This window comes from Caulobacter sp. FG7, from assembly GCF_057808875.1.
Genome location: NZ_JBMDIW010000010.1, coordinates 56,126 through 168,351 on the forward strand (window position 1 = coordinate 56,126; position 112,226 = coordinate 168,351).

Sequence of the window (112,226 nt, forward strand, 5' to 3'; positions counted from 1 at the left end):
GTCGATGACCAGCTCGCCGACCCCGACCCGCGCCGAGGCCTCCGACGTGGCCAACGCCGTCTACGAGGGCGCGGACGCGGTGATGCTGTCGGCCGAAAGCGCGGCCGGCGACTATCCCGAAGAGTCGGTGGCGATGATGAACCGCATCATCGAGCGCGTCGAACGCGACCCCCGCTGGCCCGAGCTGATGCAGGCCGAGCAGCCGCATGTCGACGAGGACGCCGACGTGCTGGTGGTCGCCGCCGCCGGCGCGGCCAAGTCGGGCTCGACCAAGTGCCTGGTGGCCTTCACCACCACCGGCGCGACGGCCCGCCGCCTGGCCCGCGAACGGCCGCTGCAGCCGGTGCTGGCCCTGTCGCCGAAGATCGAGGCCGTGCGCCGCATGGCCCTGGTCTGGGGCGTCGAGCCGCGCGTTTCGGCCCAGCCCGACAGCCTGGAGGTCGTCACCACCGACGCCGCCGCCCGGGCTCTGGAACTTGATCTCGCCAAGCCCGGCGAGCGCATCCTGATCGTCGCCGGCACGCCCTTCGGCGCCCCTGGCGCGGCCAACCTGCTGCGCCTGGCGCACGCGCCGTTCCCGGTGCGGAAGCGGTAGGTTCTTCGGTCGCCGATAAAGAAAAGGCCATCGCCTCGCGGCGGTGGCCTTTTTTGTTTGGGATGACGCCGCCTGCGGCGGCCCCCTCAGTCGCTCCGCGACAGCTCCCCCAGAGGGGGAACATCTTCTTGCCGCGGCATCCCCAGATCCGGCCCTCCGGGGGAGGTGGCCCGGAGGGCCGGAGGGGGTCTTCTACGTCCCGAACGGCTCCGGCAGCAGCCGTTCATAGCCCTTGCGCACTGCGCCGTAGCATTCGCAGGCGATGGCCTCGAGGCCCTGGCGGTCGAGGATGTCGACCACGCCGCGGCGATAGCGGATCAGGCCCTTGGCCTGCAGGGCGCCGGCCACGGCGGTGACCGTGGTGCGCTGGACGCCCAGCATGTCGGCCAGGAACTCCTGGGTCAGGCTGATGGTGTCGACGTCTATGCGGTCGCGGAAACCCAGCAGCCAGCGGCAGAAGCGGGCCTCCACCGCGTGCAGGGCGTTGCAGGCCACCGACTGGATCGCGTGGCCGAACAGCGCCTCGTTGTGGCGCTCGATCAGGTCGCGCAGCACCGCGCTGCGCTCGGCGCCTTCGCGCAGGGCCGTGGCGCTGATGCGCGACGCCCCGCCCGGGGCCTGGACGATGGCGCGCGACAGCGACTGGCGCGGCGAGATCGCGGCCATCAGGCCGAGCCCGCCCTCGCGGCCGATGGTGGCCGACTCGATGGCCGCGCCGTTCTCCATCAGCGTCATCAGCGAGATGACGCAGTCGTGCGGGAAGTAGACCGTGTCGATCTGATCGCCGGGATCGTACAGCAGCTTCCCCTTCTCCAGGTCCTGATGGGACAGCTGGGCGGCGATGTAGCCGAAATCCTCGGGGGGCAGGGAAGCGAGCAGACGGTTCTTCAAGGGATGTAGAGGCCCTGTCATGGCGAATCGAACGCCGGCTTGCGGCAAGGGTTGCAAGCTATAGGCAGGACTGAGGTGCGGCGCTGTCAGGTAGCCGACGCAATGCAGCGCCGTCGGGCCTAAATCGAGATGGGGCTATATTGTGGCCGTATGGGCTGCAATAGCTCCGACTATCTCGCCTATGTCGGGTTCCCGACAAAGAGTGTTGGCCGGGGCTGAAACTACAGAGAAATCAACGAGCGATCAGGGCTTTCCCCAAGGAAAAGGCCGCGCCGTCGCCGGCGCGGCCCTTGTCGTTGGTTAAGTCCGTGAACGGACTCAGGCGATGCCGATGTGAGCGCGATCGCCGAGGTCGGGCTTGCGGTCGGTGAGGTTGGCCTTGGCGATCTCCCAGGCGAAGCGGATCGCGCCGCCCTTGGAGATCCACAGCTCGGCGTCGCGGGCGTCCAGGCGCAGCAGGGTCAGGTGCGGATCGTCCTGGCCGTCGGGATACCAGGCGGCGACGATCGGCGACCACCAGCGCTGGATGCGGGCGGTGTCGTGGTCGCGGCTGAGGCGGCCGCCGATGCAGGCCTGGAAGTCGCTGTCCTTGGCCTGGACCACGAACATCGCGTCGCCGCCATCGGCCGCCACGGCCTGGGCCAGGTCGGTGTCGTCGCGGGTGAAGAACCAGATCTGGCCGGTCTCTGGCTCGGCGAAGGCGGTCATCGGCTGGTAGTGCTGGTGACTGTGGACGAGGCCCAGCATGCCGAATCGGGCCTGCTCGATTTCCTTCCAGAGACGCTTTTCGACGTCGGCCTTGTCGTGGGGATCGGTGCTCATGGCGGCTCCTGCGCTTTGCGGTAAGGCAGGAGAACCGGTCGAGAAAGGGGGCGGTTCCTAGGGCCAAGGTCTGGACCCGGCGCTCTGGCTTGCATAAACGGCTAGTGTGAACTCGCCTTAAGCGAGCGTCGAAGGCTCAGTCAGGCCTTTGCAATGGTTGGAGGGACGATTGCAGGATTTCAGCTATTGGGCGCTGATCTATGGCGCCGCGATCGTGCAGGTCGTCCTGACGGGCCTCGTCTACCTGATCCCGTTCTGGGCGGCTTCCAGCAGGGGGCATCCGCGCAAGATGTCGATCCTGGCGCTGAACCTGCTGCTGGGCTGGACGGTGGTGGGCTGGGCGGCGGCCCTGATCTGGGCGCTGACACCGCCGTCGCCGCGCGAGTTGCCCGAGGACGAGCAGATCCTGCGCTTCGCCGGTCTGCGCGACCGAGGGCTGATTACCGAGGCCGAGTTTCTGGCCAAGAAGCAGCAGATCCTGGGAAGCCCGGCCTGACCGGGCTTCCCGTGGCTTTCTAGAACCCCATGATCCGCGCGTAGCGGTCGCGGTGGAACGAAGCCCCGCCGAACAGGGCTTCGGCCACGCGGGCCCGTTTCATGTAGAGGCCGGAGTCGTGCTCGTCGGTCATGCCGATGCCGCCGTGCATCTGGACCATCTCGTTGGACGCCAGGTGCAGCACCTCGCTGGCCTTGGCCTTGGCGAGGGAGGCCAGGGCGCGGGCGTCGGCGCCGGCGTCCAAGGCCTCCAGAGCAGCCTCGACGCAGGAGCGGGTGGTCTCCAGATCCGTGAACCACTTGGCGGCGCGGTGCTGCAGGGCCTGGAACGTACCGATCACCTGGCCGAACTGGGTGCGGGTCTTCAGATAGTCGAGCGTGATCTCGAAGGCGGCGCTGGCCGTGCCCAGCATCTCGGCCGCCAGGCCCGCATAGGCGCGGTCGAGCACCGGTTCGAGGATCGCCCAGCCCTTGTCTGCCTCGCCCAGCACCGCTTCGGCGCCAACCTCGACGCCGTCGAAGGCGATCTGGGCGGCGCCGCGGCTGTCGGCCAGCGACAGGTGGGTGCGGACGACGCCGGGCGCGTCGCCGGGCACGAGGAACAGGGTGATCCCGTCGGTGTCGCCGCTGGCCCCGCCGGTGCGGGCGGCGACGATCAGCAGGTCCGCGGCCTCGCCGTCCAGGACGAAGGTCTTGGTCCCGTTCAGGACCCAGCCGTCGCCGCTTCTGGTGGCCGAAAGCGCGATCCGCGCCGGATTGTGGTGGGCGTGCTCGTCGATCGCCAGGGTGGCGACCGCCTCGCCGGTGGCGATCCTGGGCAGCCAGGCGGCCTTCTGGGCGTCCGAGCCGCCCAGGTCCAGCGCCGAGGCGGCGATCAGGGCGGTGGAGAGGAGGGGAGAGGCAGCCAGGGTCTTGCCGGTCTCTTCCAGGATCAGCCCCAGGCCCAGATAGCCGAAGCCCGAACCTTCGTAGGCCTCGGGCACGACCACGCCCGCCCAGCCCATCTGGCCCATCTCGCCCCAGGCGGCGGGGTCGAAGGTCTGCCTGGAGCCCTCGTTGCGCAGTTTGCGCAGGGCCGAGACCGGGGCGCTTTCCTGCGACCAGGCCTTGGCGGCGTCGCGCAGCATCGTCTGTTCTTCGGTCAGGACGGCCATGTCAGGCGCTCTCCATGTCTTGATGGCGGACGGCCCAGTCGAGGGCCTGTTCGAGACGGTCGTTGCCCCAGAAGAGCTCGCCGTCGGCGGTGACGAAGGAAGGGGCGCCGAACAGGCCGCGTTCGCGGGCCTGGCGCACGTGGTCTTTCAACTGGTCCTTGATCGGCGCCGAGGCGGCGGCCGCCAGCACGTGCTCGGGCCCCGCGCCGACGCCGGCGATCAGGGGCGCCAGCACCTCTGGATTGGAAATATCGAGGTCGTCGACGAAATTGGCCTGGTAGACGGCGCGGCTGAAGGCCGGCGTCCAGCCGTCTTCCAGTCCGCAGATCGCCACTCGCGCGGCCAGCAGGCTGTTGCGCGGGAACTGGCTGGGATGGTGCAGCGGCAGGCCCTCGCGGTCGCAGACCCGCTGCAGGTCGCGCCACATGTAGTCTCCCTTCACCGGGAAGGCGTTGAACGGGCTGTCGGTCAGGCCCTGCTGCTCGTTGAACAGCGGGCCGACGATGAAGGGCCGCCAATGCACCGCCACCCCGGCCTGATCGGCCAGGTGCTCCACCCGCATGGCGGCGGGGTAGGAGTAGGTGGAGGCGAACTCGTACCAGAACTCGATCATGACCTTGTCTCCGCTGCTTGGCGGAAGGCTGTCACTGGTGATCGAGCAGGCCAAGCACGCGCTTGGCGACGACGTTCAGATTGACCTCGCTGGTGCCGCCTTCGATCGAATTGCCCTTGGCGCGCAGCATCGCACGCAGGGCGGCGATCTCGTCGGGGGCGAAGCCTTCGCCTTCCCAGCCAAGACCTTGGAGACCGAGCGCCTCGACCAGGAGCTCGGTGCGCTCCTGGTTCATCTTGGCGGCGGCGTACTTGATGATCGAGACGGCGGCGCTGGGACCCGAGCCGGTCTTGGACTCGGCTTCCGCGCGGCGCACGGTCAGCAGGAAGGCGTGGGCGTCCATCTTGTGGGCGGCGATGCGGGCGCGCAGGTCGCCGTCGGCGATGCGGCCTTCGCTGTCGACGCCGACATGGGTCTTGGCCGCCTCGGCCACGTCGAGCCCGGCGTTGCCGCCAAAGCCCGAGGCCGAGATGTTCTGGCGTTCGTACTGCAGCAGGCGCTTGGCGATCTCCCAGCCGCCGTTGACCTTGCCGACCAACTGCTCCTTGGGAACCTTCACATTGTCGAAGAAGGTCTCGCAGAACGGCGAGGAGCCGCTGATCAGCTTGATCGGCCGGGCCTCGACGCCGGGCGAGGTCATGTCGAACAGCACGAACGAGATGCCTTCGTGCTTCTTGGAGGTGTCGGTGCGCACCAGGCAGAAGATCCAGTCGGCCTGGTCGGCATAGCTGGTCCACACCTTCTGGCCGTTGATCAGCCAGTGGTCGCCCTTGTCCTCGCACTTGGTCTGGAGCGAGGCGAGGTCGGAGCCGGCGCCCGGCTCGCTGTAGCCCTGGCACCAGCGGGTCTCGCCGCGCACGATACCGGGCAGGAAGCGCTGCTTCTGCTCCTCGGTGGCGTACTCCAGCAGCACCGGGCCCAGCATCCAGACGCCGAAGCTCATCAGGGCGGGGCGGGCCTTGATGCGGCGCAGCTCCTGTTCGAGCACCTTGTTCTGGGCCTTGGAAAGGCCGCCGCCGCCGTACTGAGTGGGCCACATCGGCGCGGTCCAGCCCTTGTCGGCCATGCGGTCGAGCCAGAGCTTGGCGTCGGGGTTCTTCCATTGCGCCTTGCGGCCGCCCCAAGGGGCTTCCTTCTCGTCCGTCATCGGCGTGCGCATCGACGGCGGGCAGTTGGCCTCCAGCCAGGCGCGCGTCTCGGCGCGGAAGGTGTCGAGTTCGGTGGCGCCGAAGTCGGCCATGGGGGCTCTCCCTGGATCGTGCCGGGCGCTTGGCGGCCCGCTTCGAGGCCCAGACTACGCCACGCAACGCCGGGAGCAAGTCGATTCAAACGATCGTTCGCATCGCCATGCGCGACGAGAGGCGGCCAGACGCGTTATAGAAGCGCCGATGACGTTTCCCGGTCCGGGATTCGCCGTTCAGGGGTCTTGATGTCCGCGCCAGAACTGAGACCCGCCGCTCTGGCGGTCGCACCGACTCTCGCCGCCATCCTGGCCGCCTCGGCCGGCGTGCTGCTGCTGGCGTCCGGCGCGACACCGTCCGAGCCGACGCGTTTCGCGATCCTGCTGGCCTTCGCGCCGTCGGCGCTGATCGAGATCAGCCACTTCGTCTCGTCGATCATCGGGCTTGTGCTGGTGCTGCTGGCCTTCGGCCTGCGCGCGCGTCTCGACGCGGCCTGGTGGGCCAGCCTGGTGATGCTGGCCGCCGGCGCGGTGCTGGCGATCTTCAAGGGCCTGAACTGGGAGGAGACGGCGACCCTGACCGCCTTCTTCGTGGCCATCCTGCCGTTCCACGAAGCCTTCCCGCGCAAGGCGGCCCTGTCGCGGATGGAGATCACGCCCGGCTGGCTGCTGTCGGCGGCCGCAGCCATCGGCGGGGCGGCGTTCCTGGGCTGGTGGATGTTCAACCACGTCGAGTACGCCGACCGCTCGTGGATGCGGATCATGGGCGACCGCGAGGCCGCCCGCGCCATCCGCTCGTCGATCGCCGCGGCGGTGGTGCTGATGGGCATCGGCGTCTGGCGGCTGATCGCCACCCCGGCCACGCCCCCGGTCGTCGACGACACCGACCCCGACTTCGACCGCGTGCGCGCCATCCTGGCCAAGGCGGAAGCCGCCGAGCCGGCCTCGAACCTGGCCTTGCTGGGCGACAAGCGCTTCCTGTTCTCGGCGTCGGGCGAGAGTTTCCTGATGTTTGGCGTGCGTCGCCGCTCGTGGATCGCCCTGGGACCGCCGATCGGCCGCCACGACGAGCGCATGGAGCTGTTCTGGCGCTTCCGCGAGCTGGCCGACGCCCATGCCGCGCGCGCCGGCTTCTACGCCCTGGGCCCGGAAGACCTGCCCGACACCGTCGATCTGGGTCTAGCCATCCAGAAGACCGGCGAGAGCGCCATCGTGCCGCTGGAAAGCTTCACCCTGGCCGGTCGTCGCCGCGAAGTCCTGCGCCGCAACTGGCGCAAGGCAGGCGAGGGCGGGGCGGCGTTCGAGGTGCTGCCGGCCGGCGCGGCCATGACCGTGATGGCCGAGCTGCGGGTGATCTCCGACGCCTGGCTGGGCCACCACGCCGGCGGCGAGAAGAGCTTCTCGATGGGCGGCTTCGATCCGCGCTACGTGGCAGAGTTCCCGGTCGCCCTGGTGCGCTCGGAAGGCCGCATCGTCGCCTTCGCCACCCTGTGGACCACGGCCCACAAGGCCTCGTTCTCGATGGACCTGATGCGCTACTCCGACGAGGCGCCCAAGAACATCATGGACTACCTGTTCGTCGAGCTCCTGCAGTGGGGCAAGGCGGAGGGCTATACGGCGTTCGAGTTCGGCATGGCCCCGCTGGCGGGTCTGGACGACCGGCCGTTGGCCCCGATCATGTCGCGCGTGGGGCGTCTGCTCTACGAGCGCGGCGAGGGGATCTACAATTTCCAGGGCGTGCGCCGGTACAAGGACAAGTACGATCCCGTCTGGCAGCCGCGCTACATTGCCGCGCCTCGCCGCTGGGCCATCCCTTTCCTGCTCGCCGACATCGGCCTCCTGTCGTCCGGCGGCATGTCCGGCCTGACGAAACGGCCGCGGCCTAATAGCGCGGGTCGCCCGTCTTAAAGCCCAGAAGATTGAGCGCGTGAGCGGCCAGAAGCAGGGTCGCCACCGCCGTCGCCATCATCATCGGGCGCCATGGCGCCATGCGCGGACCCTTTGCGGGGTTGGAAGGGCGCGCCCCCAGCCAGCCGAACAGCACGGTGAGGGCGAGCGTCGTCGCGCCCGCGATCAGGGTGAGGGTCATGTCCATGGGCCGCAGATGGCCTGCGACAATCGGTCTGGCAATAGGTTAATACGCATTAACACATTGGAACCAAATCCTCTGTAGATACTTTGGTAACTGTGTCTGTTAACCTGTCCACAGGAACGCTAAATCTAGCGTTTACCGTCGCGTTTACACGCTAGGAATCGGTGACTAGCGTGGGTCCCCAGGTGCGGGGAGAGCGATTCGCATGACTGCTGCAGCGCCATGGAGCGTAAAGGGAATTGACCCGAAGGCACGGGAGGTCGCCAAGGACCTCGCCCGTCGCTCGGGCATGACCCTTGGCGAGTGGTTGAACCGGATGATCATCGAGGGTGATTCCGCCGGTTTCGACGCGCCTCCCGCCGATCCCGTTAATGATACCGGTCGTTCGAACGGCCGCTCTGTTTACCTTGAAGCCGATCGCGCCGAGGCGCCGCCGCGCATCGAAGCGCCCGAGCATCCCGCCGACGAGGTGGGCCGCATGGCGTCGGCGCTCGACCGTCTGACCCAGCGCATCGAGGTCGCCGAGGCCCGCTCGGCCCAGGCCATCACCGGCATCGACCAGTCGGTGCGCGGCGCGCTGCAGCGCCTGTCGCATTCCGAACGCGAGCAGATCGCCGTCGCCGCCCGCTTCGAGGGCCTGGCCGACGAGATCAAGACCGAGCAGACCCGCAACGCCGAGCGTCTGCGCCGCATCGAGAACGAAGCCGCCGGCCCGCGCTCGGCCGAGGCCCTGCGCGCGCTGGAAAGCGCCGTCGGCCGCGTGGCTAACCACCTGTACGAAGGCGAAGGCCGCACCCGCGAGACCCTGGCGGCCCTGGAAGCCAAGGTCGCCGCCCAAGCCGCCGCGCCCGCCGCCGGTCTGGTCGACGAGGTCGTCGCGCGCCTGCAGGAACGCCTGGAAGCCGCCGAGGCCCGCACCGCCGAGGCGCTGCAGCAACTGGGCGGTTCGTTCCAGGCGCTCGACACCCGCCTGTCGGCCGTCGAGGGCGAGGGCGGCAGCGCCCAGAAGCGCCTCGAGGAACTGGCCGGCAGTCTGTCGGCCAAGATGGAGGCCGCGCGCGCCGAGATGGCCGCCAAGTTGCGCGAGACGGCCGACGGCCGCTTCGACCGCATGGAGCGCAAGCTGGGCGAGATGACCGCCCACATCCAGGCCGCCGAAGCGCGCTCGGCCCAGGCGATCGAGCGCATGGGCCGCGAGGTCGTCGGCCTGGCCGACGCCTTCAACCGCCGCATCCAGACCTCCGAAGCCCGCCAGGCCAACGCCATCGAGCAGGTCGGCGGCGAGGTGGCCCGCATCGCTTCGAGCGTCGAGCACAAGCTGAACCGCGCCGACAGCGTCCAGGCCCAGGCCCTCGAGAAGCTGGGCGTCGAGATCGCCCGCATCACCGAGAAGTTGGCCGAGCGCATCAGCGCCTCGGAGCGCCGCAACGCCCTGGCCATCGACGACGTCGGCGACCAGGTGGTTCGGGTCACCGACCGCCTGAACCAGCGCGCCGAGCGCAGCTCGCAGGAACTGATCGACCGCATCCGCCAGAGCGAGGAGCGCACGGCGCGCCTGCTCGACGAGGCCCGCGAGAAGATCGACACCCGCCTGGCCGACGCCCAGCGTCGCCTGGCCGAAACTCCGGCTCCCGCGCCGGCGCCGGCCCGTGCGGCCGCGCCCGCGGCTTCGCCGTTCGATGCCGATCGCTTCTCGTTCGGCGCCGAGACCGTCTCCGAGGACGTGTTCGACCAGCCGGCCTTCCCGCAGGCGGCCTTCCAGGCGCCCACGGTCGCTTCGCAGGTCGCCACGCCTGCGCCGGCCCCGACCGTCGACACCGGCTGGTCGGCCTCGGGCGGGTTCGACGCCGACTTCCCGGTCGAGGAGCCCGAGGCTCCCGGCTTCGCCGACGAGGACTTCGAGGCCGCCGACGGTTTCTCGGCGACCCCGCGCATCGAGGCGCCGTCGTTCGAGGCCGACGCCTTCGATCCCGAGCCCGAACTGCCGATGGCCCCGGCCCGCGCCCTGTCGACCCGTGAGGTGATCGAGCAGGCCCGCGCCGCCGCCCGCGCCGCGGCCGCCGGCGCCGAGACCAAGGCGAAGACCAAGGCCGACAAGGCCGCGGCCAAGTCGCTGTTCGCCGGCTTCGGCAAGGCGCTGCAGAAGAAGGACAAGCGTTCGTCCTCGACCTTGGTCACCGCGCTGCTGGTCTCGGCCGGCGCTGCTGCCCTGGGCGTCGGCACGGCCGGCCTGACCCTGTTGCCCAAGGACAGCGACGGCGCGCTCAACGACCGGGTGGCCCGCGCCATCGCCGGTCGCGCCGCCGACATCGAGATCAAGACCCGCGAAGCCGACACCACCCCGGCCCAGCCGCGTGTGGCCATGGCCGTCGTGACGCCCGCCGCCCAGCCGGGCGCGGCCCAGGCGCCCGCCGAGGCCGAAGCGCCGGCGCCCGCCGCCGTCGACGAGGGCGCGGCCCTGTTCGCCGAGGCGGTCAGCCGCCTGGAAGCCAAGGATCGCGGCGGCCTGGTCCTTCTGCGAAAGGCCGCCAACCTCGGACAGCCCAAGGCCCAGTTCCTGCTCGCCAAGATGGCCGAGATGGGCGAGGGCGGCGTCAAGAAGGACTTGGCCGAGGCCCGCCGCTGGTACGAGCGCGCGGCCCAGGGCGGCGATCCCAGCGCCATGCACAACATCGCCCTGTTCGCCTATCGCGGCGACGGCGGAGCCAAGAACCTGACCACGGCCGCCAACTGGTTCCGCAAGGCCGCCGAAACCGGCCTTGTCGACAGCCAGTTCAACCTGGCGCAGCTGTACGAAAACGGCCGCGGCGTCGCCCAGAACCCGGCCGAGGCCTATCGCTGGTACCTGATCGCGGCCCGCGCCGGCGACGCCGACGCCCGTGGCCGCGCTTCGGCCCTGCGCGGCCAGCTGACGCCGGAAAGCCAGCGCATCGCCGAGCGTTCGGCCGAAGCTTTCCGCTCGCGCCTGGCCGCCGCGCCGCGCACGACCCAGGTGGCGACCGCCGCCGCGCCGTCGGCCGGCACGGCCACCGCCCAGCGCGCGCTGTCCAGCCTCGGCTATTACCAGGGCCCCAAGGACGGCGTTTCGTCGCCGGCCCTGCGCATGGCCGTCCAGGCCTATCAGCGCGACCAGAACCTGCCGGCCTCCGGCGCTCTGGACGGCGAGACCCTGAACCGCCTGTCGGCCTTCGCGCGCTAGGCGACGGCGCACGGCGTCCGAGGGTTGAGTTGGCTGCAGGGCTGATCCATTAGGCGAGGGCGCGGGGGCTTCCCGCGCCTTCGTCATTCTGGGGGCTCTTGCATGCCGTTCATCGCAAAACACCTTTCGGCCCTGCGCCGCTGCGCGGCCGCCGTCCTGGCGACGGCCGGCCTGCTGGCGATCGCGCCGAGCGCCGCCTCGGCTGCCGACACCCTGGTTATTCCTGACGCATCGGTGGTGAAGTACGTCGTCGACTCCAGCGGCATTGTCTATCTGCGCAACCTGAATGACGTGGATGCGACCTGGGCGGGCTGCTGCCACTATTTCTGGATGAACCTGGGCACCGAGGCGGGCAAGGCGCAGTTCTCGGCCTTCCTGACCGCCCGCGCCACGCGCACGCGGCTGGTGATCTATGCGGCGTCGAAGGCCGGCTCGCCGAGTGAACCGCTCTATCACGTCGGGGATTTCTGACGCGCACTCCGGCGTGGACCTGGGCGCCGACCTCGGTAATAGTCACCGTTTCGATGCAAACCGGGCCGGGTGAAACAATCCCGGGCCAGGTTCGGACTAGGGTTTGCGCGATCGACCGGGACGCCGGAGATCGCGGACGGGGCGGGGGAAGGCTTTCGGGCCTGCCGGAGGAGTGACGAGCTGATGACGGATCACGTGACCGAACGCGTGCCGGTTCCGCGCGCCGTATGGGTGTTCGGCCTTTTCACGCTGGCGCCGTTCGTCATCGCCTCGGGGCTGTTCTGCTACGGGCCCCAGGGCCAGCGCGGCCCGGCGCTGGTGGCGCTGCTCGCCTATTCGACGGCGATGCTCTCGTATCTCGGCGGCGTGCGCTGCGGGCTTGAGATCGACCATGTCCAGCCGCGATGGATGACGCTGGGCCTGTCGCTGCTGCCGCCGCTGGCCGGCGTGGCCCTGATGCTGGGGGCCGAGCGCTTCGGCGCCGCCTGGCAGCTTTCCGGCTTCCTGTTCGTGTTCCTGCTGCAATGGCTGTGGGACGTCACCAGCCACGAGGGCCCGGCCTGGCGGCCCCGCCTGCGCACCCTGCTGACCACCGGCGCGGCCCTGTCGCTGGCCTTCGCGCTCGAACAAGCCCTGGCGCTCTAGCGCGTCGCCACGGCCTTTCGCGCCAGCGGATCGTCGAGGCATGCCTTGGCCACCGCGTGGTTCAGCTTGGCCTTCTTCTTTTCCAGCCTGTGGGTCAGCGCGCCGCCCGCCGCAGCGCCGGCGAAGGGCATGACCACGTTGCCGCCTACGCCGACCACGGCGCGGACGATGCGGTGCTCGTTATATTGCTCGGCCTCGGCGCGGGCCTTGCGGCACCTGGCGCTGTCGTAGCGCGGATGGCTGGCGTCGAGCCTGGCGACAGTGTCGCGCGGGGCGGGGTTGCTGGCGCAGGCCGACAGCGCCAGAAGGGCGGCAAGGCTCGGGATCAGCAGGCGCATGGAGCGGGGTCTCACGGGTGGAGGTTTCCGGGCAAACGCCGCCGGACGCCTCGGCGATCCCAGGGCCCAGCTTGCCTTAGTCCGGCCGCAGCGACTTGGGCCCCACCGCGTGCACCCGCCTGCCGCCAAGCGCGCCGGCCAGGGGCGGGGCGGAAAACAGGCCCGCGAACGCCTCGTCGAGGATGTTGAGGCCGCCCGTATAGGCTCCGAAGGCCGGCAGGATCAGGCGCTGGCCGTCGGTGACGAAGCAGCGCTTGCGCACGCTGCCGCGACCGCTGGAGACACGGGCGGCGGGGTGCAGGTGACCCGCGACCTCGCCGGGCTGGAGGCCGGGTTCGGGCTCGTGGCGCAGGATCAGGCCGCCGATGGAAAGCTCGTCGATCACCTGGCCGGGCAGGGCGCGCGGACCGTCGGCGTCGTGGTTGCCGACCGCCCAGATCAGGTCGCGGCCGACCGACAGGGCGCGCAGCCGCTCTGCGTCGTCGGCCGCGAGGCGACCCTCGGCCGCCCCGTCGTGGAAGCTGTCGCCTAGGAAGATCAGCGTCGCCGGCGCCAGCGCCGCGACCTCGGCCTCCAGCCGCGTCAGGGTCTCGCGGGTGTCGTAGGGCGGCAGCATCTGGCCGAAACGCGCGGCGTAGGACGAGCCCTTCTCGAAGTGCAGGTCGGCGACCACCAGGGCGCGCTCGGCCTCCAGCCACAGGCCGCCCGAGCCGCGCAGCAGCACCGTTCGCTGGGCCATCAGGACCGCCAGGCCGCCACAGTCGCTGGGCTGGAACCTCGTCATCAGGCCAGGTGGGGTCAAGACAGCGCCTCCGCGATCAGGTCTTCCTCCGCCTCGGCCAGGATCATGTCGCTGGCGGCGTCGCCCGGCGCGCGCTCGCGGCCGATCTCCAGCATGATCGGCACGGCGAAGGGCGAAACCTTGTCCAGCGCCGCGTGGCGGATCCGGCCCTTGATGCGGGCCAGAAGGTCGCCCAGCCGCGCCACGTCCAGTTGGCCGGTCGCCGCATCGGCGCGGGCGCAGCGCAGCAAGAGGTGGTCTGGCTGGTGCTTGCGCAGCACGTCGTAGATCAGGTCGGTCGAGAAGGTCACCTGCCGGCCCGATTTCTCCTCGCCGGGATAGCGCCGTTCGATCAGGCCGCCGACCAGGGCGCAAGCCTTGAAGGCGCGCTTCATCAGGAAGCTCTCGTTCAGCCAGTCCTCGAGGTCGTCGCCCAGCATGTCCTGGTCGAACAGGTCATCGAGGTCCAACTCGTCCATCGGCTTCAGCGACCAGACGTTCAGTGCGTAGTCGTTGCACACGAAGCCCAGCGGCCCCACGCCCAGCCGGTCCAGCCGCCGGGTCAGCAGCATGGCCAGGGTGGTGTGGGCCAGCCGCCCCTCGAACGGATACATGACCATGTGGAACCGCTTCCCGCGCGGGAAGGTCTCCAGCAGCATCTCGTCCTCGTCGGGGATCAGCGAGCGGGCCTTCTGGTAGGCCATCCACTCCTGGACATCGGGGGGCAGGGCGGTCCACTCGGCCTCGTCGTGCATCATCTTGCGCACGCGCGACGCCAGATAGGTCGAGAGCGGGAACTTCGAGCCGCCCCAGCTGGGCATCTTCGGGTCCTTGGCCGGGGCGGGCGAGACATAGGCGTCGGCCCCCACCAGGCTGTTGAACCGCCAGACCTGGCCGGCGAACACGAAGGTGTCGCCGGGCGTCAGCTGCTCGAAATAGCCTTCCTCGGCTTCGCCGATCTTGCGCCCGCCCATTGGTCTGCGGCCGCCGCCGATCCTGACGTTGACCACGGCCGGAGAGACGATGGCGCCGACGTTCATGCGGTGGCGCTGGACGACCTGGGCGTTGCGGGCCTTCCAGAAGCCGTCGGCGTCTTCGACGATCCGGCGGAAGCGGTCGTAGGTCTTCAGGGCGTAGCCGCCGGTGGAGACGAAATCGACGACGGTCTCGAAGTCTTCCCACGACAGGTCGGCATAGGGGCCGGCGGAGCGGACCTCGTCATAGAGGTCGACCAGCTTGAAGGGCTCTGAGCAGGCGCAGCCCATCACGTGCTGGGCCAGGACGTCGAGGGCCCCCACGCGGGCCGGCTCGCCGTCGAGGTGGCTTTCCAGGATGGCGTCGGCGGCGGCGCGGCACTCCAGCATCTCGAAGCGGCTGGCGGGCACGAAGAGGGCGCGGCTGGGCTCGTCCAGCCGGTGGTTGGCCCGACCGATCCGCTGGACCATCCTGGAGGCCCCCTTGGGCGCGGCCAGCTGGATGACGAGATCGACGTCGCCCCAGTCGATGCCCATGTCCAGCGTCGAGGTGCAGACCACGGCGCGCAGGTCGCCCCGGGCCATGGCCGCCTCGACCTTGCGCCGCTGCTCGGCCGACAGGCTGCCGTGGTGCAGGGCGATCGGCAGGCCCTCGTCGTTGAGCTTCCACAGTTCCTGGAACGCGAACTCGGCCTGGAAGCGCGTGTTGACGAACACCAGCGCCGTGCGGGACTGGCGGATGATCTCGTAGACCTCGGTCATGGCGTGCTGGGCCGTGTGTCCGGCCCACGGCACCCGGCCGCCGGAGACGAGGACTTCCACGACCGGCTGGGCGCCGCCTGAGCCGAGGACGAGGTCGACGCTCAGATCCTCCCCCCGAAGGGGGAGGTGGCCCGGAGGGCCGGAGGGGGGAGGGGCTGCTGAGGTGGGTTCACTTCCCCCTCCGTCGGCTTCGCCGCCACCTCCCCCTTCAGGGGGAGGATTTTTTCCCAGCCACCGCCGCACCAGATCCGGATCGTCCACCGTCGCCGACAGGCCCACCCGGCGCATTCGCGGCGCGAAGGTCTGCAGTCGCGCGATGTCCAGCGCCAGCAGGTCGCCGCGCTTGGAGGGCCACATGGCGTGGGCCTCGTCGACGATCACGCACGACAGGTCGGCGAAATACTCCCGCGCGCCTTCCCAGGCGCAGAACAGGGCCAGCTGCTCTGGCGTGGTCAGCAGGATGTCGGGCGGGCGGATCCGCTGGCGGGCCTTGCGGCTTTCGCCGGTGTCGCCGGTGCGGCTCTCGGCGACGATGGAGAGGCCCATCTCGCGGATGGGCGTCATCAGGTTGCGCTCGACGTCGACGGCCAGGGCCTTGAGCGGCGAGATGTAGAGGGTGTGGATGCCGGCCGGCGTGTTGCGCGGCGCCCGCTGCGAAAGCTCGATCAGGCTGGGCAGGAAGCCCGCCAGGGTCTTGCCGCCGCCGGTGGGGGCGATCAGCAGGGCGTCGCGGCCGGCCTTGGCCTTCTCGATCATTGCCAGCTGGTGGGCGCGTGGAGACCAGCCACGGGCGGCGAACCACTCGGAAAAGCGCGGGGGAAGCAGGTCGGCCGGAACCATCGACGGGGCTATAGCATGTTCCTGTTCTGTTTCTGGCGGGGAATCGACAGTTCCGACAGAACGACGTGCGAAGTTTGCGTATCCAGGCGGAGCTTCCTAGGGTCGGCCCGCAATTTCCGGAGTTCGCCCATGTCCCCCCGCGCCGCCCTTCTGCTGACCGCCGCCCTGGCCCTGCCGGCCCTGGCCCATGCGCAGGACGCCAAGGTCGACAGCGGCCCGATCGATCCGGCCAAGCTGTCGGAGATCACCCGCGTGCTGGCCAGTGACGAGTTCCTCGGCCGCGCCCCGGGCGGTCCGGCCGAGCAGAAGACCACCGACTACATCGCCGGCCAGTTCAAGGCGCTGGGCCTGGAGCCGGCCGGCGACGCGGGCAGCTACACCCAGAAGGTGCCGCTGGTGCACACCCGCATCGACGGCCCGGTGGCCATGAGCTTTTCCACCGCCGGCGGCGCAGTGGCCCTGGGCCAGGGCGAGCAGGCCCAGGTCATGACCCTGCTGCCGGTCGACAAGGTGGCGATCAAGGACGCGCCGCTGGTGTTCGTCGGCTATGGGGTTTCGGCGCCCGAGCGCGGCTGGGACGACTTCAAGGGCGTGGACCTCAAGGGCAAGGTCGCCGTCTTCCTGATCAGCGACCCCGACCTGGAGGCCGAGGCCGGCGAGCCCGCCTACGGCAAGTTCGGCGGCAAGGCGGCCACCTACTACGCCCGCTGGACCTACAAGTACGAGGAGGCCGTGCGCCGTGGCGCGGTCGGCGCGCTGATCGTTCACGAGACCCTGGGCGCGGGCTACGGCTGGTCGACGGTGAAGGCCTCGAACGGTGAGGGCTACGACATCGTCCGTCCCGACCCGGCCAAGGAGAAGCTGCAGCTGCAAGGCTGGATCCAGCGCGACGTGGCCGTCGACCTCTTCAAGCGCTCGGGCCTGGATTTCGAGGCGCTGAAGCGCTCGGCGCGCGAGCCGTCGTTCAAGCCGGTGGCGTTGAAGGGCGCGGTCTTCTCGGCCGCCTACAAGGTGGCCCACGAGCCGATGGTCAGCCACAACGTGGTCGCCCGTCTGCCGGGTACGACCCATGCCGACGAAAGCCTGATGTACGCCGCCCACTGGGACGCCTACGGCGTGGGCGCGCCGGACGCGCAAGGCAAGACGATCCGTCCGGGCGCGGCCGACGACGCCATCGGCGTGGCCGGCGTGATCGAGGTGGCGCGCGCCTTCAAGCAGGGCCCGGCGCCACAACGCTCTATCGTCTTCGCCGCCTGGACGGGCGAGGAGCGTGGCCTGCTGGGCTCGGAATACTACGCCGTGAAGGCCGGTGACGCGGCCCTGGGCAAGATGGCCGCCAACTACACCCTCGACGTGCTGCAGACGGCCGGTCCGGCCAAGGACATCGTGCTGGTCGGCGCCGGCCAGAACGAGCTGGAGCAGGGCCTGGCCAAGGCCGCGGCCGCGCAAGGGCGCACGGTGACGCCGGACGCCAAGCCGGAGCGGGCGCTGTTCTATCGCGCCGACCACTTCTCGCTGGCCAAGCGCGGCGTGCCGGTGCTGCTGGTGATGGGCCTTGGCGGTGGAGCCGACCTCTTGAACGGCGGTCGCGCGGCCGGCGACGCCTGGGTCGCCGACTACACCGCCCGCTGCTACCACCAGCCCTGCGACGCCTGGAGCGCCGATTGGGACCTGCGCGGCGCGGCCCAGGACGTGGCCCTGGTCTACGAAGCCGGCAAGGCGATCGCCAATTCGCGCGTCTGGCCCGACTGGAACGCCGGCTCGGAGTTCAAGCCGGTGCGGGCGGCCAGCGCGGGTCAGCGGAAGTAAGGCAGACCAAACCCCGTAAAATCCCCGCGAAAGCGGGGACCCAGGTGTTTTATCGTCGAGCGCCGCGCCTTGCAGAAAAGCCTGGGTCCCCGCTTTCGCGGGGATTGTGCGGATGAAGGGGCTGGATTTTACGGGAGAGGGAGCAGGCGCGCTGAGTTCCCCGTTCGTTTCCCCGCGCCAAAGTGTTAATCCACGCTCGTGAGCGCGCTTCCTCCGAATCTTGACCTTGCCCCGGCCCTAGTGGTTCTGCCCGGCCCGCGCGCCGGACTGGCTGACGGTTCGGGCGAGGGGCGGGTGATCCGGCCGCCGGACGCCCGCGACCTGTTCGAGCACGGGCCGGTGCTGGTCGCCCACGCGGCCATGACGGCCAAGCGCCTGAACCTGCACGCCCCGCTGCGCTATCCCGGCATCTTCGACGTGCTGGAGCTCTACGCCTTCACCCGGCCGGCGACCTTCTGCGCGCCGTCGTCGGTGGGGCTGGCCATGGCCTTGGGCCTGCCGGAACCGAAGGGGGCGGCCGCCCAGGCCCAGACCCTGCGCGAGGCCGCCGACTTCCTGCTGCGCGAACTGGCCCTGACGCCCCGCCCTTCGCGTGAGGAGGCCCTGGCCGTGGCCGAGACCCTGGCCCGGGCCGGCTGGTCGTGGGGACCGGCGGTGGTCGGCGCCCTGCGCTCGGTTCCGGTCGGCAACCAGTTCAGAAGCTCCGGCCTCGATGTCTGGAGCCGTCTCGTCGAATGGGAAGACCAGGCGCCGCTGGGCGAGCCGCTGTCGCGCCCGATCGATCCCGAGGCCGCCTCCGAGCGCCTGAAGTCGCTGCTGGCTCGCGCCGGTCTCGACGAGGTGCGCGAGGCCCAGGACACCTACGCCCGGGAGGCCTCGTTCGCCTTCCAGCCCCGGGACCGTGAAGGCGAGCCTCGCATGATGCTGGCCGAGGCCGGCACCGGCGTCGGCAAGACCCTGGGCTATCTGGCGCCCGCCAGCGTCTGGGCCGAGGCCAACGGCCCGTCGGTGTGGATCAGCACCTACACGCGGGCTTTGCAGCGCCAGATCGAGCGCGAGAGCGCCGCAATCTATCCCGACCCGCAGGTGCGGGCCCGCAAGGCGGTGGTCCGCAAGGGGCGCGAGAACTACCTGTGCCTGCTGAATCTGCAGGAGCAGGTCAACAGCGCCCAGCTGGGCAATGGCGACCTGGTGGGCCTTGCCTTGGCCGCGCGCTGGGCGCGGGTCAGCCGCGACGGCGACATGACCGGCGGCGACTATCCGGCCTGGCTGCCGACCCTGTTCGCCGTGCCGCCGTCGGCTCAAGCCAGCGCCGCCAACCTGGTCGACCGCCGGGGCGAGTGCATCCACGCCGGCTGCCAGCACTATCGCGTCTGTTTCATCGAAAAGGCCGTGCGGGCCTCAAAGCGCGCCGACATCGTCATCGCCAACCATGCCCTGGTCATGACCCAGGCGGCCTTCGACGGCGCGCGCACGGCGCGGGGCTTGAAGGGCGACAACGAGACGACGGCGGTCAAGCGGGTGGTGTTCGACGAGGGCCACCACCTGTTCGACGCCGCCGACAGCGCCTTCTCGGCCGCCCTTTCCGGCGCGGAGGCCGCTGAGCTGCGCCGCTGGATCCGCGGTCCGGAAGGGCGCGGGCGGCGGGGCAGGGGACTGGAAAACCGCCTGCTCGACATCCTGGGCGACAAGGAAAGCGCCCGCCAGGCCCTGAGCGCGGTGATCCAGGCGGCGACCGCCCTGCCGGGCGAGGGCTGGTCGGGACGGATCGCGCCGCCTGACGGCCAGGTCAATCCGATCGGGCCGATCGAGAACTATCTCGTCGCCGTCATCGAGCAGCTGCGCGCCCGCACCAGCGAGCGCGGCGGACCGGAACTGGGCCTGCAATGCGCCGCCCGCCCGGCCGTCGACCTGGTGCGCGAGCGGGCCGGCGAGGCCGCCCGGGCCCTGGCCGGGGTCGAGGCCCCGCTGCTGGCCCTGGCCCGCCAGCTGGAGGACGTGCTCGACGAGGACGCCGAGCACCTGGGGCCGTCCGAACGCGCCCGCATCGAAGGCGCGCTGCGGGGCCTGGACCGCCGGGCGCGCATGACCCTGCCGGCCTGGCGCTCGATCCTGAAGGCCATCGACGAGGATGCGGAGGACGACCCCGACTTCGTCGACTGGTTCGAGGCGACCTTCCTCTATGGCCGGGTCGTCGATGCGGCCTGCCGCCGCCACTGGGTGGATCCGACCGAGCCGCTGCGGGCGGCGGTGCTGTCCCCTGCTCACGGCGTGCTGGTGACCAGCGCCACCCTTGTCGATCCGGCGCTGGAGGATCCCTTCGCCCTGGCCGAGATGCGCACGGGCGCGGCCCGCCTGCCGCAGCCGCCCAAGGTGCTGCGCCTGGCCTCGCCCTTCGACTACGAGAAGAACGCCCGCGCCTTCGTCGTCACCGACGTCAACAAGGAGGACGCGCGCCAGGTCTCGGCGGCCATGCGCGAGCTGTTCCTGGCCGCCAACGGCGGGGCGCTGGGCCTGTTCACCGCCATCCGGCGGCTGAAAGCGGTGCATGAGCGTATCGCCGCGCCCTTGGCCGACAAGGGCCTGCCGCTCTACGCCCAGCATGTGGACCCGCTGGAGGCCGGCGCCCTGGTCGACATCTTCCGGGCCGAGGAGGACGCCTGTCTCCTGGGCACAGACGCGATCCGGGACGGCGTCGACGTGCCGGGCCGGTCCTTGCGCCTGCTGGTCTTCGACCGCGTGCCCTGGCCGCGTCCGGACATCCTGCACAAGGCCAGGCGGACCAAGTTCGGCGGCAAGGGCTACGACGACTCCATCGCCCGCGCCCGCATCAGCCAGGCCTTCGGTCGCCTGATCCGCCGGGCCGAGGACCGGGGCGTCTTCGTCATGCTGGATGCGGCCGCCCCCACGAGGCTCTTTTCAAGTCTGCCCGAAGGGGTGACCATCGAGCGACTCACGCTCGTGGAAGTCATTGAAGCGACGGCCGCATTTCTGTCCGAAGCGCGCGATTAAACGAGCCGTGAGCATCCTCCGTGGGGGGAGGATTCCAGGAGGAAGACTTGGCGTTTCGTTTGGGGGCGACGGCCCTTTTGCTTGCCGGCCTGATGGCCGGCTCTGCGTCCGCGCAGGAGTTCGTGCGGGGCGACTGCCTCAATGTGGTCCAGCCCACGCGCGGCCTGCGTTTCGAGAACGACGACCACGCCCGCTGGTACAAGCGGTTCTGGACCGGCAACTGCCAGGACCTGAACCTGTGCTTCCCCGGCTCGCCCAACTGGAACGACATCGTCAGCAAGCTGCTGGTCAAGGGCGGCCCGGCCGAGAAGCCGGCCCTGCTGCCCAAGGCTTGCCGCCTGGGCCAGCTGATCGGCATGGAATGGGCGCGTGATCGCCGCATCAAGCGGATCAGCACCCAGGACCTCAAGCGCTTTTCCAACATCCTCGACGACGCCGGCGATCCGCTGAAGGGCGTCGAGGCGGTCGAGCTCAAGGCGCGCGCCCTGCTGGCCAAGCCCCAAGGCTGACTGCCTGGCTAAGCCGCCCTCGAACCGTCGTATTGGCGACGTGGGGCCGTCGAATTTGTGCAATCGAACGCGTATAGAGGAGCGGTCGGGGAGAAGAGCAGCGAAGGGAGAGATCCTATGGCCGCAGCGCGCCTGACCACGACCGATATCGCCATCGACGACAAGGCCGCGCCCAGCGAGGTCCGCTCGTCCCGCGCGCTCGTGCAGGCGGTGCGCTGGCGCAGCGGACTGTCGCAGACCGAGTTCTCGCGGGCCTTCGCCATTCCCCTGCCGGTGCTGAGCGAGTTGGAGCATGGCGAGGCGCGCCCCGACGCAGCCATGCTGGCCTATCTGCGGGTCATCGACCACGCGCCCGACGTGGTTCGCGAGGCCCTGACGCGCGCTGGCCTCTAGGCTGCCGCACGCGGATGGCTCAGAAGGAGGCTAGTTTCTTCCTTCAGCGGATTCCGCCATGTCCGATCCCGAAGACTACAGCCGCGGCTTCGGCGGCGAGGCGCTGGCGGCCCGCCTCCGGCGCGTCTCCGAGCGGATCGACCGTGACGGCTCGCGCGTCTATGCGGCCCGCGGCGTCAAGTTCGAGCAGCGCTGGTACGGCGTCCTGCGCCAGCTGGTCGAGCGCGGCGCGCCGATGGCGGTGGGTGAGATCGCCGCGATCCTGCGCATCACCCATGTCTCGGTCAGCGAAGCCAGCCGGTCGATGGAGAAGGCCGGCCTGATCGCCTCGCAGACATCCACCGAAGACGGGCGCCGCCGCCTGATCGCGCTGACCGAAGAGGGGCGGGCGATGGTCGCCAGACTTTCACCAGTCTGGGATGCCTTCAACACCGCCGCGCGAGAGCTGGACGCCGAGGTCGGCGACCTCGTCCGCCGGCTCGACCAACTGGACGACGCCCTGGACCGCCGGTCGATGTTCGATCGGATCATGGATGGAATTTCATTGGACGACCCCGGGTATGGGAAGGATATGTAGGCGCCTACATATTTCTTTCGGAGGGGACCATGAGCACCACGCGACGCATCTTCCTGGGCGCGGCCGCCGCCTCGCTGGCCGCCAGCGCGACCGCTTCGGCCGCGACGGGACAGGCCGCCGGCGTCGTGATCAACGGCAATCTGCTCCTGCCCATGGATAGTGAGAAGCCGCTGGACCAGGAAGCCCGCGACCTCGTCAAGGCGTCGGGCCTGACGGCGGCCAAGCTGACGATCGGCGGGCCGGGCACGGAAACCAGGGCCGAGACCGCCGTCTCCATCGCCGACATCGACAAGGCCGTGGCGCTCAATCCCGACCTCTATCTCAAGGTCGCGTCCGTCGCCGACTTCGCCCGCGCCAAGGCGAGCGGGCGTTTGGGGATCATCTATTCGTTCGAGGCGTCGGAGATGCTGGAGGGCGATCTTGCCGCCATCGACCAGTTCCGCGCCGCCGGCGTGCTGGTCATGGGGCTGAGCTACAACCGGACGACGCCGTTCGCCTCGGGCACGATGTCGTCGCCGCCGACCGGCTTGACCGATCTGGGGCGGCGCGCGGTGGAGCGCATGAACGCGAAGGGCGTGACGATCGACGTCAGCCACAGCGACGAGCCGTCCAGCCTGGGCGCCATCGCCGCGTCCGGCAAGCCCGTGCTGATCACCCACGCCGGGGCCGCCGCCGTCCACGCCCATCCGCGCAACAAGTCCGATCGGCTGATGCGAGCCATGGCCGAGCGCGGCGGCGTGATGGGGATCTACGAGCTGGCCTATCTGACGGCGCCGCCGGCCCAGCCCTCGATGGACGTCTATTTCGCCCACCTGACCCACGCCCTGAAGGTCTGCGGCGAGGACCACGTCGGCATCGGCAGCGACGCCCTGCTGTGGCCGTTCGACACCTCGCCCGAAAGCATGGCCCAGTGGAACAAAAGCCTGGAAGAGCGCAAGGCCGCCGGCGTGGCCGCGCCCGGCGAGGGGCCGCCGCCGTTCGTGACCGGGCTGAACCGTCCCGATCGCTGCGCCGTCATCGCCGACGAGCTGAAGCGGCGGGGCTATCGGGCGAAAGTGGTCGACAAGGTGCTGGGCGGCAACTTCCAGCGGGTCTTCGCCGAGACCTGGACGGCCTAGCTAGCCCTTCTTGCGCTTCTGCGAGAACAGCCAGGCGCGCCAGGCGTCGTCGTGCATCATGTCGGGCGGCACCACGTGGGCCATGCCCGAATAGGAGACGAAGCGCACGTCGCCGCCGGCGTCGGCCAGGGCCCCGGCCCAGGCCAGATCGGGGGCGTAGGGGTTCTCGCGGTCCTTGTCGCCGTGGACGATCATCACGGGCGTCGGGGCGACCTTGACCGCCAGGGCGCGCTCTGGCGGCACGCCGGAGAAGGCCGCGACGGCGGCGAACTTGCCCGGCGACAGGGCCGCGGCGTTCATCGCCGCCGATCCGCCCATCGAGAAGCCGACGAGGTAGATGCGGTCGGTGTCGATCGGCAGGCGGGCCGACAGGTCGTCGATCAGGGCCAGGATCGCCGGCAGGCTGGTTCCGGGGCGCGAGGCCAGCAGCCGGTCTGCGCCCTTGGCGTAGTTGGCGGTGCGGAGCGGGGCCTGGGGCGCCAGTACGAAGGCCGGGAAGGTCTTGGCCGTGCCGGGACGAGCCCAGCTGCGCACGAACGGACCCATCTGGGCCTTGTTGTCGTGGCCCACGGCGCTCGAGCCATGCAGCATCACCACCAGCGGCAGCTTTTCCTTGGTCGCCGGCGACAGCAGGCGATAGGGCAGGCGCACGCCATTGGGCGCGGTGAAGCTGGCGGCGGCGAAGGCCTCGGCCGGCGGCAGGTCGGACGGGGTCGGCGTCAGGGGCGTGGTCGCGTAGTTGCGCGTTTCGACCGCGAGCTTGGGGGCCGGCGCGAGGGCGGGCGCCTCCGAAGGCGTCGAAGCGCAGGCGCCCAGCAAAAGGCAGGCGAGCAACATGAGCGGCTTTTGCATGGCGTTTGCATAGCCTGCTTCGCGCCGCTTGTCTGGAGGCGGAGCAACCCCGGCCATGACCTGCGGGTTTATCTCTCGACGCCCTCGCAGGCGAAGCACGGGAGAAACCGGTCATGATCGGTCACAGGCATCACAAGGAAGACGGCCGCCACTTCACGCACGGCACCTCGGCGACCACCGCCGACTGCGCGTCCGAAGGCAAGCTGCGGCCGGAAGACCGTCACATCGAGGCCCCGCACTCGAAGGTGGCCGACAAGCCGTTGGCCGAGAACGAGAAGCACGACCAGCTGGCCGAGAAGGTCGAGTGCTCGGAAAGCCGCCAGGAAGCCCTGCTGGACGAGGGCCTGGAAGAAAGCTTCCCGGGCAGCGACCCGGTCAGCGTCAAGCGGATCACCTGACGAAGGATCAGGCCTCGCGCGGGAAACGCGCGGCGGCGCGGGAGGCGAAGCTGCCGTGGGCGGCTTCGCTTTCGGCGGCCACGGAGGCGGCCGGCATGACGACGCTGCTCTTGCGGCGACGGCGGCGCTGGCGCTGGGCCGAGATGTCCGAGAAGCGCATGGCGCCGCGTTCGCGGGCGTCGCGGCGGACGGCCTCGATGTGGCTGGCCAGGTAGACGACGGCGATGCCGGCGACGTCGGCGGCGAAATCGGTGAAGCTGGCGCTGCGGTGGGCGAACAGCTGGGCGATCTCGGCGCTGGCCCCCAGCAGGATCGCGGCGATCGCCAGATCGTTGCGGCGCATCTTCGGGAAGGCCAGGAAGGCCATGGCGGTCAGGCCGCCGAACGCCAGGGCGTGCGCGGCCTTGTCGCTGAGCCCGAAGGCCTGTTCCAGGCCCTGGAACGGGCCGAGCATCAGGGTTACGGCGCTGGCCGCCCCGACGAACAGCACGGCCTTGGCGGCGATAACGACATGGTTGGGCGTCAGCATGGGCTCGGCTCGCGGTGGAGCCTTGAGTCCTAAGGCCGCATGCCTCGCAAACCGTGAAGGAACACGGTCAACGGAAGATGACTATTTCTTCGGATTGACCGGCCGGGTCTTGGCCTTGTCGGAGGCGTCCTTGGCGGTCTTCCAGGCGTGGTAGGCCTCCAGATACGGTTGCCGGCGAAGGATCTTCGAAGCAGGGTCGACGATCACCGGAACGGCGTCGCCGACGCGCACCCGGCCCGTCCCGTCGGCCATCGGCAGGGTTACCAGCTTGCCGCCGACCTTGACCTCGACGGGCATGGGGAAGCGCCCGGCAGGGGTCGTCCAGGCTAGCACCAGGTCATCGCCCTCGCGGGTCTCGACCAGCTCGGGCAGCGCGGCGTGGCGCAGATAGGCGTCGAAGAACCAGCGGTAGTCGGCGCCGGTCGCCTCGTTCACCGCCTTGATGAAGTCGTCGGTCACCGCGTAGCGCGGGGCGAAGTTGCCGGGCTTCGGGTCGGGGCGGCCATAGACCAGCACCCGGGTGGCGGTGAAGAAGGCCTCGTCGCCGATCAGGCCGCGCAACGTGTGCAGCATGTTGGCGCCCTTGTAGTAGATGTCGGTGCCCGGCCCGACCTTGGCGTCGTAGACGGCTTCCTCCTCCATCGGCTTGCCCGAGACGATGGGGAACTTGTTGAAGCTCTTCACCCGCATCTCGTTGAGGCGGACCATGTATTCCATGTCGCCGTGCAGCCACTGCGAATAGAGCGGTTGCATGTAGGTGCCGAAGGCCTCGTGCAGCCACATGTCGTCCCAGTCGACATTGGTCATCTGGTTGCCGAACCATTCGTGGGCCAGCTCGTGTTCCAGCAGCCAGTCGAAGCCGTAGATCTCCTTGGCGTAGCCGGCGCCGTAGGCGTTCAGCGTCTGGTGCTCCATGCCCAGGTGCGGGGTCTCGACCGCGCCCATCTTCTCCGAGCGGAACGGGTAGGGTCCGATCATCCCTTCGTAGAAGTCGAGCATCGGGGTGAACTGGGCCAGCAGGTCGCGGCCCTTGGCCTCGTTGCCCTCGATGGCCCAGAACTCGATCGGGAAGCTGTCGCCGAAACGGCTGCGGTAGAGCGCGGTCAGGTGGACATAGGGGCCGATGTTGAGCGCCACGGCGTAGGTGTTGGGCGTCTTCATCCGCCAGTGGAAGGTGCGACGGCCGCCGCCGGCCTCGGTGACGTCGATCAGGATCCCGCCCGACGGCGCCGACAGCCCGGCCGGAACGGTGACGTGCAGGTCGACGAGGTCGGGCTCGCCGGTCGGGTGGTCGATGCACGGCCAGAAGAGGTCGCAGCCCTCGCCCTGGACGGCGGTGGCGATCCACGGGCGGCCGTCGGGGGTCTTGGTCCAGACGAAGCCGCCGTCCCACGGCGCGTTGTTGGCCTCCACCGGCACGCCGGCGTAGCGGATGCGCACGGCGGTCGCGCGGCCGGTCGGGATCGGCGCGGGCGGGGTGATCGAGAGGCGGCCGTCGGGATTGCGCCAGGCCGTCGGCGGCAGGTCGCGACCGTCCAAAGACACCGCCGAGACCGGCAGCTCGCGATCGAGGTCCAGCACGATCACGGGCAGGTCGCGGTCGGCGCGCAGGGCCAGCACGGCCTCGCCTGAGATCGACTTGCTCTGCGGGAACACCTCGATCGACAGGTCGACATGCTCGATGTGAACGCCGGCCTGGTCGGGCTTCAGCGCCCCGCCGGTGGCCAGGGTCTGGGCGGTTGGCGCGGCGCGCGCGGGCTTTACCGGTTTTGCCGGCGCAGCGGCGATCATCAGCGGCAGGGCGGCGGCGAGGGCCAGAAACTGAACTGGTGAAACGGACATGCGACTCCCCCGAGGGCGAGCCATCATCGGTAGGGGAGGGGGAGCCTCTTTGAAACCCTCTCTCATGGATAGAGAGGGAGGGGCGTTTAAAGCTTCTCGCTGATCTTGATGGCCACCTTGCAGCCGGTCTGGATGACGGCGCTGAGCAGGGGGTAGGCCGCAGCCTCGTGGGCGCCTTCCTCGATGGCGAGGTCGCGGTGCATCAGCTCGTCGTCGCGGAACTTGGACAGCTCGGCGGCCAGGGCCGGATCGCGGTCCTTCAGCTCGTCGATCTGGCCGGCATAGTGTTTCTCGATCACCGACTCGACGGCCTCGGTGCAGGCATGGGCGGCCTTGTCGCCGATCAGGGCGGTGCCGGCGCCCAGGGTGAAGGCGGCCAGCCGCCACAGGGGCGACATCAGGGTCGGGCGCACCTTGCGCTCGGACAGCAGTTCGTCGAAGCGCGACAGGTGGACCTGCTCGTGGCCCTCCATCTCCTTCAGCTGCTCGGCGATGCGCTCGCGGCCGCGGGCGTGCTTCATCACCGCCTGCTGGCCGCGATAGATGTGGACGGCGGCCAGTTCGCCGGCCTGGTCGACGCGCAGGATCTCGGCCAGGCGCGCGGCCTGGGCGCCGCGGCCGGGACGGGGCGGAACGGCTTTCTGCTGGGCGGCGCTCATCTTCAGGCCTCCTTGGAGCGAAGGGCGGCGAAGGCCGAAACGAGCGCCAGGCCCAGCGAGACCAGGGCGTTCCAGCCGGCCATCGACAGGCCCAGGAACACCCAGGCGGCCTTGTCGCACATCGGCGGGGCGATCTTGGCGCCCTTCAGCATGGCCACCAGGTCGTCGGAGGTGGCCAGACCGCCGCCGGTGCAGGTGCTGGGGCCGGGCCACCACTTCCATTCGACGCCGGCGTGGAAGGCCGCCAGGCCCGCGCCGTAGAGGAAGATCGCGCCCAGCAGCCACAGGGCCGGCGCGCGCAGGCGCGTCCAAAGGGGCGTGCGCTGCAGGACGGTGGCGATCAGGCCGACGGTTCCGGCGACCCAGTAGACCTCGCGCTGCTTCAGGCACAGGTGGCAGGGCGCAAGACCCCCGAAGCTCTCGAACGCATGGGCCGCGCCCAGCATGATCGCGCTGGCTGCGAAGGCCAGGACCGGCCAGTGCCGGGCGACCCATGCCAGGGGCGGACGCTTTGGAACGAGGGGGCCAGTGGTCGTCACGGCCGGGGTGTCGGTGGTCATACGGCGCACGCGCCTCCGCTGCTTCCCCCCAGGAAATGGCTCGCGGCGAGGCCGATGACAAGGAGCAGGATCAAACCGCCGGCCACGAGCGCCAGCCGGCGCTCGATCACCGGCAGCAGGGTCGGGCCGAACTTCTTGACCACGAAGGCGACGAGGAAGAAGCGCGCGCCGCGGGTGACGACCGAGGCGAAGATGAACATCGGGAAGCTGAAGGCCGCCAGGCCCGAGGCGATGGTCACCAGCTTGTAGGGGATGGGGGTCAGGCCCTTGGCGAGGATCACCCACACCCCGTACTTGTCGTACCAGCACTTGAATTCGGCGAGGCCCCCGGCGTGGCCGGTGGCGGCCATCATCCATTGGCCCACGGGGGTCAGGAAGTAGCCGATGGCGTAGCCCAGGATGCCGCCCAGCACCGAGGCCAGCGTGCAGATGAAGGCATAGCGCCAGGCGCGGTCCGGGCGGGCCAGCACCATCGGGGCCAGCATCACGTCCGGCGGGACGGGAAAGAACGAGCTCTCCGCGAAGGACACGGCGAACAGGCTGGTGGGGGCGTGACGCGAGGCGGCCAGGCCCATGACCCAGTCGTAGAGGCGGCGCAGCATGCGAACTCCCGTTTGCGGATGCGCCGTTGCTAGCAGGGGTCGGCGCGCTTGTCCCGGGCGATGCGACGACGATTTCCCGTTCTTTTTGCGACGCCGCGAAGGCGGGCGCTGAAGCGTGCTCCAGGCAATAAAACGCCCCGTCCTCCAGGCGCCGGGCCGACATGGCGCGGAGGAGGACGGGGCCACGCGGTCGCCGCAACATTACGACCGCGTGTCTCGGTAAGGACCTTTTGGGGTCCTAGAACTTGACCGCCAGCGAGACGCTGTAGTTGCGTCCCGGAGCGGTGTAGCCGTCGACGACCACCGGGGCGGTCACCGTGCCGGTCGCGGCCGCGCCGCGCACGTCGCTCCACCACCAGTATTTCTCGTCGGTGAGGTTGAAGACGCCGCCGCGGACGGTGACCGCGTCGGTGACGTTCCAGTAGGCGGTGGCGTCGGCCGTGGTGAAGGCCGGCGGAGCGAAGCACGTGCCCGTGCAGGTGACGCCCAGGCTGTCGAAAGACTTCTTCTGCACGTGCATGACGCTGAACTGGCCGCCGAAGCGGCCGGCCGGGTCGCGGTAGGACAGGCCGGCCGTGAACTTGGCCGGGTCGACCGACTGCAGAGGCGTGCTCTTGCCGGCGTTGGTCGAGTAGCCGCGCGCATAGGCGGCCGTACCGATCAGGCGCCAGGCTTCGCCGATGAAGACCTCGCCGCGAGCCTCGGCCCCGCTGATCTCGGCCTCGGCCAGGTTGACGTACTGGTAGACCGCCGGATTGGCGGCGGTGAAGGCGCCGCCGACCTGGATCTGCTCGATAAAGTCGTCGTACTTGCCGGTGAAGCCCGTGACGCCGAGGTTCCAGGTCGGCCGGCGCAGGCGGAAGCCCAGTTCGAAGCTGCGGCTGGTCTCGGGCTTCAGGTCCGGATTGGCGATCGACTTGTAGAAGCGGACCGGGTTGGAGAAGCCGTTGTTGACCTGCGAAGGCGAGGGGGCCTTGAAGCCGGTGGCGGCGTTGCCGAACACGCTGATCAGGTCGGTGACCTGCCACACGGCCGACAGCTTGGGCGAGAACCGCGAGTCGCTCTGGCTCACCGGCGTGTTGGCCGTGAACAGCGGGTCGTTCTTGGGTTCCAGCTTGTAGTAGTCGTAGCGCAGGGCCGGGTAGAAGGTGACCGGACCGGCCGAGAACTCGTCCTGCACATAGGCGCCGATCAGGGTGTAGTCGGTGACCGGGAACGGGTGGTTCGGGAAGGTTTCGCCGGCCCCAGGCACGGTGCCGCCGCGCAGGCCCGTCTGGCGCGTGATCGAGGCGTCGCCGCCCCAGACGATCTGGTGATCGATCCCGGCCAGGCTGGCCTTGCTGTTCAGTTCGATCGCGCCGCCGAACACCTCGTTGTCGAACTTGGCGTCGCGGGTGCGGTCGGCGTTGGTGCGGAAGTCCTCGGCCGAGAACTGCCGCGTGGTGGCGTCCTGGTAATAGACGGTGGTGCGGGCGCTCTCGATCAGGCCCTGGCCGCCGGTGAAGACGTGGGCCAGGCTGACGCGGTCGCGACGCATCTTGTCGAAGGCGGTGAGGCCGATCGTGGCGCCCGCGACCTGGGCCGTGGTCGGGTTGGCCGGCAGGATGGTGATCGCCGACAGCACGTTCCAGTCGATGTCGCGATCCAGGTGGTCGACGGTCAGGCTGAACTTGTTGCGGTCGTCGAGGTTGAAGACCAGCTTGCCGAGGATGGCGTTGGACTGGTTGTCCTCGGGGTTGGCGACCGTGCGGCCGGCGGTGGCCGTACCGTTGGTCCCTTGCGTCTCGGTCTCATGCCCGTCGCGGCGGGTGTAGGCCAGCAGGCCTTCCCAGCGGCCGCTGGCGCCGGCCACCAGGGCGCTTTCGGTCCAGCTTTCGTCGGCCGAGGCGTAGCCCACGCGACCGCGCGCGGCGAAGCTCTTGCCCTTCAGGATGTCGGACGGATCCTTGGTGAAGAAGCTGACCGAGCCGGCGACGCCGTCGCTGCCGTACAGCGCCGAGGCGGGGCCGCGGACGATCTCGACCGACTTCAGGACGTCGACGTCGACATAGTCGCCGCGACCGACCGACTGGGCGCCGAAGGCGTAGCCGTCGGGCACGCGCACGCCGTCGACCATGATCAGCACGCGATTGCTTTCGAGGCCGCGGATGGCGAAGCCGGCGTTGCCGTCACGGCCCGTCGAGGCGCCGGCGGCGGTGAAGCGGGAAGGGGCGCTGCGCACCGACACGCCCGGCTCGAAGCGCACCAGGTCCTTCACGTCGTTGACCAGGGCGTCCTCGATCTCCTGGCTCGTCGTCACGGAGACGGTCGCCGGAACGTCCAGGACCGACTTCTCGCTGCGCGTGGCGGTGACGGTGACCTTGTCGACTTCGGCGACGTCGGCCGACGGCGCATCGGCCGCGAGGGCCGCCGTGGCGGAGAGCAGGGCGCCGGCCGAGACGGCGGCGAGATAGGCGAGTCTGTTGCGCGACAAAGTTCGAGATCCCCAGTTTTCGGCCTCAGATGCGAATTGTTCGCATTCGTTGGATGGGGAGCTACGACCGTCTGGCGGCTTGGTCAAGTTATTTGCAATTGATTCTTAGATTCATCCGCAATAGGAGCCTCTTCAACGCACCGATCGTCCTGGAAGGGGGATTCCGATGAAGACCATGCTCGCTTCGGCGGCGCTGCTGGCGGGCCTTGGCCTGTCCGGCCTGGCGCACGCTCACTCGCCCTACATGCTGCCCAGCACCTTCGACGTCTCCGACCGCAAGATCGTGACCGTCCAGGGCTCGTTCACCGAAAGCTTCTTCACCCCTGAAGTGGTGATGAAGTCCGACACCTACGCCGTGGTCGGTCCTGACGGCGTGCGCAAAGCCCTGACCCCGACCTACCTGCGCGAGCTGGCGCTGGTCGAGGCTCCGGTCGAGACCGCCGGCACCTACCGCATCACCACCGGCCAGCGCGCCGGCCGCGTCGGCAAGGCCACGCTGGTCAATGGCGAATGGGAGTTCCTCGAGCCGGGCAAGGCCCCGGCTGGGGCCGAAGTGGTCGACATGCAGAGCATCACCACCGCCGACGTCTACGTCACCCGCGGCGCGCCCAGCAACGGCGCCCTGGCCCCGGTCGGCAAGGGCCTGGAGTTCCAGGCGGTCACCCATCCCAGCGACATCACCACCGGCCAGCCGGCCAAGTTCGTGGTGCTGTACGACGGCAAGCCGGTGGCCGGCCAGGAGATCACCTTGACCGCCGGCGGCGACCGCTACGCCGACGTCAAGGCCGCCCCGGTCACCGTCAAGAGCGACGCCCAGGGCCGCTTCGAGCTGAAGCCCGAGCGCTCGGGCGTCTACCAGGTGCAGGCCCGCTACCGCGTCGCCCCGGCCGCCGCCGGTCAGCCCGGCCAGAGCCACACCTACTCCCTGACCTTCGAATCCCTGCGCTGAGAGCCGACATGATCCGCAACACCCTGATCCTGGCCGCCGTCCTGGCGGCCGTCTCCGCCCCGGCCCTGGCCGCCTCGCACGCCCGCGACACCTTCATCAAGGAGCAGGACGTCAACGGCGACGGGATCGTCACCAAGGAAGAGTTCGTCATCACCCGCGACCGGCTGTTCAAGGCCATCGACACCGACGGGAACGGCGTGCTGTCCAAGGAAGAGTACGTCGGCGAGTTCAAGGTCCGTCTCGAGAAGCGCCTGGCCGCCTCGACCGAGACCGCCGAGAAGAAGGAAGAGGAGCGCGTTCGCCAGATGCGCCAGGCCGACGTGCGCTTCGGCGTCCTCGACAGCGACAAGAGCGGCGGCATCACTCCGGCCGAGTTCGCCTATTCGGGCTGGCGGATGTTCGTGACCCACGACACCAACAAGGACGGCGTGGTTTCGGCCGCCGATCCGGTGGCCGCGGACACGAACTAAATCCGCCAAACCTCGCCCTTGGGGGGGCGCGTCCCCGGCTTCTTGATCCCCTTCTGGAGCCGGGGGCGCTTGCCCGCCGCCTAGTCTTCTGGTGCGTAGACGCGCACCCAGTCCACCAGCAGGCTTTCGGGCAAGGCCGCGTCGTCGACGCCGCGCCGGCCCGTCGTCTCCGCCCACCGCCCGCCGACCGCCAGGTTGAGGATCAGGTGGAAGCGCTCGTCGAAGGGCCGTCCGCCCGCGCGGGTGAAATAGGGCTTGCCGTCGAGCAGCCAGGTCAGCCGGTTCGGCGTCCATTCCAAAGCGAACACGTGGAAGGCCGTCAGGTCGCCCAGGGCCGTGTCGGCCGAGTCGCTGCGGTTGGCCCTCAGCGTGGGGCCGTGATGCACCGCCGCCCGCACCCGGTCGCGGCACGATCGGCAGCGTACGCCCAGGTTCACGGCCTCGGCGATGTCGATCTCGCCCGACAGCGGGTAGGGGCCGTAGTTGTCGTGCTCGGGCAGCATCCAGATCGCCGGCCACAGCCCCTGGCCCAGCGGCAGCTTGGCGCGCACCTCGATGCGGCCGTAGCGGAACGAGGCCAGGCCCTTGGTGCTGACGCCGCCCGAGGCGTAGTCGCGGCTGACCCGCGGGCCGCCATCGCGACGGGCGGGGCCTGACGCGTGCTCCTTGCGGGCGTTCAGCCGCAGCACCCCGCCCGATACCGAGACGTTGGCCGGCGCGTAGCACTGGCGCTCCTCGTTGCCGCCGCCCCAGCAGTCGGTCGCCGCCGTCCACCTGGCAGGATCCAGCCGATCGCCGTCGAATTCGTCCGACCAGATCAGCCGTGGCGCGGCCACGGCCGGGCAGGCGAGGGCGGCCAGCAGCAAGGCGAGCAGCAGGCGCCTCACTGGATCGCCGTGGTCGAGCGGCCGCCGGCCGGCAGGCCCAGCGTCACGCGTCCCTTGGCGGACTTGGGCAGCAGGACCTCGACATCCGAGACGCCCTTGGGCGCGCCGGCGGTCAGGACCCAGCCCGCGCGGTCAGGCTGGACGTCGAGGTCCAGCGCGTCTCGCGCCGTCCACCAGTCGCCGAAGGCCTGGGTCGACCCCATCCAGGCCCGGCCCTTCCAGCGGTCGGCCAGGGCTTCCTCGAACCTCAGCTTGTTGCCGACGGTGTTGGGATGGATCAGCACCGTGACCACGCCTCCATCCCGGGCCACGCGCGTCACCAGGGCGTCCGCCGCGTCGAGCCGCTGCAGCAGGGGCGGGGCCTCCTCGTCCTCGATGGCGACCGGGAACTCGAACACCGGCTGCAGGGCGCCGTCTGCCCGTCCGTCGGTCAGCTGGAAGGGCAGGTGGGTCAGCACCGTGTTGGCGGTGATCGACGAGGAATAGCGATAGCCGCTGGCTTCCAGGGCCTGGGGCAGGGTGAACGGATAGGCCAGGCGTCCAGGCCGGAACGAGACCACCTCCGCGCCCGCCAGCCGCTCGAGCAGGAATTTCGACACCCGAAGCTCGCCGAGGATCGTGGCGCCTTTCACCTTGTCGACCGTCTCGACGAAGGGGCGGTAGCGCGGATAGCGCTCGCGCCCGTCGCCCAGCGGCATGGCGTGCTCGAAGGCGCCTGAGTGGGCGACGGTGTGGCTGCCCACCTCCTGGCCGCGCGCCAGCAGGCCTTCGACGTCGGCCACGGCGGCGTCCTCGAAGAACACCTTGTCGTTGTAGTCCTTCATGTATTTGGTCTGGACGAAGAAGGTCCCGCGGATGTCCCGGGCCTTCAGGGCGTCGGCATAGGCCAGGGCGTTGTGTACCGACGGCCCGTAGTCGACGTCGTGGGTGAACAGGACCGACACCTGCCTGCCGGCGGGCGTGGTGGAGACCAGCCAAGGCATCGGCTCGCCGGCGACGTAGAGGTCGCGCACCCAGCGGAACAGGCTGTCCAGCGACGGCTCGTAGCCATTGACGTAGCGCCGGGCCAGGGCTTCGGCCCGGCCGTTCATGGCGCGCTGGGCCAGCGAGCCTAGGTCGACGCCCAGCACGCAGGCCTGGCCGCCCGCCCGCCGGCAGGCGGCCGCGACCGAGCCGTCGTCGAAACGAGCCGCCACCTGCGCCGTCCCCGGGGCGTAGCCGACGCTGGCGACCTTGGCTTCGCCGGTGGAGGAGACGACGATCTCGTCGCTCTCGGGCTCGCCGATCGTCTTGCTCCAGCGCATGCGCAGGCGAGAGGAGGCCTCGGTTCCCTCGCCGACGCCGAACAGTTCGCCAAGTCCGCCGCCCGCCAGGTTGAAGGCCAGCACCGTGCCGCCGTCGCGTACGTGCTGGGCCAGGGCCCGCAACTGCTCGGCGCTGAGCACCCGGCCCGAGACGATCGGATAGACCAGCACCACCTTGTGGGTCAGGGCCTTGGCGGGATCCTGCGTCACCGTGATGGGCACGCCGTGGGCGCGGAAGCCGCGCACCAGGCCAAGCCACCCCGACTGTGGGTCGGTGACCAGAATCGCCAGGCGGTGCGGGCCGCCCTGATCGAACTGGGCTATGCGCGTGCGAGGCGGCTCGACGATCTTCGAGGCCTTGGCCGGGCCGCGCACGCCGGGGAAGACGTGCATCACCAACGGATCGGGCCGCTCGCGCCACCACCACCAGCCGCCGGCCAGCAGCACGAGGAGGACGAGCAACAGCAGCGGCAGGCGACGGCGGGTCATGAGGCCTCCAGTCCAGCGCTGGACATCCAAACCCGAAAACGCCTGAGGCGCGAGCCCGGGATTTCGTGACCCGCAGGGTTGCGGGCGCGCCGCGAAGCTTTCCCTTCGGCGCGGGGGCTTCTATATGCGGACGCCTCCTGTTTCTCGTTCGCCCCCGGAAAGACGCCCGTTCCATGGCCCGCATCCTGATTACCTCGGCCCTGCCGTACATCAACGGCATCAAGCACCTGGGCAACCTCGCGGGCTCGATGCTGCCGGCCGACGTCTATGCACGCTTCCAGCGGGCCCGGGGCCACGACACCCTCTACATCTGCGCCACCGACGAGCACGGCACCCCGGCCGAGCTGGCCGCCTCGGCCGCCGGCCAGGATGTCCAGACCTACTGCGAGGAGCAGCACGTGCTGCAGCACGACGTGGGCCGCGCGTTTGGCCTGTCGTGGGATCACTTCGGCCGCTCGTCCTCGCCGCAGAACCATCGCCTGACCCAGCACTTCGCCGAGGTGCTGGAAGCGCAGGGGCTGATCGAGGAACGGGTCGACCAGATGGTCTACTCGATCGACGACCGCCGCTTCCTGCCCGACCGCTACATCGAGGGCACCTGCCCGCACTGCGGCTTCGAGAAGGCCCGCGGCGACCAGTGCGACAACTGCGGCAACCTGCTGGACCCGACCGACCTGAAGGACCCTTACTCGGTGATCTCGGGCTCTCGGAACCTGGAGGTGCGCGACACCAAGCACCTCTACCTGCTCCAGACCAAGATGGCCGATCGCATCCGCGCCTGGGTCGACAGCCACCCCGATTGGCCGACCCTGGCCAAGTCGATCGCCTACAAGCACCTGGATGAAGGCCTGATCGATCGCGGCATCACCCGCGACCTGGCCTGGGGCGTGCCGGTGACCAAGGACGGCCTGCCGCGTCCGGGGATGGAAGAGAAGGTCTTCTACGTCTGGTTCGACGCCCCGATCGAATACATCGCCGCCACCCAGGAATGGGCCGAGGCGGGCGCCGATCGCGACTGGCGGTCGTGGTGGCGCACCGACGCCGGCGCCGACGACGTCCGCTACGTCCAGTTCATGGGCAAGGACAACGTGGCGTTCCACACCGTCAGCTTCCCGGCCACCATCCTCGGCTCTGAAGAGCCGTGGAAGAGCGTCGACATGCTCAAGGCCTTCAACTGGCTGAACTGGTACGGCGGCAAGTTCTCGACCAGCAGCAAGCGCGGCGTGTTCATGGACGCGGCGCTCGACATCCTGCCGCCGGATCTGTGGCGCTGGTACCTGACCTCGAACTCGCCGGAAGGCAGCGACACGGCCTTCACCTGGGAGCAGTTCGCCAGCGCCGTGAACCGCGACCTGGCCGACGTGCTGGGCAACTTCGTCAATCGCATCCTGAAGTTCACCGAGAGCAAGTTCGACGGCGTCGTGCCGGAGGGCGGCGAGGCTGGTCCGCTGGAGGAGAAGCTCTACGCCGACGTCGCCGAACGCCTGGCCGACCTCGCCGAGCAGATGGACGCCATCGAGATCCGCAAGAGCGCCCAGGCGCTGCGGGCCCTGTGGGTGGTCGGCAACGAGTATCTGCAGGAAGCCGCTCCGTGGACGGCGATCAAGACCGACCGTGACCGCGCCGCGGTGATCGTGCGCACGGCCCTGAACCTGGCCGCGCTCTACGCCCGCATTTCGGCCCCGTTCATCCCGTTCGCCGCCGAGAAGATCGGCGAGGCCTTCGGCCAAGCCTGGCCGCCCGCCTGGCCGTCGTCGGACGTCGCCGCCGAACTGTCGACCGTCCCGGCCGGCCAGACGGTGCGTGCGCCCGAAGTGCTGTTCAAGAAGATCGACGACGACATGATCGCCGAATGGGCCGCGCGCTTCGGCGGGGCTGAGTAAAAGATCCTCCCCCCTGAAGGGAGAGGTGGCCCGAAGGGCCGGAGGGGGAAGTCCCTGCGGAAACTGGTGAAGTCGTCGGCGTGGGAGGTTATATCCCCCTCCGTCGGCTTCGCCGACACCTCCCCCTTCAGGGGGAGGATCTGAAACCGCTTCCCCTTCGCCCAACACCGCTCTACGAGCGGGCCATGCCGCTCGTCGCCCGTCTCAGCCTGTTCTACGTGGCCATCTATCTGGTCATCGGGGTGAGCCTGCCTTACGTGGCGACCTTCCTGCGGGCCAAGGGCTTGTCAGGGGCCGAGATCGGGGCGGTGCTGGCCGCGCCGCTGCTGCTCAAGCCGTTCACCGGCGCCGCGCTGGCCGTCTGGGCCGACGGCTTCAAGTTCCGCCGCTCGCCGATGATCCTGCTGGCGGTCGCCGCCGCCTGCGCCTACCTGGCCATGCTGGTCGCGCCGGGCTTCTGGGGGCTGCTGGTCTGCTGGCTGCTGGGCGCGACCCTGTTTTCGACCATCTCGCCGCTGATCGACGTGGTCACCCTGCGCCGCGCGCGGCTGGAAGGCTTCAACTACGGCCTGCCGCGCGGGTCGGGCTCCAGCGCCTTCATCGCCGCAAACCTGGCCATGGGCGTCGTGCTGACCCTCGTCGGCGCCGAGGTCATCGTCGTCTGGATCACGGTGGCCGCCCTGCTGACGGCCTTCGCCGCCTTCGCCCTCGTGCCGCCCGAGCGCGTGCACGAGGAGGGCGAGGCGCCCGCCAAGCGCGACCGCTGGAAGGGCCTGGGCAGTCTGCTGACCGACCGGGTGTTCGTGCTGGCGGTGGTCACCGCTGGCCTGATCCAGGGGGCGCACGGCTTCTACTACAGCTTCTCGACCATCCTCTGGCGCAAGCAGGAGATCCCCGAGCCGATGATCGGCGTGCTGTGGGGCGTCGGCGTCGCGGCCGAGGTCGGCTTCATGTGGTTCCTGGAGCCCTGGCGCCGCCGCGTGGGACCCGGACGGCTGCTGGTCATGGGCGCGGGCGCGGCGGTGATCCGCTGGACCGCCTACGCCTCCGCTCCGCCGCTATGGGCGCTGTTCCCGCTGCAGATGCTGCATGCCTTCACCTTCGCGGCCAGCTTCCTGGCCTCGCTGCAACTGATCGAGCGCCTGACGCCGCCCAAGAGCGCCTCGGCCGCCCAGGCGCTGAACTCGGCGGTGTCGCAAGGCTTCACCCTGGGCCTGGCGACCCTCGCCTCGGGCCCTCTGTTCGACGCCCTGGGCGTGAAGGGCTACTGGGCGATGGCGGCACTAGGGGCGGCGGGTCTTTGCGGCGCGCTTCTGCTCAACCGCGCCGTACCTCGTCATCAAGCTTGACCTTGGGTTGCCGTGTCTCGAACCTGCTCGCCGCTGATGCGAGGGGGATTCGAGATCAGCGGGTCTGGGTTTCAGTTCGAGGGGGTTCCATGCGTAGAGTGTTGACCGCGCTGGCCATTGCGGGCTTCGCGATGGGGGCTTCGACGCCGGCCTTCGCCCAAACCACGGCGACGAAGTCGGGGCGTATCCTCGCCCTGTTTTTCTCCAGCCCGGGCAACGGTTCCTTCCGGGTGACGCTGGACACGCCCTTGACGGGCTGCGCGGGCAACTTCGCCTATATCAACACGACCTTCGGGAACTACGAGGCCTATGTGTCGGGGCTGCTCTCGGCCCAGGCCCAGAACAAGGTCGTCAATCTCACCTACACCATCCAGGGCGACGGCTACTGCACCTTGCTCGAGTACGGGTTTTCCGTCTGAGGGAAAGCGTACGCCGGCCCTGCACCCAGGGCCGGCGTGCTTGCCAGGTCAGATTTCGTAGGCGATCTCTTCGCCTTCCAGCCAGGCGACGATCTGTTCGGCCGCCGCGACCGGATCGACCTTGGTCGTGTCGATGACCAGTTCGGCCGCCTCGGGCGCCTCGTAGGGGCTGTCGATGCCGGTGAAGTTCTTCAGCTGGCCCGAGCGCGCCTTCTTGTAGAGGCCCTTGACGTCGCGGCTCTCGGCCACGGCCAGGGGAGTGTCGACGAACACCTCGACGAACTCGCCCTCGTTGAGGATTTCACGGGCCAGGCGGCGCTCGGCCCGGTAGGGCGAGATGAAGGCGGTGAGCACGATCAGGCCGGCGTCGACCATCAGCTTGGCGACTTCGGCCACCCGGCGGATGTTCTCGACGCGGTCTTCCTCGGTGAAGCCGAGGTCCTTGTTGAGGCCGTGGCGCACATTGTCGCCATCCAGCAGGTAGGTGTGGCGGCCCAGCGCGTGCAGGCGCTTTTCGACCAGGTTGGCGATGGTCGACTTGCCCGCGCCCGACAGGCCCGTCAGCCACACCACCCGGCCGCGCTGGCTCTTCAGGGCCGCGCGCGAGGCCTTGGAGACGTCGGTGTGCTGCCAGTGGATGTTGTCGGCCCGGCGCAGGGCGAAGTTCAGCAGGCCCGCGCCGACGGTGCGGTTGCTGATCCGGTCGATCAGGATGAAACCGCCCAGGTCGCGGTTGTCGGCATAGGCCTCGAACGGAATGGCCTGGTCGAGCGAGATGTTGACGTGGGCGATCTCGTTGAGCTCAAGCCGCTTGGCGGCCGTGTGCTCCAGCGTGTTGACGTTCACCCGGTGCTTGATCTCGGTGACGCTGGCGCCCACGAGGCGCGCGCCGATCTTCAGGAGGTAGGAGCGGCCCGGGGGCAGGGGCTCGTCATCCATCCACACCAGGGTGGCCTCGAACTGGCCGGCGACGGCGCTGGGGCTGTCGGCGGCGACCAGCACGTCGCCTCTGGAGACGTCCACTTCGTCGGCCAGGGTGATGGTCACCGACTGGCCGGCCACGGCCTGGTCGAGGTCGCCCGGCAGGGTGACGATGCGCGACACCCGGCTCTCGCGGCCCGAGGGCAGCACCTTGACCCGGTCGCCCGGCTTGACGACGCCCGAGGCCAGCTGGCCCGAGAAGCCGCGGAAGTCGAGGTTCGGACGATTGACCCACTGCACCGGCATCCGGAAGGCTTGCGCCTGCAGGCTGTCTTCGACCTCGACGCTTTCGAGCCAGTCCATCAGGATCGGGCCGTCGAACCACGCGGTGTGCTCGCTGCGCACGGCGATGTTGTCGCCGCCCAGGCCCGAGATCGGGATCGGGGTGAACACCGACAGACCGATCTTCTCGGCGAAGGCGCGATAGTCGGCGACGATGGCGTCGAAGGTCGCCTGGTCCCAGCCGACCAGGTCCATCTTGTTGACCGCCAGCACCACGTTGCGGATGCCGAGCAAGGACACGAGGTAGGAGTGGCGGCGGGTCTGGGTCAGCACGCCCTTGCGCGCGTCGATCAGGATCACGGCCGCGTCGGCGGTCGAGGCCCCGGTGACCATGTTGCGGGTATATTGTTCGTGGCCGGGGGTGTCGGCGACGATGAACTTGCGCTTGTCGGTCGAGAAGAACCGGTAGGCGACGTCGATGGTGATGCCTTGCTCGCGCTCGGCGGCCAGGCCGTCGACCAGCAGGGCGAAGTCGATCGCCCCGCCTTGCGTGCCCACGCGCTTGGAGTCGGCCTCGAGGGCGGCCATCTGGTCCTCGAAGATCATCTTGCTGTCGTAGAGCAGCCGGCCGATCAGGGTGGACTTGCCGTCGTCGACGCTGCCGCAGGTGATGAAGCGCAGCAGCGACTTGTTCTGGTGAGCCTCGAGATAGGCTTCGATGTCTTCGGCGATGAGGGCGGACTGGTGAGCCATCAGAAGTAGCCCTCCTGCTTCTTCTTCTCCATCGAGGCGGACTGGTCGTGGTCGATGACCCGCCCCTGGCGCTCGCTGGTGGTGGTCAGGAGCATCTCCTGGATGATCTCGGGCAGGGTCGAGGCGGTGCTCTCGACGGCGCCGGTCAGCGGGTAGCAGCCCAAGGTGCGGAAGCGCACGCTCCTGATCTGCGGCTCTTCGCCCTCGCGCAGGCGGAAACGCTCGTCGTCGACCATGATCAGGGCGCCGTCGCGCTCGACCACCGGCCGCGGGGCCGAGAAGTAGAGCGGCACGATCGGGATGTTCTCCAGGTGGATGTATTGCCAGACGTCCAGCTCGGTCCAGTTGGAGATCGGGAAGACGCGCAGGCTCTCACCGGGATGCTTGCGGGTGTTGTAGAGCTTCCAGAGTTCAGGGCGCTGGTTCTTGGGATCCCAGCGCTGCTCGGCCGAGCGGAAGCTGAACACCCGCTCCTTGGCGCGGCTCTTTTCCTCGTCGCGGCGGGCGCCGCCGAAGGCCGCGTCGAAGCCGTACTTGGCCAGGGCCTGCTTGAGGCCTTCGGTCTTCCAGAGGTCGGTGTGCAGGGCGCTGCCGTGGTCGAACGGGTTGATGCCGCGCGCCTCGGCCTCGGGGTTTTTGTGGACCAGGAGATCAAAACCAAGCTGCTCGGCGATCTTGTCGCGCAGCTCGTACATCGCCTTGAACTTCCAGGTCGTGTCGACGTGCAGCAGCGGGAAGGGCGGCTTGCTCGGATAGAACGCCTTGGCGGCCAGGTGCAGCATCACCGCGCTGTCCTTGCCGATCGAATACAGCATGACCGGGTTTTCGCACTCGGCCGCCACTTCGCGCATGATGTGGATGCTCTCGGCTTCCAGGCGCTGCAGGTGGGTGAGGCGGGCAGGCGTGATCAGCGGCATCGGCGGCTCGTAAGCGACGGCGGGCGCCTGGGGTGCAAGCTGGGTAAGGGCCAAGACGGTCGTCCGCAAACAGAAAAACTCCGCCGTCGCGCCGGGGGGGCGCTGGGCGAAAACCGGGGGAGCCTGCGACCTAGGTCTCTGGGGCCTCTGGAGCAAGGCGCAGAAATCTAGGGGCGCTGTCAGCTTGTGTGGGCGCCGTTGCGTCAACATGACCAAAAGTTCATTCGAGCACGGCCATTGATTGCGGCATAACAACGCTATCGGATCGACGGGTAAGCCGATGTCATTCTTGTCAGAACTCCTCGCAGCGATCGTGCTGTGGCTCTCGGCCACGGCGCTTTGCCAGTTTGGCGTGGTGATCGAGGAAAAGATCATCAAGCCGAAGGTCGAGCGCACCGTCGCGCGTTCGCCTCGCGAGGCCGCGCGCCTCGAAACCGCGCCCAAGATCATCTGTCCCGAGCAGGCCGCGCGCCTCGCCCGCGCCTGATCCGTCCGCCCCGGGATCGTCGGGGCGGCGCCTCCCAAAATCGCGCAACACTCGGTCCGCTTTGGGGAAAACCGCGTCAACCGGCTATGCGCGGACGCCTTTCGCGGCTAGGTTTACTCGCCTGCGCGATGAAGGGGCTTGCGCGCTGCGTCGCTGTGAGAGGCCCCCTCGTCGTTCGCCTTGGGACAGTGGCTGCGTATGAAGCCTAAGAAGCGCCGACCGCTCGACTTTTCCACCCTGCCGGTGGAGACGCCCCGCGATGATGCGGCGAATACGGCTGGCCTGCCTGAGTCGGAATCGTCCGCCTTCGATCTCGCCGAGCCGGATCCCGACGCCCCGATCAGCGAGCCGGACAACGATCTCGACATCGCCGATCTGCCGGGGACGGGCTTCCTGGCCGCGCCGCCGCGCGGCGCGCGCCCGCCGTCCTACCAGCCGCCGGAACCGCAGGCTGAGCCGGCGCCCGAACCGCTGACCTCGGCGATCGCGCCCGAGGCGATCGCGTCGGGGCCCGCACCTGAACCCGCGCCCGAGCCTGAAGCCGAACCGGCGCAGCCCGTCGCCGAGCCGTTCGAACCGGTGCTGCGCGAGGACCGTTCTTCGGCGCGCCGTTCGTTCTTCCGCGGGTCTTCCCCGCCGCCCGAACCGACCCCGCCCGAGCCCGTCGCGCCGCCGGGGCCCGAGCCGGTCGCCGAGGCCTCGCCGCCCGCACCCGAGCCTATGCCCGAATTCGCCCCGCCGCCGGAATCGCGAGCCCGGCGCACGCGCACAGCCGAGCGCCCGCCGGCCGACGACCTGCCGCCGCTGCCGACCTTCCTGACCGCGCCCGCCGCGGCCCAGCCGCCGGCCCCGCGTCCCGAGCCCGAACCGCCGGCCAAGTCGGAGCCGGCCGCGCGTCCGGCCGTGGCCGAACGTCCGGTGCAGGCCCTGGCCGAGCGCGCCGAACACAAGCCGATGCCGGGCGGCGTCTACTGGAGCATGGCCGTCTGCGTCGCCGCCCTGTGGGCCGTGGCGCCGGTGATGTTCGCCCTGGGCTACGGCCCGACCCTGCCGATGCCGGTGACCATGGCGGTGTTCGCCGCCCTGGCCGCGGGGCCGGCCGCCTTCATCCTGCTGGCCGCGTATATGCTGCGTCAGGCCATGGGCGTTTCGGCCGAGCTGCGCCGCACGCGCCAGCTGACCGACCAACTGCTCACGCCCGCGACCCTGGCCGCCGCCGGGGCGACCGGCGTGGTCGACGCCCTCAGCGGCCAGATCGACGCGGCCACCAGCGCCGCCGACGCCGCCCGCGAACGCATCATCACCCTGCGCCAGGCCTTGGCTGAAGAAACCGCCCGCCTGGTCGAGGCCGCCGATTCGTCCAGCCGCATGGCCAAGCAGCTGGCCGAGGGCCTGGGCCACGAGCGCACCGCCATGCAGGCGCTGTCGGCCGCCCTCGACACCCAGTCGACCGGCGTGGTCGACGCCATCGGCAGCCAGGCCCGCATGGTCGCCGAGGCCTCCGACCTGGCCGAAACCCAGCTGCGCGAAGCCGAGGCCGCCCTGGCCGCCCGCGCCGCCGACCTGGCCGCCGCCGCCGCCGAGGCGTCCGACGCCGCCCGCGTCGGGGCCGAGGACCTGTCGCGCCAGATCGCCCGCCTGGAGACCGCCGGCCAGGGCGTCGGCGACCAGATCGGCAATGTCGAGCGCAGCCTGGCGTCGCAGCGCGCGGCCCTGGTGACCGCCGCCCAGGCCCTGCGCGCCGACCAGGAAGACTTCTCCTCGGAGACCGAGACCCGCACCGCCCAACTCACCGAGTTCGTGGCCTACACCCGCGTCGGCGCCTCCGAGCTCGGCGACATCGCCGCCATGGGCGCCGAGGTGCTGCGCGGCCTGATCGTCTCGTCCGGCGACCAGCTGCGCGAGATGACCGAGGCCGCCCGCGCCGAGCGCGAGGCCCTGGCCGCAGAAACCCAGGCCGCTCTGGCCCGCCTGGAGGCCGCCGCCGCCGACCGTCGCGGCGACCTCGAGGGCGAGCTGACCCGCGCCATGAACGCCATCACCGACGCCGCCCAGCGGGCCGGGGAGGGTGTCGAGCTGCGCGTCGAGACCGCGCGCGGCCGCGTCGACCAGCTGAACGAGATCGCCTTCTCGGCCGGCCAGAAGGCCGACGCCGTGTTCGAGTCGCGCATGCAGGAGGCCCGCGACCTGATCGAGAACGCCGCCCAGGTGGTCGAGCAGGCCGGCGCCCGCACCGCACAGAAGCTGGCCGAAAGCGTCGAGACCGCCCGCACGGCGATCGCCGAGATGGAGCGCCTGCTGGTCGAGGCCGGCCAGAGCAGCGCCGCGCTGCCGGGCGAGGCCCTGGCCCGCGCCGCCGAGGTCCGCGCCCAGATCGAGAAGGGCATCGACGACCTGCGGGCCGCCGCCCGCCGCACCGCCGAGGAGACGGCGGCCATCGACCAGGCCTTCCAGGACCGCGTTCGCCGCAACTACGAAATGCTGAGCGAGGCGGTGACGCAGATGAACGCGGCCGCTTCCCAGACCCCGAGCTTCGTCGCGCCGCAGAGCCGCGGCGCCTCGGCCCTGGTGCGTCCGCCGCAACCTGCGCCGCAACCGGCCCCGCCGCCCCAGCAGCGCCAGGCGCCGCCGCCGCCGGTCCAGCCCGCGCCGCAGCCGCCGCGCGCCCAGGCCCCGCAGCCGCCGGCCTATCCCAATGACGACTTCGCGCCGCTGGAGCCGCCGCCGCGCCAGCGCCTGAAGCTGACCCCGACGGCCACCGACGACGAGTTCCGCACCATGTTCGACGCCGCCGGCGGTCGTGGCGCGGCGCCGACCCCGCCGCCCGAACCTGCGCAGGACGAGGGCGGCTGGAGCTGGAAGAACCTGCTGGGCGACATGCAGGCCAGCTCGCCGGGCGACGCGGCCCTGGGCGAGAAGCTGGCCGGCGAGATCCTGGCCATGGGCATCGACCCGTCGGCCCTGCTGCCGCGCGGCCGTATCGACGAGATCGCCGCCGCCATCCAGACCCACGACGAGGCCGGCGCCCGCGAGGTGGTCAAGAAGCTGGCCCCGGCCGCGATCCGTCGCCTGGTCCGTCGCCTGTTCTCCGACGCCACGCTGAAGGCCAACGCCGAGCGCTTCGTGCGCCGTTACGCCGGCATGGTGAACGAGGCGGCCCAGCAGGATCGCGAGGGCTTCCTCGTCGCCGCCCTGCTGGCCTCTGAGGCCGGCCGCGCCTACCTGCTGCTCGACGCGGCGGCCAGCGACCTGGCCTGATCCGGTGCTGAAGCGCGCCTTCGACTTCGCCGCCGCCGCGGCGGGCCTTGCCGTGCTGGCCCTGCCGCTGGCGGTGGTGGCTGTGCTGGTGCGCGCCACCTCGCCGGGGCCGGCGGTCTACTGGTCGCAGCGGGTTGGGCGGGGCAACCGCCTGTTTCCGATGCCGAAGTTCCGCACCATGCGGATCGACACCCCCGAGGTCGCCACCCACCTGCTGGACGATCCGCACCGCTGGCTGACGCCGGTCGGGCCGTTCCTGCGCAAGACCAGCCTCGACGAGCTGCCGCAGCTGTGGAGCGTGCTGGTCGGCCACATGAGCCTGGTTGGCCCGCGTCCGGCGCTGTTCAACCAGGACGACCTGGTGGCCGCCCGCACCGCCGCCGGCGTCCACGCCCTGCGTCCCGGCGTCACCGGCTGGGCCCAGATCAACGGTCGCGACGAACTGGCCATCCCCGACAAGGTGGCGCTGGACGCCGAGTACCTCGCCCGCGCCTCGTTCCTGTTCGACCTGAAGATCCTGCTGGGCACCGTCGCCCCCGTGGTGCTGGGAAAGGGCGTGCGGGCCTAGCCCCGGAACGTCGCCGTGTACGGAGCGTTCGCTTCGGGCATCAACACGGAGACAGCCCATGAAGCGGATCGTCATGACCGCCGTCGCGCTCGCCATGGTCGGCGGCGCGGCCTTCGCTCAATCGACCATCGCCCGTGACGAGACGCTTAGCGCCAAGGGTAGCTTCACCGTCGGCCAGATCGAGGACGCCGACGTCATCGACTCGGCCAACAGGAAGGCCGGCGAGGTCGAGCACGTATTGCTGGACGCGGCCGGCAAGCCGACCGCCGTGGTCATCGAGATCGACCGCGTGGGTCCCGACAAGAAGGTGGTGGTCGCTCTGGCCGACGTCTCGGTCGCGCCCGAGCCCGGCGATCCGAACGACTATCTCGTGCGCACCAGGCTGACCAAGGATCAGCTGGCCAACCTGCCGGACTGGAAGCCGTAGGCGCGGTTTCCCTCTTTCCGTAAAATCCCCGCGAAAGCGGGGACCCAGGTGTTTTATCGTCGAGCGCCACGCGTTTCAGAAGAAGCCTGGGCCCCCGCTTTCGCGGGGGTTTTACGGGTGAGGAGTTAGCCCAGCTCGCCGTACGCCTTCTCGACCGCCGCCACGAACCGGGCGTCGCCCGCCAGTTCAGCCGGGAACACGGCTTCCACCGCCAGGAACGCGGCGACATCGCCTTTTGTGTCGCCCGGCAGGGCCTGGACCACGGCCAGCAGGCGATCGGCCAGCGGGTCGGTGACGGCTGCGCCCTCGGCGGCGCGCAGCTTCAGGAACTGGAACCAGGCGGCGATCGGCACGGCCAGGCGATCGACGCTCTGGTCGGCCGCAAGGGCGTCCTTCACCGTGCCCAGAATGCGGAACGGCAGCTTCTGCGAACCATCCCAGGCGATCTGGCTGAGGAAGTGGCGGATCTCGGGATTGCGGAAGCGGTCGAGGATCGCTTCGGCGTAGGCGGGAAGATCCAGGCCACGCGGCGCGGTCAGGGTCGGGATGATGTCCTTGACCATCAGGTCGCGGGCCAGGGCCTCCAGCGCCGGATCGCCCACCGCCTCGAACACCGTCTCATGACCCTTCAGCAGGCCGGCATAGGCCAGGGTCGAGTGGACGCCGTTCAGCAGGCGCAGCTTGGCCCGCTCGAAGCCGCGCACGTCGTCGGTCAGGGTCACGCCGACGCTGGCCAGATCGGGAGCTCCATCGCCGAGCACGTCCTCGACCACCCACTGGGTGAAGGCCTCGCGCTGGATCGGCCAGGCGTCGAAGAGGCCCGTGGCGGCCTGCACGCGGGCGCGCAGGGCGTCGTCGGTGGCCGGTGTGATGCTGTCGACCATGGTCCGCGGGAAGGCTGCGTGCTGCTCGATCCACGAGGCCAGGGCCGGATCGACGGCCTGGGCGAAGGCCACCGTGGCCGCCCTCAGCCGCCAGCCGTTGTCGGCGAGGTTGTCGCAGGCCACGACGGCGTAAGGCGCCAGGCCGGCGGCGAAGCGGCGGCGCAGCCCCTCGACGATGTAGCCCACGGCGCTGATCGGCCGGCTGGGCGAGGCCAGGTCGTGGACGATGTCGGGATGGGCGATGTCGAGCTTGCCCTCGCCGGTCAGGGTGTAGCCCTTTTCGGTGACGGTCAGGGTGACCATGCGGGTCTGCGGGGCGGCCAGGCGGGCGAACACCGCCTCGGGGTCCTCCGGCGCGACCAGCACCTCCAGGATCGAGCCGATGACCCGGAAGCTGGTCTCGTGGTCCAACTGGGCCAGGGTGTAGAGGCCGTCCTGCGGCGATAGAGCGTCGCGCACGCCGGGGCTCTTCAGCGAGACGGCGCAGACGCCCCAGCGCGGATCGCTGGCCAGCAGCTGGTCGAAATAGAAGGCCTGGTGGGCGCGATGGAAGGCCCCGGGACCGAAGTGGACGACGCCGATCTCCACCTTGTCGCGCGCATAGGCCGGCAGGGCGACGCCGGGCAGGGCGGCGGGGAAGCTGGTGGCCGAGAGGCGGAGGGCCTGGCTGGCGGCGGTGTCGGTGGTCACGGGGGCGCCTCGATAATGAACCGGCGGGTCTTCAAGCCCGCCCGGACGCCTAGATGAGCCAGGAAGACACCGGTGGCAATGGCGGTTTCACAAAGACTTCCGCTACGGCGCCCATGGCGGACGGGAAACCCGCGTGGCGTTATAATTTTCACATAAAACCGATGCGTGCATCGCCACCCTGGCTGGGTAGGGGAAGATCATGCGTGCGATTCTGACGATTTTGGCGGTGCTGGCCTTGAGTGGCTGTGGTCGGGTGCAGGCCGACACGCCCGCGGCCCAGCGCGCGGCGGTGACCAAGGCCTGCCTGGACGGTGAACTTGAGGCCTTCGGACTGAAGCTCGACCGCGTGGGCTGCGCCTGCGCGTCCAACGTCCTGCAGGCCCAGCTGTCGCCCAAGGCGATGGCGGCGTTGGAGGACTATGCGCGCGGCCGGGGGGAAGGTTTCGACGCGGCCCGCGCCGGACTGAGCGGCGAGGAGAAGCTGATGCTGGATCCCAAGCGCCCGTCCGGCGCGCCCGACCTGCGCAAGGCGGCGGCCGACTGCCTCTGATCGAACGATCAGGCCAACCAGACAAGAGAGAGTGGGGGACACGATGCAGACCAAGCGCTACTTCGCCAGCCGGCGAGACTTCCTGGCCGCGGGCGGCTTCCTGGCGGCCAGCGCCGCCCTGGCGCCTGTCGCGGCCTATGCCGACCCACGTCTGGGGGCCTTGCCGCCGACGCCCGCGCCGGGCGGCCCGCCGGAGGCCCGCTGGGCGCAACTGTCCAAGGCGCTTTCGGGCCGGCTGCTGCGCCTGGGCGACGCCGACTACCAGGTGATCGCCCTGCCCAACAATCTGCGCTACGCCCACACCCTGCCGCAGGGCGTGGCCCGCTGCGCCTCGGCCGACGAGGTCAGTTTCGCCGTCCGCTGGGCGCGCGAGAACAACATCCGGCCGATCATCCGCGGCGGCGGCCATTCCTATGCCGGCTATTCGGTGACCGACGGCCTGCTGATCGAGACCAGCCTGATCAACTACGCCCGCTACGACAAGACGACCGGCGTCGCCCGGTTCGGGGCCGGGGCCCGCAACCGTGACCTCTATCGCCTGCTGCGCGCCGAGGACCGCGCGGTGACCCATGGCCGCTGCCCGTCGGTGGGGGCGGCGGGCTTCCTGCTTGGCGGCGGCATCGGCTTCAACATGCGCGCTCATGGCATGGCCTGCGACCAGCTGGTCGAGAGCAAGATCGTGCTGGCCGACGGCGCCCAGCGCCGGCTCCTGGCCAAGGCGCCCGACCCCCGCGACGCCGACCTGTTCTGGGCCTGCCAGGGCGGCGGCGGCGGCAATTTCGGGGTCAGCACCGAGTTCGCCCTGCAGACCTTCGACGTGAAGGGCAAGGTCGTCACCGTCTTCGACCTTTCCTGGAGCCGTACGCCGGAGATCCGCCCCGGCGTCTCGGTCGAGGCCCTGGGCGCCATGCTGATGGAGGTGCTGAACGCCGCGCCCGGCAAGCTGGGCTCGCGGGTGTCGTTCGGGGCGATCACGCCGCTCCAATACAAGGCCGGCTACGACGTGCCGATCAGCGTGCTGGGCCAGTACGCCGGCCCGCGCGAGGAACTGCTGAAGATCCTCAAGCCCGTGCTCGACGTCGCCCAGCCCACCGGCGGGGCGGGCGTCAACGAGCTGCCCTACTGGGCGGCGCAGGACTTCCTGCACGAGGACGGCTTCGCCACCTTCTACCAGGAGCGCTCTGGCTTCGTCAGGAACCCGAAGTTCGGCCTGGAGGACCTGGCGCTAGGCTTCAGGCATCTGCGCCAATGGCCGGGCGTCAACGGCTACTGCGACCTGCGTTTCTTCCAGACCGGGGGCGCGATCAACACGCCCAAGCCGGGCGACACCGCCTTCGTGCACCGCGACAGCCACTGGCTGATGGTGGTGGGCCTCTACTGGAGCGAGGGCGACAGCCACAACAAGATCCTGCTCGACGCCAACCGCGTCTGGCAGGACGAGTTCTACGCCGCCATGTGGCCGCGGGCCGGTGGCGGGGCCTACCAGAACTTCGCCGACCCCTCGCTGTCGCACGATCCCAAGAGGGCCGACTACTTCGCCACGGCCTATTACGGCGAGAACCTCGGCAGGCTGAAGGCGATCAAGGCCAAGGCCGACCCCGACAGGGTCTTCAACTTCAGCCAGGCGATCCCGCGGCCTTAGGAGCGTCGGCCGGCGCGGTCTGTCAGGCCGCGTCCAGCCCGATGTCGAGCACTGGGGCTGAGTGGGTGAGCGCGCCGACGCTGATCACGTCGACGCCGGTCTGCGCGATGGCCCGCACCGTCGTCAGGTTGACCCCGCCCGAGGCCTCCAGCACCGCCCGGCCCTTGGCCAGGGAGACGGCGGTCTTCAGGTCGTCCAGGCTGAAATTGTCGAGCATGACCACGTCCGGGCCGTGCTTGAGGGCGTCTTCCAGCTGGTCCAGGCCGTCGACCTCGACCTCGACCTTCACCAGGTGGCCGGCGAAGGCGCGGGCGCGACGGACGGCCTCGCCGACCCCGCCGCAGGCGGCGACGTGGTTGTCCTTGATCAGGATGGCGTCGTCGAGGCCGAAGCGGTGATTGACCCCGCCGCCGCAGCGCACGGCGTACTTCTCCAGCGCCCGCAGGCCCGGCGTGGTCTTGCGGGTGTCGACGATGGTGGCCCCCGTGCCCTCGACGAGGCGCACATAGGCGCGGGTCAGGGTGGCGATGCCCGACAGGCGGCCCAGCAGGTTCAGGCCCGTGCGCTCCGCGGCCAGCACGGCGCGGGCGTTGCCCTCGGCGCGGGCCAGCACGGCGCCCGGCGCGGCGTCGGCGCCGTCGGGCGTGACCACCTCGAAGGTCGCGGTCGGGTCGAGGGCGGCCAGCGCCAGGCGCGCGCACGACAGGCCCGCGACCCGGCCGTCCTGGCGGCTGGCGAACACCACCGACAGTCGGGCGTCGGCGTCGATGCAGGCCAGGCCCGTGATGTCGCCGGCCCGGCCCAGATCCTCGGCCAGGGACAGATCGACGATCGGACGGATGAGAAGGTCGGGCAGCGGCTCGATACGGGGAAGGAGGGTCAAAACAGCTCCGACAGCGGAATACGGACTTCGGGGGCGAACAGCGGCGACACGGCCGCGGCCTCGCCTTCGTGGACAGCGGTCTGGCCCCAGCTGCCGTCGGGACGCGGCTGGCTGAAGACGGTCAGGCGGCGAGCTTCCGGCTCGGCGACCCAGTATTCCGGCACGCCGGACGTGGCGTAGAGACGGCTCTTTACTGTCAGGTCGTTTCCGAGCGACGAGATCGAGACCTCGACCACCAGAACGGCGGCGTCGACTTCCGCGTACTTTCCCGCCGGGGCCCTGGCGACGAGAACGTCCGGATCAGGAGCGCTGTAACGTCCGAGCTTGAGCGTGGAGCCGGCGAAGACCTTCAGCGCCGAGGGGGACGAAAGCCCGCGTATCGCGCTCTTGAGGGCCGCGCCGACATTGATCGTGACTTCACCGTGATCCAACGAGGCCGGCGCCATGTGGATGATCTTCCCCTCGATCAGTTCGACGTGGCCGTCGATCTCGTCGAACACGCCGGCCTGATCCATGCGCTCGTACTGGTCGAAGTCGAACAGGAACTCGGTGTCCCCCCGTTCCTCGAAACCCGCGTTGGTCGCCGTCATGGTCGCGTCTCCGTTCCCCTTACGTACCACTACTCGGCGGCGTGGCGCAAACCGGCCTGGACGGGGTCGAGGGTGACGAAGGTGCGGACGGGGGCGGCCTTTTCGGGGAAGTCGGCGCGGAAGTGGCCGCCCCGGCTTTCCTGGCGAGCCAGGGCGGCGTCGACGATCAGCCGGGCGGCGACCAGGGGCGGGCAGGGGCCGTGGGCGGCCTCCAGCGCGGCGATCTCGGCTTGCAGGCAAGCGAGGCCAGCGGCGTCGCGGATGACGCCGGCGTCGCGGCTCATGGCCTTGCGCAGGGCCTGGAAGGCTTCGTCCGGCAGGTCGGGCAGCGGCGCGAGCGAGACGCTCTGGCCGCCCGCCTCGCCCTCGTTCGCCGCCGCGCGACCGGCGCGGGCGCCGAACACGGCCGCTTCCAGAAGGCTGTTGGAAGCCAGGCGATTGGCGCCCTGCACGCCGGTGGAGGCGCATTCGCCGGCGGCGTAGAGGCCCGGCAGGCTGGCGCGGCCGTCCAGATCGGTGGCCACGCCGCCCATGTGGTAGTGCACGGCGGGCGTGACCGGGATCATCTCGCGGCGCGGATCGATCCCTGCGCTCTGGCAGGCCTCGAACACGGCCGGGAATTCGTGCGGGAAGTGGCCGCCCACCGCCGTGGTGGCGTCGAGGAAGGCGCCGCGGCCGGCGGCGCGCTCGGCGTGGATGGCGCGGGCCACCACGTCGCGCGGGGCCAGCTCCTTGGCCGGGTGGTAGTCGGCCATGAAGGCGCGGCCATCAGTATTGCGCAGGATCGAACCCTCGCCGCGCAGGGCCTCGGTGGCCAGGGGGGCGGGGTCCCTGCCGATGTCGATGGCCGTGGGGTGGAACTGCACGAATTCGGGGTCGGCGATCTCGGCGCCGGCCAGGGCGGCCAGGCCCAGGCCTTCGCCGCGCACCTGGGCCGGCGTGGTGGTCACCGCATAGAGGCCGCCGACGCCGCCGGTGGCCAGGATCACTGCATGGCCGCGGACCTCGACCAGGGCGCCGTCGATTTCGGCCAGGACGCCGACCACGCGGCCGGTCTCGTCCTGGAGCAGGCGGCGGGCGCGGGCGTTCTCGCGCACCTCGATGCTCGGCGTGGCGCGCACGGCGGCCACGACGGCGGCCATGATCGCGGCGCCCGCCCCGTCGCCGCCGACGCGGGCGACGCGGGCCTTGGAGTGGGCGGCCTCCAGGCTGAGCACGAAGTCGCCGTCGGGCTTGCGGTCGAACGGCGCGCCCAGCGCGGCCAGGGCGCGGACGGCGGCGGGGCCTTCGCGGGTCAGCATCGCCACGGCGTCGCCGTCGCAGAGGCCGGCGCCCGCGGCGATGGTGTCGGCGGCATGCAGCGACGGCGTGTCGTCGCCGGCCAGGGCCGCGGCGAGGCCTCCTTGCGCCCAGGCGCTGGAGCAGCCGGTCGCCAGCGGCGTGGGCGACAGCACCAGCGCCGTCTTGGCCGCCAGCGCCGCGCTGAGGCCGGCCAGCCCGGCGCCGAGGATCACGGGGCCGTCGAAGGTGATGCGTTCGATCATCGTCTACTCCAGAGCCCCTCCCCCTTGCGGGGAGGGGGTGGGGTGGGGGTGTTGGACCGGACGTTCGACGTCGGTGCTGACACCCCCATCCGACCGCTTCGCGGCCACCTTCCCCGCAAGGGGGAAGGAGACCCGTTAAATCAACTCCACGTCCACGTGGTGGCGCGCCTTGACGAGGTCGTAGCGGGCCGGGGCGGCGGGCGGGGGCAGGTCGATCATCCGCTGCACGGCCTGGCGGGCGCGGTCGAGGACGTCGGCGTCGACCGTGACCTCGTACTGCTCGTGCACCAGGGCGTCGTAGATGTTCTGCAGCGTGATGCGCTTCATGTGCGGGCACATGTTGCAGGGGCCGATGAACTGGGTCCCGGGGCTTTCGGCCTGCACGTTGCTGGCCATCGAGCACTCGGTGATCAGCACCACCTGGGCCGGCTTGCGCGCCGCCACGTAGTCGTTCATCGCCGCGGTCGAACCGGCGAAGTCCGAGGCCTCGAGGATCTCGGCCGGGCATTCGGGGTGGGCCAGCACCTCGGCGCCGGGCCAGGCCGCGCGCATGTCGGCGATGTCCTGGGCGGTGAAGCGCTTGTGCACCTCGCAGTGGCCGGCCCAGGCGATGATCTTGACGTCCGTCTGGCGGGCGACGTTGCGGGCCAGGAACTCGTCGGGGATCAGGATGACCTTGTCGGTCCCCCATTCCTTGGCGGCCCACTCCACCACCTGCACGGCGTTGGCGCTGGTGCAGCAGATGTCGGTCTCGGCCTTCACGTCGGCGGTGGTGTTGACGTAGGTGACCACCGGCACGCCCGGATGGCGCTCCTTGATCAGCCGCACGTCCGCGCCCGTGATCGACGAGGCCAGCGAGCAGCCGGCCTTGAGGTCGGGGATCAGGATCTTCTTCTCGGGGCTCAGAACCTTGCTGGTCTCGGCCATGAAGTGCACGCCGGCCTGGACGATGATCTTGGCGTCCGACTTGGCGGCTTCCTTGGCCAGGGCCAGGCTGTCGCCCACGAAGTCGCCCACGCCGTGGAAGATGTCCGGCGTCATGTAGTTGTGGGCCAGGATGGCGGCGTTCTTCTCGCGCTTGATCCGGTTGATCTCCGAGATCAGCGGCGCCTGCAGACGCCATTCCATCGGGGTGACGTGGTGCTTGACCTTGTCCCAGACGGCGGCGGTTTCCGCCTCGATGTCGGCGGTGAAGGCGAGGGGCGCGAAACCGTCGGCCATGTCGTCCTCTCTTATGCTCAAAGTGAGCATTTCCTGGGCCTCAAAAAACGCCGGGCAAAGGTTGCGGCTCCGTCCGGCGTCGCGACTTATGCTGAAAGTGAGCATAAGGGGCTATCCACATATAGCCGCTCGTTCCGGGAATGCAAAGCATGCGGACGAAAAATCCCGCGACGGCGCGCAAGGACGTCCGTTCGGTCCAAGGGCAGGTCAATGCGGGCGGCGGGTCTCGAAGGCCTGGTCTATGGCCCGCACAAGCGCGTCCAGCGCATAGGGCTTGCGCAGAAGGGGCCAGGGGGCGGCGCGGGCTTCCGCCAGTTCCTGGCCGGTGTAGCCCGAGCTCAGCAGGATCGGCAGCTCTGGTCGTTCGGCCGACAGGATCGAGGCCAGGTCCACGCCGCTCTTGTCGCCGGGCATCATCACGTCGGTGAGCAGCAGGCCAAGGTCGGGATGGGCGCGGGCCATGCTCAGCGCTTCGTCGGCGTCGCCGGCCCGGCGCACGTTGTGGCCCAGTTCGACCAGCATGGCCTCGACAAGGTCGCCCACCTCGACGTCGTCCTCGGCCAGCAGCACCTCGACGCCGGGGCGGGGGGCGGGCGGGGCGACCGGCGCCTTCTGCAGGATCGCCCCCTCGTGGCTGGCCGGCAGCAGCAGCGAAACCGTCGTGCCCTGGCCGGGCTTGGACGCGATCTCGACCTCGCCGCCGCTCTGGCGCACGAAGCCGTAGACCTGCGACAGGCCAAGCCCCGTGCCCTTGCCCGAGGCCTTTGTGGTGAAGAACGGCTCGAAGGCGCGGGCGATGGTGTCGGCGTCCATGCCCTTGCCTTCGTCGCGCACCGAGACCCGCAGGTAGGCGCCGGGCTTCAGCTCGCCGCGCGGCTTGTCGACGGTTTCGGGGCCGGACTCCACGACGATCGTCCCGCCCGGCGGGCTGGCGTCGCGGGCGTTCACCACCAGGTTCAGCAGGGCGGCCTCGAACTGGCCGGCGTCGATCCGCGCCGTGCGCGTGCCCGAGCCCAGGCTGAGCTTCAGCGGCAGCACCTCGCCGACGGCGCGGCGCAGCAGGGCCTCGCTCTCGGCGATCAGGCGGTCCACCCGGCAGACCTCGGGATTGAGCGGCTGGCGGCGGGCGAAGGCCAGGAGGTGCTGGGTCAGTTTCTCGCCACGCCTGGCGGCCGAAAGCGCCGCGTCGATCATCTTGTCGCGCCGGCGGGCGTCGTCTGGGTGGCGCTGGACGGCGTCCAGGGCGCCGATGACCACGGTCAGCAGGTTGTTGAAGTCGTGGGCCACGCCGCCGGTCAGCTGGCCGATGGCCTCCAGCTTCTGGGCCTGGCTGAGGGCTGCCTGGGCCAGGTCGCGCTCGGCGACGGCGGCGTCGACCTTGTCGGCCAGCAGTTCGTTCATGCCCGTCAGCTTGGCCTCGGCCTCCTTGGCGTCGCTGACGTCGAAGGCGATGCCGATGAAGCCGGCGAAACCGCCGCCGGGGCCGTAGCGCGGCTGCGAGAACGATTTCAGCCAGCGCCACTGGCCGTCGGGCCGGCGATAGCGCGCTTCCAGGCTGAAGGGCCTGCGCGAGGCCTCGCCGGCGATCTGGGCCTTGAGGATGGTCGGCAGGTCCTCGGGATGGATGCGGGTGCGCCAGTCCAGCGTCAGGGCGTCGCGATAGTCGGCGCCGGCGAAGTCCACATAGGCGGCGTTGACGAACTCGCGCGCGCCGCCCATGCCGGTGATCCACATCAGGGCCGGGGCGCTGTCGGCCAGGGCGCGGAAGCGGGCCTCGCTCTCGCGCAGGCCTTCCTCGGCCTGGCGGCGCTTGGTGACCTCGAAATTGACGCCCAGCACGCGCACGGCGCGGCCTGCCGCGTCGCGCTCGATCCGGCCCAGGCCGTGGATCCAGCGTTCGCCGTCCGGCCCGTCGACCAGCCGGTACTCGACCTCGTAGAGCGGCCCGCTCTTGATCGCCCGCCTGATCTCCTCCTGCACCCGGGGACGGTCCTCGGGATGCACCGCGGACGCCACCTGCTCGAAATCCAGCGGACCGTCCGGGGGCAGGCGCAGGTTGCGCCGCGCGGCCGGCGACAGGTGCAGGGCCCCGGTGGTCACGTCCCACTCCCAGGGGCCGACGCCGGCGGCGGCCTGGGTCACGTCCAGCCGCGTCTCGGCGTCCTGCTGGCGGCGGCGGGCCTCGGCCAGGCCGATCACCGCCTGGCGCATGCCGTGGGCCACCGCCGTCGTGGCCGTGGCCGAGACCAGGTACAGCACCATCGAGGCGGTCTGCGGCTCGCTCAGGGTGTCGGCATAGCGGCCGGCCCACAGCCACCAGCCCAGCGCGGCCCCGCTGGCGATCGGCACGAGCCCCCAGCGCCAGCCGGCGTACAGCGTCACCAGCACCATGGCCGGGAAGAAGGCCTGGGTCGCGCCCAGGGTCTGGTCGGGCCCCAGCAGGGCGAAGCGCATGCCCAGCGCCGCCAGCGTGGCCACGATCGCAGCCAGGGCCGCCCGCCAGAACGGCGGAGGAACCTCTGGTATGAGCCACGCGCTTAGCAGGGCGGACGCCGCGAGGCGCGGCGTCGGCGTGGGGGCGAGCGGATCGTTTTTGTTCATTCTTGCTCCGCGCTCATGAGCAGGCTTGCCAAGAGCATGGACACGCTTACCTAGGACACGCAACACGGGAGATCATGAATGGCGACCGCTCCGAACATCGGCATTTCGGCCAAGCAACGCGCTGACATCGCGCAGGGACTGAACAAGGTCCTGGCCGACAGCTATGCGCTCTACCTCAAGACGCACGGCTATCACTGGAATGTTCGCGGGCCCTACTTCCAGTCCCTGCACATCCTCCTGGAAGGCCAATACAACGAAGAATGGGCCGCTCTTGACCTGATCGCCGAGCGCATTCGCGCCCTGGGCGAGCTGGCGCCGCAGGGCTACGCCGCCTTCGGCAATCTCTCCAGCATCAAGGACGGCGACGCCGAAAAGGACTGGGAGGGCATGATCAAGGAACTCCTGGCCGACAACGAGACGGTCATCGCCACCCTCCGCGGCGCCATCGACGCCCCCGACGAGGCGGGCGACGAAGCCACGGTCGACCTCTACACCCAGCGCCTGGCGGCCCACGAAAAGCACGCCTGGATGCTGCGCTCGACCCTGAGCAAGTAATCCGACCACCCCGCGTGCCGTCCTCAAGGCGACATCCGGGCAAGAAGGCCGCCGCGGCGCTGATCGCCGTCGGCGGCCTTTCTGCGTGCGCCACCGCCTATCACCTGCCGCGCCAGCACGGACGGGCGGCGGGCCTAGCCAGCCAGGCGGGCGCGCTGTCCGACGCCGGCCTGGCGCGCTACACGGCCGACATGGATCCGGCGATGCTGGCCCTGGCCCGGCGCCACGATCCGCGGCCGCGCAAGGACTACTGGGGCCGGGTGCGGGGCTGGGAGGTGATCGACATCGCCACGATCCCGGTGCTCGGCGATGGCGTCGCCAGCTTCGAGGACGCGCGGCTCATCAACGGCTACCGCGCGCCCGCGCCCCTGCCGATCGAGGCGGCCAGGCCCTTCGTGCTGAAGACCTCGGGCGAGGAGCGGGCGAGGGCGCTGCATTGCCTGACCCAGGCGGTCTATTTCGAGGCCGGCTTCGAGCCCGCCGAGGGCCAGCAGGCCGTGGCCCAGACCGTGCTCAACCGGCTGCGCCATCCGGGTTATCCCAAGTCGATCTGCGGGGTGATCTACGAGGGGTCGCTGCGCAGCACCGGCTGCCAGTTCAGCTTCACCTGCGACGGCTCGCTGGAGAAGGCCGTGGTCCCGACGATCTGGGACCGCGCCCAGGCCGTGGCCCGGCGGGCGCTGTCGGGCTTCGTCATGAAGGACGTGGGCGTGGCCACCCACTACCACGCCGATTACGTGGCCCCGTACTGGGCCCCGACCCTGGTCAAGCTGCGCCAGGTCGGCACGCACATCTTCTATCGCTGGACGGGGCCGTCGGGCACGCTGGCGGCCTTCAAGGGCCGCTACGCCGGCGGCGAAACCCGGATCTCGACGGCCACCCTGATGGGCGCCGACCCGCGCACGCTGGAGGCCGCGCCGCCCGCCGTCCTGGCCCAGAACCTCGCCCAGGCCCTGGGCGGCCCCGCGCCGAGCGCGGCCCTCAAGGACGCCCGGCTGGTGGTCATCCCCGATGCGGCAGCGCCCGGCGGCGAGCGGATCAGGGTCGAGGGCAGCGTCGCGGGCCGCCGCATCGCCACGCCCGAAGAGATCGCCCGCATCAACAAGGCCCTGGAAGTGCTGCCCGAGGTCCAGGCCGAAGCCGCGGCCAAACCAGCGCCCCCGCCTGTCGTCGAAGCCCCGCCGCCGCCCAAGCCGAAGCCCCGGCCGCCGAACTTGCTGAACCCGCTTTGAAAGACCCTCTCCCTCTGGGGGAGGTGGCCCGGAGGGCCGGAGGGGGGCGTTCTCAGCTGCTGCTGAGCTAGTGGCCATACCCCCATCCGTAAAATCCCCGCGAAAGCGGGGACCCAGGCTTTTCTGCAATTCGCCGCGCTCGACGATAAAACACCTGGGCCCCCGCTTTCGCGGGGGTTTTACGGAGATGGTGAAACTCCCCCTTCAGGAAGCATCAAAGAAAAAGGGCCGCCCATTTCGGAGCGGCCCTTTCTTGACTTCACAAACCCAGCCCTACCAGGCGCCGATCTCGTTGGCCTCGGCGTGGCTGATCGGGTGGTGGGCTTGTCTGTGGTCTTCCTCGGCCAGGAACCGCACCGCTTCCAGGGCGGCCATGCAGCCCATGCCGGCGGCGGTGACGGCCTGGCGATAGACGTCGTCGGTGACGTCGCCGGCGGCGTAGACGCCTTCGATCGCGGTCGAGGCCGTGCCCGGCTTGACCTTCAGGTAGCCGCCCGGGCCGACGTCCAGCTGGCCGGCGAACAGTTCCGACGACGGGGCGTGGCCGATGGCGATGAACACGCCGTCGGTCTTCAGCTCGGTGAACTCGCCGGTCTTGATGTTCTTCAGGCGCACGCCGGTGACGCCCATCGGTTCGCTGTCGCCGACGACCTCGTCGATGACGCTGTCCCAGATCACCTCGACCTTCGGATGGGCCAGCAGGCGCTCCTGCAGGATCTTTTCGGCCCGCAGCTCGTCCTTGCGGTGCACCAGGGTGACCTTGCTGGCGAAGCTGGTCAGGAACAGGGCTTCCTCGACCGCGGTGTTGCCGCCGCCGACCACCACGACTTCCTTGTTGCGATAGAAGAAGCCGTCGCAGGTGGCGCAGGCGCTGACGCCAAAGCCCTGGAACTTGCTCTCGCTCTCCAGGCCCAGCCACTTGGCCTGGGCGCCGGTGGCGATGATGATCGTCTCGGCGATCCAGTCCTGGCCGCTGTCGGTCTTGACCACGAACGGGCGCTTGGACAGGTCGACCGACATTACGATGTCGCTGACGAACTCGGTGCCCACGTGCTCGGCCTGGGCGCGCATCTGGTCCATCAGCCAGGGACCCTGGATGACGTCGGCGAAGCCCGGATAGTTCTCGACGTCGGTCGTGATGGTCAGCTGGCCGCCCGGCTGGATGCCGGCGATGAGCACGGGCTTGAGCAGCGCACGGGCGGCGTAGATGGCGGCGGTGTAGCCGGCGGGGCCCGAACCGATGATCAGGCAGCGCGTCTGGCGGGGAGCGGTGGTGGACATGGGCGAACATATAGTGTCGATTCCGCGCCGTTGCGATGGTTTAGGGGAACCCATGAAGGGCGGACTGACGATCGGCATTGGCATCGGGACGGCGATCGGCGTCGCCCTGGGCCTGGCCACGAACAACATGGCGATCGGCATCGGCGTGGGCATCGCCATCGGCGGGGGCCTGGGCACGATGCTGGAGGTCGCCAAGCCGGCTCAGGCCAAGGCCGGCGGCAAGAAGGGCGACGGCGGTGACAGCGGCTCGAGCCACTCTTCGGACAGCAGTTCCTCGTCTTCCTCCTCCGACTGCGGCTCGTCCTCGGACGGCGGCTGCGGGGGAGATGGCGGCGGTGGCGGCGGGGATTGACGGCTCGTCCACGATTTCAGGGTTAATAGGGGACAAACCGCGTGAGTTTCCGCCCATGACCGCTTCGCCCGAAATCGAGATCGCCGGCCGCAAGATCGGCGCGGACCATCCGCCCTACGTGATCTGCGAGCTGTCGGGGAACCACAACGGCAGCCTCGATCGCTGCCTTTCGATGGTCGACGCCGCCGCCGACACCGGCTGCGACGCCATCAAGATCCAGACCTACACCGCCGACACCATCACGCTCGACGTCGACCGGCCCGAGTTCAAGATCCACGGCGGCCTGTGGGACGGGCGCAGCCTGTACGAGCTGTACGAAGAGGCCCACACCCCGTTCGAGTGGCACGCGGCCATCTTCGAGCGGGCCCGCAAGCGCGGCGTGACCATCTTCTCCAGCCCGTTCGACGAGACCGCGGTCGACCTGCTGGCGGGGCTCGACGCCCCGGCCTACAAGATCGCCTCGTTCGAGGCCGTCGACCTGCCGCTGATCCGATACGCCGCCGCACAAGGCAAGCCGCTGATCATCTCGACGGGCATGGCCAACCTGGCCGAGATCGAGACCGCCCGGAACACCGCCCTGGAGGCCGGCGCGCCGGGCGTGCTGCTGCTGCACTGCGTGTCGAGCTATCCCGCCACCTTCGCCGACGCCAACGTGCGGACCGTGGCCGACATGGCCGCCCGCTTTGGCTGCCCGATCGGCCTGTCGGACCACACGCCGGGCACGGCCGCCTCGGTGGCGGCGGTGTCGGTCGGCGCCTGCGCGGTCGAGAAGCACTTCACCCTGGCCCGCGCCGACGGCGGCCCCGACGCCGCCTTCAGCCTGGAGCCGTCCGAGTTCAAGGCCCTGGTCGACGACACGAAGAACGCCTGGGCCTCGCTGGGTCGCGCCCACTACGACGTACTGGGCTCCGAGCAGGGGTCCTTGCTGTTCCGCCGCTCGCTCTACGTCACCGCCGACGTGCCGGTCGGCGCGCCGCTGACCCGCGACAACGTCCGCTCGGTGCGTCCCGGCAACGGCCTGCCGCCGGCCGATCTCGACAAGGTTCTGGGCCGTCCCGCCGCCCGCGCCCTGACCCGGGGCGAACCCCTGGCCTGGGACATGGTGGCCGGCTAGGCCGCCACCAGCGCCTTCAGGCCGCTCCAGCCGACGTTCATCAGAGCGTCGACGAAGCTCATATAGGGCGTGAACTCGGGCCGGCCCTGCGGGTACTCCGCCAGATGGCAGGGTTTGAAGCGAACCGGAAAGCCGGCGGCGGCGAACACGCCGTCCTCTTCCATGTAGTCGGCCGAGCCGGTCGGCGAGACGTATTCATCAGCCTCGACCGCGCGGCAGATGGCCAGCAGGTGCTCGGACCGGGCGCCGGCCGCATTCAGGCTAGAAGCGCGGACGAACTGAGTGTCGATGCCGATCCGTTCCGCCGCGGCCTGGGCCAGGCCGCAGGTCAGGTCGGCCAGGGCGCCGTCGGGCTCACGGGCCAGCTGTTCGGACACGAAGGCGAAGCCCTCGGCGAAGAACGGCCGCTTGCAGTAGGCGTGGCGGATGGCGGCCAGGTGCTTGTCACGCCAGGACTGGCTGTCGTCGATGCGGATAGCGTGGATCGGCGTGTCGCGGTCGTGCTTCTTCACCGGGACCGTCAGCATCAGCTCGCCCTGGGCGGTGAGGATCCGGTTGCGCGACTGCCACGAGCGGCGGGCGAACTGCACGTCGTCGAGAAAGACGAAGACGTCGCTGGCCGCCATCAGCTGGAAATAGCCCAGATAGGGCAGATAGGTCGGCTGCATGATCGCCGCCGTCTTCGGGGGCGAGGCGGCGCTCATCCGGTCAGGGCCAGGCCGCCGACGGCGGGCGCGGTCCAGGCCTGGGCCAGGGCGGCGTCGACCTCGGCCAGCTTGGCGCTCTTGCCGTAGGGCTCCCAGGCCCCGCAGACGAAGGACGCGCCGAAGCGCTCGGTCAGCTTGGCCCGCAGTTCGCCAAGGCCGGCGATGGCGTCGCGCGAGTGATAGATCCAGCGCGGCTGGGCGCCCGAGTGCAGCAGGGCGCCGGTCTTCAGCGATCCGAAGCCCGACAGGAGACCTCGGATCTCGCCGGGCAGGGCGCGCAGGTCGGCCTCGCGCACGCACTCGGCGACCACCAGGGTCTTGCCGCCGCTCTCGTAGAGATAGGCGCGGAAGCAGTCGCCCTTGGCCGTGAAGTTCTGGACGTAGACCGGGCAGGGCCCGTCGAAGTCGGCTTCGAAGACGTAGGTGAAGAAGCTCTTCTTCACCAGCGACGGGGTCGAAAGGCCCATCGGCTTGAACAGCGGCGTCGGATTGGCGGCCCAGACCACCGTATCGCCGGCCGTGTGCTCGGCCATCACCTGGCGGGGCGAGATCAGGCTTTCGAAGCGGATGTCGACGCCCAGGGCTTCCAGCGACCGGCGGCAGGTCTCGAACAGGGCGGTGAAGCCGCCGCTCGGCAGGCTGGCGGTGACGTTGGCGGTGCGCCCCGAGAGGCCGCGCGGCACGCCGTACAGCTCGTCGGCCCATTCGTTCGAGGCCTTCAGGGCGACCAGGGCCGGGGTCTCGGCGCTCGCCGGATAGACGCGGTTGATGGCCAGCGGAATGGCCGCGTCGCCGTGCACGGCGGCAAGGTCGGCGCCCAGGTGCCAGCGGCAGTATTCGGCCAGGGTCTCGGCGATGGGCGAGGGATAGGCGGCGATGCGGTCGGCCAGGCTGTCGCCGGCGGGGCGGGCGATGCGCAGGCTGGCGCAGTCGACGGCCGGACCGCCGAAGTCCCAGGTGAAGACCCGCTTGCCCGCGCCGTCGAGGCTGAGCGAGCCGAAGCGGTTGTCGAAGGTCTCGAAGGCCCCGCCTTGCGCCTTCAGGCGTTCGACCAGGGCGTCGCCCTCGGGGCCGAAATAGACGCAGCCGTCGCGCATCTCGGCGCCGTTCACGACCTTGGGGCGGGCCACCCCGCCCAGGGCGTCGAAGCGCTCGTGCAGTTCGATATTGCGCCAGCCCAGGCGATGGGCCTCGAAGGCGGCCATGATCCCGGTCAGGCCGCCGCCGACGATGCGGATGCGGCCGCTCACGACGCAGCGCCCCAGACCACGAGGTCGCTGTTGCGCGGCACGCGAACGCCGGCCTGCAGGTTGTCGAAACAGACACGGAAGACGTCGGGCTGCGTGAGACCCAGCTCGTCGCGCAGGCGGTTCACCAGACCCGCCTCGGTATAGAACAGGTTGAACAGGCCCTGTTCGCCGGTCTCCGGCGTGGCCAGGCGGAAGCCGTCGGGCTCCTCGGCCACGCCGCGGCCATAGCGATAGTCGTCGACCAGGCGGGTGCGCACGAACACCTCGGCGTTCGGGGCCAGCTTCTCGCGCACGGCGGTCAGCACCCGGTGGGCCTGGGCGTTGGTCAGGTAGCAGAGCAGGTTGGGGATCAGCAGGACGTCGATCGGCCCCTCGATCCCGTCGGGCAGGCCCAGCGACAGGTCGGCCTGGATCAGGGTCGCGGCCTCGCCCAGGTTCCAGCGGGCGTCTTCCAGCGCGGCTGCCGAATAGTCGACATTGACCAGGGTCCAGCCATAGGCGGCGTAGAGCGACAGGTTGTTGCCCGTGCCGCCGCCCAGCTCGACCACCTTGCCGGCGCGCTGGTGCAGGCCGCGCTTGAAGAAGTGGCGGGCGATGAACTCGTCGGGATACTTCAGACCCCGGATGTCGGGCAGGGCGCGCATGTCCGTCCGCCCCCGAACCGGAGGCCCCTCAAAAGCTGGCGCGAACCGGTGGAGCGGTCGCGGCAGCAGCCTGGGGCCGCTTTGCCGAATACTTTGTTAACCCTGTCCTTAAGGGATGCGGCGCGATTGTCGCACCCGGCTCTAGGCGCGCCTGTCGCCGCCGTAGTTCAGCAGGTCCTCGCGGCCGCGCACGAAGGCGCGGACGTCGTCGGAGGTGAAGGCGCGGTTGGCCGGATAGAGCGCGTCATAGACCGCCGCCACGAAGGCGTAGTCGTCGGGCCTGTCGACGGTCCAGCGCACCGCGCCCTGGCCGGGGGCGTCCGGCAGCCACGCCAGGTTCCAGCGGTCGGGATTGTTCCAGACGTCCCAGGTGACGTGCTCGCGGGCCTCGGGGGTGTTCGCCTGCGCAGCGGCGCGGCGCAGGCCGGCGGCGGTGATCACCTCGACGTCGAGGCCCTTGGGATAGGCCGCGCCCTCGGGGCTGTTGCTGGTGTAGTCGGCGCGCGACGACAGGTGCAGGTCGATGGTCGCGTCGATCACCGTCGGATCGGCCAGCGGGCAGTCGGCGGTCAGGCGCACCACGTGGTCTGCCGGATGGGCGTCCAGCGCGCCGAGGAAGCGTTCGAGCACGTTGTCCAGCGGACCGCGATGCACGGCGATCCCGTCGCGGCGCACGGCCGCCTCGATGGCGTCGTCCAGCGGGTCGGTGCTGGTGGCCACCACCAGCTTGTCGATGCGGCGGGCGCGGGCCACGCGCTCGATCTGGCGGATGATCATCGGCGCACGGACGATCGGCATCAGCACCTTGCCCGGCAGGCGGGTGGAGCTCATGCGGGCTTGCAGGACGGCGAGGATCATCCGGTCAGGCTAGAGCGCGGCCTTGCGGGCGTCCATCCGGGCCAGGACCTCGGCGGCGGCGCGGCCGGTCTCGTCCACAGGCTCGTAGGTCCAGCCGTGGAAGGCGCCGCCATAGGGGCGGGCCGCGCCCTGGCGTTCCAGCTCCTCGTGGAAAAGCCGGAACTTCACGCTCTGACCTTCCATCTTGAGGATGAACACCGGCTTGCCGGTCGAGGCCGCCTCGGTGGCCATGTTGGTCGAGTCCTCGGTGACGAGGATGTAGTCGGCGGCGGCCAGGAAGGCGAAATACGGGTTGGGGCCTTCGCCGTCCCAGATGATGCCGGGCACCTCGCGCAGGCGGGCGGCCAGCAAGGCGCGGGCCGGCTCGGGCGTGCGGCGCGAGAAGGTCATCAGCAGGCTGCCGCCTTCCTGCTCCAGCGGCAGCTGGATCTCGTGCGCCATCTGGGCGGCGCGCTCGACCGGCAGGTCGAAGGCCTTGGACTTGCCGCCCAGCAGCACCGCCACGCGCGGGCGGGGCAGGGCCTCGATGGCGTCCCTGAACTTCTCGTATTCGGCGTCGAGACGGTCTGGGCTGACGCGATGCGGCGAGCCGGTGATCGCCACCACGTTGTCGCCGGTCAGGCGGTCGTGCTTGGGCGGGATCACCAGGTCGAACATGTGGGCCGGGACGCGCGGGTCCTGGATCTGCACGACATAGGTCTTGCCGCCCGACCATTTCTTCAGGCGGATCGACAGAGGCAGGGTGGCGCGGCCGGCGGCGACCCACAGGTCGGGCCAGGGCGGGGTGATCTCGCTCTCGGGCGTCAGCCAGCGGCGCGGCAGCCAGGCCAGCCACCAGGGCAGGCGGCCGGTGCGGCCCTTCCAACCCACGCGCTTGACGACGATCCTGGCCGGACGCTTGCGCGCGATGGCCTCGGCCAGGCCCACGGCCTGGGCCTCGATGCCGGCGCGACCGTCCGAGACGGCCCAGATGGTCAGCGGTTCGGGACCTGGCGTCTGATTGGCGCTCATCGCTCCAGCCCTCAAAACGGCGAACGCCGCGGAACCACCCTGAACAGGCGACTCCGCGGCGATTGGCCGGACTTTATGGCGGGGTTAGGGCTGAAGCCTAGACCCACTCGACCTTGAGGATCTCGTAGGCCTTCACGCCGCCGGGCGTGTTGACCTCGACCACTTCGCCGACTTCCTTGCCGATCATGGCGCGCGACAGCGGCGAGCTCAGCGAGATGCGGCCCGACTTCACGTCGGCCTCATGGTCGCCCACGATCTGGTAGCGGGCTTCTTCTTCGGTGTCCTCGTCGACCACGCTGACCGTGGCGCCGAACTTCACCTGCGAGCCGGAGAGCTTCGACACGTCGATGACCTGGGCGCGGGCGATCTTGTCCTCGATCTCGGCGATCTGGCCTTCGATCCAGCCCTGACGTTCCTTGGCGGCATGGTACTCGGCGTTTTCCGAGAGGTCGCCGTGCGAGCGCGCCTCGGCGATCGCGGCGATCACGGCGGGCCGTTCGATCGTCTTCAAACGCTTCAGTTCTTCGTCGAGGGTTTGATAACCCACGACGGTCATCGGCACTTTTTCCATTGTGGATTTTAGCTCGGTTCGCCCTAAGGGAGGAAGACTTCCAGTCGCTGGCGATCGCGACCGGGGGCTGAGAGGATAGGCGCCGCATTCCGGATAAGCAAGCCTCACGCGCCCTAAGGGTTGCGTGGCCAAGCTGACGACGGCGCCTGGTCCTCAGGCCCGTCGCGAACCGCGCGCCGCAGTCGCCGCCAGGCGATCTCCAGGCAATTGGAACTGACCGACCAGGCGGGCCAGCTCGCCGGCGTCGTCGTTCAGGGCGTGCGTGGCGGCGGCGGTCTCTTCCACCAGGCCCGCATTCTGCTGCAGCACCTGGTCCATCTGATTCACCGCGGTGTTGACCTGGGTCAGGCCCTGGGCCTGATGCTGGGCGCTGGCGGCGATCTCGGAGACCAGGCCGTCGATCTCGGCGATCTGCAGGACGATGCGGTCCAGCGCCTCGCCGGTGCGGCCCACCAGTTCGACGCCCTCGCCGACCTGGCGGGTCGAGGTGGTGATCAGATGCTTGATCTCCTTGGCGGCCTCGGCCGAGCGCTGGGCCAGGGCCCGCACCTCGGAGGCGACCACGGCGAAGCCCTTGCCGGCGTCACCGGCGCGGGCGGCCTCGACGCCGGCGTTCAGCGCCAGAAGATTGGTCTGGAAGGCGATCTCGTCGATCACTCCGATGATCCGCGAGATCTGGGTGGCCGAGGTCTCGATCGCGCCCATGGCGTCGACCGCCTCGCCGACCACCTCGCCCGAGCGGCGGGCGTCGTCGCGGGCCCGGGCCACGACGGCGGCGGCCTTGCGGGCGCCGTCGGCCGTTTGCCCGACCGTGGCGGTGATTTCGTCCATGGCGCTGGCGGTCTCGGCCAGGTTGGCGGCCTGCTGCTCGGTGCGGCGCGACAGGTTGGCGGCCGCGTCGGCGATCTGGTCGGAGCCGTGGCGCACGCCCGAAGCGCGCTCGTCGATGATCGCCAGGGCCCCGGCCAGCTTGCCGGCCGCCTGGTTGAAGTCGGCGCGCAACTGCTCGTACGACGCGGAGAACTCCTCGATCAGGCGCACCGACAGGTCGCCCTTGGCCAGGCGCGACAGGCTGGCGGCGAGGGCGTCGACCATGTCGGCGCGCTGGCGCTCGGCGGCGGCCTGAACGGAGGCGTGGGCGATGCGGCCTTCCTCTTCCGAGCGGCGGGCGCTGTCGGCGGCGGCGTCGGCCTCGCGGGCCTCCTGCATGGCGGCCTCGGCCTTGGCCCGGGCGCGCTCGGCCAGGCCGATGACCCGGTGGATGCTGAAGGTCGCGGCGATCAGGGCGCCGGCCTCGATGATCAGGATGACGGCGTGGACCAGCACCCGGCCCAGGCTCGCCGAGCCGGGGAACACGGCCGTGGGCAGCAGGTAGCTGAGCGCCAGGTGGTGGACGGCGACCGTGGCGGCGGCGGCGGCGATGACGGTCCAGTCGCAATAGACCACCAGCAGGGCCAGGGCCGCGAAATAGGCCATGTGCATGTCTATCTGCCAGGCGTGGCCGCCCAGGGCGGCGACCAGCAGCGAGACCTGGGCCATCAGGGCCACGCCCGACAGGATCCGGCCCGTGGTGGTCTCGCCGCGATGCAGGACGGCGCCGGCCGCCAGGGCCGTGACCATGACCGTGGCGACGGCCATGCCCGCAACCGGCTCGCCGACCAGGAAGCGGGCGGCGATGACGATGGGGGCCATCAGGGCGGTCAGCAGCAGGATCAGCCGGCCGCCGGAACGGCGCTGCGCGTCGAGATTCGAGGGCTTCGTGCTCATGGACGGGGCTCCAGGACGGTCTTGGCGCAGACGCCGGCGGCGTCGGGATCGAGCAGGACGAGGGCGCCGGCGGCGCGCAGGCGGCCGCCCAGCGTGGCCGGGTCGCCGCGCAGGATCAGAATGAAGGGAACCGCGCCGGCGCCGGATATGTCGCCGGCCGAGGTGGCGGCTCCGGCGGCGCGGGCGGGGGTCCACCAGGGCGGGAACACGGCGGCGACGCGTCCGGGATCGCGCGGCGAGGCGCTGGACAACGTTACGGCCAGTAGAGTGACGATGATCGCAGAGGTTGCGGCGAACGTCCGACCAAGGGCGTGAAGCAGATCACGCCAGGTTCGAACACGCGACAGGGACAAACTCGATCTCCGGGCAAGCTAAGCCATGGACTGGCGGCTTCCAGGGAGAGGTTTTGCGCCTCCGTGGTGTGTGAAGTCTTAAAGTCGGGGCCGAGCGTCGCCGTGTCGCAGGCGCAAGCTCGGCCGTGAGTTGTGCGGTGTGTTCCCTAGTCGGCGTAGGCGTACTCGCCGCCGCGCTGCAGGGCGGCGCGATAGGCCGGGCGGGCATGGATGCGCTCGAGGAAGGCCTTCACCTTGGGGCGCGAACCGGCCCCGGCGCGCGACACGGCGGCCTCGAGCGGGAAGCTCATGATCACGTCGGCGGCGGTGAACTCGGGGCCGGCGAACCATTCGGACTTGGACAGCTCGCCGTTCCAGTAGTCGATGTGGCTCTTCAGCTGCGGGTCGACGAAACCCGACTGGGCCTTGGCGGCGATGGCCTTGACCAGGCCCTTCAGCAGGCCTGGGGCGCGGGCGGGCAGGGCGGTGAAGACCAGCTTCAGCAAGAGCGGCGTCATCGCCGAGCCCTCGGCGTAGTGCAGCCAGTAGGTGAAGCGAAGGCGCTCGGGCGTGCCGGCCGGCGGAATCAGGCGGCCGTTCCCGTAGACGTCGAGGATGTATTCGATGATCGCGCCGGTCTCGGCGATCGTCTTGTCGCCGTCGGTGATCACCGGCGACTTGCCCAGCGGGTGAATGGCCAGCAGTTCGGGCGGGGCCAGCATGGTCTTGGCGTCGCGCTCGTAGCGCTTGACCTCGTAGGGGACGCCAAGCTCCTCCAGCAGCCACAGCACGCGCTGGCTGCGCGAGTTGTTCAGGTGGTGGACGACGAGCATGGCGTTTCCCCTATCGATTTGCCCCAGCATGGCGCGGCGACGCGCGCGTCAGTCAAGCCTCGTCACAGCACGCTCTCGACGATGTGGGCGCGATAGAGCACGGCGATCAGGTCGGTCTGGGTGATCACCCCCACCAGCCGGCGGTCGCCGTCGACGACCATGGCCTCGTGGGTCTGGCCGCTGGAGAGGATCGGCAGCAGGGCGGCGATCGGCGTTCCCTCGCGCACCCGGTGGACGAACGGATCGAGCGCGGCCTCGACCGTGCGGCGGCGGTTGGCCTGCAGCTCGGCGCGGCGGGCCATGCCGATGACGCGGCCGTCCTCGTCGACCACCGGGGCGGCGCGCAGGTCGTGGCTCTGCAGGAAGGCCAGGGCGCTTTCCGCCGACTGGGCGCGGTCGAGGCGAATGACGTCGCGCGACATCACCTCGCCGCAGCGGATCTGCGAGTGCAGGCGCTGGTGGGCCTGGATCTCGACCTCGCGGAACAGGACGTCGAGGTCATCGCGGCTGACGTCGAGCAGCTCGCCGTAGCGGGCCAGGGCCTTGTCCAGGTCGCCGGCGTCGTAGCCGATGCGCGAGGCGGGCAGGGGATCGGCCGTGCCGTGCGGACTGGGCGGCGGGGCGGGGGCCCTGTGCGGGTAGGAACGGCCGACCAGCCGGTTCCAGGCCATGCCGGCGGCGACCAGCAGCACCGAGTCGACGGCCACCGGATTGAGCGCGAAGAGATAGCCGGCCTTGGTCACGGCCGGTCCGCCGATGACGGTGATCAGGGCCACCGCGCCGCCGGGCGGGTGCAGGCAGCCCAGCAGGATCATGACCGCGATGGCCAGGCCCACCGCCAGCGGGGCTGCGACCAGCGGCTGGTTCGGCAGCAGCATGGCGACGGTTATGCCGATGAAGGCCGAGACGACATTGCCGCCGATCACGCCGCGCGGCTGGGCCAGGGGGCTGGCGGGCACGGCGAAGATCAGCACCGCCGAGGCCCCGATCGGCGCGACCAGCAGCGGATGCAGCCAGTCGCCGCCGCCGACCGCGAAGCGTCCCAAGAGGCCCGCGAACAGCAGGCCCAGCAGCGCGCCGCCGCCGCCCTTCAGCGCGTCGAGCGGGCGGATGGGGGTCTTGCCGCGAAGCAGGGTGAGAAGGCGCTGGGTCATGGGGCTCGATAGGCCAGGACGACGAGGCCGGCGACGGCGCAGGCCTGGGCGAAGGCGATCAGGATCAGCCAGGTCCCGAACGGCTGCTTGCGGGTCTTGTGGCGCAGCCAGCGCTGGGCCATCAGCGCGCCGGGCGCGGCGCACATCGCCGCCGACAGCAGCAGCACGCGCTCGGGCACCCGCCGCTCGCCATGCACGGCGGCGGCCTTGTCGTGGGCGAACAGCAGGAAGCAGAACAGGTTGGACCCCAATAGGGCCAGGGTGATGATCAGGGTCATCGCACGGTCTCGGGCGGGGCGTGCGCCAACGGCGTGAGATCCGGCTCTATCCAGCCGCGGCGCGCCTCGACGCTGAAAAGCCGCTCGCGCGACCAGAAGCCCAGCGGCCAGGCCTTGTCGCCCAGCGGCGTGGCCAGCAGGCGGGCGGCGGCCTCGCCGTCGTCCAGATCGGCCGGCAGGGCGGCGACGAAGCCGCGGATGGCGGCCAGATAGGCCTGGGTGATGGTCTCGTGATAGCCGCTGGCGTCGTCGTTCACCCCGCCGACGGCTTCGTTATAGGCGCGGATGATCCCCGGCAGGTCGCGCTCCAGGCCCTCGTCGCGGGTGCGCACCAGGCGCAGGGTGGCGGTCAGGTGGGCGGCGTGGGTCCATTCGGCCTTGGGCAGACTGCGGTTCAGCAGCCGTTCGGCGAGGCGGGCGACGTCGTCTTTGGAGTAGGCGGTCATGGTCAGAAGCTCGGCTTGGCCAGCATCAGCCAGACGATGGCCAGAACGGCGGCGAAGGCGGGGAAGCCTAGCACGAACCACATGCGGAACAGGCGGTGGTAGCGCTCGGGCAGCGGCTCACCGGCCTTGGCGGCGGCGTCGGCCAGGTCGCGCAGGCGGATCTGGATCCACACCACGGGCAGCCAGCACAGGCCGGTGAAGATGTAGAGCACGAGGCTTAGCCCGATCCAGCCGCTGAAGAGCGGATAGCCGACCACATGGGCCAGGGCCGCGCCGGTGATCGGCTGGACGATGACGGCGCTGGCGGTGAACACCGTGTCGGCGACCACCACCACCCGGGCGGTGTGGGCGATCAGGGCCGGCTGGCCGGTGCGGTGGGCCATCAGCATGAAGAAGGCGATGCCGGCCCCCGTGCCCAGCAGCACGGTGGCCCCGACCACGTGGGCGGCCTTCAGCAGGAGATAGAGGTCCATCAGCGTTCGTCCAGGAGAGCGAGGGCGGCGATCGCCAGCACGGCGGCGGGAATGCTCTTCACCAGCGGGCCCAGCGGATCGAGCCACAGGTCGGGTCGCACGATCGCGCCGCCGGTCAGGTAGCCGGCGGTGACGGCGATCATGCCCAGCAAGGCGAGGCGCGCGGTGCGGCGGTGGGCGACCATCAGCGCCAGGGCGATGTCGACGATCCCGCCGCCGACCACGAAGGCCTGGGCCAGGGGCTGCGGCATGTCGGCGCTGGTCAGCAGGGCGACGGCGGCGTCGCGGCTCACCGTGATCCCGATCAGTCCCGAGGCCAGCCAGAAGGCCGCCAGGGTTGTCAGGATCAGCGGCTTGGCCAGCCAGGCCTTGGCGAACCAGCGCTCCTGCACGCCCGACGGCATGGCCGCCAGGATCTGGTCCAGCGATCGGGGGGCGAGGTCCAGCCGTTCGGCGTGCGCGTCCTCGCCGGCCACGCCCAGGCGCAGTTGCTGGAGGGCGGTGCTGCGCATCGGGCTGCGCCAGCCGAGGAAGGCCAGGGCGTCGGCGGTCCAGGCCGGGATCGCCGCCAGGGCGGGCGGCAGGGCGACGACGGGGGCCGGCGCCAGGCCCAGCCAGCCGCGCAGCCGGACCAGAAGGTCGCCCAGGGCGATCGGCTCGGCATGGACGAGGTCGAGGCTCTGGCCGGACGCGGTCTCGGGGCGGATCGCGGCCGCCACGGCGGCGGCGACATCCTCGGCGGCCACGACCTGGACACGGGCCTGCGCATGCACGGCGGGTATGGCCAGCGGGAACGCCGCCAGGGCCCGCAGCAGCGCCGTGCCGCCATAGGCCGCCGGCGCGATCACCAGCCCCGGCCGCAGGATGATCCAGTCGATGCGGCTCTGCGCGATCAGGTTTTCGGCCGCCTGCTTGGTGGCGCCGAACGGATCGACGCGGCCGGGCGCGACCCCGGCGGCCGAGATGTGGACGAGCCGCGCGCCGGTCGCCTCGCAGGCCTCGATCAGGCGGGCGACGGCCTGGGCGTGGACGGCGTGCAGGTCGTCACGCGGGCCGTCCTGCAGGGCGCCGGCGCAATTGACCACGGCGTCGGCGCCGGTCAGCAGGGCGGTCCAGTCGGCGACGCTGGCGGTGCGCAGGTCGGCGGCGCGCCAGTCGACGCTGGGGAACCGCCGGCGCGCCTGGACGAGGTCGCGGCCGACCCCGACCACCGCATGGCCGTCGGCCAGCAGGCGGGCGGTCACGTAGGATCCGATCAGCCCGTAGGCTCCGACGACGACGATGCGCATGGCGGCGTTGTTAGCGGGGGAAAGCGCGGCAGTGAAGGGCGCTCCCGCTAGGAGCCTCCCACCGAGAGACGTTCTTGAATTCGCTTTCCTCGCCCCTGTGGCGAGGATCCATGGTTCAACTGCTCAGACCTTTCGAGCACTGTCGTTGTCTGGGCGGCGGCCGGCATGGGCCCTCGCCACAGGGGCGAGGGAGGCGGGGTTTTGTCGGGCGAGGAAAGTCGAGTTTGGGCGCCTGAAGCTGATCAGTGCGCGGGCTGCCAGAATTCCAGGTTGCTGATCTGGCGCTCGAGGATGGCGATGCGGTCGCGCAGGTCTCGGGTGGCGGTCAGGCTGGCGGCGGTGACCGCTTCCTCGCGCATGGCCTTGAGGGCGCGCTGGGCGTCGCCGACCTCGACGATGGCCTCGTAGCAGGCGGCCCACAGGGCGCGGGCGCGCTCGCGCTCCATCTTCGGATCGAGGAACGGCGGCTTGAGGGTCTGGGCCAGGCGGTCGAGCTCGGCCAGTTCCTCGCCCCGGCCCTTGCGGACCAGGATGTCGCGGAACGGCGTGTCCTCGCTGATGTCGTCGATCAGCGCCTCGAAGATCTCGTGGGCCAGGCCCTTGAGGCGCGCTTCGCCAAAGCCGATCCGCTCCAGCGCCTCGTCATAGGGGCGCGCCCAGCCCGGATGGTCGACGGCGGCGATGGCCACGGCCGCGTGGAAGGGGTTCAGCCGGCGGCCGATCTGTTCGCGGGCGACGCCGCGGATGCCGGGATCGGGCGGACCGCGCTCGCGGCCTTTCCAGCCGCCGCCACCGCCGCCGCGCGGGGTGAACGGACGATCCCCGCCTTGGCCGCCCTGGCCGCCGCCGCCATAGGCCGGCTTGGGGAACAGGACGTCGAGCTTGGCGTAGAGGTCGTCCTTGTAGGCGCTGGCCAGGTCCTTGTCGGCGATCGTGCCGGCCGCTGCGCGCAGGCGCTGCTTGAGGCCGGCCTTGCGCTCGGGGGTGTCGAGCGGCTCCAGGTCGCGTTCGCGCACGAACAGCGCCTCGACGAAGGGCGTGGTCTGGGTGACCTGGGCCTTCAGCGCCGCCGGACCCTGCTCGCGCAGCACGTCGTCGGGGTCCTTGCCGCCGCTGACGATCGAGAAGCGGAACGAGCGGCCGGGCTTCAGAAGGGGCAGGGCGCGGTCGATGGCGCGGCTGGCGGCGCGCTGGCCGGCCTTGTCGCCGTCGAAGCAGAGCGTCGGCTCGGGATGCAGGCGCCACAGCGCCTCCATCTGCTCCTCGGTCAGGGCCGTGCCCATGGCCGCCACGGCCGAAAGGTTCGCCCGCTGGCAGGCCACGACGTCCATATAGCCTTCGACCACCAGCAGCGGGGTCTGCTCGTTGGGAGCCGCCGCCTGGGCCGCGTGCAGGATCTTGCGGGCGTCGTAGAGGCCGTAGAGCACCCGGCTCTTGTGGAAGAGGCTGGTCTCGGGGCCGTTCAGGTACTTGGCGCGGGCGTTGGGATCCATGGCCCGGCCGCCGAACGAGACGACCTTGCCGCGCGTGTCGGTGATCGGAAAGATGATCCGGTCGCGGAAGCGGTCATAGGGCGCGCCGCCGTCCTCGGGCGCGATCAGCAGACCCGCCTCGACCAGGTCGCCGGGCTTGGCGCCCTTGGTGACCAGATAGTCCTTCAGCGCCGTGCGGCCGCCCGGGGCGAAGCCGATGCGGAAGCGGCTCCACTGATCCTCGGGCAGGGCGCGGCGGTCGAGATAGGCGCGGGCGTCCTTGCCGACGGGGCGTCGCAGCTCGGCCTCGAACCAGGCCGCCGCCAGCTCCATCCAGTCGCCCAGCCCCGCGCGCTTGCGATCGTCCTGGGCGGCGCGGGCGTCGGGCTCGGGCAGGCTCATGCCGGCCTCGGCCGCCAGCCGCTCGACCGCCTCGCTGAAGGTGAGGCGCTCGGTCTCCTGCAGGAAGCTGATGATGTCGCCGTGCTTGCCGCTGGAGAAGCAGTGATAGAAGCCCTTGTCGTCGTTGACGAAGAACGACGGGCTCTTTTCCTTGGTGAAGGGCGACAGCCCCGCATACTCGCGACCCTGCCGCCGCAGCTTCACCGTCTTTCCGACCACGTCGGAGGGGCGAAGGCGGGACTTCAGTTCTTCAAGGAAGCGGTCGTCGAAGCGCATGGCGTTAGAGCGCCAACATAAGCTTCCCCGCGCGCGAAGGCACGCCTTGCTGGCCGACAATCTACAGGCCGCCGTCGACCTATCCCGTAGTCATCCACAGATGGCTGACGCCGCGCCCAAAGAAGCGTCGCATTAGGAACAGGCCTTTCGGCCCCTCCGTTCTCTCAGCCCCATGGGACGCCTCGACGCGTCCCGACGCCACATGAGAGCCACGGAGAAGACTGATGCCCGAGTCCCGCTGGAACGACCGTGAAGGCCGCTTCGAGGTCGACCGCGACCGAGATTTCGACGACGAGCGCGGCTACGGCTACGACGCCTCTCGCGCCGATGGGCGCCGCCAGGACCGCTACGCCCAGGATCCCGACTGGCGCGACCGCTACGCCGCCCGCGAGCAGCGCAGTTACGGCGAGCCGCGCCGCCGCTCGGGAAGCGCCGAGTTGCGCCGGGCGGTCAGCCAGGGCGGCGACATCGGCTATGGCTCGATCCGCTCGGGCTCGGACTACGCCTCGGGCCGGGGCTATCGGGCGCCGGGCGACTACGGCCAGGTCGGCGGCTTCGACTTCGGCGGCTCCACGGCCGACTACGGCGGGGGCGGCTATCGCGGCGAGGCGCCCGACTATGGCGACCGCGCCTATTTCGACCGCCGCCACGAGCGCGAGCGCAACTACTATACCGATGGTCCGGGGCGGGGCCGCCATGACCGGGAGCACTGGGCCTACGCCCGCCATCCGCGCGACCGCCACGACGACGATCGCGGCTGGTTCGAGCGGGCCCGCGACGAGGTTTCTGCCTGGATGGGCGACCACGACGCCCAGCGCCGCCGCGAGCACGACGCGGCCATCCGCGCCGATCATCGCGGCCGGGGTCCCAAGGGCTATCGCCGCTCGGACGAGCGCATCCGCGAGGACGTCAGCGACCGGCTGACCGACGACGGCTGGCTGGACGCCTCGTCCATCGAGGTGGCGGTCAAGGACGGCGAGGTGACGCTGAGCGGCACGGTCCACGCCCGCGACGACAAGCGCCGGGCCGAACTGCTGGCCGAAAGCGTCTCGGGCGTCGACAACGTGCAGAACAACCTGCGCCTGGATCGCGGGCCGGAAGCCAAGTCTGGCGACTGGAGCCTGCAGGGGTCCGCGCCGCAGCAGGGCGTAACCGGCAAGGCGTAGCGGCGTGCGTGGTCCTCGCCCTTCGACGGGCTCAGGGTGAGGACCATTTCGCAGGGCGTGCAGTAGACCCTCATCCTGAGCGTGTCGAAGGACGAGGGTCGCGTCCCATTTTTCCGCTTAGGTACTGTTCCCTAGCTTGGCTGCCGGGCCGCTTGGGACCATCTAGGGCGCATGTCCGAGCCCGCCCTCCAAGAACCGACCTTCACCGACGCCGAGATCGACGCCCTGGTCGAGGCCTTCTACGCCAAGGTCCGCCGCCATCCGCGCATCGGGCCGGTGTTCAACGGCCAGATCGCCGAGGAGGCCTGGCCCCATCACATGGCCACGCTGAAGGATTTCTGGGCGACGGTGCTGCAAGGCTCGGGGCGCTACAAGGGCTCGCCGATGGCGGTGCACCAGCGCATCGAGGGCTTCCAGGAGTGGATGTTCACTCCGTGGCTGAACCTGTTCCACGCCACCTGCGTGGAGCTGTTCGACGCCCCGCGCGCCGCCATCGTCGGCCAGAAGGCCGAGCGCATCGCGCGCTCGCTGAAGCTGGGCCTGTTCTTCCGGCCGGGAGCGCCGGCGTGAGCGGAATTTCCAGGAGCATCGCGGAGGAGGGGTTCGCCATCGCCCCGGCCGCCGACATGCGGGCTCTGCTGGGCGGGCTGCCGGACTGGGACCTGTTCGCCGACAGCTGGAACGACCTGGGCGTCGACGGCTTCATGGCCGACGGCGGGCGCTATCGTCGCCGGCGGTTCGCGGCCTTCGCCGCTTCGGCGGATGGGACGATCGCGCGCAAGCCGCACCAGCCGCACTACCAGAGCCGCGACTACAACGCCCTGAACGGCGGCGTGCAGCGCTGGTTCGAGCCGGTGACGCAAGGCGTCGCCGAGCATCCGGTCACCCAGAGCGTACTGAAGGCGGGCCTGGAGCTCTTCCACCCGCTGACCGCCGGCCCGCCCGCGGCCTGGCACGTCGAGCTGCATCAGTTCCGCATCGAGGCCCACGACGGCGAGGCCGGCCTGCCCACGCCCGAGGGCGCGCACCGCGACGGCGTCGACTGGGTGATCGTCATGCTGGTCGAGCGCCACAATGTGGCCAGCGGCGTCACCGACATCTTCGCCCCCGACGGCCGGTCGCTGGGCTCCTTCACCCTGACGCAGCCGGGCGACGCGGTGTTCATCGACGACCATCGCGTCCTGCACGGAGTGACCGCGATCTCGCCGCTCGAAGCCGGGCAGGAGGCGCGCCGCGACGTGCTGGTGGTCACCTTCCGACGGGAGGATTAACGGCCCGGGGCGCGACCGTTTGTCTCACTCCACCTGCGGAGGTGGTCGTGCAAGCCTGCCGCCTTCGCGAAACGAGCGCCGTAATCCATGACCGACGACGCCCCTTCGCCCTCCCACGCCGGTCGACGGGACACCTTCTCGGCGACCATGGCCGACGCGGTGCCGATCCTGATCGGCTATGTCGACGCCGATCGCCGCTATCGCTTCGTCAATCGCGCCTACGAGACCTGGTTCGGCGTGCGTCGCGAGGACATCGAGGGCAGGTCCCTGCTCGAGGTCATGGGCGCGGACGCCTATGAGCGCGTGCGCGACCATGTGGACGGGGCGCTGGAAGGCCAGAGCCTGACCTTCGAGGGCGAAGTGCCCTACCAGGCCGCCGGCCTGCGCCATGTCGAGGCCAAGTACGTGCCGGACGTGGCGCCCGACGGCGCGGTGCTCGGCTACTACGTGCTGGTCACCGACATTTCCGCGCGCAAGCGGGCCGAGGCCGAGCTGGCGCGCCTCCTGGTGCGCGAGCGGCGGCGGGCCCTGATGCTGGACCTGGGCCGCCAGCTGCGCGAGGAGAGCGAGGTCGCCGCCATCGCCGACAGGGCCTGCGCCGTGCTGGCCGCGCAGTTGGGCGCCCAGCGCGCCGGCTATGCCGAGGTCGATCTCGCCGGCGTCTCCACCCAGATCGTCGGCGAGTGGGGCGGGGAGGGGGTGCAGCCCCTGGTCGGGCCGCTGTTCGTGCTCGACGATTTCGGCCCGGCGATGAGCGATGATCTGCGGGCCGGGGTGCAGGTGGTGATCGACGACGTCCGCGAGGACACGCGCACCCGTCACAGCCTGGACGCCTATGTCGCGCTCGACATCCGGGCCTTCGTGGCCGTGCCGCTGGTCAAGGCCGGGCGGCTGGTCTCGTACCTCTTCGTCTGCCAGGAATGCGCCCGCACCTGGGGCGTCGACGAGGTCGCCTTCGTCGGCGACGTCGCCGAACTGATCTGGGCCGCCAGCGGCCGGGCCCGCGCCGACGCCGCCCTGCGCCAGGCCGAGGAGACCGAGCGCCTGCTGATCCGCGAGGTCGACCACCGGGCCAAGAACGTGCTGGCGGTGGTGCAGTCGCTGGTCCAGCTGACCCCCTTCGTCGACAAGCGCCAGTACGTCACCGCGCTCAGCGGCCGCATCGGCTCGCTGGCCCGTTCGCACAGCCTGCTGTCGACCACTCGCTGGACCGGCGCGGGCTTGCGGGCCCTCTTGGAGCAGGAACTGGAGGCCTACAGCGTCGAGCACGAAAGCCGGGTGGTGCTGGACGGCCCGCCTGTGCTGATCCGCGCCGAGGCCGCCCAGTCGCTGGGCCTGGTCGTGCACGAACTGGCCACCAACGCCAGCAAGTACGGGGCCCTGTCGGCGCCCGGCGGGGTGCTGGAGGTGGCCTGGGCCTGGGACGCTGGGCGCCTCGTTCTCGACTGGCGCGAGGGCGGCGGGCCGCCGACCATCGCCCCGGCGCGTCGTGGTTTCGGCTCCACCCTGATCCAGAACGCCGGCAAGCAGCTGGGCGCGCAGGTCTCGCACGACTGGCGGGCCGAGGGCCTGAATTGCCGGATCGAGCTTTCCAGGGGCGCTCTGCCCCACGCGGGCGGCGGCGAGCGCTCGGCGGCCATGACCGGCGCTCCACCCGACGGCGGGCTGCAGGACCAGCGGGTGCTGGTGGTCGAGGACGAGGCCCTGGTGGCCATGGAGCTGGCCCGCGTGCTGGCCCTGGCCGGCGCCCAGGTGGTCGGCCCGGCCGGCGACGTCGAGGAGGCCCTGGAGCTGATCGAGAGCAGCCTGATCGACCGCGCCGTGCTCGACGTGAACCTCGGCGGTCGCATGGTCACGCCGGTGGCCAGGGCGCTGGCCGAGCGGGCCATCCCCTTCGTCTACCTGACCGGCTACCAGGAGCCCGGCCTCGACGACGGCCCGGTGCTGCACAAGCCCGCCGCCCCCGAGGCGCTGGTCAGCGCCCTGGCGGGACGGCGGGTGGAGCGGGTTTGAAACACCTTCAGATCCTCATTCTTCGTCATCCCGGCCGTAGCGAAGCGAAGAGCCGGGATGACGATAGTGGGGCTGGGCGGCGACACCTCGCCACACGCGATCACCTTGACTCCCGCGCCCATCGGGATCAGAACAAAATGTGAACGGAGGTCGCCATGCCCGGCTCGCGCGAGGCGCGTATCGAGGCCCTGAGAGGTCGGATCGCCGCCATCGAGGCGGGGACTCGGACTCCGACTCCGGTCCTGCCGTTCGGCGATCCGCGTATCGACAGCCATCTGCCCGGCGGAGGTCTGCCCCGGGCCGGCTGGCACGAGGTGGTCGGCGAGGGGCTGGAGGGCGAGAGCGGGGCGGCGACGGCGGCCTTCGCGGCGCTTCTCGCAAGACCTCGCGCCGTGAAGGGCGCGGTGGTCTGGGTGCTGCGGCGTTCGGACCTCTACGTCCCGGGGCTGGTGAACCTGGGCTTTCCGGTCGAACGACTGGTGATGGTTCGGGTGCGCGACGAGGCCGAGGGGCTGAGCGTGCTGGAGGACGCCCTGGCCACGCCCGGCGTCGCCGTCGCCATCGGCGAGGCCGAGGCCCCCGACCTGGTGGCCGGTCGCCGGCTGCAGCTGGCCTGCGAGCGGGCGGGCGGCTTCGGGGTCGTTCTGCACCGCCGGCCCTATGGCGGACCGGCCAGGGGCGCGACCGGCTCGGCGGCCTTCAGCCGCTGGCGGGTGGGCCCCGCGCCGGGGCGCGCGCCGCCGGATGGGCTGGGTCTTGGCCCGCCCGCCTGGCGCGTGGCGCTGGAACGCTGTCGGGGCGGACGCCCGGGGGCGTGGATCCTAGAACATTCGGAGGCCGACCATGGCCCGCATCCTTTCCGTGTGGTGTCCGAACTGGCCGATCACGACCTGGTCGAGACACCACCCGAACGCCTTCTCGCCGTCGGGTGAGGAAAAGATCCTCCCCCTGAAGGGGGAGGTGGCCGCGAAGCGGTCGGAGGGGGAAGTCGAGGCGACACGGAAAATCACTTCCCCCTCCGTCGCCTTCGGCGACACCTCCCCCTTCGGGGGGAGGATTTCGCAAGACCCCCCCTTCGCCCTGCTGGTCTCCGAACGCGGGACCCGACGCCTCGCCGCCGTCGACGCCGCCGCCATGGCGCTCGGCCTGTCCGCCGGCCAGAAGGCCGCCGACGCCTTGGCGCTGGTTCCGCAGCTGGTCACGGCCGACCATGATCCCGCCGCCGACCGGCGGGCGCTGGAGAGCCTCTGCGACTGGTGCGTGCGGTTCTCGCCGGCCGTGGCGGTGGACGGCGACGACGGCCTGCTGCTCGACATCACTGGGACCGACCACCTGTGGGGCGGCGAGGACGCCATGCTGGCCGACCTGCTGGAGCGCCTGTCGCGCTGGGGCGTGCCGGCGCGTGGGGCGATCGCCGACACCGCCGGCGCGGCCTGGGCCCTCGCTCGCTTTGGAGAGGCGCGCTTCGGATCAGGGCGAGCGGTGGTTCCGCCCGGCGGCCAGCGCGAGGCCCTGGCGCGCCTGCCGGTGGCGGCCCTGCGGCTGGACGAGGCCGCCCAGGCCCAGCTGCCGCGCCTGGGCCTGCATCGCGTCGGCCAGCTCTACGCCCTGCCGCGCGCCCAGATGGCCAAGCGCTTCGGGCTTTCCTTCACCCAGAGGCTGGACCAGGCCCTGGGGGCTGCGGGCGAGGCCCTGGCCTTCCGGCGTCCGGCCAGTCCGTGGTTCGAGCGGCTGGCCTTCTTCGAGCCGATCAGCGCGCCCGAGGATCTGGCTCGCGTCGCCGCCGACGTGCTGGCCCTGATCTGCAAGCGGCTGGAAGGCGAGGGGCGCGGGGCCAAGCGGTTCGAGGTCGTTTATCACCGCCTGGACGGCAAGGCCTTTCCCATACCCGTCGGCCTGGCGCGGGCGGGGCGCGATGCGGCGCGCCTGGCCAGGCTGGTCGCGCCCAAGCTCGACGTCGTCGATCCGGGCTTCGGCATCGACGTGATCACCGTCCACGCCTTCGCGGTCGAGGCGCTGGCGCAGGGGCAGGCGCGCATCGACGCCGAGCTGGACGCGGCCGAGGCCCTGGCCCCGCTGGTCGACCGGCTGGTCAACCGGCTGGGCGAGGGGCGGGTCTGGCGGCCCGATCCGGTGGAGAGCCATGTGCCCGAGCGCGCCGTGGGCCGCTCCGCGCCCCTGGCGGCGCCGGCGGGCGCCCGGCCCTGGAACCCCGACCTGCCGCGCCCGACGCGACTGCTCAAGCGCCCCGAGCCGATCGAGGTGATGGCCAAGCTGCCCGACGACCCGCCGCTGCGCTTCACCTGGCGGGGCCGCCATCACCGCGTCCAGGCCGCCGAGGGCCCCGAGCGCATCGGCCAGGAATGGTGGCGCGGCGACTTCGACGACACGGGTCCGGGCAGGATCCGCGACTACTACCGGGTGGAGGACGAGGCCGGCGGCCGGTTCTGGATCTATCGGCAGGGGCTTTATGGCGACGATGCTTTGCCGAAGTGGTGGCTGCATGGCCTGTTTGGGTGAAGCTTCAAAGATCCTCCCCCTCTGGGGAAGGTGGCCCGGAGGGGGGGCGTTTTCAGCTTCCGCGGCGGCGGACGTTCATCAGCAACTCCCCCCTCCGTCCGCTTCGCGGACACCTCCCCCACGGGGGAGGATCCCATGACCCGCGCCTATGCCGAGCTCCAGGCCACCACCAACTTCTCGTTCCTGCGCGGGGCTTCGCGGGCCGAGGAGCTGATGCTGACCGCCGAGGCCCTGGGCCTTTCCGCCGTGGGCGTGGTCGACCGCAACAGCCTGGCCGGGGTGGTGCGGGCCTGGACGGCCGCGAAGAAACTCAAGGTCCGGGCCCTGGCCGGCTGCCGGCTGGACTTCGCCGACGGCACGCCGAGCCTGCTCTGCTATCCCTCCGACCGCGAGGCCTTCGCGCGGCTGACCCGGCTTCTGACCGTGGGCCAGCGGCGGGCGGGCAAGGGCGAGTGCGTCCTGTCGTGGGCCGATTTCGTCGAGCACGGCGAGGGGCAGCTGGTGCTGGTCGTGCCGCCCGAAAAGCTGGACGCCGCCTTCGAGGCCGACCTGCATCGTATCGCCGCCGCGCTGAAGGGGCGGGTGTGGCTGGCTGCGTCCCGCGCCTATGCGGCCCAGGACCTCAAGCGTCTCTCTCGCCTCGACGCCTTGGGAGAGGGCGCCGGCGCGCCGATGGTCGCCACCAACGACGTGCTCTATCACGGTCCCGAGCGGCGGCCGCTGCAGGACGTGATCACCTGCGTGCGCGAGCACTGCACGATCCAGGAGGCGGGCTTTCGGCTGGAGGCCAACGCCGAGCGCCACATCAAGGCCCCGGCCGAGATGGCGCGCCTTTTCGAGCGCTGGCCGAGGGCCATCGCCCGAACCACCGAGATCGTCGCCCGCATCGGCTTCGACCTTTCCGACCTGCACGAGGAATATCCCGACGAGCCGGTGCCGCCGGGCAAAACCTCGATGCAGCACCTGACCGACCTGACCTGGCAGGGCGCGGCCTGGCGCTATCCGGACGGCGTGCCCGAGAAGGTGGCGGCCCAGCTGAAGGAAGAGCTGCGGCTGATCGCCAAGATGGACTACCCCAACTACTTCATCACCGTGCACGACATCGTCGGCTGGGCGCGGAGCCAGGGGATCCTGTGCCAGGGGCGGGGGTCTGCGGCCAACTCCTCGGTCTGCTACTGCCTGGGGGTGACGGCGATCGACCCGACCAGGCACCGTCTGCTGTTCACCCGCTTCATTTCCGAGAACCGCGGCGAGCCGCCCGACATCGACGTCGACTTCGAGCACGAGCGGCGCGAGGAGGTGATGCAGTACGTCTACCTACGCTACGGCCGGGAATATGCGGCCATCTGCGGCACGGTGATCCACTACCGCCCGCGCAGCGCCATCCGCGACGTCGGCAAGGCCCTGGGCCTGACCGAGGACGTGACCAGCCTGCTGGCCGGCACGGTCTGGGGCAGCTGGGGCGACGGCCTGCCCGAGGAGCACCTGACGAATGCGGGCCTTGATCCCAAGGCGCCCGAGATCGCCCGAGCCGTGGCCCTGGCCACCGAGCTGATGGGCTTTCCCCGTCACCTGTCGCAGCACGTGGGCGGCTTCGTGCTGACCAAGCGGCGCCTGGACGAGACCGTGCCGATCGGCAACGCGGCGATGAAGGACCGCACCTTCATCGAGTGGGACAAGGACGACATCGACAGTCTTGGCCTGATGAAGGTCGACGTGCTGGCGCTGGGCATGCTGACGGCGATCCAGCGGGCCTTCGGCATGCTGCGCGAGGATCACGGCGAGGCCATCGTCGACCTGGCCGACGTGCCGGCCGAGGTGGCGGGCGTCTACGACATGCTGTGCGTGGCCGACAGCATCGGGGTGTTCCAGGTGGAGAGCCGGGCGCAGATGTCGATGCTGCCGCGCCTGCGGCCGCGCCGGTTCTACGACCTGGTCATCGAGGTGGCGATCGTGCGCCCGGGACCGATCCAGGGCGACATGGTCCACCCGTATCTCAAGCGCCGCAACGGAATCGAGCCCGTGGACTGGCCCAAGCCCGCGCCCGAGCATGGACCGGAGAACGAGCTGGAGGAGATCCTCGGCAACACCTACGGCGTGCCGCTGTTCCAGGAGCAGGCCATGAGTCTCGCCATCGAGGCGGCCAAGTTCACGCCCGACGAGGCCGACGGCCTGCGCAAGGCCATGGCCACCTTCCGCAACCTGGGTACGCCGGCCGAATACCGGGTGAAGTTCGTCGAGGGTATGGTTCGGCGCGGCTACCAGCGCGACTTCGCCGAGCGCTGCTTCAAGCAGATCGAGGGCTTTGGCCACTACGGCTTTCCGGAAAGCCACGCGGCCAGCTTCGCCAAGCTCGTCTACGTCTCGGCCTGGATCAAATGGGCCTGGCCGGACGTGTTCTGCGCGGCGCTGATCAATTCCCAGCCGATGGGCTTCTACCAGCCGTCCCAGCTGGTGCGCGACGCCCGCGAGCACGGGGTCGAGGTGCGACCGCCGGACGTGATGGCCAGTGACTGGGATTGCACATTGGAAGTCTCAAGTTCCTCCCCCGCGTTAGCGGGGGAGGGGGACCGCGAAGCGGTGGAGGGGGCGACCGCCGCACTCCGTCCCGCGCCCCCTCCGTCACGGCGCGTATCCGCGCCGCGCCACCTCCCCCGTTTCCCGGGGGAGGAGCGACGCGACCCCCGCAAGATCTCCAACGAAAAGACCCGCCCCCGCTGGAAGGCGCTGCGCCTGGGCCTGCGCCAGATCAAGGGCCTCAAGGAGACCGACGTCAAAGCTCTGGTGAAGGCTCGCGACGAAGGCGCGCGCACGCCGGCGGAGTTCGCGCAGGGGGGCGTGCCGCAGCGGGCGCTGGAACTGCTGGCCGAGGCCGACGCCTTCGCCTCCACGGGCCTGTCGCGGCGCGACGCCCTGTGGGCGGTGAAGGGGCTGAAGGGCGAGCACAAGGCGCCGGTCCAGGCCCCGCTGCTGGCTGGCCTGCCGTTGTTCGAAGACAGGGTCGCCCTGCCGGCGATGGGCAAGCCGCAGGAGGTGGCCGAGGACTATCGCACCACCAGCCTCTCCCTGAAGGCGCACCCGTGCGGCTTCTATCGGCCGATGCTGGCGGAGATGGGCGCGGTGACCGCCGACCGGCTGGTGGGGATGCGCAACGGCCAGAAGGTGTCGGTCGGCGGCCTCGTCCTGATCCGCCAGCGGCCGGGCACGGCCAAGGGGGTGGTGTTCGTCACCCTGGAGGACGAGACGGGCGTGGCCAACGCGGTGGTCTGGAAGGACCGCTTCGAGGCCGACCGCAACGTGGTGATGACCGCCTCGTTCCTGGTGGTGCATGGCAAGGTGCAGGCGGCCGAGGGCGTGATCCACATCGTCGCCGAAGGCTTCACCGACCTGTCGGCGGAGTTGTCGACCTTGCGCGACGAGCCCGGGGCCCCGGCGCCGCGCGTGCGCCAGAAGGTGTCGGGGCGGCTGCTGCGAAGCCGGGATTTTCACTGAGGGGCTTGGGGAACCTCCCCCTGTGGGGGAGGTGATCGCGAAGCGATCGGTGGGGGGGAGTGAGCGAAATCGGCGGAGTTTTCGGCAGCTGAGAACGACCCCCCCACCGGCCTTCGGCCGCCTCCCCCACAGGGGGAGGTTCTCCGGATCAAGCCTTCGCCGTCTCCGCCGTCGTCGACCGCAGCCGCTCGACCAGGGCGAACAGCTGCGCGCGCACGCCGAACTCGTCGCCGGCCAGGGCGGCGGTCTCCAGGTCGGCCAGGGTGGCCTCGTCGATGCGCGGCGGCGGCGCGACCGGGGTGGCCTCGACCACGCCGGCCGACTTGGGCGCGGCGGTCTCGTTGACGTCGACCAGGGCCTCGGTGAGCTTCTCGCCCGGACGCAGGCCGGTGATGCGGATCTCGATGTCCTTGCCGGGGACCAGGCCCTGCAGCTCGATCATCCGGCGGGCCAGGTCGATGATCTTCACCGGCTCGCCCATCTCCAGCGTCAGCACGCCGGCGGGAGGCTGGGCGTCGGCGGCCGACTGGGCCACGGCCCGCAGCACCAGCGACACCGCCTCGGGGATGGTCATGAAGTAGCGCTCGACATTGGCGTCGGTCAGGGTGACCGGGCCGCCGCGGGCGATCTGGTGGCGGAACACCGGCACGACCGACCCGGCCGAGCCCAGCACGTTGCCGAAACGCACGACGCCGACGCGCATCTGGCCGCCGCCGCCGAACTGGCGGGCGATGGCTTCGGCCACGCGCTTGGTGGCGCCCATGACGCTGGACGGCGCCACGGCCTTGTCGGTCGAGATCAGGGCGAAGTGCGAGGCGCCTGCGGCCTTGGCGGCGATGGCCACGTTGCGGGTGCCCAGCACGTTGGTGCGCACGCCCTCGCAAGGGTGGTTCTCGACCATCGGCACGTGCTTGAGGGCGGCGGCGTGGAAGACGATGTCGGGCTGTTCGGCGGCCAGCAGGCGGGACACACGAGCCTCGTCGCGTACGTCGCACAGGGCCTCGCGGCGGGGCAGGGCCGGCCAGGCCTCGGCGATTTCGCGGTCGATCAGGAAGAGGTTGGCTTCGGAGGCGTCGACCATCGTCAGGTGCGCCGCGCCGCTGGCGGCGATCTGGCGGCACAGCTCCGAGCCGATACTGCCGCCGGCCCCGGTGACCAGCACGCGGCGGCCGCTGACCAGGGCCCGCACGGGGGCGGGGTCGAGGCGCACGGGGGCGCGGCTGAGCAACTCCTCGAGGCTGATCTCGCGCAGGGCGGCGGCCGTCGGGCCTTCGCCCATCTCGACCACGCCCTGGCGGCGCAGCAGGCGCACGCCCTCGCTCTTCAGCCGACCCAGGCGCTCGGCGCCGAAGGCGCTGAGGGGCGCTTCGGCCAGGAACAGCACGGCGGCCGGCGACAGGCCGCCGTCGCTGAGCTGACGCATGACGGCGTCGAAGCGGTCGATCGCGCCCAGCACACAGACGCCGCGAATCTCGTCGCCGGTCTCGCGGGCCTCGGGGGTCAGCAGGCCGACCACGGCGTAGCGCTCGGCCAAAGCCGGGTCGCGCAGGAAGGTTTCGGCCTCGCCCGCCGTGCCGACGATCAGCAGGCGCGGCAGGGCCGGGTGGGCGGGGGCGGGCCGCAGGCGGACCAGGGCCTCGGCCAGCACGCCTTCGTGCAGGGCGCGGCGACCCACGCGCAGGGCGGCCAGCAGGCCGATCTGCACGACCAGGGCCGCCAGGATGGTGCGCAGGCCGCCGTCGAGGTCGGGCAGGAAGAGGCGCGCCAGCAGCGAGAAGGTCAGGGCCGTCAGGGTCGCCGAGCGGGCGATGCGCAGGTGGTCGGCGGCGGCCACGAACCGCCAGGGTGCGCGCTCCAGCCGGAACAGCAGTTCCACGACGAAGGCCGACAGGGCGTAAAGGCCGGCATGGGCCAGCAGGCCGGGCCGATCGGTGTCGAAGCCGGCGGCCAGGACCTGTCCGATCAACAGGGCCAGGAAGGCCAGGAACACATGCGCTGCGATCTTGCCGGCGCGACCCATGGACACTCGAACTCCGTTCAACTTTCGCGGCTTAGCATGCTCCTTGCGCCTCGTCGCCGATTCAGGGGGCGATTCAGGCGCGGGCCAGCGGCAGGATGGTCACCAGTTCGCCCGCGGCGGCGGGCGGGGCGCCGGCGGCGCGCATGACCAGGGCGTCGGCCCGGGCGAATACGCCGACCAGCGAGGAGTCCTGGTCGGGGAAGGGCGTGACCGTCACTCGACCCTCGTCGTCGATCGACCGTGCGGCGCGCATCCAGTGCTCGCGCGGGCCGTTGCCGTTCAGCGGGGCGGAAAGGCGCGCGACGCTGAGCGGCATGGCCGGATCGGCGCCCGACAGGGCCGCCAGCAGCGGGCGCAGGAACAGTTCGGCGCAGACCAGGGCCGAGGCTGGATTGCCCGGCAGGCCCAGAACGCGGCGGCCACCGTCCAGGAAGCCAAACCAGGTCGGCTTGCCCGGCCGCACGGCGATGGTCTGGACGCGAAGGTCCAGTCCCAGGCGGCTCATCGCCGGCTTGACCAGGTCGTAGTCGCCGACCGAGGCGCCGCCGATGGTCACCACCAGGTCGACGGCCGCGTCGGCCACGGCGGCGGCGATGGCGTCCACGGAGTCGGCGGCTGGGGCGAGCTTGATCGCCTGTCCGCCCCAGGCCTCGATCAGGGCCGCCAGGCTGAACGAGCCGGATTCGAAGATCTGGTCAGGGGCGGGCGCGGCGCCGGGCGGAACCAGTTCGTCGCCGGTGGCCAGGATCGCCACCTTCGGTCGTCGGGCGACCGGCAGCTTCGCCAAGCCGGCGGCGGCGGCCAGCGACAGTCGCCAGGGATCGATGCGCACGCCAGCCTCCAGCAGCCGGTCGCCGGCGTGGAAGTCGCCGCCGGCCGGGCGGATGTTGCTTTTGGGCGTATCGCCCGCCGCGAAGGTCACATGGTCGCCGTCGCGGGTCGCTTCCTCCTGGATGACGACGAGGTCGGCGCCGGCTGGGACGGGCGCGCCGGTGAAGATCCGTACCGCTTGCCCCGCTTCCAGCGGCCGGGGGTAGGCCCGGCCCGCGGCGCTTTCACCGGCGATCGCGAAGCTCTCGACCTCGCCGTAGTCGGCCCGGCGGATCGCCCAGCCGTCCATGGCCGAGGCGGCGAAGGGCGGCTGATGGCGGTCGGCGACCACGTCCTGGGCCAGCACGCGGCCCACGGCCAGCGGCAGGGCGACGGTCTCGACGCCCAGGCGCGCGGCGCCGTCCAGCATCCGGCCGCGGGCGTCCTCGACGGTTAGGTTCTTCAGGGTTTGGCTCACGGACCGGAGGTCTCCGTCAGGGGGCGGCGCGGGTCAATCGAAACCTGCGCCGGCCCCGCCCGGCTTGTACCGGTTTGGCGGAATGCCCAGCAGGCGCTTGAACATGGTCGAGAAGGCCGCCGGGCTGTCGTAGCCGAGGTCGAGCGCGATGGTCGTCACCGGCTCGCCGGCCGCCAGGCGGGGCAGGGCGGCGAGCAACAGGGCCTGCTGCCGCCAGGCGCCGAAGCTCATGCCCGTCTCGCGGCGGAAGGCGCGGGTGAAGGCCCGGCGGCCAAGGCCCAGCTCGCCACACCAGTCGTCGATGGTCTCGTGCGGGGTCGGGCGCTCGAGAAAGGCGTGGCAGCGACGAGCCAGGGCCGGGGCGGCGGGGAAGGGCACGGCCAGCGGGATCACCGGGGCGCGGGCCAGTTCGGCCAGCAGCAGGTTCATGACCAGACCGTCGCGGCCGGCCTCGTCATAGTCGACGGGAATGTCGCAGGCGGCGATCAGCAGATGGCGCACCAGCGGCGAGACGCCGATCACCCGGCCCGCATCGCCCAGCGCCGCCGAGGCGCGTTCGTCCAGCAGCACGCTGCGGGTGCTGACCGCGCCGACCATGCGGACCGAGTGCGGCACGCCCGCCGGGGTCCAGACAGCGCGCTCGGGCGGGGCGATCCAGGCGCCGTGCGGGGTGGAGACCACGGCCACGCCCGCGGCGGCGTAGAGCAGCTGGCCACGCCCATGCTGGTGCCAGTCCAGCTCGAACGAGGGCGGGTACTCGTTGCCCGTGGCCACCACCGGGCGGGGCGTGGCGTCGTAGTCGGCGGGATGCACCCAGGGCTTGGCCATCTGTCCCACTTGCGAAAGTGAAAGTCCCGATGCGGAATGCGGGACGCTCCTTCCGGTCCTATCGCGGTCGCACCTTCACTGGAAGAGCCTGATGACCGACACCGCGATCCGATCCCCCGCCGCCGACCCGTCCAGCCCGCAGGCAGAGACCACGGTGTTCGGCGTGATCCTCGCGATCAGCGGCTGCCACCTGCTCAACGACATGATGCAGTCGCTGCTGCCGGCCATCTATCCGAACCTGAAGACCGACCTTCACCTGAGCTTCGGCGAGATCGGCCTGGTCACCCTGGCCTACCAGATCACCGCTTCGATCCTGCAGCCGCTGGTCGGGCTCTATGCCGACCGCCGCTCCAACCCGTGGGTGCTGCCGGGCGGGACGCTGTTCTCGCTGGCCGGCCTGGCGGTGCTGTCGGTCGCCCACGTCTACGGCCTCGTCCTGCTGGGCGCCTGCCTGCTGGGCGTCGGTTCGTCGGTGTTCCACCCTGAGTCGTCGCGGGTGGCGCGGATGGCGGCGGGCGGCCGGCCGGGCCTGGCCCAGTCGCTGTTCCAGGTCGGCGGCAACGCCGGCCAGGCGCTGGGGCCGCTGGCGGCTGCGCTGGTCGTGGTGCGCTGGGGCCAGTCGAGTCTTGCCCTGTTCGCGCTGCTGGCCCTGCTGGCCGGGGCGGTGCTGTGGAACGTCGCCGTCTGGGCCCGTCACCACGGCGCGGCGCGCTTGGCCCTGGCCGGCGCCCGCAAGGTCTCGATCGACCTGCCCAAGGGCGCGGCCGGCAAGGGCATCGCCATCCTGCTGGTGCTGATCTTCTCGAAGTACGTCTACATGGCCAGCCTGACCAGCTACTTCACCTTCTACCTGATCGAGCGCTTCCAGCTGTCGGTCGAGAACGCCCAGATGCACCTCTTCGCCTTCCTGGCGGCGGTGGCCCTGGGCACGATCGCCGGCGGGCCGGTGGGCGACCGCTTCGGCCGCAAGGCGGTGATCTGGATCTCGATCCTGGGCGTGCTGCCGTTCACGCTGCTGCTGCCCTACGCCAGCCTGTTCTGGACCGGACCGCTGGTGGTGGTCATCGGCCTGCTGCTGGCCTCGGCCTTCCCGGCCATCGTTGTGCTGGCCCAGGAGCTGGCGCCGGGCCGGATCGGCATGATCTCGGGCCTGTTCTTCGGCTTCTCGTTCGGCATGGGCGGCCTGGGGGCGGCGGTGCTGGGCGAAGTGGCAGACTGGAAGGGCGTCGAGACCGTCTACAAGCTGTGCGCGGTGCTGCCGGCGCTGGGTCTGCTGGCCGCCTTCCTGCCCAATACGCGCAAGCGGTGAGAGCGTAGGTCAGGCAGCAAAAAGGCCAGCCTCGCGGCTGGCCTTTTCTATTTGGCCCCGTCGCCAGGGCGTGCGCGTTGCGTGGTCCCCGTCCTTCGACAGGCTCAGGATGAGGACCAATGCGCAGATCTGGCGTCAGAAAACCTCACCCTGAGCTTGTCGAAGGGCGAGGTTTTCGTTTCAGCGGATCGTCAGCCGACGAAGGCGCGTTCGATCACGAAGTCGCCGGGCTCGGCGTTGGAGCCCTCGACCAGGCCGTGGGCCTCGAGCAGGGCGGCGGTGTCCTTGATCATGGCCATCGAGCCGCACAGCATGGCGCGGTCGTGCTCGGGATCGAACTTGCCGCCTTCGAGGTCCAGGTCGGTGAACAGCTTGCCGCTGGTGATCAGGTCGGTGAAGCGGCCCTGGCGCTCGAACGCCTCGCGGGTGACGGTGGGGTAGTAGACCAGCTGGGCCTTGGCCTCGTCGCCGACCAGCGGGTCCTCGTGGATCTCGCTGGTGAAGAGGTCGCGATAGGCCAGTTCCTGCACTTCGCGCACGCCGTGGGCGACGATCACCTTCTCGAAGCGGCTGTAGGCGTCGGGGTCGCGGGCGACCGACAGCCACGGGGCCAGGCCCGTGCCGGTGCCGAACAGGAACAGGCGCTTGCCCGGCTTGACCGCGTCCAGCACCAGGGTGCCGGTCGGCTTCTTGCCCAGCAGGACCTGGTCGCCGGCCTTGATCTGCTGCAGGCGCGAGGTGAGGGGGCCGTCGGGCACCTTGATCGAGAAGAACTCCAGCTCCTCGGCGAACGAGGGCGAGCCGATCGAATAGGCGCGCAGGATCGGCTTCTTCTCGCCCAGTTCCTCGCGGGCGGGCAGGCCGATCATCACGAACTCGCCCGAACGGAAGCGGAAGCTGGCCGGACGGGTGATGGCGAAGCTGAACAGCCGGTCGGTCCAGTGCTTGACCCAGAGAACGGTCTCCAGGTGGTGCGGGGACTCCTTGGCGGGAGCAGGGGCGGCGGCGGTGGCGGTCTCGGCCGTCATGTCAGTGATTTCGATCCTGTTCGCGCCGTCCGAAGAACGGCGGCGCGCATAAGAAGAGTCCGGCGTCGCTCCGGCCCTGAAGGCGACACGGGTGTCATGTGAGAAGTTGAGAGCGGATGTCAACTTTTGCTCTCTGAACGCGCTTTGAGAAAAAATTCTACAAGCGGCTCAAAATAACGCGGTTCGCTTTTTCTGACTGTGTCAAAAATGTGATTGCCGACCACCCAAACGGGGCGCAGACTTCCTTTTGCTTCGTTCGCGAAGCCAACGATACGGAGGAACGTATGCGGGTGAGGTTCGTCATGGCCGCCGCGGCGGCCAGTCTGTTAGCGTTAGGCGTAGCGGGTTGTGAAGGCGGCGCCCAATCCAAGTCCGCCCAGGCCCAGAAAGTGACCCTGGAGGGTAAGTCGGTGACCGCGAGCGGCTGCGTGCGGCCGGTCGAGAACACCAAGTGCCTCGTCGTGCGCGGCCCCAACGGCGGCTATTACGACGTCTCCAGCGCCAGTCCGGCTCCGGACCCCGCCAAGGGGGTCGGCGTTTCGCTGCGTGGTCGCGACCAGGGCAAGAACACGGAATGCGGCCGTGAGCTCACGGACGTGAAATGGTCGTACCTGAACGTCCAGTGCGCGGCGGCGACGCCGAGCGCCTCGACCGGCGCCGAAGAGAAGAAGGACGGCTAAGGCCGCCTGTCGCTTCGAACGGCTCTAAGGCTCCGGTGAAGGCTGCGCTTCAGCCTTCACCGGAGCCGGGGTCGGTTCGCGTCTTGGGCGTGTCCACACTGGCTTCGCCGCCGGCCGGTTCGGTGGCGGGACGCGGCGGCTTGCCGTCGACATTCGGATTCGGTCGCTGATTCTCGTGCTCGACCTCCCGATTGGAGGGGCGCTCGCCGGTATTCGCGGCCATCTTTCATCCTTTCAGGCATTCATTCGGGCGCGGGCGGACCAAGAAACCTGTGAAAAGGCGCCGCTTGATCCGTGACTTCCGCAATAACGCGTGTCGAACGCGTCCTGATCCGCTTGCCCGGCGCAAACGACCCTGCTACACGACGCCGCTCTGGCGCTGGGAAGCGTCGGCGGCGCCGCTCGCGGCCCTCCGGCCTCGACCGACGCCAAGGCTGCGGTCCTCTCTATCGGGACCGGAGTTCTGCAGGAGTGTAGCTCAGCTGGTAGAGCATCGGTCTCCAAAACCGAGGGCCGGGGGTTCGAGTCCCTCCACTCCTGCCACTATATGTCATCGGCCGGTCCGGCGTTCGGCCCGGCCTGTCAGATACGCGAGCCTCTGAAACCATGGCCAGGAAACCGGGATCCAGCCCGTCAGCGATCAAGAACCGCGCCGCCCGTACGGCCGCGGCGCTGGCCCCTGCCGGTCAGGCTCCGTCCGCGGCGGCAGCCGCCCCCAAGAAGCCTTTCAACCCGGTGCAGTTCATCCGTGAAGTGCGCGCCGAGGCCCGCAAGATCACCTGGACCACCCGCAAGGAGACCTGGATCACCTCGGTGATGGTCTTCATCATGGTGATCGTCGCCTCGGTGTTTTTCTTCGGCGTCGACTGGATTTTGGGTACGCTGGCCAATCTGCTGCTGAAGTTCGCGGCCGGATAAGACATATAAAGACCATGAGCACCGAAACCGCGACCAACCCGAACCACAAGTGGTACATCGTCCACGCCTACTCGAACTTCGAGAAGAAGGTGGCCGAGAGCATCCGTGAGCAAGCCAAGGCCCAGGGCCTGGAAGACAGCTTCTCCGAGATCCTGGTGCCCACCGAGGACGTCGTCGAGATCCGCCGCGGCCGCAAGGTCAACGCCGAGCGCAAGTTCTTCCCGGGCTACGTCCTGGTGAAGATGAACCTCTCGGACGAGGCCTACCACCTGATCAAGAATACCCCGAAGGTGACGGGCTTCCTGGGCAGCGGCTCCAAGCCGACCCCGGTCTCCGAAAAGGAAGTCCAGCGCATCGTCGGCGCGATCGAAGAGGGCGTCGAGAAGCCCAAGACCGTCGTGCTGTACGAAGTCGGCGAGAACGTCCGCGTCATCGACGGCCCGTTCGCCAGCTTCAACGGCTCGGTCGAGCAGGTCGACGAGGAAAAGGCCCGCCTGCGGGTCACCGTCTCGATCTTCGGCCGCGCCACCCCGGTCGAGCTGGAATACAGTCAGGTCGAGAAGATCGCCTAAGCGCGATCCCCCAGCCGAAGCTTTCGAAAACCCCGCGTCGGAAACGGCGCGGGGTTTTTGCTTGTTTGCGGGCCTGGGCGGGCGAGGGGGTCTTTGACTCTCCGCCGCTCTCCTGCTAAACGCCGCGACCTCGCTTCGGGACCTGGTTTCGAGGCGTGTTCGCCGTTTTGGCGAACCCAAATCCGTGGAAGGGCCGCCAAGCCCGCACCACGGCTCACCAGCGAGGGCTCCGGCCCTCACGAGAGGATAGTATGGCTAAGAAGATCCTGGGCTACATCAAGCTCCAGGTGAAGGCTGGCTCGGCCACGCCTTCGCCCCCCATCGGCCCGGCTCTGGGTCAGCGCGGCGTCAACATCATGGGCTTCTGTAAGGAGTTCAACGCGCGCACCGAGAACGTCGAAAAGGGCACCCCCCTGCCGACCGTGATCACTGTCTACCAGGACAAGTCGTTCACCTTCATCACCAAGACGCCTCCGGCGACCCACTACCTGAAGCAGATCACCGGCCTGAAGTCCGGCGCGAAGCTGACCGGTCGTGAGACCGTCGGCGAAGTGACGCGCACGCAACTGCGCGAGATCGCCGAAAAGAAGATGAAGGACCTGAACGCCAACGACATCGAGGCCGCGGCCAAGATCATCGAAGGCTCCGCCAAGGCCATGGGCCTGAAGATCGTGGAGGCCTAATCCAATGGCTACGCAACCCAAGCGCATCAAGGCCTGGACCGGCGACCGTGACGCCACCCACGCCGTCGCCGAAGCCATCGCTCTGGTGAAGGCCAACGCCAAGGCCAAGTTCGACGAGACCATCGAGATCTCGGTGAACCTGGGCGTCGACCCGCGTCACGCCGACCAGCAGGTCCGTGGCGTCGTTCAGCTGCCGTCGGGCACGGGCCGTGACGTTCGCGTCGCCGTCTTCGCCAAGGACGCCAAGGCCGCCGAAGCCACCGCCGCCGGCGCCGAAGTCGTCGGCGCCGAGGACCTGGTCGAAAAGATCCAGAACGGCTTCATGGACTTCGATCGCGTCATCGCCTCGCCGGACATGATGGCCCTGGTCGGTCGCCTCGGTAAGGTGCTGGGCCCGCGCGGCCTGATGCCGAACCCGAAGGTCGGCACCGTGACCCCGAACGTCGCCCAGGCCGTCAAGGACGCCAAGAGCGGCGCCGTCGAGTTCCGCGTCGAAAAGGCCGGTATCGTGCACGCCGGCATCGGCAAGGCCTCGTTCACCGAGGAAGCCCTGCTGATCAACGTCAAGGCTCTGATCGACGCCCTGAACAAGGCCAAGCCGTCGGGCGCCAAGGGCGTCTACGTCAAGAAGATCGGCCTGTCGTCGACGATGGGTCCGGGCTTCAAGGTCGACGTGGCCTCGATCAACGCCTAATCGGCTGATCGAAGCACACTGACTTCGGAGGCGGGCGCTGGAGCGATCCAGCGCCCGTCTTGCGTTTGGGCCCCTCTGTTTGGCGGCGCGGCTAGCCGATGCTATCTTTCGTCTAGACGGAGAGACGCCATGGCCTTCCACATCCGCGATCCCGAGACCGACGCCCTGGTGCGCCAGCTGGCCGAGAAGACGCGGCTGGGGATCACCGAGGCCGTGAAGCTGGCCGCCAGCGAGGCCTTGGCCGCGCGCGAGAAGGCGCAGGCAGAAAAGCTGGCCAGGATGCGGGCGATCAGTGACAGGATCGCGGCGTTGCCCAGCACGGGCCTCAAGGCCGACAAGGCGTTCTTTGACGAACTGTCTGGCGATTGATGTTCGTCGATGCCTCCGCGTTCTGCGCGATCCTTCTTGGCGAGCCTGAAAAGCAGGTGTTCGAGCGCCGTCTGACGGCCGCGACCGGCGCCGTAACCTCCGCTGTCGCAATTTGGGAAACCGTCCGTAGCCTGGTTCGCGCCAAGGGGCTGAATGTCGCCGACGCCGAGCTGGAAGTGTTGTCCTATGTCGGCGCCGCCGAAGTCTCGGTCGTGGAGATAGGTTCACGTGAGGGGAGCTTGGCGCTCGACGCATTCGCTCGCTTCGGCAAAGGCGTCCATCCAGCCAAGCTCAACATGGGGGACTGCTTCGCCTATGCCTGCGCCAGGACCAACGGCGTTCCGCTGCTCTACAAGGGCGGCGACTTTGCTCTGACGGATATCGAGGCCGCGTGACTTCCAACGCTTCCAGCATCGTCGACGTCGCCGTGGTCGGCGGCGGGCCCGCCGGGCTGATCGCCGCCCAGCGTCTGGCGCAGGCCGGCCGCTCGGTCGTGGTGTTCGAGAAGATGCCGACCTTCGGGCGCAAGTTCCTGATGGCTGGGCGCGGCGGGCTGAACCTGACCCATTCCGAGGACTTCGAGCGCTTCGTGGCCCGCTACGGCGAGCACGCCGGGCTTCTGCGGCCGATGGTGGAGGCGTTCACTCCGGCCGATCTCGTCGCCTGGGCCGGGGATCTTGGCCAGGAGACCTTCGTCGGCGCCAGCGGCCGGGTGTTTCCCAAGGCCATGAAGGCCTCGCCCTTGCTGCGGGCCTGGCTGGCGCGGCTGGAGGGCCAGGGCGTCCTGCTGCGCACGCGCTGCGCCTGGGCGGGCTGGGACGCCGACGGCGCGCTGCTGGTCGATGGCCCAGGCGGCCGCGAGGCGTGGCGGCCGCGCGCGACGATCCTGGCCCTGGGCGGCGCCAGCTGGCCCAAGCTCGGCTCCGACGCGGCCTGGACCGGCGTGCTGGAAGGGCAGGGGGCGAAGGTCTCGCCCTTCGCCCCGGCCAACTGCGGCTTCGAGGTTTCCTGGAGCGCGATCTTCCGCGACCGCTTCGCCGGCGAGCCGTTGAAGAACGTCCGCCTGACCTGCGACGGCCGTCAGGCCCGCGGGGACGCCATGGTCGCCGGCTACGGCCTCGAAGGCGGGGCGGTCTACGCCCTGGGGGCGGCCCCGCGCGAGGCGATCGCCCGCGATGGCGGGGCGACGCTGACGATCGACCTGCGACCCGACCTGCCGGCCGAGACTCTGGAGCGCCGCCTGTCGGGCGCGCGCGGCGGCCAGTCGCTGGCCAACCACCTGCGCAAGGCGCTGAAGCTGTCGCCGGTGGAGGTGAATCTGCTGCGCGAGGCCCACGGCCTGGACCTGCCGTCCGAGCCGGCCGCTCTGGCCTCGGCGATCAAGGCCGCGCCGATCCGTCTGACCGCCGCCCGACCGCTGGAGCGGGCGATCTCGGCGGCCGGCGGCGTGGCCTTCGACAGCCTGGACGGCCTGGTGCTGAAGGCGCGGCCCGACGTGTTCCTGGCCGGCGAGATGCTGGACTGGGAAGCCCCGACCGGCGGCTACCTGCTGCAGGCCTGTTTTGCCACCGGCGTGGCGGCGGCGAGGGCGGCGGAGGAGAGGCTGGGTTCGTAGCCCCGTAACCGCGGCGCTTCCTTCCTTGCTTTCCTGGGCCTTGCGCCCAGGACCCATGGTCCAACCTGCTCAGACCTTTCGAGCTCGGCCCGGATCTGAGCAGCCGCCGGCATGGGTCCTCGCCACAAGGGCGAGGAAAGCGAAGAAGAGGCAAGAGGGGCGATGAGGAAGGAAACGGAGCGCTCTCCCCCTCAGAAACTCCCCACGTGATGGATGTTGCCGTCCGGGTCCTTGAGCCACACGAGCTTCATCCCGCCGGCGCTGTGCACGCCGCCTTCCACCGTGATCCCGGGCATGTCGTAGGTCTCGAAGGCCACGCCCTTGTCACGCAGCGCGGCGACCACGGCGTCGAAGCGCCCGCCGACCGGCCAGGTGACGGCCGTGCCCTGGTTGGTTCCGGCGAACGCGGACTCGTAGACGGTCAGGACCACGTCACCGGCGCGGTAGGCCTGGACGCCCATCTCGGAATCGCCCTCGGGCGTAAGGCCCAGAACGTCCTCGTAGAACCGTCGGGCTCGCGCCAGGTCCTTGACGGGCAGGGTGGGGGAGGCGTCGAACTGGGCCAGCATGGGAAGGCTCCTTCTCGGGTTTCGCTCCCTTGAAGACGTTCGGCCGCGCTGTGTTCCGACACCCCGTTGCGTTCCTTTGGCAAATCCTCTATACGGCCCGCCTCTCCGCTGGACTCCGGTTTGGCGGCGAACCTGTTTGAGAACTGCGGGGCGCGGGGTCACCAGCGCCATAATCGAGGAAGAGCCCTTCCTCGCCGTCGGGAGACAGGGATAGAGACGCCAAGACCTCCTACCTCGTGGCTTTGCCCGAGTCAGGTGCGCGGCCGACTTTCCTTGGAACAGGCTGATGCAACTCGCGCGCGGGAGCAATTCCGCATGGGACGAGCATCTGGCTGCCGGAATGGTCCGGCCGCCTGCAACTGAGTAGGAGACCGCAATGGACCGCGCTCAAAAGCAGGAATCGATCGAGTCGCTGAAAAGCGTCTTCGCCGATGCCGGCGCTGTCGTCGTGACCCACTACATGGGTCTGACCGTTGCGGAAATGACCGACCTTCGTCTTCGCCTCCGCAAGGAAGGCGCCGCGATCAAGGTTGTGAAGAACACCCTGGCCCTCAAGGCTCTGGACGGCAAGCTCGGCGAAAAGGGCGATTCGCTCTTCACCGGCCCGGTCGCCATCGCCTACGGCCCGGACGCTGTCTCGGCCGCGAAGATCGCGGTGCAGTTCGCCAAGGAAAACGACAAGCTTAAGATTGTCGGTGGCGTCCTGGACCAGACCAACGTGCTGGACGAGAACGCGGTGCGCGCTCTGGCGACCCTTCCGTCGCTGGACGAACTGCGTGGCAAGCTCATCGGCCTCATCCAGGCTCCGGCGACCAAGATCGCTGGCGTCCTGCAGGCTCCGGCCGCCCAGCTGGCTCGCGTCTTCAATGCCTACGCGACCAAAGACGCCGCGTAACGGTCATCCCCGCAAATCTATCCCAATCTCTCTAAGGAACTGACACATGTCGAAGCTCGAAAAGCTGGTCGAAGAACTGTCCACCCTGTCGGTGCTGGAAGCCGCTGAACTCTCGAAGCTGCTGGAAGAAAAGTGGGGCGTCTCGGCCGCCGCTCCGGTCGCCGTGGCCGCCGTCGGTGGCGCCGCTGCTCCGGTCGAAGCTGCTGAAGAGCAAACCGAGTTCACCGTTGTCCTGGTCGACGGCGGCGACAAGAAGATCAACGTGATCAAGGAAGTCCGCGGCGTCCGTCCGGACCTCGGCCTGAAGGAAGCCAAGGACCTGGTCGAAGGCGCTCCGCAGAACGTCGTCGAAAACGTTTCGAAGCAGCAGGCCGACGAAGTCGCCAAGAAGCTGACCGAAGCCGGCGCCAAGGTCCAAGTGAAGTAATCCGGCTCCGCGTCGTCTGACGCGGATCTGGTCTTCATGACCTTACGAGACGGGCCCGGAGGGAAACCTCCGGGCCCGTTTTCGTTTCGGCGGAGCCGACCCCCTCAGTCGCTCCGCGACAGCTCCCCCAGATGGGGAGCATCTAAATCCTCCCCCTTTGGGGGAGGTGGCCCGGAGGGCCGGAGGGGGTCTTCGTCCCTCCCTATTCATCCCATAAATCGCACCTTTCTGCGTTGACGGCGCTGTCAGCCGCCACTACGCCGGTATCAGGAAAATGATAGCGGTAACTTAGTGGAGGAATCGCATGGCTTGGCTGGGTAACAGCGCAAAGGCGCGCGTCCTGGGTCTGGTTTCGGGCCTGGCGCTCAGCGTCGGGGCGGGCATGGCGGTCGCCGCGCCGCAGACGACGGTGGATCGCAACGGCGCCTATGTCTCGGTCGAGACCTACGCCCCCAACGTGATCCGCGTGACCATCAGCCAGGACAAGGACCTGGCCAAGGCCGCCCCCGGCTACGGCGTCAACGGCCAGGCCACCGACAAGGGCTGGCGTCACGACCAGAAGGCCGGCGCCGACATCTTCACCTCCGCCGAACTGTCGCTGGAAGTCGTCGCCCAGCCGTGGCCGGGCGCGCCCAGCCTGCAGGAGCGCTATTTCGCCCCGGCCCTGCCGCCGGTCTCGATCAAGGTGCGCAAGCCCGACGGGACCTCGCTGGTCGACATGACCGGCTGGGAGATGGCCCCGCACGTGGTCAGCGGCGAAAAGACCTTCCGCGCCGGCGCCAGCTTCTCGACGACCGCCGACGAGCACTTCTACGGCCTGGGGCAGAACCAGGAGTCGGAAAGCGCGCTCGACCTGCGCGGCCGCACCATCGACTGCAAGCACGACTATGACGCACCGCACGGCGAGAGCGTCTGCGTGCCGTTCCTGGTGACCTCCAAGGGCTACGGCATCCTGTGGGACAACCCGTCGGCCACAAAGATCTATCCGGGTGTCAACGGCCGCACCCTGTGGCAGAGCAATGTCGGCGAGCGCGTGTCGTTCTTCGTCATCACCGGCAAGACCAGCGACGAGATCTACGCCGGCTACCGCGCCCTGACCGGCGTGACGCCGCTGCCGCCCAAGGCCGCCTTCGGCTACATCCAGTCCAAGGCCCGCTACGAGAGCCAGGCCGAGTTCATGGCCGTGGCCGACGGCTACCAGAAGCGCCAGCTGCCGCTCGACATCATGGTGCTGGACTGGTTCCACTGGACCCGCATGGGCCAGATCGACATCGATCCGGCGCAGTTCCCCGATCCCGCCGGCATGAACAAAACGCTGCACGACCGCGGCATCCACACCATCATCAGCGTGTGGCCCCGCTTCGAGCAGGAAGGCCGTTACTTCAACTATCTGGCCGGCAAGGGCTGGTTCCTGAAGGACGAGAACGGCAATCCGGTCGACGGCCTGCCGTTCCGCAGCGACCGCACCGGCGCGCTGATCGACAGCACCAATCCCGAGGCCCGCGACTGGTTCTGGGGCAAGATCCGCGACAACATCATCTCGCAGGGCTTCGACTGGCTGTGGCTGGACGAGACCGAGCCGGACCTGGTGCCGTCGGGCTTCTACTTCCACGCCGGCACGGGTGACCGCATCCGCAACGCCTTCCCGCTGATGCACGCCCAGCTGGCCGCCGACGGCTCGCGCCGCGACCGTCCCGACAAGCGCAACCTGATCCTGGCCCGCGCCGCCTACACCGGCGCCCAGCGCAACGGCTCGCTGTTCTGGTCGTCCGACATCCAGCCCACCTGGGAGGCCCTGCGCCGCCAGGTGCCCACGGGCCTGAACTTCACCGCCTCGGGCCTGGCTTACTGGGGCAACGACATCGGCGGCTGGCAGTGGCTGCCCTCGACCACCACGGCGACCAAGGCGCCGCTGCTGGATCCGTCGGACGCCCGCGACGTGGTCGGCCAGAACAACGACTATCCCGAACTGTTCACCCGCTGGTTCCAGTACGGCGTGTTCACCCCGACCCTGCGGGTGCACGGCATGCGCAAGGGCAACGAGCTGTGGTCGTTCGGCAAGGAGGCCGAAGGCGTCCTCTCCAAGTACCTGAAGCTGCGCTACGCGCTGATGCCTTACCTCTACTCGATGGGCAAGACGACCTACGACACCGGCGCGCCCTTCATGCGTGGCCTGTTCATGGACTTCCCGAACGACCCGCAGGTGGCCAACATCGGCGACGAGTATATGTTCGGCCCGGCCTTCCTGGTGGCTCCGGTCACGCAGCAGGGCCAGACCGAGCGCGACGTCTACCTGCCGGCCGGCGCCGACTGGTACGACTACTGGACCAACCAGAAGTTCACGGGCGGCCAGACGATCCGCGTGAAGGCGCCGATCGACGTCATCCCCCTGTTCGTCCGCGCCGGTTCGATCGTGCCGATGGGCGCGCCGATCACCAACACCAGCCAGGCCCAGGCGATCAGCGCGGTGAAGGTCTATCCGGGCCGGGACGCCGAGTTCTCGCTCTATGACGACGACGGCGTCACCAACGCCTACGAGAAGGGTGTGGGCAAGACGGTGAAGCTGCGCTGGGACGACAAGGCCGGCAAGCTGACCGCCACCGGCGACAAGGGACTGGCTGCCCAGGCCCAGGCCGCCGTGCAGGTGGTGAAGTAAGAAGACGCAGAGGGGAGGGCGGAAGCGTCCTCCCCTTTTTCTTTCATTCTTTCCCCTCCCCCTCGATGGGGGAGGGGAGCTTAAGGCGCGACGCGCTCCGTCAGCGCTCGCGCCACGCCCTTCAGCCGCGCCTCCCAAGCCGTCCCATCCGGCTGGAACGCCCTGACCGCCGGGTACCAGGGGTAACCACCCGTCCCCAGCGCCGGCCAGTTCGGGTTGGCCGAGACGATCCAGGTGTCGGCCCCAAGCGCGGCGGCGAGGTTGGTGGTGGCGGTCGGCGGGCCGACGACGAGGTCGAGCGCGCGGCAAAGGGCGGCGACGCCTTCCAGGTCCTGCATCAGGTCGAGGTTCGGCGGGCGGTGGATCGTCAGGCCCTGCGCCCCAGCGCGGGCGAGGTCGGGCTCGGCGTCGCCATACTGCAGGTTCACGAACACCGCGCCCCGCGTGGCCAGCACCGGCTCCCAGGCCTCGAACGGGGCGAAACGGCGCGAGCGCAGGCCGGCCATCAGGCCGCTGCGCCAGATGATGCCGATCTTGCGGCCCGGTCCCAGGCTTTCCAGCCAGTCCCGCCAATAGGCGACGCGATCCGGATCCGGCTCGAGGAAGGCTTTCGCGCCGGCGAAGCTCTCCGGCGTCCCGCGCAGCAGCGGCAGCAGGTCGCCCAGCGGCGCCCAGGCCTGGACCGGCCCGACGTCGGGAACCGTGCGGCGCAGGCGGCCGGCGAGGCTGGTCGTGGCGTGGCCGACCACCCGCGCGGCCGGCCAGGCCCGGGCGAACAGCGGGACGAGACGCGGCTCCACCGCCAGCGTCAGGCGCTCCGAAGGTCCCAGCGCGGCCAGCACGTCGCCGATCATCGAGCCAAGCATCACCTCGTCGCCCAGGCCCTGTTCGCCGACGAGCAGCAGATGCAGGCCCGCCAAGGGCGCGGCGGGCGTCCAGCGCGGGGCGGTGAGGTCGAAGGTCATGGCCTCGCGCCGCTCGGGCGCCAGGCGGGCGGCGTAGTCCTCCCAGCCGCCGAGGTCGCCCAGGCACAGGCGGGCGGTGGCGCGGGCCAGCCGCACGGCGGCGGCCTGGGGCGGGGTCGGCACGGCGGCCAGGGCGGCGTCGCAGGCGTCCTTGGCGGCCGCCGCGTCGCCGACATCGAGGCGGGCCAGCGCCGCGTTGGCCAGGATCGGCACGTCGCGCGGCGCCAGGCGCAGGGCCTCGTCGTGGAACACGCGGGCGTCGGCGTCGTCGCCTTTCTGCGCGGCGATCGAGCCGAGCAGGCTCCACAGGTGCGGGGCCTGCGGCGATCTCACCATGGCCTCGCGGACGATCGCCAGGGCTTCGTCGCAGCGGTCGAGGTCGCGCAGCACGGCCGCCAGGTCCTGGGCGTCGGCCAGGTCGCCGGGGGCGACGGCGCGCACGCGGGCCAGCAGATCGGCGGCGAGGGCCGGCTGGCCCATGCGCCGGGCCAGCCGCGCCAGGTCGCGCACGCCGTCGGGATCGGCGGGCGCTCTTAGGTGCGCCTCGCGCAAGGCCTCGAAGGCCTGGGGCAGGGCGCCGGCCCGCTCGCGCACCAGGCCGATCAGGCGCAGGGCCAGGCCGCCGCCCTCGGGCAAGGCGGCCGCGGCCAGCGACTCCGCGCGGGCGAAGTCGCCGTCCGCCAGCGCGTCCCCGGCCGCGACCAGCCGCTTGCGGGCGGCGGCGGGAACCTCGTCCAGCCGTGCGGCGATGCGGTGCAGGGGCGACAGGGGCCGCTCGGCGGGGCGGGTCTTGAGCGCGGCGGTCATCGGCGGGCCTTGGCGAGGAGGAAGCGTCGCCGGGTTGAACGAAACCTCGCCGTGAAATTGGTCGCTGTTTCCCCCTTTTCATCCTCGCTTCGATCCCCTATATCGGCCCGTTCACGAAGACATTTCGGCGGAGTGCGTCCACGCACGTCCGCTCTTCAACGCCCCGAGGCGCGATCAGCCGCCCTCCGATCCGCGCGAAGGGGCGCCCGACAGGCTTCCGGTCCCGGTCGCCAGTCAGGGGAATTCCAGCGTCCGACGCTCTCCGGCAAGGGGAGCGGCGAGGGTGGACGCCGAGGCATTCGAATTCACGCGCGGATTCCGTCCGCGCCGCAGGGAAAAAACATGGCGCAATCCTTCACCGGCAAGAAGCGGATCCGGAAGTCGTTCGGCCGCATTCCCGAGGCTGTGCAGATGCCGAACCTCATCGAGGTTCAGCGCTCCTCCTACGAACAGTTCCTGCAGCGCGAGGTCCGTCCGGGCCAGCGTCGCGACGAGGGCGTCGAGGCGGTCTTCAAGTCGGTGTTCCCGATCAAGGACTTCAACGAGCGCGCCGTGCTCGAATACGTGTCGTACGAGTTCGAAGAGCCCAAGTACGACGTCGAGGAATGCATCCAGCGCGACATGACCTTCGCCGCGCCGCTGAAGGTCAAGCTGCGCCTGATCGTCTTCGAAACCGAAGAAGAAACCGGCGCCCGCTCGGTCAAGGACATCAAGGAGCAGGACGTCTACATGGGCGACATCCCGCTCATGACCGACAAGGGCACCTTCATCGTCAACGGCACCGAGCGCGTCATCGTCTCGCAGATGCACCGCTCGCCGGGCGTGTTCTTCGACCACGACAAGGGCAAGACCCACGCCTCGGGCAAGCTGCTGTTCGCCGCCCGCGTGATCCCGTACCGCGGCTCGTGGCTCGACTTCGAATTCGACGCCAAGGACATCGTCTACGTCCGTATCGACCGTCGCCGTAAGCTGCCGGCCACGACCTTCCTCTATGCCCTGGGCATGGACGGCGAAGAGATCCTGACCACGTTCTACGACGTCGTCCCGTTCGAGAAGCGTTCGGGCGGCTGGGCCACCCCGTACAAGCCCGAGCGCTGGCGCGGCGTGAAGCCGGAAGTCGCCCTGATCGACGCCGACACCGGCGAAGAGGTCGCTCCGGCTGGCCAGAAGATCAGCGCCCGCAACGCCAAGAAGCTGGCCGACGGCGGTCTGAAGACCCTGCTGCTTGGTCCGGAAGCCCTGACCGGCCGCTACCTGGCCCGTGACGCCGTCAACTTCGAGACCGGCGAAATCTACGCCGAAGCCGGCGACGAGCTGGACGTCACCACGATCCAGGCCCTGGCCGACCAAGGCTTCGACACCATCGACGTGCTCGACATCGACCACGTGACGGTCGGCGCCTACATGCGCAACACCCTGCGCGTGGACAAGAACGCCGTCCGCGAAGACGCGCTGTTCGACATCTACCGCGTCATGCGTCCGGGCGAGCCGCCGACGGTGGAAGCCGCCGAGGCCATGTTCAAGTCGCTGTTCTTCGACGCCGAGCGCTACGACCTGTCGTCGGTGGGCCGCGTGAAGATGAACATGCGCCTTGAGCAGGAAGTCTCGGACGAAGTCCGCGTCCTGCGCAAGGAAGACGTCCTGGCCGTGCTGAAGCTGCTGGTCGGCCTGCGCGACGGCCGCGGCGAAATCGACGACATCGACAACCTGGGCAACCGCCGGGTGCGTTCGGTCGGCGAACTGCTGGAAAACCAATACCGCGTCGGCCTGCTCCGCATGGAGCGCGCCATCAAGGAACGCATGTCGTCGGTCGATATCGACACCGTCATGCCGCACGACCTGATCAACGCCAAGCCGGCCGCCGCCGCCGTCCGCGAGTTCTTTGGTTCTTCGCAACTCTCGCAGTTCATGGACCAGACGAACCCGCTGTCGGAAATCACCCACAAGCGTCGTCTCTCGGCCCTCGGCCCGGGCGGTCTGACCCGTGAGCGCGCCGGCTTCGAAGTCCGCGACGTTCACCCGACCCACTACGGCCGCATCTGCCCGATTGAAACGCCGGAAGGCCCGAACATCGGTCTGATCAACAGCCTCGCGACCCACGCCCGCGTGAACAAGTACGGCTTCATCGAGAGCCCGTACCGTCGCGTGAAGGACGGCAAGCCGCAGGACGAAGTCGTCTACATGTCGGCGATGGAGGAATCCAAGCACGTCATCGCCCAGTCGAACATCAAGGTGGTCGAAGGCGAGATCCTGGAAGAGCTGGTTCCGGGCCGCATCAACGGCGAACCGACCCTCCTGCAAAAGGAGACGGTGGACCTGATGGACGTGTCGCCGCGCCAGGTCGTGTCGGTGGCCGCCGCCCTGATCCCGTTCCTCGAAAACGATGACGCCAACCGCGCCCTCATGGGTTCGAACATGCAACGTCAGGCCGTGCCGCTGGTGCAGTCCGACGCCCCGCTGGTCGGCACCGGCATGGAAGCGGTCGTCGCTCGTGACTCCGGCGCCGTGGTCATCGCCAAGCGCACCGGCGTCGTCGAGCAGATCGACGGCACCCGTATCGTCGTGCGCGCCACCGAAGAGACCGATCCGGCCCGCTCGGGCGTCGACATCTACCGGATGTCGAAGTTCCAGCGCTCGAACCAGTCGACCTGCATCAACCAGCGCCCGCTGGTGAAGGTGGGCGACAAGATCAGCGCCGGCGACATCATCGCCGACGGTCCGTCGACGGAGCTGGGCGAACTGGCCCTGGGCCGCAACGCGCTCGTCGCGTTCATGCCCTGGAACGGCTACAACTTCGAAGACTCCATCCTGATCTCCGAACGCATCGTCCGTGACGACGTCTTCACCTCGATCCACATCGAGGAATTCGAAGTCATGGCCCGCGACACGAAGCTTGGTCCGGAAGAAATCACCCGCGACATCCCGAACGTCGGCGAGGAAGCCCTGCGCAACCTCGACGAAGCCGGCATCGTGGCGATCGGCGCCGAAGTCCAGCCGGGCGACATCCTGGTCGGCAAGGTCACGCCGAAGGGCGAAAGCCCGATGACCCCGGAAGAGAAGCTGCTGCGCGCCATCTTCGGCGAGAAGGCTTCGGACGTCCGCGACACCAGCCTGCGCCTGCCCCCGGGCGTCGCCGGCACGATCGTCGACGTGCGCGTCTTCAACCGTCACGGCGTCGACAAGGACGAGCGCGCCCTGGCCATCGAACGTTCGGAAATCGATCGTCTGGGCAAGGACCGCGACGACGAGTTCGCGATCCTGAACCGCAACATCTCGGGTCGCCTGAAGGACCTGCTGATCGGCAAGGTCGCCCTGTCGGGTCCCAAGGGCCTGCAGCGCGGTGAAATCACCGCCGAAGGCCTGGCCGGCGTGGCTTCGGGCCTGTGGTGGCAGATCGCTCTCGAAGACGAGAAGGCGATGGGCGAACTGGAGTCGCTCCGCCGTCTGTTCGACGAGAACCGCAAGCGCCTCGACCGTCGTTTCGAAGACAAGGTCGACAAGCTGCAGCGCGGCGACGAACTGCCCCCGGGCGTCATGAAGATGGTCAAGGTCTTCGTGGCCGTGAAGCGCAAGCTTCAGCCGGGCGACAAGATGGCCGGCCGTCACGGCAACAAGGGCGTCATCTCGCGCATCCTGCCGATCGAGGACATGCCGTTCCTCGCCGACGGCACCCACGTGGACCTCGTGCTGAACCCGCTGGGCGTGCCTTCGCGCATGAACGTCGGTCAGATCTTCGAAACCCACCTGGGCTGGGCCTGCGCCAACCTCGGCAAGCAGATCACCGGTCTGCTCGAGGACTGGCAGCACGGCGGCCAGAAGGAAGCCCTGGTCCAGCGTCTGCGTGACGTCTACGGCCCGGACGAAGAGCTGCCGGACACCGAGGAAGACCTGGTCGAACTGGCCAAGAACCTCGGCAAGGGCATCCCGATCGCCACCCCCGTCTTCGACGGCGCGCGCATGGAAGACATCGAGGACCACCTCGAGATGGCCGGCGTGAACCGTTCGGGTCAGTCGATCCTGTTCGACGGCACCACCGGCGAGCAGTTCAAGCGCCCGGTCACGGTCGGCTACATCTACATGCTGAAGCTGCACCACCTGGTCGACGACAAGATCCACGCCCGTTCGATCGGTCCGTACTCGCTGGTCACCCAGCAGCCGCTGGGCGGCAAGGCCCAGTTCGGCGGTCAGCGCTTCGGGGAAATGGAAGTGTGGGCTCTGGAAGCCTACGGCGCCGCCTACACCCTGCAGGAAATGCTGACGGTGAAGTCGGACGACGTGGCCGGCCGGACCAAGGTCTACGAGTCGATCGTCCGCGGCGACGACACGTTCGAAGCCGGTATCCCGGAAAGCTTCAACGTGCTGGTCAAGGAAATGCGCTCGCTCGGCCTGAACGTCGAGCTGGAGAACAGCTGATCCGGATCTCCCTCCTCTGCCTGAAGGGCAGGGGAGGGGCCCCTTTCAGCCTCTTCTCCACTTTGAATTTTCGCGGGTAGTCCCGCAGAAGGAACCAAGATGAACCAGGAAGTCCTGAACATCTTCAATCCGGTCCAGGCCACGCCGACCTTCGACCAGATCCGCATCTCGCTCGCTTCGCCGGAAAAGATCCGTTCGTGGTCGTTCGGCGAGATCAAGAAGCCCGAGACCATCAACTACCGCACGTTCAAGCCCGAGCGTGACGGCCTGTTCTGCGCCCGTATCTTTGGCCCGACCAAGGACTACGAATGCCTGTGCGGCAAGTATAAGCGCATGAAATACAAGGGCATCATCTGCGAAAAGTGCGGCGTGGAAGTCACCCTCGCCCGCGTTCGCCGTGAGCGCATGGGCCACATCGAGCTGGCCTCGCCGGTCGCCCACATCTGGTTCCTGAAGTCGCTGCCCTCGCGCATCGCCATGATGCTCGACATGCCGCTGAAGGACATCGAGCGCGTTCTTTACTTCGAATACTACATCGTCACCGAGCCGGGCCTGACCCCGCTGAAGCAGCACCAGCTGCTGAGCGAAGACGACTACATCCGCGCTCAGGACGAGTACGGCGACGACAGCTTCACCGCCGAGATCGGCGCCGAGGCCGTCCAGAACCTGCTGAAGGCCATCGACCTCGAAAAAGAGGCCGAGCGTCTGCGCGAGGAACTGGCCGGCACCGTGTCGGACATGAAGCAGAAGAAGTTCAGCAAGCGCCTGAAGATCCTGGAAGCCTTCCAGGAGTCGGGCAACCGTCCCGAGTGGATGGTGCTGACCGTCGTTCCGGTCATCCCGCCGGAACTGCGTCCGCTGGTGCCGCTGGACGGCGGCCGCTTCGCGACCTCGGACCTGAACGACCTCTATCGCCGGGTCATCAACCGTAACAACCGCCTCAAGCGCCTGATCGAACTGCGCGCGCCCGACATCATCATCCGCAACGAAAAGCGGATGCTGCAGGAGTCGGTCGACGCCCTGTTCGACAACGGCCGTCGCGGTCGCGTCATCACGGGCGCCAACAAGCGCCCGCTGAAGTCGCTGGCCGACATGCTGAAGGGCAAGCAAGGCCGCTTCCGTCAGAACCTGCTCGGCAAGCGCGTCGACTACTCGGGTCGTTCGGTCATCGTCGTGGGTCCGGACCTGAAGCTGCACGAGTGCGGCCTGCCCAAGAAGATGGCTCTGGAGCTGTTCAAGCCGTTCATCTACGCGCGCCTGGACGCCAAGGGCCTGTCGGGCACCGTCAAGCAGTCCAAGCGCATGGTCGAGCGCGAGCAGCCCCAGGTGTGGGACATCCTCGAAGAGGTGATCCGCGAGCACCCGGTCCTGCTGAACCGCGCCCCGACCCTGCACCGTCTGGGCATCCAGGCGTTCGAGCCGAAGCTGATCGAGGGCAAGGCCATCCAGCTGCACCCGCTGGTCTGCGCCGCGTTCAACGCCGACTTCGACGGCGACCAGATGGCCGTGCACGTCCCGCTGAGCCTCGAGGCCCAGCTGGAAGCGCGCGTCCTGATGATGTCGACCAACAACATCCTGTCGCCCGCCAACGGTCGTCCGATCATCGTGCCGTCGCAGGACATCGTCCTGGGCCTCTACTACCTGTCGGTCGCTCGCGAAGGTGAGCCGGGCGAAGGCAAGATCTTCGCGGATCTCGGCGAAATCGAAGCGGCCATGGACGCCGGCGTCGTGTCGCTGCACGCCAAGATCAAGTCGCGCTTCACGGAAGTGGACGCCGATGGCGTGGCTCGCCGCCGCGTGATCGACACCACGCCGGGCCGCATGAAGATCGCCGCCCTGCTGCCGCGCCACCCCGCGATCGGTCACCGACTGATCGAGAAGGCGCTGACCAAGAAGGAAATCGGCAACCTCATCGACATCGTCTACCGCCACTGCGGTCAGAAGGCGACGGTGATCTTCGCCGACCAGGTCATGGGCCTGGGCTTCAAGGAAGCCGCCAAGGCCGGCATCTCGTTCGGCAAGGACGACATCATCATTCCGAAGCGCAAGGAAGCGATCGTCGCCGAGACGCGCGCCCTGGCCGAGGAATATGAACAGCAGTACGCCGACGGCCTGATCACCAAGGGTGAGAAGTATAACAAGGTCGTTGACGCCTGGGCCAAGGCCACCGATCGCGTCGCCGACGAGATGATGGCCGAGCTTCAGACGAAGCATAAGGACGAGAACGGCCGCGAGAAGGAAATCAACGCCATCTACATGATGGCCCACTCCGGCGCCCGTGGTTCGCAAGCCCAGATGAAGCAGCTGGGCGGCATGCGCGGCCTGATGGCCAAGCCCTCCGGTGAAATCATCGAGACCCCGATCGTCTCGAACTTCAAGGAAGGCCTGACCGTTCAGGAATACTTCAACTCCACCCACGGCGCCCGTAAGGGTCTGGCCGACACCGCGCTGAAGACCGCCAACTCGGGTTACCTGACCCGTCGTCTGGTCGACGTCGCGCAGGACTGCATCATCGTCGAGGAAGACTGCGGCACCACGAAGGGCATCACCCTTCACGCCGTGGTCGAAGGCGGCGACGTGCTGGTCTCGCTGGGCCTGCGGGTCCTGGGCCGCTTCTCGGCCGAGGACATCAAGAACCCGAGCACCGGCGAGCTGGTGGTTCCGGCCGACACCTATATCGACGAGAACATCGCCGACGCCATCGAGGCGGCGGCCGTCCAGTCGGTGAAGGTCCGCTCGGTCCTGACCTGCGAAGCCAAGATCGGCGTCTGCGGCGCCTGCTACGGCCGCGACTTGGCCCGCGGCACCCCGGTGAACATCGGTGAAGCTGTCGGCGTCATCGCCGCCCAGTCGATCGGTGAGCCGGGCACGCAGCTGACCATGCGTACGTTCCACATCGGCGGCACCGCCCAGGTGGCCGAGCAGTCGTTCTTCGAAAGCAGCAACGACGGTGTCGCGCGCGTCAGCGGCGCCACCGTGGTGGCTTCCGACGGCGCCCTGGTCGTGATGAGCCGCAACACCTCGGTGAGCGTGCTGGTCGACGGCAAGGAACGCGAGAACTACAAGCCGCCGTACGGCGCTCGCCTGAAGATCAAGGACGGCGACACCGTGAAGCGCGGCCAGCGTCTGGCCGACTGGGACCCCTACACCACGCCGATCATCACCGAAGTCGGCGGCCGCATCCGCGCCGAGGACCTGGTGGACGGCTTCTCGGTCCGCGAGGAAGTCGACGAAGCGACGGGCATCGCCCAGCGCGTCATCGCCGACTGGCGTGCGTCGGCCCGCGGTTCGGACCTGCGTCCGGCCATGGGCGTGCTGGCCGAGGACGGCTCGTACAAGCGCCTGTCGAACGGCGGCGAGGCTCGCTACCTCCTGTCGGTCGGCGCCATTCTCTCGGTGGCCGACGGCGACGAAGTGAAGCCGGGTGAGGTCATCGCCCGTATCCCGACCGAAGGCGCCAAGACCCGGGACATCACCGGTGGTCTGCCGCGCGTCGCCGAACTCTTCGAAGCCCGCCGTCCGAAGGACTGCGCGGTCATCGCGGAAATGGACGGCCGTGTCGAATTCGGCAAGGATTA

At 69.8% G+C, this 112,226-nt stretch carries 97 protein-coding genes, 1 tRNA gene and 2 pseudogenes (2 of these 100 running past the window's edge); 51 read left to right on the forward strand and 49 right to left on the reverse strand.

What is annotated here, in order from left to right:
- Positions 1-595 carry the 3' portion of a pyruvate kinase gene (gene pyk, locus ACODR1_RS10235; protein WP_488880349.1) on the forward strand. The gene continues 836 nt to the left of window position 1, outside the view, so the window shows 595 of its 1,431 coding nt (coding positions 837-1,431); its start codon lies beyond the left edge, outside the window; it ends in the stop codon at positions 593-595.
- A gap of 192 nt (positions 596-787) precedes the next feature.
- Here pyk and ACODR1_RS10240 read toward each other — a convergent pair whose 3' ends face one another.
- Both ACODR1_RS10240 and ACODR1_RS10245 read right to left on the reverse strand, forming a co-directional pair.
- A complete protein-coding gene (locus tag ACODR1_RS10240; RefSeq protein WP_488880350.1) occupies positions 788-1,486 on the reverse strand; it encodes a Crp/Fnr family transcriptional regulator in 699 nt (232 codons plus the stop codon).
- A gap of 318 nt (positions 1,487-1,804) precedes the next feature.
- Complete coding sequence (locus tag ACODR1_RS10245; protein ID WP_488880351.1) at positions 1,805-2,308, reverse strand: pyridoxamine 5'-phosphate oxidase family protein; 504 nt, start codon at positions 2,306-2,308, stop codon at positions 1,805-1,807.
- A 169-nt stretch (positions 2,309-2,477) separates the two neighbouring features.
- Between ACODR1_RS10245 and ACODR1_RS10250 the strand changes: the two genes are divergently transcribed.
- Positions 2,478-2,804 carry a superinfection immunity protein gene (locus ACODR1_RS10250; RefSeq protein ID WP_488880352.1) on the forward strand — a complete coding sequence of 109 codons (327 nt, stop codon included), beginning with the start codon at positions 2,478-2,480 and terminating at the stop codon, positions 2,802-2,804.
- 19 nt (positions 2,805-2,823) lie between these two features.
- Here ACODR1_RS10250 and ACODR1_RS10255 read toward each other — a convergent pair whose 3' ends face one another.
- Genes ACODR1_RS10255 through ACODR1_RS10265 form a run of 3 tightly spaced genes read right to left on the reverse strand, consistent with a single transcriptional unit; the run spans position 2,824 to position 5,810 of the window.
- Positions 2,824-3,957, reverse strand: coding sequence for an acyl-CoA dehydrogenase family protein (locus tag ACODR1_RS10255; protein ID WP_488880353.1), 1,134 nt, complete (start codon positions 3,955-3,957; stop codon positions 2,824-2,826).
- Position 3,958: 1 nt separating this feature from the next.
- Complete coding sequence (locus tag ACODR1_RS10260; RefSeq protein ID WP_488880354.1) at positions 3,959-4,570, reverse strand: 2-hydroxychromene-2-carboxylate isomerase; 612 nt, start codon at positions 4,568-4,570, stop codon at positions 3,959-3,961.
- Between the two features lie 31 nt (positions 4,571-4,601).
- Positions 4,602-5,810, reverse strand: coding sequence for an acyl-CoA dehydrogenase family protein (locus ACODR1_RS10265; protein WP_488880355.1), 1,209 nt, complete (start codon positions 5,808-5,810; stop codon positions 4,602-4,604).
- 189 nt (positions 5,811-5,999) lie between these two features.
- On the opposite strand from ACODR1_RS10265, the gene ACODR1_RS10270 reads away from it, so the two are divergent.
- Complete coding sequence (locus ACODR1_RS10270) at positions 6,000-7,658, forward strand: phosphatidylglycerol lysyltransferase domain-containing protein (RefSeq protein ID WP_101719507.1); 1,659 nt, start codon at positions 6,000-6,002, stop codon at positions 7,656-7,658.
- On the opposite strand, the gene ACODR1_RS10275 is transcribed toward ACODR1_RS10270, so the two are convergent.
- Positions 7,633-7,839 (reverse strand): hypothetical protein, encoded by a 207-nt coding sequence (locus ACODR1_RS10275; RefSeq protein WP_338065463.1) that lies wholly within the window; start codon positions 7,837-7,839, stop codon positions 7,633-7,635. The genes ACODR1_RS10270 and ACODR1_RS10275 overlap by 26 nt on opposite strands.
- A 208-nt stretch (positions 7,840-8,047) precedes the next feature.
- Between ACODR1_RS10275 and ACODR1_RS10280 the strand changes: the two genes are divergently transcribed.
- The 3 genes from ACODR1_RS10280 (at position 8,048) to ACODR1_RS10290 (ending at position 12,157) form a co-directional block, all read left to right on the forward strand.
- Positions 8,048-11,041 carry a peptidoglycan-binding protein gene (locus ACODR1_RS10280; protein ID WP_488880356.1) on the forward strand — a complete coding sequence of 998 codons (2,994 nt, stop codon included), beginning with the start codon at positions 8,048-8,050 and terminating at the stop codon, positions 11,039-11,041.
- A 102-nt stretch (positions 11,042-11,143) separates the two neighbouring features.
- Entirely contained in the window at positions 11,144-11,512 is a 369-nt protein-coding gene (locus ACODR1_RS10285; protein ID WP_488880357.1) for a hypothetical protein, read from the forward strand.
- A 183-nt stretch (positions 11,513-11,695) separates the two neighbouring features.
- Positions 11,696-12,157, forward strand: coding sequence for a DUF3429 domain-containing protein (locus ACODR1_RS10290; protein ID WP_488880358.1), 462 nt, complete (start codon positions 11,696-11,698; stop codon positions 12,155-12,157).
- Here the strand turns inward: ACODR1_RS10290 and ACODR1_RS10295 are convergent.
- The 3 genes from ACODR1_RS10295 to ACODR1_RS10305 form a co-directional block, all read right to left on the reverse strand.
- The gene (locus tag ACODR1_RS10295; protein WP_488880359.1) at positions 12,154-12,495 is read right to left on the reverse strand and encodes a hypothetical protein; all 342 of its coding nucleotides are present in this window, start codon (positions 12,493-12,495) and stop codon (positions 12,154-12,156) included. The two genes, ACODR1_RS10290 and ACODR1_RS10295, sit on opposite strands and share 4 nt — an antisense overlap.
- Positions 12,496-12,571: 76 nt before the next feature.
- Positions 12,572-13,279 (reverse strand): ligase-associated DNA damage response endonuclease PdeM, encoded by a 708-nt coding sequence (gene pdeM / locus ACODR1_RS10300; protein WP_488880433.1) that lies wholly within the window; start codon positions 13,277-13,279, stop codon positions 12,572-12,574.
- A gap of 14 nt (positions 13,280-13,293) precedes the next feature.
- Positions 13,294-15,852, reverse strand: a complete 2,559-nt coding sequence (locus tag ACODR1_RS10305) for a ligase-associated DNA damage response DEXH box helicase (protein WP_488880360.1) — start codon at positions 15,850-15,852, stop codon at positions 13,294-13,296.
- Positions 15,853-15,981: 129 nt separating this feature from the next.
- Here ACODR1_RS10305 and ACODR1_RS10310 point away from each other — a divergent pair, with 129 nt between their 5' ends.
- The 6 genes from ACODR1_RS10310 to ACODR1_RS10335 all read left to right on the forward strand — a co-directional run bounded on the left by ACODR1_RS10310 (position 15,982) and on the right by ACODR1_RS10335 (position 23,270).
- Complete coding sequence (locus ACODR1_RS10310; RefSeq protein ID WP_488880361.1) at positions 15,982-17,661, forward strand: M20/M25/M40 family metallo-hydrolase; 1,680 nt, start codon at positions 15,982-15,984, stop codon at positions 17,659-17,661.
- A 198-nt stretch (positions 17,662-17,859) separates the two neighbouring features.
- Complete coding sequence (locus ACODR1_RS10315; protein ID WP_488880362.1) at positions 17,860-20,673, forward strand: ATP-dependent DNA helicase; 2,814 nt, start codon at positions 17,860-17,862, stop codon at positions 20,671-20,673.
- A gap of 47 nt (positions 20,674-20,720) precedes the next feature.
- The gene (locus tag ACODR1_RS10320) at positions 20,721-21,182 is read left to right on the forward strand and encodes a hypothetical protein (protein ID WP_488880363.1); all 462 of its coding nucleotides are present in this window, start codon (positions 20,721-20,723) and stop codon (positions 21,180-21,182) included.
- Positions 21,183-21,299: 117 nt separating this feature from the next.
- Complete coding sequence (locus ACODR1_RS10325; protein ID WP_488880364.1) at positions 21,300-21,575, forward strand: helix-turn-helix domain-containing protein; 276 nt, start codon at positions 21,300-21,302, stop codon at positions 21,573-21,575.
- Positions 21,576-21,633: 58 nt separating this feature from the next.
- Positions 21,634-22,152 carry a MarR family winged helix-turn-helix transcriptional regulator gene (locus ACODR1_RS10330; RefSeq protein ID WP_488880365.1) on the forward strand — a complete coding sequence of 173 codons (519 nt, stop codon included), beginning with the start codon at positions 21,634-21,636 and terminating at the stop codon, positions 22,150-22,152.
- Between the two features lie 29 nt (positions 22,153-22,181).
- On the forward strand, positions 22,182-23,270 hold the full coding sequence (locus ACODR1_RS10335; RefSeq protein ID WP_488880366.1) for a dipeptidase: 1,089 nt from the start codon (positions 22,182-22,184) through the stop codon (positions 23,268-23,270).
- On the opposite strand, the gene ACODR1_RS10340 is transcribed toward ACODR1_RS10335, so the two are convergent.
- Positions 23,271-24,107, reverse strand: a complete 837-nt coding sequence (locus ACODR1_RS10340) for a carboxylesterase family protein (protein WP_488880367.1) — start codon at positions 24,105-24,107, stop codon at positions 23,271-23,273.
- 128 nt (positions 24,108-24,235) lie between these two features.
- Here ACODR1_RS10340 and ACODR1_RS10345 point away from each other — a divergent pair, with 128 nt between their 5' ends.
- Positions 24,236-24,520: a hypothetical protein gene (locus tag ACODR1_RS10345; RefSeq protein WP_488880368.1), complete on the forward strand. Its 285-nt coding sequence runs from the start codon at positions 24,236-24,238 to the stop codon at positions 24,518-24,520.
- Between the two features lie 7 nt (positions 24,521-24,527).
- Here ACODR1_RS10345 and ACODR1_RS10350 read toward each other — a convergent pair whose 3' ends face one another.
- From ACODR1_RS10350 to ACODR1_RS10375, 6 genes are all read right to left on the reverse strand, one after another.
- A complete protein-coding gene (locus ACODR1_RS10350) occupies positions 24,528-25,049 on the reverse strand; it encodes a VanZ family protein (protein WP_488880369.1) in 522 nt (173 codons plus the stop codon).
- An 81-nt stretch (positions 25,050-25,130) separates the two neighbouring features.
- Positions 25,131-26,891, reverse strand: a complete 1,761-nt coding sequence (locus ACODR1_RS10355) for a M1 family metallopeptidase (protein WP_488880370.1) — start codon at positions 26,889-26,891, stop codon at positions 25,131-25,133.
- A gap of 86 nt (positions 26,892-26,977) precedes the next feature.
- On the reverse strand, positions 26,978-27,550 hold the full coding sequence (locus tag ACODR1_RS10360; protein ID WP_488880371.1) for a demethoxyubiquinone hydroxylase family protein: 573 nt from the start codon (positions 27,548-27,550) through the stop codon (positions 26,978-26,980).
- A 2-nt stretch (positions 27,551-27,552) separates the two neighbouring features.
- Positions 27,553-28,110, reverse strand: a complete 558-nt coding sequence (locus ACODR1_RS10365) for a disulfide bond formation protein B (RefSeq protein WP_488880372.1) — start codon at positions 28,108-28,110, stop codon at positions 27,553-27,555.
- Complete coding sequence (locus ACODR1_RS10370) at positions 28,107-28,712, reverse strand: YqaA family protein (protein ID WP_488880373.1); 606 nt, start codon at positions 28,710-28,712, stop codon at positions 28,107-28,109. The genes ACODR1_RS10365 and ACODR1_RS10370 overlap by 4 nt, the downstream gene beginning before the upstream one ends.
- A 238-nt stretch (positions 28,713-28,950) precedes the next feature.
- A complete protein-coding gene (locus ACODR1_RS10375) occupies positions 28,951-31,185 on the reverse strand; it encodes a TonB-dependent hemoglobin/transferrin/lactoferrin family receptor (protein WP_488880374.1) in 2,235 nt (744 codons plus the stop codon).
- A 166-nt stretch (positions 31,186-31,351) separates the two neighbouring features.
- Here ACODR1_RS10375 and ACODR1_RS10380 point away from each other — a divergent pair, with 166 nt between their 5' ends.
- Positions 31,352-32,134: a DUF4198 domain-containing protein gene (locus ACODR1_RS10380; RefSeq protein ID WP_488880375.1), complete on the forward strand. Its 783-nt coding sequence runs from the start codon at positions 31,352-31,354 to the stop codon at positions 32,132-32,134.
- A gap of 8 nt (positions 32,135-32,142) precedes the next feature.
- The gene (locus tag ACODR1_RS10385; protein WP_488880376.1) at positions 32,143-32,604 is read left to right on the forward strand and encodes an EF-hand domain-containing protein; all 462 of its coding nucleotides are present in this window, start codon (positions 32,143-32,145) and stop codon (positions 32,602-32,604) included.
- Between the two features lie 80 nt (positions 32,605-32,684).
- Here ACODR1_RS10385 and ACODR1_RS10390 read toward each other — a convergent pair whose 3' ends face one another.
- Both ACODR1_RS10390 and ACODR1_RS10395 read right to left on the reverse strand, forming a co-directional pair.
- Positions 32,685-33,491 (reverse strand): glycoside hydrolase family 16 protein, encoded by an 807-nt coding sequence (locus tag ACODR1_RS10390; RefSeq protein ID WP_488880377.1) that lies wholly within the window; start codon positions 33,489-33,491, stop codon positions 32,685-32,687.
- A complete protein-coding gene (locus ACODR1_RS10395) occupies positions 33,488-35,284 on the reverse strand; it encodes a polysaccharide deacetylase family protein (RefSeq protein ID WP_488880378.1) in 1,797 nt (598 codons plus the stop codon). Before ACODR1_RS10395 ends, ACODR1_RS10390 begins: the two co-directional genes overlap by 4 nt.
- A gap of 173 nt (positions 35,285-35,457) precedes the next feature.
- Here ACODR1_RS10395 and metG point away from each other — a divergent pair, with 173 nt between their 5' ends.
- The 4 genes and pseudogenes from metG to ACODR1_RS10415 all read left to right on the forward strand — a co-directional run bounded on the left by metG (position 35,458) and on the right by ACODR1_RS10415 (position 38,935).
- Entirely contained in the window at positions 35,458-37,167 is a 1,710-nt protein-coding gene (gene metG, locus ACODR1_RS10400; protein ID WP_488880379.1) for a methionine--tRNA ligase, read from the forward strand.
- A gap of 87 nt (positions 37,168-37,254) precedes the next feature.
- Positions 37,255-37,334: pseudogene (locus ACODR1_RS10405) on the forward strand (hypothetical protein); the annotation flags it as partial.
- Positions 37,335-37,352: 18 nt separating this feature from the next.
- A complete protein-coding gene (locus ACODR1_RS10410) occupies positions 37,353-38,516 on the forward strand; it encodes an MFS transporter (protein ID WP_488880434.1) in 1,164 nt (387 codons plus the stop codon).
- 89 nt (positions 38,517-38,605) lie between these two features.
- Positions 38,606-38,935 carry a hypothetical protein gene (locus ACODR1_RS10415; protein WP_488880380.1) on the forward strand — a complete coding sequence of 110 codons (330 nt, stop codon included), beginning with the start codon at positions 38,606-38,608 and terminating at the stop codon, positions 38,933-38,935.
- Positions 38,936-38,983: 48 nt separating this feature from the next.
- Here the strand turns inward: ACODR1_RS10415 and cysN are convergent, their stop codons facing one another.
- Both cysN and cysD read right to left on the reverse strand, forming a co-directional pair.
- The gene (gene cysN / locus ACODR1_RS10420) at positions 38,984-40,891 is read right to left on the reverse strand and encodes a sulfate adenylyltransferase subunit CysN (RefSeq protein WP_488880381.1); all 1,908 of its coding nucleotides are present in this window, start codon (positions 40,889-40,891) and stop codon (positions 38,984-38,986) included.
- Complete coding sequence (gene cysD / locus ACODR1_RS10425) at positions 40,891-41,862, reverse strand: sulfate adenylyltransferase subunit CysD (protein WP_488880382.1); 972 nt, start codon at positions 41,860-41,862, stop codon at positions 40,891-40,893. Before cysD ends, cysN begins: the two co-directional genes overlap by 1 nt.
- A 235-nt stretch (positions 41,863-42,097) precedes the next feature.
- Here cysD and ACODR1_RS10430 point away from each other — a divergent pair, with 235 nt between their 5' ends.
- The 4 genes from ACODR1_RS10430 (at position 42,098) to ACODR1_RS10445 (ending at position 46,548) form a co-directional block, all read left to right on the forward strand.
- Positions 42,098-42,295 (forward strand): hypothetical protein, encoded by a 198-nt coding sequence (locus ACODR1_RS10430; RefSeq protein ID WP_133244772.1) that lies wholly within the window; start codon positions 42,098-42,100, stop codon positions 42,293-42,295.
- A 198-nt stretch (positions 42,296-42,493) separates the two neighbouring features.
- Positions 42,494-45,553: a coiled-coil domain-containing protein gene (locus ACODR1_RS10435; protein WP_488880383.1), complete on the forward strand. Its 3,060-nt coding sequence runs from the start codon at positions 42,494-42,496 to the stop codon at positions 45,551-45,553.
- A 7-nt stretch (positions 45,554-45,560) separates the two neighbouring features.
- Positions 45,561-46,121 (forward strand): sugar transferase, encoded by a 561-nt coding sequence (locus tag ACODR1_RS10440; RefSeq protein WP_488880435.1) that lies wholly within the window; start codon positions 45,561-45,563, stop codon positions 46,119-46,121.
- A 58-nt stretch (positions 46,122-46,179) separates the two neighbouring features.
- On the forward strand, positions 46,180-46,548 hold the full coding sequence (locus tag ACODR1_RS10445) for a PRC-barrel domain-containing protein (RefSeq protein WP_488880384.1): 369 nt from the start codon (positions 46,180-46,182) through the stop codon (positions 46,546-46,548).
- Between the two features lie 125 nt (positions 46,549-46,673).
- On the opposite strand, the gene ACODR1_RS10450 is transcribed toward ACODR1_RS10445, so the two are convergent.
- Entirely contained in the window at positions 46,674-48,122 is a 1,449-nt protein-coding gene (locus tag ACODR1_RS10450; RefSeq protein ID WP_488880385.1) for a mannitol dehydrogenase family protein, read from the reverse strand.
- Positions 48,123-48,321: 199 nt separating this feature from the next.
- On the opposite strand from ACODR1_RS10450, the gene ACODR1_RS10455 reads away from it, so the two are divergent.
- Both ACODR1_RS10455 and ACODR1_RS10460 read left to right on the forward strand, forming a co-directional pair.
- Complete coding sequence (locus ACODR1_RS10455) at positions 48,322-48,672, forward strand: hypothetical protein (protein WP_488880386.1); 351 nt, start codon at positions 48,322-48,324, stop codon at positions 48,670-48,672.
- A 43-nt stretch (positions 48,673-48,715) separates the two neighbouring features.
- Positions 48,716-50,314, forward strand: coding sequence for an FAD-binding oxidoreductase (locus ACODR1_RS10460; RefSeq protein WP_488880387.1), 1,599 nt, complete (start codon positions 48,716-48,718; stop codon positions 50,312-50,314).
- Positions 50,315-50,336: 22 nt separating this feature from the next.
- Here the strand turns inward: ACODR1_RS10460 and nadC are convergent, their stop codons facing one another.
- The 5 genes from nadC to ACODR1_RS10485 form a co-directional block, all read right to left on the reverse strand.
- Positions 50,337-51,179 carry a carboxylating nicotinate-nucleotide diphosphorylase gene (gene nadC / locus ACODR1_RS10465; protein WP_488880436.1) on the reverse strand — a complete coding sequence of 281 codons (843 nt, stop codon included), beginning with the start codon at positions 51,177-51,179 and terminating at the stop codon, positions 50,337-50,339.
- A 14-nt stretch (positions 51,180-51,193) separates the two neighbouring features.
- Positions 51,194-51,787, reverse strand: coding sequence for a Uma2 family endonuclease (locus ACODR1_RS10470; RefSeq protein WP_488880388.1), 594 nt, complete (start codon positions 51,785-51,787; stop codon positions 51,194-51,196).
- 29 nt (positions 51,788-51,816) lie between these two features.
- Positions 51,817-53,331, reverse strand: a complete 1,515-nt coding sequence (locus tag ACODR1_RS10475) for an L-aspartate oxidase (RefSeq protein ID WP_488880389.1) — start codon at positions 53,329-53,331, stop codon at positions 51,817-51,819.
- A gap of 135 nt (positions 53,332-53,466) precedes the next feature.
- Positions 53,467-54,552, reverse strand: a complete 1,086-nt coding sequence (gene nadA / locus ACODR1_RS10480) for a quinolinate synthase NadA (protein WP_488880390.1) — start codon at positions 54,550-54,552, stop codon at positions 53,467-53,469.
- A gap of 207 nt (positions 54,553-54,759) precedes the next feature.
- On the reverse strand, positions 54,760-57,153 hold the full coding sequence (locus ACODR1_RS10485; RefSeq protein ID WP_488880391.1) for a PAS domain-containing protein: 2,394 nt from the start codon (positions 57,151-57,153) through the stop codon (positions 54,760-54,762).
- A gap of 78 nt (positions 57,154-57,231) precedes the next feature.
- On the opposite strand from ACODR1_RS10485, the gene ACODR1_RS10490 reads away from it, so the two are divergent.
- Positions 57,232-57,708, forward strand: coding sequence for a Dps family protein (locus ACODR1_RS10490; protein ID WP_101719541.1), 477 nt, complete (start codon positions 57,232-57,234; stop codon positions 57,706-57,708).
- Between the two features lie 14 nt (positions 57,709-57,722).
- Positions 57,723-58,940 carry a cell wall hydrolase gene (locus tag ACODR1_RS10495; protein ID WP_488880392.1) on the forward strand — a complete coding sequence of 406 codons (1,218 nt, stop codon included), beginning with the start codon at positions 57,723-57,725 and terminating at the stop codon, positions 58,938-58,940.
- Positions 58,941-59,213: 273 nt separating this feature from the next.
- Here the strand turns inward: ACODR1_RS10495 and trxB are convergent, their stop codons facing one another.
- A complete protein-coding gene (gene trxB, locus ACODR1_RS10500; protein ID WP_488880393.1) occupies positions 59,214-60,221 on the reverse strand; it encodes a thioredoxin-disulfide reductase in 1,008 nt (335 codons plus the stop codon).
- Positions 60,222-60,273: 52 nt separating this feature from the next.
- Between trxB and ACODR1_RS10505 the strand changes: the two genes are divergently transcribed.
- Both ACODR1_RS10505 and pseI read left to right on the forward strand, forming a co-directional pair.
- Positions 60,274-60,573 (forward strand): hypothetical protein, encoded by a 300-nt coding sequence (locus ACODR1_RS10505; protein WP_488880394.1) that lies wholly within the window; start codon positions 60,274-60,276, stop codon positions 60,571-60,573.
- 55 nt (positions 60,574-60,628) lie between these two features.
- Positions 60,629-61,687 (forward strand): pseudaminic acid synthase, encoded by a 1,059-nt coding sequence (gene pseI, locus ACODR1_RS10510; protein ID WP_488880395.1) that lies wholly within the window; start codon positions 60,629-60,631, stop codon positions 61,685-61,687.
- Here the strand turns inward: pseI and ACODR1_RS10515 are convergent.
- The 15 genes from ACODR1_RS10515 to dnaG all read right to left on the reverse strand — a co-directional run bounded on the left by ACODR1_RS10515 (position 61,684) and on the right by dnaG (position 75,450).
- A complete protein-coding gene (locus tag ACODR1_RS10515) occupies positions 61,684-62,391 on the reverse strand; it encodes a WbqC family protein (protein ID WP_488880396.1) in 708 nt (235 codons plus the stop codon). The genes pseI and ACODR1_RS10515 overlap by 4 nt on opposite strands.
- The gene (locus tag ACODR1_RS10520; RefSeq protein WP_488880397.1) at positions 62,388-63,644 is read right to left on the reverse strand and encodes a flagellin modification protein FlmF; all 1,257 of its coding nucleotides are present in this window, start codon (positions 63,642-63,644) and stop codon (positions 62,388-62,390) included. Before ACODR1_RS10520 ends, ACODR1_RS10515 begins: the two co-directional genes overlap by 4 nt.
- A complete protein-coding gene (locus ACODR1_RS10525) occupies positions 63,641-64,288 on the reverse strand; it encodes a class I SAM-dependent methyltransferase (RefSeq protein WP_488880398.1) in 648 nt (215 codons plus the stop codon). Before ACODR1_RS10525 ends, ACODR1_RS10520 begins: the two co-directional genes overlap by 4 nt.
- A 141-nt stretch (positions 64,289-64,429) precedes the next feature.
- The gene (locus ACODR1_RS10530; protein WP_488880399.1) at positions 64,430-65,146 is read right to left on the reverse strand and encodes a cytidylyltransferase domain-containing protein; all 717 of its coding nucleotides are present in this window, start codon (positions 65,144-65,146) and stop codon (positions 64,430-64,432) included.
- Positions 65,147-65,155: 9 nt separating this feature from the next.
- Positions 65,156-66,157 (reverse strand): mitochondrial fission ELM1 family protein, encoded by a 1,002-nt coding sequence (locus ACODR1_RS10535; protein ID WP_488880400.1) that lies wholly within the window; start codon positions 66,155-66,157, stop codon positions 65,156-65,158.
- 97 nt (positions 66,158-66,254) lie between these two features.
- Positions 66,255-66,728, reverse strand: a complete 474-nt coding sequence (greA, locus tag ACODR1_RS10540; protein WP_058349843.1) for a transcription elongation factor GreA — start codon at positions 66,726-66,728, stop codon at positions 66,255-66,257.
- A 153-nt stretch (positions 66,729-66,881) separates the two neighbouring features.
- A complete protein-coding gene (locus ACODR1_RS10545; RefSeq protein ID WP_488880401.1) occupies positions 66,882-68,495 on the reverse strand; it encodes a methyl-accepting chemotaxis protein in 1,614 nt (537 codons plus the stop codon).
- The gene (locus tag ACODR1_RS10550) at positions 68,492-68,848 is read right to left on the reverse strand and encodes a hypothetical protein (protein WP_488880402.1); all 357 of its coding nucleotides are present in this window, start codon (positions 68,846-68,848) and stop codon (positions 68,492-68,494) included. The genes ACODR1_RS10545 and ACODR1_RS10550 overlap by 4 nt, the downstream gene beginning before the upstream one ends.
- Positions 68,849-68,994: 146 nt before the next feature.
- Positions 68,995-69,660, reverse strand: a complete 666-nt coding sequence (locus ACODR1_RS10555; protein ID WP_488880403.1) for a glutathione S-transferase — start codon at positions 69,658-69,660, stop codon at positions 68,995-68,997.
- Positions 69,661-69,722: 62 nt separating this feature from the next.
- Positions 69,723-70,814: an HPP family protein gene (locus ACODR1_RS10560; RefSeq protein ID WP_488880404.1), complete on the reverse strand. Its 1,092-nt coding sequence runs from the start codon at positions 70,812-70,814 to the stop codon at positions 69,723-69,725.
- On the reverse strand, positions 70,811-71,092 hold the full coding sequence (locus tag ACODR1_RS10565; RefSeq protein ID WP_488880405.1) for a DUF1294 domain-containing protein: 282 nt from the start codon (positions 71,090-71,092) through the stop codon (positions 70,811-70,813). Before ACODR1_RS10565 ends, ACODR1_RS10560 begins: the two co-directional genes overlap by 4 nt.
- Complete coding sequence (locus ACODR1_RS10570; protein ID WP_488880406.1) at positions 71,089-71,538, reverse strand: hypothetical protein; 450 nt, start codon at positions 71,536-71,538, stop codon at positions 71,089-71,091. Before ACODR1_RS10570 ends, ACODR1_RS10565 begins: the two co-directional genes overlap by 4 nt.
- Before the next feature lie 2 nt (positions 71,539-71,540).
- Entirely contained in the window at positions 71,541-72,011 is a 471-nt protein-coding gene (locus ACODR1_RS10575) for a DUF2269 family protein (RefSeq protein WP_488880407.1), read from the reverse strand.
- Positions 72,011-73,300 carry an SDR family oxidoreductase gene (locus ACODR1_RS10580; RefSeq protein ID WP_488880408.1) on the reverse strand — a complete coding sequence of 430 codons (1,290 nt, stop codon included), beginning with the start codon at positions 73,298-73,300 and terminating at the stop codon, positions 72,011-72,013. The genes ACODR1_RS10575 and ACODR1_RS10580 overlap by 1 nt, the downstream gene beginning before the upstream one ends.
- Positions 73,301-73,542: 242 nt before the next feature.
- Positions 73,543-75,450: a DNA primase gene (gene dnaG, locus ACODR1_RS10585; protein WP_488880409.1), complete on the reverse strand. Its 1,908-nt coding sequence runs from the start codon at positions 75,448-75,450 to the stop codon at positions 73,543-73,545.
- 224 nt (positions 75,451-75,674) lie between these two features.
- Here dnaG and ACODR1_RS10590 point away from each other — a divergent pair, with 224 nt between their 5' ends.
- The 7 genes from ACODR1_RS10590 (at position 75,675) to ACODR1_RS10620 (ending at position 85,912) form a co-directional block, all read left to right on the forward strand.
- Entirely contained in the window at positions 75,675-76,616 is a 942-nt protein-coding gene (locus tag ACODR1_RS10590) for a BON domain-containing protein (RefSeq protein ID WP_488880410.1), read from the forward strand.
- Positions 76,617-76,787: 171 nt separating this feature from the next.
- Positions 76,788-77,186 (forward strand): group III truncated hemoglobin, encoded by a 399-nt coding sequence (locus tag ACODR1_RS10595; protein WP_488880411.1) that lies wholly within the window; start codon positions 76,788-76,790, stop codon positions 77,184-77,186.
- Between the two features lie 56 nt (positions 77,187-77,242).
- Positions 77,243-77,887, forward strand: coding sequence for a 2OG-Fe dioxygenase family protein (locus ACODR1_RS10600; RefSeq protein WP_488880437.1), 645 nt, complete (start codon positions 77,243-77,245; stop codon positions 77,885-77,887).
- A gap of 87 nt (positions 77,888-77,974) precedes the next feature.
- Positions 77,975-79,900: an HWE histidine kinase domain-containing protein gene (locus tag ACODR1_RS10605; RefSeq protein ID WP_488880412.1), complete on the forward strand. Its 1,926-nt coding sequence runs from the start codon at positions 77,975-77,977 to the stop codon at positions 79,898-79,900.
- A 155-nt stretch (positions 79,901-80,055) separates the two neighbouring features.
- On the forward strand, positions 80,056-80,832 hold the full coding sequence (locus ACODR1_RS10610) for an ImuA family protein (protein ID WP_488880413.1): 777 nt from the start codon (positions 80,056-80,058) through the stop codon (positions 80,830-80,832).
- A complete protein-coding gene (locus ACODR1_RS10615; protein WP_488880414.1) occupies positions 80,744-82,420 on the forward strand; it encodes a DUF6504 family protein in 1,677 nt (558 codons plus the stop codon). The genes ACODR1_RS10610 and ACODR1_RS10615 overlap by 89 nt, the downstream gene beginning before the upstream one ends.
- Positions 82,421-82,555: 135 nt before the next feature.
- Positions 82,556-85,912, forward strand: a complete 3,357-nt coding sequence (locus ACODR1_RS10620) for an error-prone DNA polymerase (protein ID WP_488880415.1) — start codon at positions 82,556-82,558, stop codon at positions 85,910-85,912.
- Between the two features lie 148 nt (positions 85,913-86,060).
- Here ACODR1_RS10620 and ACODR1_RS10625 read toward each other — a convergent pair whose 3' ends face one another.
- From ACODR1_RS10625 to ACODR1_RS10635, 3 genes are all read right to left on the reverse strand, one after another.
- The gene (locus ACODR1_RS10625) at positions 86,061-87,932 is read right to left on the reverse strand and encodes a polysaccharide biosynthesis protein (protein ID WP_488880438.1); all 1,872 of its coding nucleotides are present in this window, start codon (positions 87,930-87,932) and stop codon (positions 86,061-86,063) included.
- A gap of 73 nt (positions 87,933-88,005) precedes the next feature.
- Positions 88,006-89,220: a molybdopterin molybdotransferase MoeA gene (locus ACODR1_RS10630; protein WP_488880416.1), complete on the reverse strand. Its 1,215-nt coding sequence runs from the start codon at positions 89,218-89,220 to the stop codon at positions 88,006-88,008.
- Between the two features lie 33 nt (positions 89,221-89,253).
- Positions 89,254-90,048 (reverse strand): AraC family transcriptional regulator, encoded by a 795-nt coding sequence (locus ACODR1_RS10635; RefSeq protein ID WP_488880417.1) that lies wholly within the window; start codon positions 90,046-90,048, stop codon positions 89,254-89,256.
- Positions 90,049-90,139: 91 nt separating this feature from the next.
- Here ACODR1_RS10635 and ACODR1_RS10640 point away from each other — a divergent pair, with 91 nt between their 5' ends.
- Positions 90,140-91,357 (forward strand): MFS transporter, encoded by a 1,218-nt coding sequence (locus tag ACODR1_RS10640; protein WP_488880418.1) that lies wholly within the window; start codon positions 90,140-90,142, stop codon positions 91,355-91,357.
- A 191-nt stretch (positions 91,358-91,548) separates the two neighbouring features.
- Here ACODR1_RS10640 and ACODR1_RS10645 read toward each other — a convergent pair.
- A pseudogene (locus tag ACODR1_RS10645) lies at positions 91,549-92,440 on the reverse strand (ferredoxin--NADP reductase); the annotation flags it as partial.
- A 334-nt stretch (positions 92,441-92,774) separates the two neighbouring features.
- Here ACODR1_RS10645 and ACODR1_RS10650 point away from each other — a divergent pair.
- Entirely contained in the window at positions 92,775-93,065 is a 291-nt protein-coding gene (locus tag ACODR1_RS10650) for a hypothetical protein (RefSeq protein ID WP_240633813.1), read from the forward strand.
- A 49-nt stretch (positions 93,066-93,114) separates the two neighbouring features.
- On the opposite strand, the gene ACODR1_RS10655 is transcribed toward ACODR1_RS10650, so the two are convergent.
- A complete protein-coding gene (locus ACODR1_RS10655; protein WP_165799384.1) occupies positions 93,115-93,288 on the reverse strand; it encodes a hypothetical protein in 174 nt (57 codons plus the stop codon).
- 244 nt (positions 93,289-93,532) lie between these two features.
- Between ACODR1_RS10655 and ACODR1_RS10660 the strand changes: the two genes are divergently transcribed.
- From ACODR1_RS10660 to ACODR1_RS10695, 8 genes are all read left to right on the forward strand, one after another.
- A tRNA-Trp gene (locus ACODR1_RS10660) sits at positions 93,533-93,608 on the forward strand.
- Between the two features lie 63 nt (positions 93,609-93,671).
- Positions 93,672-93,983, forward strand: coding sequence for a preprotein translocase subunit SecE (secE, locus tag ACODR1_RS10665; protein ID WP_058346466.1), 312 nt, complete (start codon positions 93,672-93,674; stop codon positions 93,981-93,983).
- Positions 93,984-93,997: 14 nt separating this feature from the next.
- Entirely contained in the window at positions 93,998-94,555 is a 558-nt protein-coding gene (gene nusG / locus ACODR1_RS10670; RefSeq protein WP_058346465.1) for a transcription termination/antitermination protein NusG, read from the forward strand.
- A gap of 251 nt (positions 94,556-94,806) precedes the next feature.
- Positions 94,807-95,238, forward strand: coding sequence for a 50S ribosomal protein L11 (gene rplK, locus ACODR1_RS10675; RefSeq protein WP_058346464.1), 432 nt, complete (start codon positions 94,807-94,809; stop codon positions 95,236-95,238).
- Between the two features lie 4 nt (positions 95,239-95,242).
- On the forward strand, positions 95,243-95,932 hold the full coding sequence (gene rplA / locus ACODR1_RS10680; protein ID WP_101719572.1) for a 50S ribosomal protein L1: 690 nt from the start codon (positions 95,243-95,245) through the stop codon (positions 95,930-95,932).
- A 129-nt stretch (positions 95,933-96,061) separates the two neighbouring features.
- Positions 96,062-96,301, forward strand: coding sequence for a type II toxin-antitoxin system VapB family antitoxin (locus ACODR1_RS10685; RefSeq protein ID WP_488880419.1), 240 nt, complete (start codon positions 96,062-96,064; stop codon positions 96,299-96,301).
- Positions 96,301-96,696, forward strand: coding sequence for a type II toxin-antitoxin system VapC family toxin (locus ACODR1_RS10690; protein ID WP_488880420.1), 396 nt, complete (start codon positions 96,301-96,303; stop codon positions 96,694-96,696). The genes ACODR1_RS10685 and ACODR1_RS10690 overlap by 1 nt, the downstream gene beginning before the upstream one ends.
- Positions 96,693-97,916, forward strand: coding sequence for a TIGR03862 family flavoprotein (locus ACODR1_RS10695; RefSeq protein WP_488880421.1), 1,224 nt, complete (start codon positions 96,693-96,695; stop codon positions 97,914-97,916). Before ACODR1_RS10690 ends, ACODR1_RS10695 begins: the two co-directional genes overlap by 4 nt.
- A gap of 191 nt (positions 97,917-98,107) precedes the next feature.
- Here ACODR1_RS10695 and ACODR1_RS10700 read toward each other — a convergent pair whose 3' ends face one another.
- Positions 98,108-98,485, reverse strand: coding sequence for a VOC family protein (locus tag ACODR1_RS10700; RefSeq protein ID WP_488880422.1), 378 nt, complete (start codon positions 98,483-98,485; stop codon positions 98,108-98,110).
- 376 nt (positions 98,486-98,861) lie between these two features.
- Here ACODR1_RS10700 and rplJ point away from each other — a divergent pair, with 376 nt between their 5' ends.
- From rplJ to ACODR1_RS10715, 3 genes are all read left to right on the forward strand, one after another.
- The gene (rplJ, locus tag ACODR1_RS10705; protein ID WP_101719577.1) at positions 98,862-99,380 is read left to right on the forward strand and encodes a 50S ribosomal protein L10; all 519 of its coding nucleotides are present in this window, start codon (positions 98,862-98,864) and stop codon (positions 99,378-99,380) included.
- Positions 99,381-99,426: 46 nt separating this feature from the next.
- Positions 99,427-99,807, forward strand: coding sequence for a 50S ribosomal protein L7/L12 (gene rplL / locus ACODR1_RS10710; RefSeq protein WP_058346458.1), 381 nt, complete (start codon positions 99,427-99,429; stop codon positions 99,805-99,807).
- 304 nt (positions 99,808-100,111) lie between these two features.
- Positions 100,112-102,463 carry a glycoside hydrolase family 31 protein gene (locus ACODR1_RS10715; RefSeq protein WP_488880423.1) on the forward strand — a complete coding sequence of 784 codons (2,352 nt, stop codon included), beginning with the start codon at positions 100,112-100,114 and terminating at the stop codon, positions 102,461-102,463.
- 80 nt (positions 102,464-102,543) lie between these two features.
- Here the strand turns inward: ACODR1_RS10715 and ACODR1_RS10720 are convergent, their stop codons facing one another.
- Positions 102,544-104,235: a glycosyltransferase family protein gene (locus ACODR1_RS10720; protein ID WP_488880424.1), complete on the reverse strand. Its 1,692-nt coding sequence runs from the start codon at positions 104,233-104,235 to the stop codon at positions 102,544-102,546.
- Between the two features lie 342 nt (positions 104,236-104,577).
- Here ACODR1_RS10720 and rpoB point away from each other — a divergent pair, with 342 nt between their 5' ends.
- Complete coding sequence (gene rpoB, locus ACODR1_RS10725; RefSeq protein WP_488880425.1) at positions 104,578-108,648, forward strand: DNA-directed RNA polymerase subunit beta; 4,071 nt, start codon at positions 104,578-104,580, stop codon at positions 108,646-108,648.
- 99 nt (positions 108,649-108,747) lie between these two features.
- On the forward strand, positions 108,748-112,226 hold the 5' portion of the coding sequence (gene rpoC / locus ACODR1_RS10730) for a DNA-directed RNA polymerase subunit beta' (protein ID WP_488880426.1). 712 nt of this gene lie beyond the right edge of the window; only the first 3,479 of its 4,191 coding nucleotides appear in the window; it begins with the start codon at positions 108,748-108,750; its stop codon lies off the right edge, out of view.

Excerpts from the sequence above, each read along its gene's own strand:
- ACODR1_RS10335 (WP_488880366.1), top strand. The coding sequence starts at position 22,182 with ATGAGCACCACGCGACGCATCTTCCTGGGCGCGGCCGCCGCCTCGCTG.
- ACODR1_RS10635 (WP_488880417.1), bottom strand. The coding sequence starts at position 90,048 with ATGGCCAAGCCCTGGGTGCATCCCGCCGACTACGACGCCACGCCCCGC.
- ACODR1_RS10690 (WP_488880420.1), top strand. The coding sequence starts at position 96,301 with ATGTTCGTCGATGCCTCCGCGTTCTGCGCGATCCTTCTTGGCGAGCCT.
- ACODR1_RS10385 (WP_488880376.1), top strand. The coding sequence starts at position 32,143 with ATGATCCGCAACACCCTGATCCTGGCCGCCGTCCTGGCGGCCGTCTCC.
- secE (WP_058346466.1), top strand. The coding sequence starts at position 93,672 with ATGGCCAGGAAACCGGGATCCAGCCCGTCAGCGATCAAGAACCGCGCC.
- ACODR1_RS10535 (WP_488880400.1), bottom strand. The coding sequence starts at position 66,157 with ATGAGCGCCAATCAGACGCCAGGTCCCGAACCGCTGACCATCTGGGCC.
- ACODR1_RS10715 (WP_488880423.1), top strand. The coding sequence starts at position 100,112 with ATGGCTTGGCTGGGTAACAGCGCAAAGGCGCGCGTCCTGGGTCTGGTT.
- ACODR1_RS10575 (WP_488880407.1), bottom strand. The coding sequence starts at position 72,011 with ATGGACCTCTATCTCCTGCTGAAGGCCGCCCACGTGGTCGGGGCCACC.
- ACODR1_RS10615 (WP_488880414.1), top strand. The coding sequence starts at position 80,744 with ATGGCCCGCATCCTTTCCGTGTGGTGTCCGAACTGGCCGATCACGACC.
- ACODR1_RS10445 (WP_488880384.1), top strand. The coding sequence starts at position 46,180 with ATGAAGCGGATCGTCATGACCGCCGTCGCGCTCGCCATGGTCGGCGGC.
- ACODR1_RS10350 (WP_488880369.1), bottom strand. The coding sequence starts at position 25,049 with ATGCTGACGCCCAACCATGTCGTTATCGCCGCCAAGGCCGTGCTGTTC.
- ACODR1_RS10605 (WP_488880412.1), top strand. The coding sequence starts at position 77,975 with ATGACCGACGACGCCCCTTCGCCCTCCCACGCCGGTCGACGGGACACC.
- ACODR1_RS10685 (WP_488880419.1), top strand. The coding sequence starts at position 96,062 with ATGGCCTTCCACATCCGCGATCCCGAGACCGACGCCCTGGTGCGCCAG.
- ACODR1_RS10600 (WP_488880437.1), top strand. The coding sequence starts at position 77,243 with ATGCGGGCTCTGCTGGGCGGGCTGCCGGACTGGGACCTGTTCGCCGAC.
- dnaG (WP_488880409.1), bottom strand. The coding sequence starts at position 75,450 with ATGCGCTTCGACGACCGCTTCCTTGAAGAACTGAAGTCCCGCCTTCGC.
- rplA (WP_101719572.1), top strand. The coding sequence starts at position 95,243 with ATGGCTACGCAACCCAAGCGCATCAAGGCCTGGACCGGCGACCGTGAC.
- ACODR1_RS10355 (WP_488880370.1), bottom strand. The coding sequence starts at position 26,891 with ATGTCCGTTTCACCAGTTCAGTTTCTGGCCCTCGCCGCCGCCCTGCCG.
- ACODR1_RS10525 (WP_488880398.1), bottom strand. The coding sequence starts at position 64,288 with ATGCGCGCCCTGCCCGACATCCGGGGTCTGAAGTATCCCGACGAGTTC.
- ACODR1_RS10460 (WP_488880387.1), top strand. The coding sequence starts at position 48,716 with ATGCAGACCAAGCGCTACTTCGCCAGCCGGCGAGACTTCCTGGCCGCG.
- ACODR1_RS10720 (WP_488880424.1), bottom strand. The coding sequence starts at position 104,235 with ATGACCGCCGCGCTCAAGACCCGCCCCGCCGAGCGGCCCCTGTCGCCC.
- ACODR1_RS10565 (WP_488880405.1), bottom strand. The coding sequence starts at position 71,092 with ATGACCCTGATCATCACCCTGGCCCTATTGGGGTCCAACCTGTTCTGC.
- ACODR1_RS10595 (WP_488880411.1), top strand. The coding sequence starts at position 76,788 with ATGTCCGAGCCCGCCCTCCAAGAACCGACCTTCACCGACGCCGAGATC.
- cysN (WP_488880381.1), bottom strand. The coding sequence starts at position 40,891 with ATGGCTCACCAGTCCGCCCTCATCGCCGAAGACATCGAAGCCTATCTC.
- nusG (WP_058346465.1), top strand. The coding sequence starts at position 93,998 with ATGAGCACCGAAACCGCGACCAACCCGAACCACAAGTGGTACATCGTC.
- ACODR1_RS10490 (WP_101719541.1), top strand. The coding sequence starts at position 57,232 with ATGGCGACCGCTCCGAACATCGGCATTTCGGCCAAGCAACGCGCTGAC.
- ACODR1_RS10530 (WP_488880399.1), bottom strand. The coding sequence starts at position 65,146 with ATGATCCTCGCCGTCCTGCAAGCCCGCATGAGCTCCACCCGCCTGCCG.
- ACODR1_RS10260 (WP_488880354.1), bottom strand. The coding sequence starts at position 4,570 with ATGATCGAGTTCTGGTACGAGTTCGCCTCCACCTACTCCTACCCCGCC.
- ACODR1_RS10345 (WP_488880368.1), top strand. The coding sequence starts at position 24,236 with ATGATCGGTCACAGGCATCACAAGGAAGACGGCCGCCACTTCACGCAC.
- ACODR1_RS10410 (WP_488880434.1), top strand. The coding sequence starts at position 37,353 with ATGCCGCTCGTCGCCCGTCTCAGCCTGTTCTACGTGGCCATCTATCTG.
- nadA (WP_488880390.1), bottom strand. The coding sequence starts at position 54,552 with ATGGCCGACGGTTTCGCGCCCCTCGCCTTCACCGCCGACATCGAGGCG.
- ACODR1_RS10245 (WP_488880351.1), bottom strand. The coding sequence starts at position 2,308 with ATGAGCACCGATCCCCACGACAAGGCCGACGTCGAAAAGCGTCTCTGG.
- ACODR1_RS10485 (WP_488880391.1), bottom strand. The coding sequence starts at position 57,153 with ATGAACAAAAACGATCCGCTCGCCCCCACGCCGACGCCGCGCCTCGCG.
- ACODR1_RS10590 (WP_488880410.1), top strand. The coding sequence starts at position 75,675 with ATGCCCGAGTCCCGCTGGAACGACCGTGAAGGCCGCTTCGAGGTCGAC.
- ACODR1_RS10505 (WP_488880394.1), top strand. The coding sequence starts at position 60,274 with ATGAAGGGCGGACTGACGATCGGCATTGGCATCGGGACGGCGATCGGC.
- ACODR1_RS10360 (WP_488880371.1), bottom strand. The coding sequence starts at position 27,550 with ATGAGCGCCGCCCAGCAGAAAGCCGTTCCGCCCCGTCCCGGCCGCGGC.
- greA (WP_058349843.1), bottom strand. The coding sequence starts at position 66,728 with ATGGAAAAAGTGCCGATGACCGTCGTGGGTTATCAAACCCTCGACGAA.
- ACODR1_RS10395 (WP_488880378.1), bottom strand. The coding sequence starts at position 35,284 with ATGACCCGCCGTCGCCTGCCGCTGCTGTTGCTCGTCCTCCTCGTGCTG.
- ACODR1_RS10290 (WP_488880358.1), top strand. The coding sequence starts at position 11,696 with ATGACGGATCACGTGACCGAACGCGTGCCGGTTCCGCGCGCCGTATGG.
- ACODR1_RS10580 (WP_488880408.1), bottom strand. The coding sequence starts at position 73,300 with ATGCGCATCGTCGTCGTCGGAGCCTACGGGCTGATCGGATCCTACGTG.
- ACODR1_RS10310 (WP_488880361.1), top strand. The coding sequence starts at position 15,982 with ATGTCCCCCCGCGCCGCCCTTCTGCTGACCGCCGCCCTGGCCCTGCCG.
- ACODR1_RS10620 (WP_488880415.1), top strand. The coding sequence starts at position 82,556 with ATGACCCGCGCCTATGCCGAGCTCCAGGCCACCACCAACTTCTCGTTC.
- ACODR1_RS10365 (WP_488880372.1), bottom strand. The coding sequence starts at position 28,110 with ATGACCACCGACACCCCGGCCGTGACGACCACTGGCCCCCTCGTTCCA.
- ACODR1_RS10325 (WP_488880364.1), top strand. The coding sequence starts at position 21,300 with ATGGCCGCAGCGCGCCTGACCACGACCGATATCGCCATCGACGACAAG.
- ACODR1_RS10640 (WP_488880418.1), top strand. The coding sequence starts at position 90,140 with ATGACCGACACCGCGATCCGATCCCCCGCCGCCGACCCGTCCAGCCCG.
- ACODR1_RS10475 (WP_488880389.1), bottom strand. The coding sequence starts at position 53,331 with ATGATCGAACGCATCACCTTCGACGGCCCCGTGATCCTCGGCGCCGGG.
- rplK (WP_058346464.1), top strand. The coding sequence starts at position 94,807 with ATGGCTAAGAAGATCCTGGGCTACATCAAGCTCCAGGTGAAGGCTGGC.
- ACODR1_RS10370 (WP_488880373.1), bottom strand. The coding sequence starts at position 28,712 with ATGCTGCGCCGCCTCTACGACTGGGTCATGGGCCTGGCCGCCTCGCGT.
- rplJ (WP_101719577.1), top strand. The coding sequence starts at position 98,862 with ATGGACCGCGCTCAAAAGCAGGAATCGATCGAGTCGCTGAAAAGCGTC.
- rplL (WP_058346458.1), top strand. The coding sequence starts at position 99,427 with ATGTCGAAGCTCGAAAAGCTGGTCGAAGAACTGTCCACCCTGTCGGTG.
- ACODR1_RS10610 (WP_488880413.1), top strand. The coding sequence starts at position 80,056 with ATGCCCGGCTCGCGCGAGGCGCGTATCGAGGCCCTGAGAGGTCGGATC.
- pseI (WP_488880395.1), top strand. The coding sequence starts at position 60,629 with ATGACCGCTTCGCCCGAAATCGAGATCGCCGGCCGCAAGATCGGCGCG.
- ACODR1_RS10415 (WP_488880380.1), top strand. The coding sequence starts at position 38,606 with ATGCGTAGAGTGTTGACCGCGCTGGCCATTGCGGGCTTCGCGATGGGG.
- ACODR1_RS10265 (WP_488880355.1), bottom strand. The coding sequence starts at position 5,810 with ATGGCCGACTTCGGCGCCACCGAACTCGACACCTTCCGCGCCGAGACG.
- rpoB (WP_488880425.1), top strand. The coding sequence starts at position 104,578 with ATGGCGCAATCCTTCACCGGCAAGAAGCGGATCCGGAAGTCGTTCGGC.
- ACODR1_RS10305 (WP_488880360.1), bottom strand. The coding sequence starts at position 15,852 with ATGGTTCCGGCCGACCTGCTTCCCCCGCGCTTTTCCGAGTGGTTCGCC.
- ACODR1_RS10435 (WP_488880383.1), top strand. The coding sequence starts at position 42,494 with ATGAAGCCTAAGAAGCGCCGACCGCTCGACTTTTCCACCCTGCCGGTG.
- trxB (WP_488880393.1), bottom strand. The coding sequence starts at position 60,221 with ATGTCCACCACCGCTCCCCGCCAGACGCGCTGCCTGATCATCGGTTCG.
- ACODR1_RS10295 (WP_488880359.1), bottom strand. The coding sequence starts at position 12,495 with ATGCGCCTGCTGATCCCGAGCCTTGCCGCCCTTCTGGCGCTGTCGGCC.
- ACODR1_RS10270 (WP_101719507.1), top strand. The coding sequence starts at position 6,000 with ATGTCCGCGCCAGAACTGAGACCCGCCGCTCTGGCGGTCGCACCGACT.
- ACODR1_RS10280 (WP_488880356.1), top strand. The coding sequence starts at position 8,048 with ATGACTGCTGCAGCGCCATGGAGCGTAAAGGGAATTGACCCGAAGGCA.
- ACODR1_RS10570 (WP_488880406.1), bottom strand. The coding sequence starts at position 71,538 with ATGACCGCCTACTCCAAAGACGACGTCGCCCGCCTCGCCGAACGGCTG.
- ACODR1_RS10560 (WP_488880404.1), bottom strand. The coding sequence starts at position 70,814 with ATGACCCAGCGCCTTCTCACCCTGCTTCGCGGCAAGACCCCCATCCGC.
- ACODR1_RS10545 (WP_488880401.1), bottom strand. The coding sequence starts at position 68,495 with ATGAGCACGAAGCCCTCGAATCTCGACGCGCAGCGCCGTTCCGGCGGC.
- ACODR1_RS10515 (WP_488880396.1), bottom strand. The coding sequence starts at position 62,391 with ATGAGCGCCGCCTCGCCCCCGAAGACGGCGGCGATCATGCAGCCGACC.
- pdeM (WP_488880433.1), bottom strand. The coding sequence starts at position 13,279 with ATGACGAGGTTCCAGCCCAGCGACTGTGGCGGCCTGGCGGTCCTGATG.
- ACODR1_RS10255 (WP_488880353.1), bottom strand. The coding sequence starts at position 3,957 with ATGGCCGTCCTGACCGAAGAACAGACGATGCTGCGCGACGCCGCCAAG.
- ACODR1_RS10275 (WP_338065463.1), bottom strand. The coding sequence starts at position 7,839 with ATGACCCTCACCCTGATCGCGGGCGCGACGACGCTCGCCCTCACCGTG.
- ACODR1_RS10380 (WP_488880375.1), top strand. The coding sequence starts at position 31,352 with ATGAAGACCATGCTCGCTTCGGCGGCGCTGCTGGCGGGCCTTGGCCTG.
- ACODR1_RS10700 (WP_488880422.1), bottom strand. The coding sequence starts at position 98,485 with ATGCTGGCCCAGTTCGACGCCTCCCCCACCCTGCCCGTCAAGGACCTG.
- ACODR1_RS10340 (WP_488880367.1), bottom strand. The coding sequence starts at position 24,107 with ATGTTGCTCGCCTGCCTTTTGCTGGGCGCCTGCGCTTCGACGCCTTCG.
- ACODR1_RS10470 (WP_488880388.1), bottom strand. The coding sequence starts at position 51,787 with ATGACGGCGACCAACGCGGGTTTCGAGGAACGGGGGGACACCGAGTTC.
- ACODR1_RS10455 (WP_488880386.1), top strand. The coding sequence starts at position 48,322 with ATGCGTGCGATTCTGACGATTTTGGCGGTGCTGGCCTTGAGTGGCTGT.
- ACODR1_RS10285 (WP_488880357.1), top strand. The coding sequence starts at position 11,144 with ATGCCGTTCATCGCAAAACACCTTTCGGCCCTGCGCCGCTGCGCGGCC.
- ACODR1_RS10625 (WP_488880438.1), bottom strand. The coding sequence starts at position 87,932 with ATGGGTCGCGCCGGCAAGATCGCAGCGCATGTGTTCCTGGCCTTCCTG.
- ACODR1_RS10655 (WP_165799384.1), bottom strand. The coding sequence starts at position 93,288 with ATGGCCGCGAATACCGGCGAGCGCCCCTCCAATCGGGAGGTCGAGCAC.
- metG (WP_488880379.1), top strand. The coding sequence starts at position 35,458 with ATGGCCCGCATCCTGATTACCTCGGCCCTGCCGTACATCAACGGCATC.
- ACODR1_RS10555 (WP_488880403.1), bottom strand. The coding sequence starts at position 69,660 with ATGCTCGTCGTCCACCACCTGAACAACTCGCGCAGCCAGCGCGTGCTG.
- ACODR1_RS10330 (WP_488880365.1), top strand. The coding sequence starts at position 21,634 with ATGTCCGATCCCGAAGACTACAGCCGCGGCTTCGGCGGCGAGGCGCTG.